This is a genomic window from Pseudomonas sp. BP6 (assembly GCF_017875935.1).
Classification (GTDB): Bacteria; Pseudomonadota; Gammaproteobacteria; order Pseudomonadales; family Pseudomonadaceae; genus Aquipseudomonas; species Aquipseudomonas putida_Y.
Genome location: NZ_JAGINI010000001.1, coordinates 5,509,083 through 5,622,784 on the forward strand (window position 1 = coordinate 5,509,083; position 113,702 = coordinate 5,622,784).

At 61.8% G+C, this 113,702-nt stretch carries 101 protein-coding genes, 1 other RNA gene and 2 pseudogenes (2 of these 104 cut by a window edge); 63 read left to right on the forward strand and 41 right to left on the reverse strand.

Annotated features, from left to right (window positions below; genetic code table 11):
* Positions 1–823, reverse strand: the 5' portion of a protein-coding gene (locus tag J3A98_RS25020) for a GlxA family transcriptional regulator (RefSeq protein ID WP_176682851.1). The gene continues 152 nt to the left of window position 1, outside the view; 823 of the gene's 975 nt are visible here — the first part of the coding sequence; it begins with the start codon at positions 821–823; its stop codon lies beyond the left edge, outside the window.
* Between the two features lie 180 nt (positions 824–1,003).
* On the opposite strand from J3A98_RS25020, the gene J3A98_RS25025 reads away from it, so the two are divergent.
* Positions 1,004–1,366, forward strand: coding sequence for an AraC family transcriptional regulator (locus tag J3A98_RS25025; protein WP_012054076.1), 363 nt, complete (start codon positions 1,004–1,006; stop codon positions 1,364–1,366).
* Between the two features lie 73 nt (positions 1,367–1,439).
* Entirely contained in the window at positions 1,440–2,066 is a 627-nt protein-coding gene (gene ycaC / locus J3A98_RS25030; protein WP_003253573.1) for an isochorismate family cysteine hydrolase YcaC, read from the forward strand.
* A 93-nt stretch (positions 2,067–2,159) separates the two neighbouring features.
* Here the strand turns inward: ycaC and J3A98_RS25035 are convergent, their stop codons facing one another.
* A complete protein-coding gene (locus tag J3A98_RS25035) occupies positions 2,160–7,208 on the reverse strand; it encodes an ATP-binding sensor histidine kinase (RefSeq protein WP_209969206.1) in 5,049 nt (1,682 codons plus the stop codon).
* A gap of 238 nt (positions 7,209–7,446) precedes the next feature.
* On the opposite strand from J3A98_RS25035, the gene J3A98_RS25040 reads away from it, so the two are divergent.
* Complete coding sequence (locus J3A98_RS25040; RefSeq protein ID WP_209969952.1) at positions 7,447–8,439, forward strand: response regulator; 993 nt, start codon at positions 7,447–7,449, stop codon at positions 8,437–8,439.
* Complete coding sequence (locus J3A98_RS25045; RefSeq protein ID WP_209969210.1) at positions 8,436–8,804, forward strand: response regulator; 369 nt, start codon at positions 8,436–8,438, stop codon at positions 8,802–8,804. The genes J3A98_RS25040 and J3A98_RS25045 overlap by 4 nt, the downstream gene beginning before the upstream one ends.
* 67 nt (positions 8,805–8,871) lie before the next feature.
* On the opposite strand, the pseudogene J3A98_RS25050 reads toward J3A98_RS25045, so the two are convergent.
* The 6 genes and pseudogenes from J3A98_RS25050 to J3A98_RS25075 form a co-directional block, all read right to left on the reverse strand.
* Positions 8,872–9,321 (reverse strand): annotated as a pseudogene (locus tag J3A98_RS25050) (ATP-binding protein); the annotation flags it as partial.
* A gap of 135 nt (positions 9,322–9,456) precedes the next feature.
* Entirely contained in the window at positions 9,457–9,906 is a 450-nt protein-coding gene (locus J3A98_RS25055; RefSeq protein ID WP_173881303.1) for a hypothetical protein, read from the reverse strand.
* A complete protein-coding gene (locus J3A98_RS25060; protein ID WP_173881302.1) occupies positions 9,893–11,317 on the reverse strand; it encodes a site-specific integrase in 1,425 nt (474 codons plus the stop codon). The genes J3A98_RS25055 and J3A98_RS25060 overlap by 14 nt, the downstream gene beginning before the upstream one ends.
* A gap of 611 nt (positions 11,318–11,928) precedes the next feature.
* Positions 11,929–13,629 (reverse strand): hypothetical protein, encoded by a 1,701-nt coding sequence (locus J3A98_RS25065; RefSeq protein ID WP_173881300.1) that lies wholly within the window; start codon positions 13,627–13,629, stop codon positions 11,929–11,931.
* Positions 13,614–14,582, reverse strand: coding sequence for a site-specific integrase (locus J3A98_RS25070; RefSeq protein WP_245354969.1), 969 nt, complete (start codon positions 14,580–14,582; stop codon positions 13,614–13,616). Before J3A98_RS25070 ends, J3A98_RS25065 begins: the two co-directional genes overlap by 16 nt.
* A gap of 244 nt (positions 14,583–14,826) precedes the next feature.
* Complete coding sequence (locus J3A98_RS25075) at positions 14,827–16,023, reverse strand: YifB family Mg chelatase-like AAA ATPase (RefSeq protein ID WP_281067766.1); 1,197 nt, start codon at positions 16,021–16,023, stop codon at positions 14,827–14,829.
* A 256-nt stretch (positions 16,024–16,279) separates the two neighbouring features.
* On the opposite strand from J3A98_RS25075, the gene J3A98_RS25080 reads away from it, so the two are divergent.
* Positions 16,280–18,355, forward strand: coding sequence for a DUF4034 domain-containing protein (locus tag J3A98_RS25080; protein WP_209969219.1), 2,076 nt, complete (start codon positions 16,280–16,282; stop codon positions 18,353–18,355).
* On the opposite strand, the gene J3A98_RS25085 is transcribed toward J3A98_RS25080, so the two are convergent.
* The gene (locus J3A98_RS25085; protein WP_020190994.1) at positions 18,309–18,662 is read right to left on the reverse strand and encodes a gamma-glutamylcyclotransferase family protein; all 354 of its coding nucleotides are present in this window, start codon (positions 18,660–18,662) and stop codon (positions 18,309–18,311) included. The two genes, J3A98_RS25080 and J3A98_RS25085, sit on opposite strands and share 47 nt — an antisense overlap.
* Complete coding sequence (locus tag J3A98_RS25090; protein ID WP_003253640.1) at positions 18,663–18,929, reverse strand: accessory factor UbiK family protein; 267 nt, start codon at positions 18,927–18,929, stop codon at positions 18,663–18,665.
* A gap of 536 nt (positions 18,930–19,465) precedes the next feature.
* Here J3A98_RS25090 and glnK point away from each other — a divergent pair.
* The 3 genes from glnK to sutA all read left to right on the forward strand — a co-directional run bounded on the left by glnK (position 19,466) and on the right by sutA (position 21,941).
* Positions 19,466–19,804: a P-II family nitrogen regulator gene (gene glnK / locus J3A98_RS25095; protein ID WP_002555808.1), complete on the forward strand. Its 339-nt coding sequence runs from the start codon at positions 19,466–19,468 to the stop codon at positions 19,802–19,804.
* Between the two features lie 46 nt (positions 19,805–19,850).
* Positions 19,851–21,182 carry an ammonium transporter gene (locus tag J3A98_RS25100; RefSeq protein ID WP_176682844.1) on the forward strand — a complete coding sequence of 444 codons (1,332 nt, stop codon included), beginning with the start codon at positions 19,851–19,853 and terminating at the stop codon, positions 21,180–21,182.
* Positions 21,183–21,611: 429 nt separating this feature from the next.
* Positions 21,612–21,941: a transcriptional regulator SutA gene (sutA, locus tag J3A98_RS25105; protein ID WP_021783509.1), complete on the forward strand. Its 330-nt coding sequence runs from the start codon at positions 21,612–21,614 to the stop codon at positions 21,939–21,941.
* Positions 21,942–22,121: 180 nt separating this feature from the next.
* Here sutA and J3A98_RS25110 read toward each other — a convergent pair whose 3' ends face one another.
* From J3A98_RS25110 to J3A98_RS25135, 6 genes are read right to left on the reverse strand one after another with little or no spacing between them, the layout of a single operon-like run.
* Positions 22,122–22,817, reverse strand: coding sequence for an HAD-IA family hydrolase (locus J3A98_RS25110; RefSeq protein WP_176682843.1), 696 nt, complete (start codon positions 22,815–22,817; stop codon positions 22,122–22,124).
* A complete protein-coding gene (gene xerC, locus J3A98_RS25115; protein WP_176682842.1) occupies positions 22,814–23,713 on the reverse strand; it encodes a tyrosine recombinase XerC in 900 nt (299 codons plus the stop codon). Before xerC ends, J3A98_RS25110 begins: the two co-directional genes overlap by 4 nt.
* The gene (locus J3A98_RS25120; protein ID WP_209969222.1) at positions 23,713–24,423 is read right to left on the reverse strand and encodes a DUF484 family protein; all 711 of its coding nucleotides are present in this window, start codon (positions 24,421–24,423) and stop codon (positions 23,713–23,715) included. The genes xerC and J3A98_RS25120 overlap by 1 nt, the downstream gene beginning before the upstream one ends.
* 13 nt (positions 24,424–24,436) lie before the next feature.
* Positions 24,437–25,267, reverse strand: a complete 831-nt coding sequence (dapF, locus tag J3A98_RS25125; protein WP_014592814.1) for a diaminopimelate epimerase — start codon at positions 25,265–25,267, stop codon at positions 24,437–24,439.
* A gap of 4 nt (positions 25,268–25,271) precedes the next feature.
* Positions 25,272–26,519, reverse strand: coding sequence for a diaminopimelate decarboxylase (gene lysA, locus J3A98_RS25130; protein WP_176682840.1), 1,248 nt, complete (start codon positions 26,517–26,519; stop codon positions 25,272–25,274).
* A 9-nt stretch (positions 26,520–26,528) separates the two neighbouring features.
* Entirely contained in the window at positions 26,529–26,741 is a 213-nt protein-coding gene (locus tag J3A98_RS25135; protein WP_176682839.1) for a lipoprotein, read from the reverse strand.
* A gap of 238 nt (positions 26,742–26,979) precedes the next feature.
* On the opposite strand from J3A98_RS25135, the gene cyaY reads away from it, so the two are divergent.
* The 3 genes from cyaY to rnk all read left to right on the forward strand — a co-directional run bounded on the left by cyaY (position 26,980) and on the right by rnk (position 28,095).
* Complete coding sequence (gene cyaY, locus J3A98_RS25140; protein WP_004575827.1) at positions 26,980–27,312, forward strand: iron donor protein CyaY; 333 nt, start codon at positions 26,980–26,982, stop codon at positions 27,310–27,312.
* A gap of 1 nt (position 27,313) precedes the next feature.
* The gene (locus J3A98_RS25145; protein WP_176682838.1) at positions 27,314–27,538 is read left to right on the forward strand and encodes a DUF1289 domain-containing protein; all 225 of its coding nucleotides are present in this window, start codon (positions 27,314–27,316) and stop codon (positions 27,536–27,538) included.
* Positions 27,539–27,684: 146 nt separating this feature from the next.
* Positions 27,685–28,095 (forward strand): nucleoside diphosphate kinase regulator, encoded by a 411-nt coding sequence (rnk, locus tag J3A98_RS25150; RefSeq protein ID WP_003253652.1) that lies wholly within the window; start codon positions 27,685–27,687, stop codon positions 28,093–28,095.
* A gap of 63 nt (positions 28,096–28,158) precedes the next feature.
* Here rnk and J3A98_RS25155 read toward each other — a convergent pair whose 3' ends face one another.
* Complete coding sequence (locus J3A98_RS25155) at positions 28,159–31,014, reverse strand: class I adenylate cyclase (protein WP_209969223.1); 2,856 nt, start codon at positions 31,012–31,014, stop codon at positions 28,159–28,161.
* A gap of 166 nt (positions 31,015–31,180) precedes the next feature.
* Here J3A98_RS25155 and J3A98_RS25160 point away from each other — a divergent pair, with 166 nt between their 5' ends.
* The gene (locus J3A98_RS25160) at positions 31,181–31,633 is read left to right on the forward strand and encodes a YaiI/YqxD family protein (RefSeq protein WP_003253654.1); all 453 of its coding nucleotides are present in this window, start codon (positions 31,181–31,183) and stop codon (positions 31,631–31,633) included.
* Positions 31,634–31,770: 137 nt separating this feature from the next.
* Here the strand turns inward: J3A98_RS25160 and elbB are convergent, their stop codons facing one another.
* Entirely contained in the window at positions 31,771–32,430 is a 660-nt protein-coding gene (gene elbB, locus J3A98_RS25165; RefSeq protein WP_017148021.1) for an isoprenoid biosynthesis glyoxalase ElbB, read from the reverse strand.
* Between the two features lie 112 nt (positions 32,431–32,542).
* Here elbB and J3A98_RS27050 point away from each other — a divergent pair.
* Positions 32,543–33,169: pseudogene (locus tag J3A98_RS27050) on the forward strand (sterol desaturase family protein); the annotation flags it as partial.
* Positions 33,170–33,670: 501 nt separating this feature from the next.
* Here the strand turns inward: J3A98_RS27050 and J3A98_RS25175 are convergent.
* Entirely contained in the window at positions 33,671–34,315 is a 645-nt protein-coding gene (locus J3A98_RS25175; protein ID WP_209969226.1) for a DedA family protein, read from the reverse strand.
* 211 nt (positions 34,316–34,526) lie between these two features.
* Here J3A98_RS25175 and ppk1 point away from each other — a divergent pair, with 211 nt between their 5' ends.
* Positions 34,527–36,776 (forward strand): polyphosphate kinase 1, encoded by a 2,250-nt coding sequence (gene ppk1, locus J3A98_RS25180; protein WP_209969229.1) that lies wholly within the window; start codon positions 34,527–34,529, stop codon positions 36,774–36,776.
* On the opposite strand, the gene ppx is transcribed toward ppk1, so the two are convergent.
* On the reverse strand, positions 36,763–38,265 hold the full coding sequence (gene ppx, locus J3A98_RS25185) for an exopolyphosphatase (protein ID WP_209969232.1): 1,503 nt from the start codon (positions 38,263–38,265) through the stop codon (positions 36,763–36,765). The genes ppk1 and ppx overlap by 14 nt on opposite strands.
* A gap of 253 nt (positions 38,266–38,518) precedes the next feature.
* Between ppx and trxA the strand changes: the two genes are divergently transcribed.
* The 5 genes from trxA to J3A98_RS25210 all read left to right on the forward strand — a co-directional run bounded on the left by trxA (position 38,519) and on the right by J3A98_RS25210 (position 43,870).
* Positions 38,519–38,848 (forward strand): thioredoxin TrxA, encoded by a 330-nt coding sequence (trxA, locus tag J3A98_RS25190; RefSeq protein WP_003253660.1) that lies wholly within the window; start codon positions 38,519–38,521, stop codon positions 38,846–38,848.
* Positions 38,849–39,075: 227 nt separating this feature from the next.
* On the forward strand, positions 39,076–40,335 hold the full coding sequence (gene rho / locus J3A98_RS25195) for a transcription termination factor Rho (protein ID WP_003253661.1): 1,260 nt from the start codon (positions 39,076–39,078) through the stop codon (positions 40,333–40,335).
* A gap of 203 nt (positions 40,336–40,538) precedes the next feature.
* Positions 40,539–42,005 (forward strand): 4-hydroxy-3-polyprenylbenzoate decarboxylase, encoded by a 1,467-nt coding sequence (ubiD, locus tag J3A98_RS25200; protein ID WP_020192776.1) that lies wholly within the window; start codon positions 40,539–40,541, stop codon positions 42,003–42,005.
* Positions 42,005–42,973 carry a CDP-6-deoxy-delta-3,4-glucoseen reductase gene (locus J3A98_RS25205; RefSeq protein ID WP_010955736.1) on the forward strand — a complete coding sequence of 323 codons (969 nt, stop codon included), beginning with the start codon at positions 42,005–42,007 and terminating at the stop codon, positions 42,971–42,973. The genes ubiD and J3A98_RS25205 overlap by 1 nt, the downstream gene beginning before the upstream one ends.
* A gap of 246 nt (positions 42,974–43,219) precedes the next feature.
* On the forward strand, positions 43,220–43,870 hold the full coding sequence (locus J3A98_RS25210) for a gamma-glutamylcyclotransferase (RefSeq protein ID WP_176682832.1): 651 nt from the start codon (positions 43,220–43,222) through the stop codon (positions 43,868–43,870).
* A gap of 141 nt (positions 43,871–44,011) precedes the next feature.
* Here J3A98_RS25210 and J3A98_RS25215 read toward each other — a convergent pair whose 3' ends face one another.
* On the reverse strand, positions 44,012–44,989 hold the full coding sequence (locus J3A98_RS25215) for an NADPH:quinone oxidoreductase family protein (RefSeq protein ID WP_209969235.1): 978 nt from the start codon (positions 44,987–44,989) through the stop codon (positions 44,012–44,014).
* Positions 44,990–45,146: 157 nt separating this feature from the next.
* On the opposite strand from J3A98_RS25215, the gene J3A98_RS25220 reads away from it, so the two are divergent.
* On the forward strand, positions 45,147–45,551 hold the full coding sequence (locus tag J3A98_RS25220) for a flagellar basal body-associated protein FliL (protein WP_003253671.1): 405 nt from the start codon (positions 45,147–45,149) through the stop codon (positions 45,549–45,551).
* A 163-nt stretch (positions 45,552–45,714) separates the two neighbouring features.
* Positions 45,715–46,149, forward strand: coding sequence for a type II toxin-antitoxin system PemK/MazF family toxin (locus J3A98_RS25225; RefSeq protein ID WP_060489058.1), 435 nt, complete (start codon positions 45,715–45,717; stop codon positions 46,147–46,149).
* A gap of 180 nt (positions 46,150–46,329) precedes the next feature.
* Here the strand turns inward: J3A98_RS25225 and J3A98_RS25230 are convergent, their stop codons facing one another.
* From J3A98_RS25230 to J3A98_RS25245, 4 genes are all read right to left on the reverse strand, one after another.
* On the reverse strand, positions 46,330–47,442 hold the full coding sequence (locus J3A98_RS25230) for an ABC transporter permease (RefSeq protein ID WP_101196396.1): 1,113 nt from the start codon (positions 47,440–47,442) through the stop codon (positions 46,330–46,332).
* Between the two features lies 1 nt (position 47,443).
* Positions 47,444–50,164 (reverse strand): ribosome-associated ATPase/putative transporter RbbA, encoded by a 2,721-nt coding sequence (rbbA, locus tag J3A98_RS25235; RefSeq protein ID WP_176682829.1) that lies wholly within the window; start codon positions 50,162–50,164, stop codon positions 47,444–47,446.
* Complete coding sequence (locus J3A98_RS25240) at positions 50,161–51,120, reverse strand: HlyD family efflux transporter periplasmic adaptor subunit (RefSeq protein WP_176682828.1); 960 nt, start codon at positions 51,118–51,120, stop codon at positions 50,161–50,163. The genes rbbA and J3A98_RS25240 overlap by 4 nt, the downstream gene beginning before the upstream one ends.
* Before the next feature lie 95 nt (positions 51,121–51,215).
* The gene (locus tag J3A98_RS25245; protein WP_176682827.1) at positions 51,216–51,665 is read right to left on the reverse strand and encodes an EVE domain-containing protein; all 450 of its coding nucleotides are present in this window, start codon (positions 51,663–51,665) and stop codon (positions 51,216–51,218) included.
* A 178-nt stretch (positions 51,666–51,843) separates the two neighbouring features.
* On the opposite strand from J3A98_RS25245, the gene J3A98_RS25250 reads away from it, so the two are divergent.
* Positions 51,844–51,996 (forward strand): hypothetical protein, encoded by a 153-nt coding sequence (locus J3A98_RS25250; RefSeq protein ID WP_176682826.1) that lies wholly within the window; start codon positions 51,844–51,846, stop codon positions 51,994–51,996.
* An 18-nt stretch (positions 51,997–52,014) separates the two neighbouring features.
* Here the strand turns inward: J3A98_RS25250 and J3A98_RS25255 are convergent, their stop codons facing one another.
* The 4 genes from J3A98_RS25255 to J3A98_RS25270 all read right to left on the reverse strand — a co-directional run bounded on the left by J3A98_RS25255 (position 52,015) and on the right by J3A98_RS25270 (position 53,443).
* A complete protein-coding gene (locus J3A98_RS25255) occupies positions 52,015–52,623 on the reverse strand; it encodes a 5-formyltetrahydrofolate cyclo-ligase (protein ID WP_209969238.1) in 609 nt (202 codons plus the stop codon).
* A 123-nt stretch (positions 52,624–52,746) separates the two neighbouring features.
* Positions 52,747–52,926, reverse strand: a non-coding RNA gene (ssrS, locus tag J3A98_RS25260) — 6S RNA.
* Between the two features lie 17 nt (positions 52,927–52,943).
* Positions 52,944–53,264, reverse strand: coding sequence for a cell division protein ZapA (locus J3A98_RS25265; protein WP_003253687.1), 321 nt, complete (start codon positions 53,262–53,264; stop codon positions 52,944–52,946).
* Positions 53,261–53,443 (reverse strand): TIGR02449 family protein, encoded by a 183-nt coding sequence (locus J3A98_RS25270; protein WP_029886233.1) that lies wholly within the window; start codon positions 53,441–53,443, stop codon positions 53,261–53,263. Before J3A98_RS25270 ends, J3A98_RS25265 begins: the two co-directional genes overlap by 4 nt.
* Positions 53,444–53,624: 181 nt before the next feature.
* On the opposite strand from J3A98_RS25270, the gene J3A98_RS25275 reads away from it, so the two are divergent.
* The 10 genes from J3A98_RS25275 to gcvP all read left to right on the forward strand — a co-directional run bounded on the left by J3A98_RS25275 (position 53,625) and on the right by gcvP (position 66,136).
* Positions 53,625–54,179 (forward strand): YecA family protein, encoded by a 555-nt coding sequence (locus J3A98_RS25275; protein ID WP_101196394.1) that lies wholly within the window; start codon positions 53,625–53,627, stop codon positions 54,177–54,179.
* Positions 54,180–54,200: 21 nt separating this feature from the next.
* The gene (gene pepP, locus J3A98_RS25280) at positions 54,201–55,535 is read left to right on the forward strand and encodes a Xaa-Pro aminopeptidase (protein ID WP_003253692.1); all 1,335 of its coding nucleotides are present in this window, start codon (positions 54,201–54,203) and stop codon (positions 55,533–55,535) included.
* Positions 55,532–56,731 (forward strand): 2-octaprenyl-6-methoxyphenyl hydroxylase, encoded by a 1,200-nt coding sequence (gene ubiH, locus J3A98_RS25285; protein ID WP_209969241.1) that lies wholly within the window; start codon positions 55,532–55,534, stop codon positions 56,729–56,731. Before pepP ends, ubiH begins: the two co-directional genes overlap by 4 nt.
* Complete coding sequence (locus J3A98_RS25290) at positions 56,728–57,210, forward strand: DUF4442 domain-containing protein (RefSeq protein ID WP_209969244.1); 483 nt, start codon at positions 56,728–56,730, stop codon at positions 57,208–57,210. Before ubiH ends, J3A98_RS25290 begins: the two co-directional genes overlap by 4 nt.
* A 9-nt stretch (positions 57,211–57,219) precedes the next feature.
* Complete coding sequence (locus J3A98_RS25295; protein ID WP_176683046.1) at positions 57,220–58,437, forward strand: 2-octaprenyl-3-methyl-6-methoxy-1,4-benzoquinol hydroxylase; 1,218 nt, start codon at positions 57,220–57,222, stop codon at positions 58,435–58,437.
* 168 nt (positions 58,438–58,605) lie between these two features.
* Positions 58,606–59,607, forward strand: coding sequence for an extracellular solute-binding protein (locus J3A98_RS25300; protein ID WP_012054051.1), 1,002 nt, complete (start codon positions 58,606–58,608; stop codon positions 59,605–59,607).
* Between the two features lie 152 nt (positions 59,608–59,759).
* Positions 59,760–61,382, forward strand: coding sequence for an iron ABC transporter permease (locus tag J3A98_RS25305; RefSeq protein ID WP_176682821.1), 1,623 nt, complete (start codon positions 59,760–59,762; stop codon positions 61,380–61,382).
* Between the two features lie 127 nt (positions 61,383–61,509).
* Positions 61,510–62,592, forward strand: coding sequence for a glycine cleavage system aminomethyltransferase GcvT (gene gcvT / locus J3A98_RS25310; protein WP_209969246.1), 1,083 nt, complete (start codon positions 61,510–61,512; stop codon positions 62,590–62,592).
* Between the two features lie 51 nt (positions 62,593–62,643).
* Positions 62,644–63,027 (forward strand): glycine cleavage system protein GcvH, encoded by a 384-nt coding sequence (gcvH, locus tag J3A98_RS25315; protein ID WP_176682820.1) that lies wholly within the window; start codon positions 62,644–62,646, stop codon positions 63,025–63,027.
* A 235-nt stretch (positions 63,028–63,262) separates the two neighbouring features.
* On the forward strand, positions 63,263–66,136 hold the full coding sequence (gene gcvP, locus J3A98_RS25320) for an aminomethyl-transferring glycine dehydrogenase (RefSeq protein WP_209969249.1): 2,874 nt from the start codon (positions 63,263–63,265) through the stop codon (positions 66,134–66,136).
* Between the two features lie 65 nt (positions 66,137–66,201).
* Here the strand turns inward: gcvP and J3A98_RS25325 are convergent, their stop codons facing one another.
* The 3 genes from J3A98_RS25325 to J3A98_RS25335 form a co-directional block, all read right to left on the reverse strand.
* Positions 66,202–66,516 carry a DUF2388 domain-containing protein gene (locus J3A98_RS25325; RefSeq protein WP_176682818.1) on the reverse strand — a complete coding sequence of 105 codons (315 nt, stop codon included), beginning with the start codon at positions 66,514–66,516 and terminating at the stop codon, positions 66,202–66,204.
* Between the two features lie 88 nt (positions 66,517–66,604).
* Entirely contained in the window at positions 66,605–68,278 is a 1,674-nt protein-coding gene (locus tag J3A98_RS25330) for a GspE/PulE family protein (RefSeq protein WP_209969253.1), read from the reverse strand.
* 186 nt (positions 68,279–68,464) lie between these two features.
* Entirely contained in the window at positions 68,465–68,770 is a 306-nt protein-coding gene (locus tag J3A98_RS25335; RefSeq protein WP_209969256.1) for a hypothetical protein, read from the reverse strand.
* Between the two features lie 126 nt (positions 68,771–68,896).
* On the opposite strand from J3A98_RS25335, the gene J3A98_RS25340 reads away from it, so the two are divergent.
* Positions 68,897–69,367, forward strand: coding sequence for an Lrp/AsnC family transcriptional regulator (locus J3A98_RS25340; RefSeq protein WP_003253717.1), 471 nt, complete (start codon positions 68,897–68,899; stop codon positions 69,365–69,367).
* Between the two features lie 132 nt (positions 69,368–69,499).
* Here the strand turns inward: J3A98_RS25340 and J3A98_RS25345 are convergent, their stop codons facing one another.
* The gene (locus J3A98_RS25345; RefSeq protein ID WP_209969259.1) at positions 69,500–70,867 is read right to left on the reverse strand and encodes a CYTH domain-containing protein; all 1,368 of its coding nucleotides are present in this window, start codon (positions 70,865–70,867) and stop codon (positions 69,500–69,502) included.
* A 227-nt stretch (positions 70,868–71,094) separates the two neighbouring features.
* Between J3A98_RS25345 and argE the strand changes: the two genes are divergently transcribed.
* Positions 71,095–72,237: an acetylornithine deacetylase gene (gene argE, locus J3A98_RS25350; RefSeq protein ID WP_021783547.1), complete on the forward strand. Its 1,143-nt coding sequence runs from the start codon at positions 71,095–71,097 to the stop codon at positions 72,235–72,237.
* Between the two features lie 124 nt (positions 72,238–72,361).
* Complete coding sequence (gene argA / locus J3A98_RS25355) at positions 72,362–73,660, forward strand: amino-acid N-acetyltransferase (protein WP_176682814.1); 1,299 nt, start codon at positions 72,362–72,364, stop codon at positions 73,658–73,660.
* Positions 73,661–73,813: 153 nt separating this feature from the next.
* Here the strand turns inward: argA and J3A98_RS25360 are convergent, their stop codons facing one another.
* Positions 73,814–75,190 (reverse strand): glutamine synthetase family protein, encoded by a 1,377-nt coding sequence (locus J3A98_RS25360; protein WP_021783548.1) that lies wholly within the window; start codon positions 75,188–75,190, stop codon positions 73,814–73,816.
* Positions 75,191–75,764: 574 nt separating this feature from the next.
* Here J3A98_RS25360 and J3A98_RS25365 point away from each other — a divergent pair.
* From J3A98_RS25365 to J3A98_RS25395, 7 genes are all read left to right on the forward strand, one after another.
* Positions 75,765–77,123, forward strand: a complete 1,359-nt coding sequence (locus J3A98_RS25365; protein WP_003253727.1) for a glutamine synthetase family protein — start codon at positions 75,765–75,767, stop codon at positions 77,121–77,123.
* A 48-nt stretch (positions 77,124–77,171) separates the two neighbouring features.
* Entirely contained in the window at positions 77,172–78,533 is a 1,362-nt protein-coding gene (locus J3A98_RS25370) for an aspartate aminotransferase family protein (RefSeq protein ID WP_209969262.1), read from the forward strand.
* Between the two features lie 168 nt (positions 78,534–78,701).
* A complete protein-coding gene (locus J3A98_RS25375; RefSeq protein WP_209969265.1) occupies positions 78,702–79,799 on the forward strand; it encodes a polyamine ABC transporter substrate-binding protein in 1,098 nt (365 codons plus the stop codon).
* A 156-nt stretch (positions 79,800–79,955) separates the two neighbouring features.
* Positions 79,956–81,050: a polyamine ABC transporter substrate-binding protein gene (locus J3A98_RS25380; protein WP_209969268.1), complete on the forward strand. Its 1,095-nt coding sequence runs from the start codon at positions 79,956–79,958 to the stop codon at positions 81,048–81,050.
* A 72-nt stretch (positions 81,051–81,122) separates the two neighbouring features.
* Entirely contained in the window at positions 81,123–82,265 is a 1,143-nt protein-coding gene (gene potA / locus J3A98_RS25385; protein WP_021783552.1) for a polyamine ABC transporter ATP-binding protein, read from the forward strand.
* Positions 82,262–83,182, forward strand: coding sequence for an ABC transporter permease subunit (locus tag J3A98_RS25390; protein ID WP_176682810.1), 921 nt, complete (start codon positions 82,262–82,264; stop codon positions 83,180–83,182). The genes potA and J3A98_RS25390 overlap by 4 nt, the downstream gene beginning before the upstream one ends.
* Positions 83,179–84,072, forward strand: a complete 894-nt coding sequence (locus J3A98_RS25395) for an ABC transporter permease subunit (protein WP_209969271.1) — start codon at positions 83,179–83,181, stop codon at positions 84,070–84,072. Before J3A98_RS25390 ends, J3A98_RS25395 begins: the two co-directional genes overlap by 4 nt.
* Before the next feature lie 149 nt (positions 84,073–84,221).
* Here J3A98_RS25395 and J3A98_RS25400 read toward each other — a convergent pair whose 3' ends face one another.
* On the reverse strand, positions 84,222–84,677 hold the full coding sequence (locus J3A98_RS25400) for a transposase (RefSeq protein ID WP_209969275.1): 456 nt from the start codon (positions 84,675–84,677) through the stop codon (positions 84,222–84,224).
* A 314-nt stretch (positions 84,678–84,991) separates the two neighbouring features.
* Here J3A98_RS25400 and J3A98_RS25405 point away from each other — a divergent pair, with 314 nt between their 5' ends.
* The 11 genes from J3A98_RS25405 (at position 84,992) to J3A98_RS25455 (ending at position 97,196) form a co-directional block, all read left to right on the forward strand.
* Entirely contained in the window at positions 84,992–86,080 is a 1,089-nt protein-coding gene (locus J3A98_RS25405) for an efflux RND transporter periplasmic adaptor subunit (RefSeq protein ID WP_209969279.1), read from the forward strand.
* Positions 86,077–87,144 (forward strand): efflux RND transporter periplasmic adaptor subunit, encoded by a 1,068-nt coding sequence (locus J3A98_RS25410; RefSeq protein WP_209969282.1) that lies wholly within the window; start codon positions 86,077–86,079, stop codon positions 87,142–87,144. The genes J3A98_RS25405 and J3A98_RS25410 overlap by 4 nt, the downstream gene beginning before the upstream one ends.
* Entirely contained in the window at positions 87,141–90,194 is a 3,054-nt protein-coding gene (locus J3A98_RS25415) for an efflux RND transporter permease subunit (protein WP_209969284.1), read from the forward strand. Before J3A98_RS25410 ends, J3A98_RS25415 begins: the two co-directional genes overlap by 4 nt.
* A 234-nt stretch (positions 90,195–90,428) precedes the next feature.
* Positions 90,429–90,611, forward strand: coding sequence for a sulfur starvation response protein OscA (gene oscA / locus J3A98_RS25420; RefSeq protein WP_021783559.1), 183 nt, complete (start codon positions 90,429–90,431; stop codon positions 90,609–90,611).
* Positions 90,612–90,661: 50 nt separating this feature from the next.
* Positions 90,662–91,669 (forward strand): sulfate ABC transporter substrate-binding protein, encoded by a 1,008-nt coding sequence (locus tag J3A98_RS25425; protein WP_101196385.1) that lies wholly within the window; start codon positions 90,662–90,664, stop codon positions 91,667–91,669.
* A gap of 185 nt (positions 91,670–91,854) precedes the next feature.
* The gene (gene cysT / locus J3A98_RS25430) at positions 91,855–92,673 is read left to right on the forward strand and encodes a sulfate ABC transporter permease subunit CysT (protein ID WP_010955699.1); all 819 of its coding nucleotides are present in this window, start codon (positions 91,855–91,857) and stop codon (positions 92,671–92,673) included.
* Between the two features lie 11 nt (positions 92,674–92,684).
* A complete protein-coding gene (gene cysW / locus J3A98_RS25435; protein ID WP_176682804.1) occupies positions 92,685–93,557 on the forward strand; it encodes a sulfate ABC transporter permease subunit CysW in 873 nt (290 codons plus the stop codon).
* Positions 93,558–93,560: 3 nt separating this feature from the next.
* On the forward strand, positions 93,561–94,550 hold the full coding sequence (locus J3A98_RS25440) for a sulfate ABC transporter ATP-binding protein (RefSeq protein WP_003248965.1): 990 nt from the start codon (positions 93,561–93,563) through the stop codon (positions 94,548–94,550).
* A gap of 209 nt (positions 94,551–94,759) precedes the next feature.
* The gene (locus J3A98_RS25445; protein ID WP_209969288.1) at positions 94,760–95,341 is read left to right on the forward strand and encodes an alpha/beta hydrolase; all 582 of its coding nucleotides are present in this window, start codon (positions 94,760–94,762) and stop codon (positions 95,339–95,341) included.
* A gap of 64 nt (positions 95,342–95,405) precedes the next feature.
* Positions 95,406–96,236 (forward strand): sigma 54-interacting transcriptional regulator, encoded by an 831-nt coding sequence (locus J3A98_RS25450; RefSeq protein WP_209969291.1) that lies wholly within the window; start codon positions 95,406–95,408, stop codon positions 96,234–96,236.
* Positions 96,237–96,410: 174 nt separating this feature from the next.
* Positions 96,411–97,196 carry a MetQ/NlpA family ABC transporter substrate-binding protein gene (locus J3A98_RS25455; protein ID WP_021783565.1) on the forward strand — a complete coding sequence of 262 codons (786 nt, stop codon included), beginning with the start codon at positions 96,411–96,413 and terminating at the stop codon, positions 97,194–97,196.
* A gap of 120 nt (positions 97,197–97,316) precedes the next feature.
* Here the strand turns inward: J3A98_RS25455 and J3A98_RS25460 are convergent, their stop codons facing one another.
* Complete coding sequence (locus J3A98_RS25460; RefSeq protein WP_209969294.1) at positions 97,317–99,680, reverse strand: penicillin acylase family protein; 2,364 nt, start codon at positions 99,678–99,680, stop codon at positions 97,317–97,319.
* Between the two features lie 86 nt (positions 99,681–99,766).
* On the opposite strand from J3A98_RS25460, the gene J3A98_RS25465 reads away from it, so the two are divergent.
* Positions 99,767–100,333: a sugar O-acetyltransferase gene (locus J3A98_RS25465; protein ID WP_209969296.1), complete on the forward strand. Its 567-nt coding sequence runs from the start codon at positions 99,767–99,769 to the stop codon at positions 100,331–100,333.
* On the opposite strand, the gene J3A98_RS25470 is transcribed toward J3A98_RS25465, so the two are convergent.
* Positions 100,312–100,881, reverse strand: coding sequence for a DUF6436 domain-containing protein (locus tag J3A98_RS25470; RefSeq protein ID WP_209969299.1), 570 nt, complete (start codon positions 100,879–100,881; stop codon positions 100,312–100,314). The two genes, J3A98_RS25465 and J3A98_RS25470, sit on opposite strands and share 22 nt — an antisense overlap.
* Before the next feature lie 280 nt (positions 100,882–101,161).
* Here J3A98_RS25470 and J3A98_RS25475 point away from each other — a divergent pair, with 280 nt between their 5' ends.
* Positions 101,162–102,088, forward strand: coding sequence for an alpha/beta hydrolase (locus tag J3A98_RS25475; RefSeq protein ID WP_176682798.1), 927 nt, complete (start codon positions 101,162–101,164; stop codon positions 102,086–102,088).
* On the opposite strand, the gene J3A98_RS25480 is transcribed toward J3A98_RS25475, so the two are convergent.
* Positions 102,089–102,841: a DUF2059 domain-containing protein gene (locus tag J3A98_RS25480; protein ID WP_209969302.1), complete on the reverse strand. Its 753-nt coding sequence runs from the start codon at positions 102,839–102,841 to the stop codon at positions 102,089–102,091.
* A gap of 113 nt (positions 102,842–102,954) precedes the next feature.
* Between J3A98_RS25480 and J3A98_RS25485 the strand changes: the two genes are divergently transcribed.
* Entirely contained in the window at positions 102,955–103,587 is a 633-nt protein-coding gene (locus J3A98_RS25485; RefSeq protein WP_176683045.1) for a 2OG-Fe(II) oxygenase, read from the forward strand.
* Entirely contained in the window at positions 103,574–104,077 is a 504-nt protein-coding gene (locus J3A98_RS25490; protein WP_209969306.1) for a DUF523 domain-containing protein, read from the forward strand. The genes J3A98_RS25485 and J3A98_RS25490 overlap by 14 nt, the downstream gene beginning before the upstream one ends.
* A 647-nt stretch (positions 104,078–104,724) precedes the next feature.
* Here the strand turns inward: J3A98_RS25490 and J3A98_RS25495 are convergent.
* A complete protein-coding gene (locus J3A98_RS25495; protein WP_176685699.1) occupies positions 104,725–105,213 on the reverse strand; it encodes a transporter substrate-binding domain-containing protein in 489 nt (162 codons plus the stop codon).
* Between the two features lie 223 nt (positions 105,214–105,436).
* Between J3A98_RS25495 and J3A98_RS25500 the strand changes: the two genes are divergently transcribed.
* Positions 105,437–105,913: a DUF4399 domain-containing protein gene (locus J3A98_RS25500; RefSeq protein WP_014592762.1), complete on the forward strand. Its 477-nt coding sequence runs from the start codon at positions 105,437–105,439 to the stop codon at positions 105,911–105,913.
* A gap of 46 nt (positions 105,914–105,959) precedes the next feature.
* On the opposite strand, the gene serA is transcribed toward J3A98_RS25500, so the two are convergent.
* On the reverse strand, positions 105,960–107,189 hold the full coding sequence (gene serA / locus J3A98_RS25505) for a phosphoglycerate dehydrogenase (protein ID WP_014592761.1): 1,230 nt from the start codon (positions 107,187–107,189) through the stop codon (positions 105,960–105,962).
* Between the two features lie 171 nt (positions 107,190–107,360).
* On the opposite strand from serA, the gene J3A98_RS25510 reads away from it, so the two are divergent.
* The 4 genes from J3A98_RS25510 (at position 107,361) to J3A98_RS25525 (ending at position 111,544) form a co-directional block, all read left to right on the forward strand.
* Positions 107,361–108,758, forward strand: coding sequence for an FAD-binding oxidoreductase (locus tag J3A98_RS25510; RefSeq protein WP_209969309.1), 1,398 nt, complete (start codon positions 107,361–107,363; stop codon positions 108,756–108,758).
* 25 nt (positions 108,759–108,783) lie between these two features.
* Positions 108,784–109,449: a fumarylacetoacetate hydrolase family protein gene (locus J3A98_RS25515; RefSeq protein WP_176685697.1), complete on the forward strand. Its 666-nt coding sequence runs from the start codon at positions 108,784–108,786 to the stop codon at positions 109,447–109,449.
* 181 nt (positions 109,450–109,630) lie between these two features.
* A complete protein-coding gene (locus tag J3A98_RS25520) occupies positions 109,631–110,551 on the forward strand; it encodes an SdiA-regulated domain-containing protein (protein WP_209969311.1) in 921 nt (306 codons plus the stop codon).
* A gap of 90 nt (positions 110,552–110,641) precedes the next feature.
* Positions 110,642–111,544, forward strand: a complete 903-nt coding sequence (locus J3A98_RS25525) for an SdiA-regulated domain-containing protein (RefSeq protein ID WP_209969314.1) — start codon at positions 110,642–110,644, stop codon at positions 111,542–111,544.
* Between the two features lie 103 nt (positions 111,545–111,647).
* On the opposite strand, the gene rpiA is transcribed toward J3A98_RS25525, so the two are convergent.
* Positions 111,648–112,322: a ribose-5-phosphate isomerase RpiA gene (rpiA, locus tag J3A98_RS25530; RefSeq protein WP_209969316.1), complete on the reverse strand. Its 675-nt coding sequence runs from the start codon at positions 112,320–112,322 to the stop codon at positions 111,648–111,650.
* A 133-nt stretch (positions 112,323–112,455) separates the two neighbouring features.
* On the opposite strand from rpiA, the gene ilvA reads away from it, so the two are divergent.
* Positions 112,456–113,702, forward strand: the 5' portion of a protein-coding gene (gene ilvA / locus J3A98_RS25535) for a threonine ammonia-lyase, biosynthetic (protein WP_003249006.1). Its footprint extends 268 nt past the window's final position; the window shows 1,247 of its 1,515 coding nt (coding positions 1–1,247); the start codon lies at positions 112,456–112,458; the stop codon falls past the right edge of the window.

The following is a 113,702-nucleotide window of genomic DNA, read 5'->3' on the forward strand; positions in this document are numbered from 1 at the left end:
TGTCGATGCGCGCATTCTGCAGGTACTGCAGCGGCGTCATTCCCACCTCGCGCAGAAACGTTCGGGCAAAGTTGCGCCCGCTCATGGCCACCAGTTCGGCCATTTTCTGCACGGTGAATGCCTGCTCGATGTGGTCGACTATATAGGCTTGCACCCGGGCAATCGGCGAGTCATCGCGTGGTACCGCAGCCAGCAATGGCCCGTAGGGTGTCTGCCCACCCTGACGGTGGCGGGCTACCAGCAGTACCTTGGCTACTTCCAGGGCCAGCGCCTTGCCATGGTCCTCGGCGACCACCGCCAGTGCCAGGTCGATCCCTGCAGTGATACCGCCCGAGGTGATCAGGCAGCGGTCCATCACGTAAATCTGCTCGGTCTCCACCTTGGCTTCGGGAAACGCCTGTGCCAGGCGCTCCACGTAGTTCCAGTGGGTGGTGCAGCGATAGCCATTCAGTAACCCGGCCCGCCCCAGCAGGAACACCCCGGTGCAGATGGCACCGAAGCGCTTTGCCTGGCGCACGGCCTTGGGTAGCCAGCGCTCGATCCCTGGCAATGCGACGGCATAAGCCCCTGGGCCGCCGGGCACCAGCAACAGGTCGACGGCTTCCGGCAAGTCTTCCAGGCGCCGGTCTGCCACTACCTTCAGGCCGCATGAGCCGCGTACCACCGCTTGTCCCTCGGCCAAGGTCAGCAGCCGATATTGCCGTTCTGCTGGCAAGAACCGGTTGGCGATGGCGAATGCATCCATGGGGCCGGTGACATCCAGCAGTAGCACATCGTTGAACAGCACCATGGCCACGGTGCGGTGTGCGGGTTTTTCCTGCATACCTCTTTCGCCTTGAATGCCGGCCGCGGGTAGCGGCCAGAAGCTGAATACGAAACGCATCTTAAGGTATCGGCAAAACGCTCAGGGCCAGCAGCGCACAATTAACAATAATTCAGGTTTGGCTCAGGACTTCGTCATGTGCCGGGGGCGAGACTTTCTGCATTGAACAGGAGAGTCGCCATGTACCCTGGGACGCCCGAAGCGCCGCTGCAAACCCCCGGCGCACTCACGCCCGCGCGGCTGCGCCGGGCCAAGGAGCTGATGTTGCACAGCCCGTTGTCGATCATTGAGATCGCCGCGGTATGCAACCTTACCCGCAGCCATTTTTCCCGCGCGTTCAAAGTCAACACTGGCCTTTCGCCGCAGGCCTGGCGCCTGCTGGCGCGCATGGAAAAGGCCAAGCGCTTGCTCGCCACCGAGGCGCCTATCACCCATGTGAGCCTGGAGTGCGGCTTTTGTGACCAGGCCCATTTCACCCGCGCGTTCAGCCGCCTGGTCGGCCAGCCACCCAAGGCCTGGCGGCAGGCGCAGGTACTTTCTTAAGCCGAAGCTATCCACCGGTATAACCCCCTGCGGACAGTGCCGGCCCGTTATCCCAACCCAAGGAGTCACCCCCATGAGCCAACCCGATTACAAGCGCCTGAACAAAGACGACGCCGTGGTGCTGCTGGTCGACCACCAGACTGGCCTGATCTCGCTGGTGCAGGATTTTTCGCCCAACGAATTCAAGAACAACGTGCTGGCCTTGGGCGACCTCGCCAAATTCTTTGGCCTGCCGACCATCCTCACCACCAGCTTCGAGCAAGGCCCGAATGGCCCGTTGGTGCCCGAGCTGAAAGAAATGTTTCCGGATGCGCCGTACATTGCCCGTCCGGGCCAGATCAACGCCTGGGACAACGAAGATTTCGTCAAGGCAATCAAGGCCACGGGCCGCAAGCAACTGATCATCGCTGGTGTGGTGACCGATGTGTGCGTGGCTTTCCCGACCCTGTCGGCGCTGGCGGAAGGCTTTGAAGTGTTCGTGGTGACCGATGCCTCGGGCACCTTCAACGAAACCGTGCAGCAAGCGGCTTGGGTGCGCATGACCCAGGCGGGTGCGCAGATGATGAACTGGTTCTCGGTGGCCTGCGAACTGCACCGCGACTGGCGCAACGACATCGAAGGGCTGGGCAACCTGCTGTCGCAGCGTATTCCCAACTACCGCAACCTGATGAACAGCTACGCGGCGCTCGCCTCGCGATGATGTAAACCTGTACCGGCCTCTTCGCGGGTAAACCCGCTCCTACAGCCGCGCCGACCGTAGGAGCGGGTTTACCCGCGAAGAGGCCGGCACAGGCTATGCGTAATTCAAAGGCAGACTGACACGAATCCGGCATCCACCCAACTGCGACACCAGCGCCTGCAGCTGTCCGCCGTGGGCCTGGGCGACCGAACTGCAGATCGCCAAGCCCATCCCCATGCCACCGGTCTTGGTGGTATGAAACGCATCGAATATACGTTCCCGCTCGTCCGCCACGATCCCCGGCCCGTTGTCGTCCACGCAGATTTCCACCCCATCCTCGACCACCGCCGATCCAATCTTCAGCACCCCGTCACTGCGATACCCCGCCAATGCTTCCAAGGCATTGGTAATCAGGTTGAACACCAGTTGCTGCAACTGCACCGGGTCGGCTGTCACGCATACCCCGGCTTGTAACCGCGTCTGCACATCCACCTTGCCCCTGGCGGCGTCGGCCGAGGTCAGGCGCACCACCTCGCGGATCAATTCGTCCAGCTTCACCGCCTTGAGTTGCATCGGTGACTGCTTGGCCAGGGACCGCAGCGCCCGCACGATGTTGCCGGCCCGTTCGCTGTCGTTGCGGATATCTTCCAGGCCGGCAATCGCTTCTTCCAGGTCGGGGTTGGCGCGCTTCAGCCAGCGCAGGCTGGCCGCGGCATTGGAAGCGATGCCCAGTAGCGGCTGGCTGATCTCGTGAGCGATGGACGCTGACAGCTCATTCATCGCCTGCAAGTGCGCACTGCGTGCCAGTTCCGCACGCGAGCGGCGCAACTCAGCCTCCATCTGTGCGCGGATCTGGTTTTCCTCGGCCAGACGCGTGTAGAACTTGGCCGTTTGTAGCGATACCGCCGCCTGCGAGGCGAGGATCTCCAGCATGGCCAGGCGCTGACTGCCGAACAGGTTCGGCACAAGGCGGCTTTCCAGGTACACCAGGCCGATCAGCACGCCCTGGATCACCAGCGGCAGGCACAACACCGAGCGGGCGTTGCGTGCCTGCAATTGTTGGCGGAAGGCCTCTGGGCACTCATCAAGGGCATCGTTGAGCACCAGCGGTTTGCGGGTGCGCATGGTGGCGTTGATGACTGACAGCGGCGCCTGGGTCATGAACTTCTGGCAGTTGTCCATGCTCACGTGCAACCCGGCATCGTCGATGTGGGCCAGGGCAGCCATCTGGAATTCGGCCCCGCTTACAATCAGCAACACGCCATGATCGGCACCGGAGTGCTGGGTCAGATGGCCCATCAGGGTTTCGATCAGGCCTTCGAGCAGTACTTCCTCGGACAGCGCCCGCGCAGCTTCGATACCGGCTTCGAGGTCCAGCCTGGCCTGGTGGGTGGCACGATAAGTTTCCTGAACCGGCTGGGTGCGCAGAAACGGATGCAACGTCTCTAGCTGGTGCACCTTGCCGGTCGCGCCCCAGATATGGAAGCAGTCGCGGGCGATACGCAGGTGCAGGTTGGCGCCGGAGATCAGGCCGTTGGGGATGCACACCTCGGCCAGCTGTTCATGGGCCAGTGCCTGCTCGTGGATGAAACCGGCAGCAGTGGCGGCGATCTGCGCCTGGTCGAAGCAGCGGATCGCGGCCAGGCCGTCGCCATCGAGCTTGGCGATCACGCCCTCGATCAGCAACTGCTTGCTGCGGAAGGTGGCCGGGTTGAAGCCGGCCCAGCGGCTGAAGCGCTCGCGCAGGGCCTGTAGCTCGCGCAGCTTGTCGGCAAGGCTGCCGTGGGCTTCGGGGCTGCCCAGGGCCAGGCCGCGGAACAGGTGATAGTCGGCCAGGTTGATGTGCGCCGGTGCCGCCCAGCTGTTGTCACCAGCCAATGCCAGGTCGCGCATGGCCTTCGGGATATTGCCCATGTAAAAGGCGCACATGGCGGCGAACAGGTGCTGGAAGAACCGCGTGGTGGCCGACCTCGAGGGTGCGGCCGGGGCTGGGCTGGGCAGGCCGCTCAGGTTGGCGACGAACGCTTGCTGGGCCTGCAGGATCAGCTCGATATCGCGGTAGCCGTGGTGACGCACAGTGGCCAGGCCTTGCGCCACTTCCTCGACCACGTCCGGCAGGTAGCGGCCCATGAACAGCGAGTCTGAAACCAGGTGGTTGCAGGCATAGCAGCTCATCGCCAGGTCACCGCTCAGGCGCGCCGAGTCGACCGCGTCCAGCGCGGTGCGTCGGGCGAATTCCATGGGTGAGGTCCAGGCGCTGACCTGGTCCAGAGCCAGCAGCGCACTGGTCAGATCAGCGTCGAAACCGTGCCGTTCGATCAGCTTGAGCGCGGCCAGGCAACAGGCATGGCCATCATGGTAAGCGCCAAAACGCTCGGCAATCATCACCCCGTACCAGGCCATGCCGTAGGTGCTGCCAGGCGCAACACCGTGCAGTAGCGACATCTCCATGAGCTTGGCCAGGTGCAGGAAGCAGATGTCGTCCTTCACGAAGAACGATGATGAAAGAGTGGCCAACAAGCTGATGGCAACCATCACCTCCTCCGAATCGGTGCGCGGCAGCGACTCCAGGCAATGCCGTCCTTTCTGTTCGACCAGCGCCTGGACATGGGCATGACTGGCCTCGACCTCTTGCCAGTCGATGCCCCGTACCGGGCTTATACCCAGCAAGTCCAGGCCGCTCAGGGCGCTGTCGATGGCTGCCTGATAGTCACCGCGCAAGGTATACAGCAATGCCTGCAGCCGGCACGCTCGTGCCTGGTCCAACACCGAGCGGGCACGCTGTCGGCATTCAGTGAGGCGTGCCTCGGCCGCGACCGTTCGTGACAGTTGCATGTCGCACTCCGTCGCCATGCAGGCGATGGCAAAGCCATGCGTGGCGCGGCTTTCCAGTGTGGCGCTGTGGTGCAACAACTGCTCGGCGGTGTGCAGGTAGCCTGCGGTCTGTTCGAAGGCGCCGGCGTCGCGTGCGCGTGATGCGGCATCTCGTAAAAGCTGCAGGAACGCTTCGCAATCATCCGCTGCAAACCCGCGGGGGGTGGCACGTTGCAGCTGGCTGGCGAGCTCGAACAGCCCCTCCTGCATGTGGTCTGGCCAAGCCTGGCGCATGGCCAGGGCGATGCGTGCATGCAGCGAGGCGCGCTCGTGTACGGGCGTGAGTGCATAAGCAGCCTCCATCACCCGGTCATGAGTGAAGCCCAAGCCGTTCTGGCCCGGTTGCAGGAAACCGGCGCCAATCAAGGCTTTCAACGGTTCGTCTGGCGGTTGGGCAAGCACTTGCCGAAGCAGGCGTTCATCGCAGTGGCTGCCCGCCGCGCTGACGACTCGCAAAAGCTCGCCTTGCGATGCCGCCAGGCGCCCCAGGCGGTGGACCATCAGGTCGGCGACATTGTCGGAATAGCAGTGCCGGGCCACGGCCTGCAGGCACCATGACCAGCGCATGGCCTGGGTGTCGAAGATGAACAGCTGGTCCTCGACCATGGCCCTGAGGATCTGGTTGATGAAAAACGGGTTGCCCGCCGTCTTGCCGTGCACCAGTTCGGCCAGCTGAAATGCGTCTTCGGGGGCAACATGGAAGCGCTCGCCAATCAGCTCGGCCACCGCCCCAACGGCCAGCGGCCGCAGGTTCAGCGTGGTGCAGCGCACCGCTGCGGGTATGGCCAGCTGTGCGCTGGTGGTGGGCGTATCGTTGCACCGGGTGAAAATCAGCAGCAGGTTGGCCGGTGCGTCAGCCAGCAGTTGGGCCAGCAGTTGCCGGGTGGCGTCGTCGGCCCATTGCAGGTCGTCGAAGAACAGCACCAGCGGTTGGCCCAGCCGGCTGAAAACCTGCAGGAACTCAATGATCGCGTGCAGTTCCTTGTGCAACGCAAGGCGCGTGGGCTTGGTGGGTAACTGTGGCAGGGGGCCGAGAATCAGTTGCAGGTCCGGGGCCAGCTTGCCGAGCAGACGGCCATGACCTTTGATGCGGCGCAGGATCTCGCGGCGCAGGGTGTCGAGGTCCTGACTGTTCTTGGCCAGCAACTGGGTAGTCAGAGCTCCGAGCACTTCGATCCAGGGCGTGTAGGGCACGGCTTGTGCCTGGCTGTTGCACTTGCCGACGGCCCAGTAACCTTCAGCGTTGGCCTTGAGCGCTGCTTCGACCAGGCTCGACTTGCCCATGCCAGTAGCGCCGTTGATGACCAGGGCTTGTGGTTTGCTGTCGCGATGCAAGGCCTTGAGCAGCAGGGTGATAGCCTTTTGCTCGGCGCCGCGGCCATACAGGCGTGCGTGGCCGGGTGCTACCGGGTCGGCGCAGCCTGGGGTGAAGGGTGCCATGGTTTTGTGGGCGACCCACTGCCGCTGGCAGTGAGCCAAATCCACTGCAAGGGCGCGCACGCTCTGGTAGCGGGCGTCCGGCTCTTTGGCCAAGGCCTTTGCCAGGATCAGGCTGAGGGGCGGCGGTACGCTGCTGCGCACTTCGCATGCCGGCCGCGGCTGCACGCCGGCATGCAGCTGTCGCCAGTGCTGGGTGTCGCGCCCGGCGAGCGGCAGCTCGCCTACCAATAGCTGGTAGAGGATCGCCCCCAGGGCATAGATGTCACTGCGTCGGTCGCAGCTGCTACCGTGCGGGCAAATCTGCTCCGGCGCCAGGTAGGCCCAGTTGCCGAGCGGGGATCCCTGTTCGCTGAACTGCTCTGCCGGGTCGGCGTGAAAGAAGCCCAGGCGCACCTGCTGATGGGCGTGCAGGCACACATGCTCCGGCTGCAGTGTACCGTGCAGCACATTGCGTTCATGCGCTTGCGCCAACGCAAGGGCGGCGTTAACCGCGATGTCGAGAAACGGCTCCAGCGGCGCAGGGCCTTCAGTGATCAGGTCGGCGACTGAGCGCCCGGCCGGGTACACCAGCAATGGGCCTTCGGCCGAGCGCACGAACGCCGAGGGGATCACCGCCCACTGCGGGTCCAGTTGCAGGCGGTAGTCACGTTCCAGGCGCTGACAGGCGGAAGGGGCCTCAAGCGGGGCGCGCACGGCGATCCAGGCCTGGAGTGTGGCCGGGTCACGCAGGCGGAAGTAGCTGAGCTCACCTTCCTTGCCCAGTGCGCTGATCTCGCATCGGTTCAGCCAGCCCTCGTCGATTGACTGGTCGTAATCGATGGGCCTGTGGGCAAGGCGTTCATCGAGCATAAAGCACCCCCGCTAGCGACATCCTGAGGCGCGAGTATACGCAGCGGGCCCAGCATGGATGCGGGTTACAGCCTGCTTGGCAGGAACGGGCACGCTGTTGTCCGTTATCGTCCCCTGAGGGCTGGCGGACTTTTGTATAGTCCTCAGGCCAACCTATCCCTCGGGATAATTGTCTGAATGCGTATGCTGGCTTAGGCTGCCCATGCAGCGAAAACGCCCGTGCCCGCGCGAGGAAGCCATGATCCGAATAGGCAATGCCCTGGTGTCGCTGGAGCGGCGCGAAGTCTTTGTCGACGGCAAGCCGATCCTGTTGGGTGGGCGTGCTTTCGAAGTACTGGCCACGCTGATCAGGGCCAAGGGCCGCGTGGTCGGCAAGGACGAGCTGTTCAGTCAGGTGTGGGCTGGCACGGTGGTCGAGGACAATAACTTGCAGGTCCAGGTGTCCTTGCTGCGCAAGGCCTTTGGCGACCGCGGCCTGATCCAGACCGTGCCGCGCCGGGGCTACCGTCTGGCCGCGCCGATCAGCCTCGAGGTGCCGGGTCAGGCACTGTGTGGGTCGTTGCTGCACACCATGGCCGAGACTGTCGAGCCGCCCGATGAGCGCGTGAATGTGCCGGTGCTGGTGGTGGATGACGACCCGTCGGTGCGCACCGCTTTGGGCCGGCTGTTGCGCTCGCAGGACATCCCGCATCACTTGTTTGCCAGTGCCGAGGCGCTGTTCGAGGCCCGCCTGGAAACCCCCTGTGCCTGCCTGCTGCTGGACATGCACTTGCCTGGCACAAGCGGCCTGGAGGTACAGGATGCGCTGTGCCGGCTGGCGCTGCCCTGGCCGATCGTGTTCATGACCGGCTTCGGCACCATCCCGATGACCGTTCAGGCCATGCGCGCCGGGGCGGTGGAGTTTCTGACCAAGCCATTCGATGAAGACCAGTTGCTGACCCTGTTGCAGACAGTGCGCGCCCGTGCCGTGGCCGAAGGCCGCAAGTGGCTCCATGCGCGGCAGGTCGAGGAAAAGTACCAGCGCCTGACTCAGCGTGAGCGCCAGGTCTTCTCGCTGGTGGTCGGCGGCTTGTCGCACAAGCAGATCGCCAGGCAGATCGGCACCAGCGAGGTGACGACCAAGGTGCACAAGAAGAACATCATGAACAAGATGCAGTCCCGCTCGCTGCTGGAGCTTGCGGCCATGCACAACCTTCTCGGCGCGCGGTCTGAGAGCCTGGGCAGCGCATGAGCAGAGTGGTGTGCATCGTCGACGACGATGCCTCGGTGCGAAAAAGCCTGGCCAACCTGCTGCGCTCGGCGGGGTTCGAGACCTTGTCGTTTTCCACCGCGGACGCGTTCCTGGCCTCGCCACTGGCGGGCGAGGCGGGCTGTGTGTTGCTTGACCTGAAGATGCCGGGGATGAGCGGGCTGGAGGTACAGCGTGAGCTGGCACAGCGGGGGTGGCGCTTGCCGGTGATCTGCATGTCGGCACATTGGGACGATGGCTCGGTACGGGCAGCGATGGGCCTTGGGGCACTGGCCTGCCTGGGCAAGCCGTTTTCTGAAGAGGTGCTGCTGAAGGTGGTTGAAGAGGCTTTGGCCGGCGGTCAGTGAGGTATGGCTGTGCCGGCCTCTTCGCGGGTGAACCCGCTCCTACGGGGGGCGTCACAACCCTGGCAATCTAACTGCTCCCCGGCCGGTACTGCAGGGCCTCGGCCAGGTGCGCCCGGCCTATCGTCTCGCATCCCTCCAGGTCCGCCAGTGTCCGCGCCACCTTCAACAACCGGTGCGCCGCCCGAAGCGATAAGGTCAGCCGCTCGCAGGCCCCTTCCAGCCAGACCTGATCCGCCGCTACCAACCCACAGTGATGCCTTAAACCTTCAAGGTCTAGAAATGCATTCGCACACCCTTGTCGCCTGTGCTGCAGCTCCCGCGCTTCAGCTACCCTGACGGCGACATCGGCACTGGTTTCACCACAAGGCTGGTTGTTCAACGTAGTGCTTTCGCGAGCCACGGTCAGGTGCAGGTCGATGCGGTCCAGCAGTGGCCCGGAAAGTTTGTTGCGATAGCGCGCGATCTGCTCGGTGCTGCAGCGGCAGCGGCCAGTGGGGTCGCCCAGGTAGCCGCACGGCTACAGATTACAAGCTTGGCGTGGACATTTGGCCAATTCCCCTCAATCCGGGGCTTGGCTACCATCCAGATCTGTCCATATGTAGATTCCTTCAACCGTGGACATTCGCAGCAAAAATGTCCACGGTAGAATTCCTCAGGATTTGTCCCGAGTAGAGAGCGCGATTACATTCGATGGCGGAGCTGCGGCACGTAGCCTACGATTTTCGAGTGTCAGTTCAAAAATCTTAGAGTCCGCTTCGACCAGTAGGGCCAACGCTGTATCGCGTTGTTCCTGGAGCGCTTTTATCTGATCCCTGAGTGACCTGTTCTTTTCTTTTTGCGCGCCAAGCATCTGATTTTTACTAGGTGCAGGTTCAGCCGCAGAGTGATCTATCCAAAGCTGAATTTCGGCAACTAAGGTTGGAAACCTCGCTTTTTTTAGCGCGGATGGGTCTAATCCGGCTTCTCTAGCAACATTATTTTGGGTAACCTTGCTTCCTTTGGGAAGTTTGATGGGATTATTGTTTTTTAGACGTTCAAAAGAATCGCGAAATGCTTTTTCCGCGCGTCCATAGGGCTTAGTGGCTAGGCTAGGTGATGGCATGCAATACATTATCCAAGGCTGTGATCTGATATTCTAGGGCGGTTCTGAGGGGGGAACCATCGGTTGAGGATCTTAATCTCTGCTCAGTCTCATTTTTTAATATGAGTAACTTCTTGACGCTGCTACGGTCGTACAATGCGTGTTCGCAAGCAGGACTGCCGTCGCCTCCTGCGCAGTGGACAATGCAGTCGATGCCGCCATATGAGCACGGGGCCGGGTTAGCACAGCCACCCAAAATTGTAGCCCTGTAGGGAAGATTTCCCTGCTTCGCTGCCCTCACCAATTCAGTATGATCTTTCACTGCGATTAAATTGAATAGTTGCTTTTTCCGCTTCTCGCCATGCGGACTAACAAAACGCTCCGATCGTAACGATGAGATTTCTCGTGCCGCATTAACATACATTTCACGAATGTACTCTGACCGAGCTTCTCCATTCAACTTAAATGATGCGCTGTAGTAACCGCTAGCATAGTATCTCGTCATTGTCCTAGATACATGTTTCAACTGATACTGAAGTGATGCGTCGGTAACTAATCCTGATGCCAGCATGTTTACTGCACCTGTTCGTCGAAGTTGGTGCCAAGCCAGGGGCCAGGGTTCGCCTATACGGAAGGTTTCGGGGTTTATATCAGGTGTAATTCTGCGGGCGACCTCAAAATCATCAGGTGTGATTTCCAATTCCTTTGGGTTGAAGAGCTTTTTCATCTTACCTACTGCGGTACTATAATTCTTTGGCGCAGGTCTGATCTTGGTTGGTTGTGATATGTTTCGAGATTGCTTTCTCCATGGCTCATAGGGCCTTAAAATAAGATATGGGTTGGTAACATCCTCCTCGGTTAGGCTTACATCAGGGTTAGCCTTCGCGGCAATTGTTTTAAGATGCGCCACTATTGTCATCGCTTCAACCGCAACTGCTACAGATGGCGAGGTGATCCAGCGGGCGTCATCGTCTTGTAGGGTCTTAGTAGTTTCGCCCTTTATAATATAGATTTTCTCATTCGTGCTAGGGTCGGTCTCGGACGAGAAGCAGTCCGTGCGGAGCGAATGGGTTTCATCTATTCGCATCATAGTAAAATTGACTATGTATGCTGTGCCGACCGTAGTTATAAATGCAAAATATTGTGAGAAAACGCCGATTCCCTGTTTATGGCCAATCCATTCGTCAAGAAGATCATAGATGCCAAATTTCTTGGCCACGTCTGTGAATATCATGTACTCTTGAGAGTTGGCAGGTGTATTAACCGGTCGGTACTTTCTGGTGAGGGGTGCATCTTTTTCTATAGGCGGGTTCTGACAAGCTTTAGCCAATGAACCCGAAGCGGCACTGTAGAGCTCCAAGCAGTAATTGTAACAAGCAGTGATCGCCTCTTTGTGTCGTAGAAATTCATCAAGAGCGAGACGTAGTCTCATTACCTGATATGTCCATATTCGAGGGGGTATGTAGCTTGTTTGTGTTTTCTTATGTTTGGTGAAGCACTCAGCAAGTCTTCGGATTTCATTCGCGCTTAGGATGTGAAATCCTAGTAGGTCTCTCTTTTCCCATAAGTCGTGCAGTATATTTATCACAGATCCCGCAGCGGAGGAGCTGATTATATTTGGCAGCTTCTCTAGCAAGATAGGGAATCGCGCAAGGTCCGATATCAGTATTTTATTCGAAGTGCAAAAGGTAAAAATAGAAACCATTTGCTCAAATCTAGTTATCAAAGTCCTGGACGACTGTATTGAGCCGCTTGTATATAACCAACTGGCTACGATTAATCTGAAGATGTTAGCGTTATCTTTGCTAATCGGTGCGGTATTTTTCCTATTCTTACCATCGCGAAAGTTTAATCTGCGAACCTGGCCGCGCCACGGCGTCAGATCCCATACACTGTCCCCGTATCTGGCCGTGACGACGCCATTGGCATCGATTACAATAGGAAAATCCTCTGTGGGAGGCCAGGTAGGTGGAAGGAAGTTTGCCGCTTGGGGGGAAGAATATGGCAGTTCAAGGCTGAGACCTTGCAGCATGTATTTAGGTGTCATGCTCTTTCCTCCAGCAGCTGAATTGTGACATTTAAACTAGGGTGGTAATTGGCTTCAGCAACTCTAGCCATTGCCTCAACCACCCAAGTTGATCTAGTTTTACTACTTGCCGCAATTGCATTCAGTTTTTCGGATATCCTCTTGATTGTTGCATGAGCGGGATGAGCAGGTGCCTTTTTTTCTGGAGAGATGTAGGTTTCTAGCTCCAGCATTTTACAATAGCGAAGAGTCGCCAGGGTCCACATGTAGTCTAGTGAATCTACATCCCTGTGAAAGAAGCAGAACAAGCAGCCACTAGCATTGATGCAGTCAGGTTTAGGCGCTTCTTTAGGTGTGTTCTCAATAGGCGACGGAGGGCCGCAGGTTATTGAGCAGGCGCCAGGGCCAGCAGGCGTTAATGATGGGTCAGATTCTTTAAGGAATCGTGTAATTTCCATCGTAGCAGTTTGATGGTGCGGTTTTTCATAGACCTGAAGCAGCGTTTCTTCAGTGTGTTGAGCCATTTCTGAAACGATCCCCGGCGTCAGCCGTTGTCTCAGAAGCCAGTTAACCTTCAGGTTTCTCAAAGCAGTTGGTTTGAATATTTTGTAGCCAAGCGGCGTTAGCCTGCTCTCTATGGCTTGGAATGTATGTCGCTTCAGTTTTGATGGAAGCTTGTGCGGGTGATAAAATGGAAAAAGACGCATCTCGTCTGGTCCGAAAATAGCGTCAAGCCACGCTAGGTATTTTTTGAAAATCGAAGCGTATTCTTTGAAAACTCTAAATTCAACTTCTCCGCCTCGCCTTCCTTTGTAGGCTCTGAATACATTAACTGCGTCATCATTAGACTGAAATCGGAACTGGCCTCGTGTATAGGCAATGGCTTGAGCGAGGTTCATGCTGGTTTGTGAAATGAAAATTAGTAGCTCAGCTTCTATTCTGAGATTTATTACGGCATATCTCGTTCGAAGAGAGTGTTCATCCTCCCATCGCTTTCGTGCGTCACTTATGTAAGCGGCTCGGGAAGGTCGCTTTAGAAGGGACTTAACGTCTTCGGGTTTCTTGAGGCGACACCACTCAACTAATGTATTTCCATCTCGAAGATTGATTAATATGGGCAGCTTTCCGTAAATGATTTCCAAAGGAAGTCCGTTCACGATGTCTAAAAGAGCGTGGCCATATTTGAATGCATCGGACAAATTGGTCTTATCTGATTTCTTTACGGGGTGTTTGGCTTTGGTTGTCGAGGTCAGTCGGGTGTTACGAATCAGGCCAAGCTCCAAATCAAGGACGCTAGAAATGAGGCGATCTACAGATGCGGCAACGCGCCAAGCATTGACCTGCTTGAATGATTTCTGGATGGTGATTCGATAAATTAGGTGCTCGACCCAGCCGTAGAATGCTCTTTCAACAGTTTCATGTGTGACGGACATGCACTGCTCGTCCGCCCAAATGTAGAACCTTCTCAGATGCTCTATACGAGCCACTACTGTAACTTCGCTTCTCCCGAGTTGAAGCTGATAAAGAATTGCCGCGTGCAGGTCGGAGAGAAGAGGTAGTCGGCTACTATCAATCGGACCAAGAAGGCTCTGGGCTAAACCAGATGCTGCAATATCAACTCTGAGCGCTGCAGCACCTGGATATGCAAACACTCGTAGGTCATGCGGGGTTTGATGTGTGCCATAGGAGATGCTTGGAAAATTTAAAGGGCGGTGCATGAGTACAGCTCGCAAGAGGCAAGTCCAAGAAAATCAGTTGAAAACTCATTTGCAGCTTTGGCCATGACATTTGTTTTTTCGATGAACTTTATATACTTCAAGGTCGTCGCCTCATCTTTATGCAGCAACGCAGTTTTAACTATTTCCACAGCCATTCCTGCGTTACCGTGACGCAACAAGGTTCTTGCCAGTTCTGTCGCATACGTACAGCGAGCCTGGTGAAATTTGAAACCTCTCAGGTACTCAAATCCTTCAGTGGCAGCTTTTTTTCTTAAGCGCCCGAGCTCAACAGTCATCGCTCGACTGTAGCTGTCATCATCGTTTCCAAAAGGTACGCCGAATTTTGTGAGAAAAATGTGGTTGTTATTGGCCATGGACGACAGTCTTTGTCGCATAAGTCTGCGGTGGCTATAGATATAGTCACGAAGTAATTCTAAGTCGTCGGCATGGATCCAGATGTCGCCTGTCACATCAAACTTAGTATGGACAGAGGGTCTTGCAGCGGAGCCAACACGAATAGTATAAAACCCTCTGAATCGGTGGTCTTCAATCGCGTTGTATATGGTCTCTATTTTCAAGTCCGCAATAGTTCCAAATCTCATTCCTGTGGCAAATCCGATCCTGAGCATAAGATAGAACTCTAAAGAGGCATTCTGCGATGCGTACTCTAGGATCTTTCCAACATGATCTCGCGGAACTGGCATCAACCCATCCTCTAAGGGGTCGCCAATTTTTTTACGATTTTGTATCGCCAAGTCGGTACTTGCTACACGCATAGTGCGCTCAAGTCCAAAATCCTCTACCAAACGAATCCCTATACTTTTCTCGTTCCACATAGGCCATTCTGGTGAAAGCAATCCTGCAGCGACTAACCAGCGATAGAATCGAATAACCGCGGACATTCTCTGCTTTGCTGTGGAGTTGGCGAGATTTCCGCTATCAATCTCCGCCATCAGGTGCCCTCTGAATCTGACTAGACATCGATCCGATTGTCTTGCAGGGAAGTGCCACCATGGTAATGCTTCAGCTTCTAGCCACTTTGCATAAGCGTGAAGGTGGGACATAACGGAAAGAACTGTTTTAAGCTTGCATCTCTTGTCGCAGGCCCGTTCGAACGCCCACAGATTGGCTTCCCTCCAAGGAGTGTTATCGCTCCACACTATCTGTGGTAGTTTTTTAAGAGTGCTCCTTTGGTCGTTAATTTCCCATCGCACCCCTTCGTCGTCGACGACAGCTAAGTGCCTCGGGGCGTTGATACGTTCGAGTGTCCCCAAGCGTGCTCCTCCTATACTGGTGTCCATGGGTCACGTCGTTGGGTGTGAACCTTCCTACGTGCATGTTAACTGTACAAGGGCAGGGGTTCATCGCCGCCACCAGCTGGAAGCGCGCGGGGAAACGCACTTTGTCGCGGGCACGGGCAATCACGATTTCACCTGACTCCAGTGGCTCGCGAAGCACTTCCAGTACGCGCCGCTCAAACTCCGGAAGTTCGTCGAGAAACAACACGCCGTGATGGGCGAGCGTGATTTCACCTGGTTGCGGTCGGCTACCGCCACCGACCAGCGCCGGGCCGGACGCAGAGTGATGGGGGTGGCGAAAGGGGCGCTGTGGCCAGCTATTCAGCGGCGCTTTCCCGCTGACTGACTGGATTGCCGCCACCTCCAGCGCTTCGTGCTCGTCCAGCGGTGGCAGCAGCCCGGGCAGGCGGCTGGCGAGCAAGGTCTTGCCGGTGCCGGGCGGCCCGGTGAACAGCAGGTTGTGCGCACCGGCCGCAGCCAGCAGCAAGGCACGCTTGGCTGCCAGTTGGCCCTGCACTTCGCTCAGGTCCGGGTAGGGGCGTTGCTGCAGGATCAGGCCGTTGGCAGCGTAGGGCGGCAGCGGCACCTGGCCGTTCAGGTGGGCGATCAACTCCAGCAGGTGGCCCACCGCATACACCACCAACCCGCCGGCCAGGCTGGCTTCCTCGGCATTTTCCCGTGGTACCACCAGCGCCCGGCCTGCTTCGCGTGCCGCCAGTGCCGCAGGTAGCACGCCCTGCACCGGGCGCAATTTCCCCGACAGCGCCAGTTCGCCCAGGCATTCCATATCGGCCAGGGTGGCAATCGGCACCTGGCCGTCGGCGGCGAGGATGCCCAGGGCGATGGCCAGGTCATATCGGCCGCCATCCTTGGGCAGGTCGGCGGGGGCGAGGTTCTGGGTAATGCGCCGCTGCGGGTACTTCAGCCCTGAGTTGACAATGGCGCTGCGCACCCGGTCCTTGCTTTCCTTGACCGTGGTTTCCGGCAGGCCGACCAAGGTGAGATGAGGCAGGCCGTTGGCCAGGTGGGTTTCGACGCTGACCGCCGGTGCCTGCACGCCAACCTGGGCGCGGCTGTGGACGAGGGCTAGGGACATGAACACTCCGTTGTTGCTGGAAAATGCCGCTTCCTGCGGCTGGGCAAAGCATAGCCAGTGCTGCCACGGCAGGCGCAACAAGTGTGCGTCGTGGTTTTTCAGGGCAGGGGTTTTCCCTGCGTTTTCATGGGCTTCGGCAAAAATGGATCCAATAGGCTTTGCGCAGTCGTCAGGTATGACTTAGTGTTGTTGGGCAACCGCAGTTGCCATGGGATGGCACTGCGTCTTCTTTCAAATGGACTTGAGGTATTGCTCCGTGCAAACGCTCACCTGCACGCACCAGGCAATTCGCGAACTGGTGCAGGCCAGTGCATTCGTTGAACTCAACCGCTTTTTCGACAGGCTCGAGGCTCAGTGGCGTCAGGCCCCGACCGGCGAGTTCCCGGCCTACCTGGCGGCCATTGAAGGGCACATGCTGCTCGACCAGGAAAACCAGAGTGACAGGGCCCTGAGCCAAGTGCTCAGAGCCTGGATTGACGCCTGCCCCAGGGCATATCACCCACAAGTGGTAATGGGTATGCACTGCTTCCACCGGGCCTGCCAGGTGCAGGTTGGTGGCCAACGCAACGCTGCACGCTTGCTGGCTGTCGCGCAAATTTGTGAATCCGCCAGCGCGCACCTGTTGCGTGCAATGGACCGCTCTGCTCACCCCGTGGCAGCGGCCATTGGCATGCTGCGCATCAGTGCGCAGTTCCATGAGCCTGGTTGGTTGCTGCAACTGTTTCAGGGGGAGCCCGCACGTTTCAGGCCCAGTGCCCATGCCGATGTAGAGGTGCAGGAAGCTGCAGCGCCGTTGCTGGTGAAGCATGGGTTGTTGCCCTTGGCCGAGCTTCCTCAGGCGCTGCCGCTCTGCCTGGGCAGGCGGGTCGAACATGAAAACGAAGACCCTCGCTATTTTTGGCTGCGCCATGCGCTGATCGCTCGCCCCGGTTGCTTCGAGGCGATCCAGGCCCTTGCTGTTTACCTGCTGCCCCGTTGGGGCGGCAGCCTTGATGCGTTCGAGCTGTTGGTCAATGGCCCGTTGTGCGTAGCCTGGGACGAGCGCTTGCGTAATGCGCTGCGCTGGATGGCCGTCGAAGGCCGCCTGATGCTGCCACAGGCTGACCCGTTGCAGGCCGTCGCCGACTGGCAGCAGGTGGTCGAAGACTGGTCAGAACGCCCGTTAAGGCCCAGAGAGCGTGCCGTTGTTCTGGCATGGCGGGGGACGCTGCGTAGCAGGGCATCGGGCGACCATGCTGGCGCGATGCGCGATTTTGCCGCGAGCTTGGCGTGCAATGCCGATCTCGGCACCATCCGCGCCATGGGCGTGCCTTTTCGCTGTTTGGCCGAGCTGATACTGCGCGATGGCATGGCAGATGAGAGGCAACTGTTACACGGCGCCATTGAGCGCCTGTGTGACGGCCGTTCACATGCTGCTGCCTGTGCATTGCGCGCGGCCGGGCACCGTTTCGGGCTGTGGGCGCTGCCACGCTCGGCCGAGCAGGCAAGGCTATGGTTGCAACGGGCGGTGAATCGCCAGTGCGCGGGCCAGGCACCGGGGTTCGAAGTGCTTGAAGTGGCACGGTTGCTGTGGGCAGCCAACCGGCATGAAGTGGCCTGTTACCTGTATGAACGCTGCGCCGAACTGAACCTGCCGGGTGCTGCCTTGGCCTTGTACGAGCTGCACCACGGCGGCCTGGCCAACACCCCGGCGCATTACCTGGATGACGAAGCAGCCGGGTATTGGCTGCAGCGTGCGGTGGAGGCGGGTAGCAGGCAGGCCAAGTACAATCTGGCCTGCCTGCGCATGGATGGCGATGAGGATTTGAACGAGCGCAGTGCCATGCTGGCGGTCAGGCGCCTGCTTGTCGACGCGTTGGGCAACGCGCAGATCAACGCGCGTGCGCGTTTGCATCTGGGAATTTTGTTACGCCGGTTTGGTGAGACGCAGGAGCGAACCGAGGCGGTTGCTTACCTGTTGAGCCTGGTCGAGCACCCGGACCCGCGGCTTGCCGGGCGTGCCTGCGCCGAACTGGGGCTGGCCTGGATGCAGGGGCGCGGCACCCGCAAGCAAAGCCGCTTTGCCGCCATCGAATGGGTCAAGCGAGCGGCCAGCTTGCAGCCACGGGATACGGCCATTGGTGATATCCAGGCCGAGATCCTCAATTCGCGCAATCGGGTGAAGACGCTGTTTACTCAGTGCGGGGCGGCGTTGTTCCGCGGCACACTGCATGCAAGTGAGCTACCACCGAAACAGGCCTTTACCCACACCGAGTCGTTGCGGGTTCAGCCTGCATCGGACCGTCTCAGGCACGTACATAAACCCAGGCTGTCAGGCCCGATGCAAGGGTGACGGCGACGCGCTTGTAGTCGGCAACTTCATAGCGGTCCGCTGCAGCCAGTTCGTCTTCGCTGATCTGGAAGACCATGCCGGCCACGCTGTCGTTCGCCTGGCTGCTGGGGGAAACGATGGGGTGATGGGACTTGCCGCTGGTCGCCAGTACGCCTGGGTCGGTGATCTCGACCCAATCCAGGCGGTAGCCCGGCATGCGGTCGGCCTGACCGTTCAGCTCACGGCCAAAGTTGGCCAGTTGCACGGCTTTATCCTGCAAGGTGCCGTAGGAAAACAACAGTACCGGGTATGCGCTGGAGGGCTGCATTCACTCATCCTGTGAGGTTGGGTTCAACCGGGCTTCCAGTTCGGCTACCTGTTTTTCCAAGGCCTCTAGGCGTGCGCGGGTACGCGCCAGTACGACCATCTGGCTGTCGAATTCGTCACGGCTGACCAGGTCCAGCTTGCTGAAGGCACCTTGCATCAACACTTTGAACTGGCTTTCCAGTTCCGCACGGGGCTGGGCGGCATCGCTGCTGAACAGGCGCGAGGCCTGGTCGCTCAGGGCATCGAGAAGGGCTTTGGGCGCGAGCATGGGGCTGTCCACTGAAACGGAGAAATGGCCGCCAGTGTAGCACGCACAAACCTGGCGCCTGAGTGCACACTGGCCTTCGTAGGAGCGGGTTTACCCGCGAAGAAGACACCGCGGTGGATGGCACGGGCTTCGCCCGTGTTCGCGGGCAAGCCCGCTCCCACAGGAATCGCGCCAACTTTTAGAAATTGAGCAAGACAGTTGCTCCCACAAAAGAATGATCTGCGGTTACTAATCCGTTGCACATTTTTCGCGCAACTTGCCCCGCTGCTGCGCACCGAAATTGTGCATGTTTCCCATGCTGGCGACTGGCCAATCCCGACCAAATCACATAACGCTCTGTTTTTCGGCGCTTTGTCGGAACTGGCAAGGTTTCTGCAATGACCTGTACGAGCCATGCACTGAAGCAGTTCCTTGTGACCAGGCAGTGCGCACGCGGAGCCGGGTGCCGACGACGCGTTACAAAGCCAACCGCTGCGCTTAGACTTGAGACGGGTTTGTTTTCCTGGGGCAAGTCCACCAAATCGGGAGAGAGTTTCATGAAGCTAGTCACAGCCATCATCAAGCCGTTCAAGCTGGACGACGTACGCGAGTCGCTGTCGGAAATCGGCGTGCAGGGCATCACCGTCACCGAAGTCAAAGGTTTCGGTCGGCAGAAGGGCCACACCGAGCTGTATCGCGGTGCTGAATATGTGGTTGATTTCCTGCCCAAGGTGAAGATCGATGTCGCCATCGATGACAAGGACCTTGATCGGGTAATCGAAGCCATCACCAAGGCAGCCAACACCGGCAAGATCGGTGACGGCAAGATTTTCGTGGTGAATCTGGAGCAGGCGATCCGCATCCGTACCGGCGAAACCGATACCGACGCGATCTAAGCAGCAACAAAGCCTCACCAAACCCAACGCCCCAGGAGAAAACAACATGACTCTGCGTAAGATCGCAGGGCTAGGAGCCCTATTGTCCCTCGTAATGCCCGGGCTTGCCCTGGCAGAGGAAGCTGCCCCAGCGCTGAACTCCGGCGACACCGCCTGGATGCTGACCGCAACGGCGCTGGTGCTGTTCATGACCATTCCGGGCCTGGCCCTGTTCTATGGCGGCATGGTGCGTTCCAAGAACGTGCTGTCGGTGATGATGCAGTGCTTTGCAATTACCGGCCTGATGAGCATTCTCTGGGTCGTCTACGGCTACAGCATGGCCTTCGATACCGCCGGTATGGAAAAGGGCGTGCTCAACTTCAACTCTTTCGTTGGCGGCTTCTCCAAGGCCTTCCTCAGCGGTGTCACGCCTGACAGCCTGACCTCGGCCACCGCGCTGTTCCCTGAAGCGGTGTTCATCACCTTCCAGATGACTTTCGCCATCATCACCCCGGCGCTGATCGTCGGCGCCTTTGCCGAACGCATGAAGTTCTCGGCGATGCTGGTATTCATGGGCATCTGGTTCACCCTGGTGTATGCGCCGATCGCACACATGGTGTGGAGCGGTGACGGTGCCCTGATGTGGGACTGGGGCGTACTGGACTTCGCTGGCGGCACCGTGGTGCACATCAACGCCGGTATCGCAGGCCTGGTCTGCTGCCTGGTACTGGGCAAGCGCAAAGGCTACCCGACCACCCCGATGGCCCCGCACAACCTCGGCTATACCCTGATGGGCGCGGCGATGCTGTGGATCGGCTGGTTCGGCTTCAACGCAGGCTCTGCTGCTGCTGCCAACGGCACTGCCGGGATGGCCATGCTGGTCACTCAGATCGCTACCGCCGCCGCCGCACTGGGCTGGATGTTCGCCGAGTGGATCGGTCACGGTAAGCCAAGTGCGCTGGGCATCGCCTCGGGCGTGGTGGCTGGCCTGGTCGCCATCACCCCGGCTGCGGGCACCGTCGGGCCGATTGGCGCGCTGATTATCGGCCTGGTTTCGGGTGTGGTCTGCTACTTCTGCGCCACCACGCTCAAGCGCAAACTCGGCTATGACGATTCGCTGGACGCGTTCGGCGTGCACGGTGTTGGCGGCATCATCGGAGCCATCCTCACGGGTGTGTTCGCGGCCCCGGCACTGGGCGGCTTCGGTACTGTCACCGACATCGGCATGCAAGTCTGGATCCAGGCCAAAGGTGTGATTTTCACCGTGGTCTACACCGCCATCGTCACCTACGTGATCCTCAAGGTGCTGGATGTGGTGATGGGCCTGCGGGTCAACGAAGAAGAAGAGTCGGTCGGCCTCGACCTGGCTCAGCACAACGAACGCGGCTACAACCTGTAACTGCGACGCGGTAAAAACTTGCCCGGCTTGCCGGGCATTTTTTTGCCAGTTTTTCAGCATTTCCCGCACGGCAAACGGTTTATTCGACACGTTCGTGACGTAGGTAAAAAACTTACAAGTCGCAGGGCGTTTATGGTGCTTTGCTTTTTCCACGGGCGCGCTAGAATGCGCGCCGAAGGGTGTTTGACGAGTAGTCCACACACTTCGCCAGCCTTTGCTAGGCTTGCCAATAGCGTGTGGCCAGCAGGGGCTAATGGATTTGTCAGGTCCTGCCAGGAGCAGGGCCTGCTGGGTACCGCCTCCCATCAGGAGTGCCGACCCAAGGGCAGTGGCCTAACCCACGGCCAGTTGAATTTTCACTGGTGGCTGCCGGTCTACGGCTGCACTGGTCTATAACCAACCTGCTTTTCGCAAGTCATGAGGTAGAACATGAGCGACGACGATCTGGAAAATGATGACCTCGAAGTAGGCGACGAAGACGAGGGTGATGAGGGCCTCGAGGCGGCGGCTGATGACGGCGTGGAAGACGCTGGCGATGATGACAGCAGCCCGGCACCCGTTGCCAAGGGCAAATCCAAGGCAGCAGTCTCGGTAGACGAGATGCCGAGCATGGAAGCCAAGCAGAAAGAGCGTGATGCACTGGCCAAGGCGATGGAAGAATTCCTTTCTCGCGGCGGCAAGGTGCAGGAAGTCGAGGCCAACGTGGTCGCCGACCCGCCCAAGAAGCCAGACAACAAGTACGGCAGCCGCCCTATCTGAGTGGCTGATCGCAAAAAAGCCCGCCGTCGCTGCGGGCTTTTTTATGCCTGTGGGTTTTGTGTTGCCTGTTCCGGCCTCTTCGCGGGCACGCCCGCTCCCACAGGTTCACCACAGGGTTCAGGACCTGCGCGGTCCCTGTGGGAGCGGGCGTGCCCGCGAATGGGCCGCAAAGCGGCCCCGTCAGCGCCAGCGCGCAAGCACGTCAGGTAGTTGCGACAGGCGCTGGATCTCGGCATCCGGCGCCTGTTCGCCAGCCCAGGTCTTGCCCTGCGGGTTGAACCACACCGCGCGCAAACCGGCGCGCTGGGCACCGGCAATGTCATCGCCAGGGTGATCGCCGATGTGCACCGCCGCACCCGCATCCACCTCGCCACGGCGTAGCGCTTCGAGGAACGGCGCCGGGTCTGGCTTGCCAATGCCCAGATCCTCGGCGCACAGGGCAAAGCGGAAATAATCGGCCAGCCCCAGCCGGCTGACGTCGGCATTGCCGTTGGTGACCACGCCCAGGATGTATTGATGGCGCAAGATCTCAAGCACCGGCTGCACCTCTGGGAAGATCTCCACCTGGTGGCGGGCATGCAGGAACACTTCGAAGCCCTCGTTGGCCAGCGCTTGCGCGTGCTGCTCGCTGTAGCCGACCTCTTCCAGGGCATGGAACAGCACGCGCCTGCGCAGGGCGCTGATGCGGTGCTTGAGGCCGGGCTCTGCTTGCACCAGGCGCTCGCGGATGGCGAACAGGTGCTCCACCGGTATGCTGCCGAGGGTTGGTGCGTTGGCCTCGAGCCAGTCGCGCAGCACGACTTCCGCGGTGGCAATCACCGGCGCGGTGTCCCACAGGGTGTCGTCGAGGTCGAAGGTGATCAGCTTGATGCTCATGAGTCTGTGCCTTTGCTGCGTTTGGCCCGAGGGTGGGCGCTGTCGTACACCGCGGCCAGGTGCTGGAAGTCCAGGTGGGTGTAGATTTGCGTCGTGCTGATGTCGGCATGGCCGAGCATCTCCTGCACCGCGCGCAGGTCCTGGGACGATTCCAGCACATGGCTGGCGAAAGAATGGCGAAGCATGTGCGGGTGAAGGTGTTGGCCCAGCTCACGCTCACCGGCGGCCTTTACCCGCAGCCGAACGGCCCGGGGGCTGATGCGATTGCCCTGGCGGGTAATGAACACTGCACGGTCGCGCGGGTTGCCGATGCCGCGCAAACGGTACCAGGCCTGCAACGCCTCGCGAGCCTTGCGACCCACCGGCAGCACGCGGGCCTTCCCACCCTTGCCCAGTACCTGCACCAGGCCGGCGGCGAGGTCGAGGTGATCAAGATCGAGGTTGGTCAGCTCGGACAGGCGCAGGCCCGAGGAATAGAACAGTTCGAGGATCGCCTGGTCACGCCGGGCGATGAAGTCGTCGTCCACGCCGCCATCGAGCAGCTGCAGTGCGCGGTCGGTATCCAGTACCTTGGGCAGCCGACGCTCGCCTTTGGGCGCGCTCAGGCCGGTGGCCGGGTCGTGCTGGCACAGGCCTTCGCGGTTGAGGTAGCGGTACAGGCCGCGCACTGCCGACAACAGGCGTGCCAGGCTGCGCGGGGACTGGCCATGGTGGTGCAAGCGAGCGACCAACTGGCGCAGTTGCTGAATTTGCAGCGCCTGCCAGTCGGCAATGCCGTGCTCTTCGCAGTAGGCGATGACTTTTTCCAGGTCGCGACGGTAGCCCAGCGAGGTGTGCTCCGACACTTGGCGCTCGTTGCGCAGGTGTGCGCAATAAGCCTCCAGCTGGCGTTTCATCAGCGTACCGAGCGCAGGGTCTGGGTAACGCGTGGCACAACGCGGCCGAGCACCTCGGCGATATAGCCGAGGAAAAGGGTGCCGACGCTGCTCTTGTAGTGTTGCGGGTCGCGGCTACCGATGGCCAGCACCCCGTGCAGCCCTTGGTACTCAAGAGCTGCCACGGCGCTGGAGCCCACTTCCTGGCGCTGTTCTTCACCGAACAGGAAAGCCAGCTCGTGCTCGCGCAGGTTGCCACTGACGGTCTTGCCACCGCCCAGCAGGGCACCGATGGCTTGCTGCGCCTCGGCATTGCTGACCCAGCGCCCGACCGGCGCGACGTTGTCGCCGAACAGGATCAGGCTGACGAAGGGCACCTGGAATTCCTGGCGCAGGCTGTCTTCGACCGCCATTACCACTTCTTCCAGGCTGCCGGCATCGAGCAGGTCAAGGATCAGCCGGCGGGTCTTGTCGAACAGCCGGTCGTTGTCGCGGGCCACGTCCATCAGTTGCGACAGGCGATGGCGCATTTCGATGTTGCGGTCACGCAGCAGCTTGAGCTGGCGTTCCACCAGCGACACGCTGTCACCTCGCTGGTGCGGGATGTGCTGTTCGATCAGCAGCTCGTCGTGCTCGGCGAAGAAGGTAGGGTGGGCGCGCAGGTAGGCGACCACCGCTTCGGCATCGAGCTCGGCGGACTGCTTGGGTACAACCTTGGGCTGATCGGTCATGGCGGTTACTCGTTTAGAGACGAACCTGTCCTTCGTAGACGCGTACGGCCGGGCCGGTCATCATCACGGGCTTGCCGGGGCCGGCCCATTCGATGTGCAGGCGGCCACCGGGCAGGTCGAGGGACACCGGGGAGTCCATCCAGCCCTGGCTGATCGCCGCCACGGCCGCGGCGCAGGCGCCGGTGCCGCAAGCCTGGGTTTCGCCGGCGCCGCGTTCCCACACGCGCAGGTTGGCGCGGTGGCGGTCGATGACTTGAATGAAGCCGGCATTCACCCGCTGTGGGAAGCGTGGGTGGTTTTCGATCTTCGGGCCCAGCTCGTGCACGGGGGCAGTATGCACGTCGTCGACACGCAGCACGGCGTGCGGGTTACCCATGGACACGGCGGCTATGGAATGCAGCTGGCCGTCGACCTCCAGTGGGTAGCTCAGCGCCTGCGCGTCAGCAACGAAGGGGATTTCGGCAGGGATGAAGCGGGGTGGGCCCATGTCGACACTCACCTGGCCGTCGTTCTGCACGTCCAGCACGATGATGCCGCTCTTGGTCTCCACGCGGATGCGCTTTTTCGCGGTCAGGCGCTTGTCCAGCACGAAGCGGGCAAAGCAGCGCGCACCGTTGCCGCATTGCTCGACCTCGGAGCCGTCGGCGTTGAAGATGCGGTAGCGGAAGTCCACTTCCGGGTTGTTCGGCGCCTCTACGATCAGCAACTGGTCGAAGCCGACACCGGTATGGCGGTCACCCCATTGCTTGGCGTGCTTGGGCTGGATGTGCGCGTGCTGGCTGACCAGGTCCAGGACCATGAAGTCGTTGCCCAGCCCATGCATCTTGGTAAAACGCAGCAGCATGGACTTACTCCGGCAGCAGGCTTTCGCCAGCATACAGTTCGGCGACGGTCTCGCGGCGGCGTACTTCGAACGCCTGGTCGCCGTCGACCAGGATTTCAGCGCAACGGCCGCGGGTGTTGTAGTTGGAACTCATGACAAAACCATAGGCGCCCGCGGACTCTACGGCCAGCAGATCACCTTCGGCCAGATTGAGGACGCGGTCCTTGCCGAGGAAGTCGCCGGTCTCGCAGATAGGGCCGACCAGGTCATAGGCACGGCCTTCGCCTGCACGTGGCTTGACCGCGCTGACACCCATCCAGGCCTGGTACAGGGCCGGGCGGATCAGGTCGTTCATCGCTGCATCGATGATGGCGAAGTCCTTGTGTTCGGTGTGCTTGAGGTATTCCACGCGGGTCAGCAGCACGCCTGCGTTGGCGACGATGTAGCGGCCTGGCTCGAACACCAGGGCCAGGTCGCGTTTGCCCACGCGCTCGCGGATGGCCTTGATGTAGTCGGCCACCCGTGGCGGCTGTTCGTCGCGGTAGCGCACGCCGACACCGCCACCCAGGTCCAGGTGGCGCAGGTGTATGCCGCACTCGGCCAGGCGGTCGACCAGCACCAGCAGGCGGTCGAGGGCGTCGAGGAATGGCTCGACGGTGGTCAGCTGCGAGCCGATGTGGCAGTCGACTCCGACCACTTCCAGGTTCGGTAGCTGTGCGGCGCGCACGTAGATGGCCTCGGCATCGGCGATGGCGATGCCGAACTTGTTTTCTTTAAGGCCAGTGGAGATGTACGGGTGAGTACCGGCATCGACATCCGGGTTGACCCGCAGCGAAACCGGGGCAACCTTGCCCATTTCGGCGGCTACCACTTGCAGGCGCTCCAGCTCGTCGGTGGATTCGACGTTGAAGCAGTGCACGCCAACTTCCAGGGCGCGGCGCATGTCTTCACGTGTTTTGCCGACGCCGGAGAACACCACGCGGTCGGCACGCCCGCCAGCGGCCAGCACACGCTCCAGTTCACCACCGGAAACAATGTCGAAGCCTGCGCCCAGGCGCGCCAGCACGTTCAGCACGCCAAGGTTGGAGTTGGCCTTGACCGCGAAGCACACCAGGTGCTCGGTGCCTTGCAGGGCATCTGCGTAGCTCCGGTACTGGGCCTCGATGTGGGCGCGCGAATACACGTAGGTTGGGGTGCCATAACGTTCAGCAATGGCCGACAGGGCCACGCCTTCCGCGAACAGTTCACCGTCGCGGTAGTTGAAAGCGTTCATCTGGTTTCCTTACTGCGCTGGCGATTGCTCGGGCTCGGATTGCAGCTCGGGCTGCTGTTCTTGTTCCGGGGCCGGCTCGGCTTTTGGCTGGTGCTGGTGCGACTTGTGCGCTTTGCCGTTATCGCCATCTTCAGGCAGATACAGCGGGCCTTTCTGGCCACAGGCCGAAACGAGGCAGGCAACAGCGACCAGCGCCGCGAAGGAGGAAATCAGGCGCTTCATGGGTGAAATCCTTAGAAAAATGCAGTATTGCGCCCGAGTATACCGAGCGACCGGCGGCTTGCCTATGCAAGGACCGGTCCGTCGGGCGGGCTATGCTTAGCCTCTGCGTAGCCCCTGTACAAGCCGGCTTGCCCGCGAAGAGGCCGGTGAAGGCAACGGCTAAACCTTTGCATTCGGCGGCAAGCGCCCGTATCTTGCCCGGCTTGCCTGTAACGCAGCCAATTTCGAGGTTCCTGCAATGAGTTTGAGTGAAGCGCGTTTCCATGACCTGGTCGACGCGACCCAACAGGCCCTGGAAGACCTGTTCGACGAGAGCGGCCTGGACTTGGACATGGAGAACTCCGCCGGTGTCCTGACCGTCAAGTTCGAGGGCGGCGCCCAGCTGATCTTCAGCCGTCAGGAGCCACTGCGCCAGCTGTGGCTTGCCGACCGCTCCGGTGGTTTCCACTTCGATTACGACGAAGACAGCGGCAAGTGGGTGTGCGAAAAGAGCGAAGAGTTGCTGGGTGAAATGCTCGAGCGTATCGTCTGGGAGCGGGCCGGCGAGAAGCTGGACTTCGACGAGATCTGACATGAGTAGCGCCCAGGTTCGGCCGCCCAAGCCGCTTTACAGCAACGTCAGCCCTGCAGTGCCGTCACCGTGCATCAGCGTATGCCGGCTGGACGAACAGCGGGTGTGTACCGGTTGCCATCGGCATGTCGAGCACATTCGCGAATGGCGCTCTGCCGATGACGAACGGCGCCGGCAGATCTGCCGCGAGGCCCAGGTCTTGCGTGAGCAGGCTAAGGCACACTGAGCGCAGGGGCTTGAGTATTTGCCCGGCTGTGGTAGTGTCGGGTTCTGCGTCGGTGACGCCAAAGCCTTCTCAAACCCCGCCCTTGGGCGGGGTTTTGCTTTATTTGCACGTTGAAAACTGCCTGTTCAAAGGAGTCTGACTGGATCATGAGCACCAAGCCTTCCCTCATCCTCACCCGATTGGACGTACAACGTCTGGAGCGTCTGATCGACAGCCTCGACGAGAGTACGCCGGGTGTGCTCGCCCTGCAGGACGAGCTGGACCGCGCCGAGCAGGTGGTCGGTCACGAGGAAGTGCCGGCGGGCGTGGTGACCATGAACTCGCGGGTGCACTGCCGTGAGGAAGCCAGCGGCAAGGACTACCACCTGACGCTGGTGTACCCCAAGGATGCCGGGCCGGAAGGCAAGGTTTCGATTCTGGCGCCGATTGGCTGCGCCTTGCTGGGGCTGTCGGTGGGCGAACAGATCGATTGGCCGGCCCCGGGGGGCAAGACCCTCAAGCTGAAGCTGCTGGAAGTGGAATACCAGCCGGAGGCGGCGGGCGATTACGACCTGTAAGGGCCAGTAGGCCGCTTCGCGGGCCATTTGCAGCACAAGGCTGTTCCATCTTGTGCTGCGAGTTCAGGCGCCTTCCGCCAAAACCTGCTCCAGCCCCTCATTCAAAGCCTGCTCCAGCACCCGCTTGTAGCTCAGGTATACCTGCGTTGCCCCCAGGCGGTCATCCAGCAGCTCGGACAAATCCAGGTCGGTGATATAGCACCGGTACTGCGCTGCACCACGGCGCTGACCGATGATCTGCCGGGCCGCCACCGCATACAGCTGCTCACCATGTTCCAGCTCGGAAAACTCCTGCTGGTCGCAGTACAGCGTCACATGCGCCACACCCGCTACACCGGCCTGGATAATCGCCTGTACCTCATAGTAAGGCTGGTCGCTGCCCTCGGCCGGGGCCAGGCGCGGCTCGATGCTGCGTGCCTTGCCTGGGCCGGTGGGCAACAGCTGCGCGAAGTGGATATCCAGCGAGGCCGGCCGCAGGCTATCGAGGGGCAGGCGTGCATCGCGGCGCATTACCACCGAGCGCAGAAAGCGCTGCAGTGGCAACAACAGATGCGCTTCGTCATGCAGCGGCAGGCGTTGTTGCCACAATGCGTTGTATTCATCCAGCACATACACGTCGGCCCAGCCGCCCTGCAGGCGGTAGAACACCTGAATGCAGGCTGGTCGGCCTTGCTCCAGCACCAGGCGCAGGTCGTGGTCCTGCAGCGCATTGGCATCCAGGTACAGCGGGCTGTAGGCGCTGCGCTCTTCGCCCAGGTAGGCCAGTAGCGCCTCATGCTCGGCCAGGGTCGTCAGGCTGACATGCTCGGGCAGCAGCTCCAGCACATGGGTGTGCTGGGCCACCTGCAACAGGTAGCGGTGGTGTAGCCCTTGATCCCGCAGCAGCTGCGCGGTGTCGAAAATTTCCTCTACGCGCTGGCCGATAGGCTGGGCACGGCTTTGGCAGAAGCAGCGTACTCGCACCCGTGGCCGGTGGCCGCGCTGCGCCGGGCTGTTGAGGAAGTCGCGCAGGCAGCGCACCAGCGCGTGTTCGCCGTCATAGCGCTGGACCAGCACCTCGTTCCAGCTGTTAACGGTGACCTGGTCCAGGGTCAGCACCAGGTTTTCGCGTACGCCAGCGTAGCTCAACGAATCAGTGCGCTCTGTGGTCATCAAAACGTTCAGGTCGCGGTGGTGGCGCAGCGGGTCGACGCCGACGTTGACCAGCAACAACACCTCATCGGCAACGCTGGGCTGCAACAGGCGCACTTCGCTGACGGTGGGCAAGGGCAGGGTGATACTTTGCCGCAGACAGCCCAGCAGGTTGAACAGCTCGAATTCCCCGAGGTCGCTGACCCCTGGATGCAGCGCCAGGCGGGTGCTGTTGTCGATGACCCCGTTGCGATGGGCCCAGGTCAGCAGTTCGAGTAGCTCACGGCAGCGCTTGATCGGGCTGAAGTGCTGCACCTCGTGGGTGTTCAGGTTGCCGCTGTACAGCTCCCAGTGGTAGCTGCCCGGCTCCTTGCGGTTGGGTGCCTGAACCAGCGTCAGGGTGCCTTCGGCGAGGTCAGGGGCGATGCCGGGGTTGATTACTTCGACTTTGCCGGCGCGGCGCTCGAAGGCTGCGTACAGGCGCCGGCCCAACACGTTGAGGTCGCGCTGGTCAGCGCGGCTGCTGGCGTTCTGGGTACGGGCGAACTGGCTGAGGAAGCGATAACTGAGGTTAAGCTCGGCCACCAGTTCGCGGCGCTCGACGGCAACCTGCTGCACTTTCCATTGGCTGCGGCTGTCCAGCAGGGCCAGCTGGCGCTGGTCCCAGCCCCACTCGTCGGCCAGGCGCTGCAGCAGCCGGCGTTGCCAGCCTTGGCTGCGGCCTTGGTCGCTGAGCTTCTTGTTCACCTTCAGGTACAGGCTGCGCCTTACCAGCTCCAGGCGCGCGGGTTCGCCGCGTTGCAGCAGGTAACGTTCGATGCGCCGGTAGACCATCACGTAGGGGTCCAGCTCGTCGAGGTCGAGCTGGTTGGCAAACACTGCCTGCTTGTAGTCCAGGCTCAGGCAGCGCACCGCAGGGTGTTCGCTGGCGTAGGCTTCGGTCAGCAGCAGTTTGAGCAGCGATTTGTAGGGCGAGTCGATGCCTTTGAACAATTGCCACAGGCCCGCGCCGACGAACTCACCGGGCGGAATGTGCGCCAGGTTGCCAAGGTCTAGGGCGTCCTGGCTGCGGATGAAGCGTTTGGACAGCAAGGTCTGGGTGTAGCTGTAGTAGTTGTGTTCCTCGTACACAGGTACCAGCCACCACAGCGGCGTGCGCCCGGCCAGCCACAGGGTGGTGCGGTAGAACTCATCCAGCAGCAGGTAGTGCTGGGTGGTGCCGCAGTCGTCGGAGCCGAGCTGGCCATCGCGCTGACCTTGGGCGAAGCCCTGTGTATCGATCAGGAAAAAGTGTGCTTCGGCTCCCAGGCTTGCCGCCCAGACCTCCAGCAGCTGGCACTTGCGGCGCAGCTCACCCAGCAGCTGTTCGGGCAAGCCGGGTGCATGGCACACCCACAGGTCCATATCGCTGTGCTCAGCCTGCGCCAGCGAGCCCAGGCTGCCCATCAGGAACAGGCCGTGGATTGGGCGTGGCGGGTTGCCATGCTGGGCCTTGTAGGTGAACGAGCGGGCCAGGCGTTGGGCATCTGCCACCAGCTCGGCGCTTGGCTCGTAAGCCGATACGCCCGCGGGTGTGCTGCCGGAGACGTAACCCGGCAATAACGGGTGGTTCACGTGAAACAGCAGCGGCAGCAACGACAGTACCTGTTGCTGGCGCGTTGACAGGCCCTCCTTTGCTCGCTGCAGTCGGCCCTGGTTGAGATGCAGGAAGCGCGCACGCAATGTCGCCAGGACCTTGCGGTCGATGCCTTCGTCCAGGTCAGGGCGGATTTCGTGAGGGTGGTTCATTGCGCGCTCGGGCAGGCCATTGAAGCTGTGGCGAGTTTAGCCTGAGTGGCGGGGTCGGATAAGCGGTAAATGAAATTTTGGCGCCATTTTTCCAGCGCTGGCCTGCTCCAGCTTTCGCTGCACTTCAGGCATGATGGGCGCATTGAGTTCATGTAGAGAGTGTCCAATGCGTGTATGGATCGATGCCGATGCCTGCCCCAAGGCGGCCAAGGATCTGATCGTCAAGTTCGCCCTCAAGCGCAAGTTCGAGGTGGTGATGGTGGCGGGGCAGGCTGTGGCCAAGCCGGCGTTCGCGATCGTGCGCCTGATCGTGGTGCCCAGCGGCATGGATGCGGCCGATGATTACATTGTGGAGCACGCCGTGCCTGGCGAGCTGGTGATCTGCAGTGACGTGCCGCTGGCTGACCGCCTGGTGAAAAAGGGTGTAGCCGCACTGGACCCGCGTGGGCGTGAGTTCGACGAGCGCAACATGGGCGACCGCCTGGCGGCGCGCAACCTGTTCACCGAGCTGCGTGAGCAGGGCCAGGTGGGGGGCGGACAGGCGGCTTATGGGGAGCGCGAGAAGCAGGCGTTTGCCAATGCATTGGACCGGATCATTGCCCGGCTCTCGAAAAGCTGAGCGCTGACATGGTTCCTGTAGGCGACAGCCCAGCGTAGCGCGGTGGATGGCACTGGCTCTGCCGGTGTTCGCGGGTAAACCCGCTCCTACAGGACCTGTGGGAGCGGGCATGCCCGCGAAGAAGCCAACGCAGTCGCTTACTCGTGCGTCAGCTCCAGCACTCGGTCCACCAGCTTGTAGATTCCGCCCGCCGCCTCGCTGATCGACTTGGCCTCCATGTACGCCGGGGTAGTCACGAGCTTGCGCTGGGTGTCTTCGACAATGTCGTGTACATCGCATTCTTCATGGGTGCCGCCCATCTTCTCGACAGCCGCCGCAGTGCCGGCATCGCTGCCGATGGTGCAGACCACGCCCGGCCCATAGATCTTCGCCGCCAGCGCCGGCGAGATGCAGATCAGGCCAACGGGTTTGCAGGCGTCGGCAAAGGCTTCGGCCAAGGCCAGCACGTCTGGGTTCACGCTGCAGTTGGCGCCTTCCACGGCAAAGTTGGACAGATTTTTTGCTGCCCCGAAACCGCCCGGTACGATCAGCGCATCGAAGTCTTCGGCCTTGGCCTCACGGATATCCTTGACCTCGCCGCGGGCGATGCGCGCCGACTCCACCAGCACATTGCGCGATTCGGGCATTTCTTCGCCAGTCAGATGGTTGATTACATGCATCTGTGCGATGTTCGGCGCGAAGCACTGCACCTGCGCACCGCGCTGGTCGAGGCGCAGCAGGGTGATCACGCTTTCGTGGATTTCGGCGCCGTCATACACGCCACAGCCGGAAAGAATCACCGCTACTTTTTTTGTCATGCTCATTACTCCAGTGTCGAGGCGCTAAATGTCCTCTAGTTTGGCAGATGTCGCCATAGGGATTCCTGCGGGTGCGGCCTAATCTTGGTGGATAACGTCTGAGGTCGCGCCCATGGACCTGATACTGCTGGCCGTGCCGTTCTTTTTTGTGCTGATAGCCGTCGAACTGGTCGCCGATCGTGTGCGTGGCCAGCGCAATTTCACCTTGGCCGATTCGATCAACAGCCTGAGTACCGGCGTACTGTCGACCAGTACCGGGCTGCTGACCAAAGGCGTAGGGCTGGTCACCTATGCCCTGGCCTTCGAGCACCTGGCGCTGCTGCGATTGCCGGCAGAGGCATGGTGGGTCTGGTTGCTGGCCTTTGTCCTGTACGACTTCTGTTACTACTGGCTGCACCGCCTGGGGCATGAGCGCAACGTGCTGTGGGCTGCGCACTCTGTGCATCACCAGAGCGAGGAGTACAACCTCACCACGGCGCTGCGCCAGACCAGTAGCGGGTTCATTTTCTCGTGGCTGTTCTACCTGCCGTTGGCGCTGCTGGGCGTGCCGCCACTGGTGTTCATCACCGTGGCCTCGCTCAACCTGCTGTATCAGTTTTGGGTGCATACCCGGCATATCCCCAAACTTGGCTGGCTTGAGTGGGTGTTGATCACGCCATCCAATCATCGCGTCCACCATGCGCAAAACCCTGCTTACTTGGATCGCAATTACGGCGGTGTGTTCATTTTCTGGGACCGTCTGTTCGGCACGTTCAAGGAGGAGGACACGGCTGAGCCGGTGGTGTTCGGGGTGACCACGCCGCTGGCCAGTTGGAACCCGCTATGGGCCAACCTGCAGTTCTATGCCCAGCTCTGGCATGACGCCCAGCGCACCACCAGCCTGTGGGACAAGCTGCGTATCTGGTTCATGCCTACCGGCTGGCGCCCGGCCGATGTGGCTGCACGTTACCCACAGGCCAAGCAGGACCTGGCGTTATTTCGCAAGTTCGAGATTGCCCTGGGGCGCGCGCAGCAAGCCTATGTGGCCGCGCAGTTCGTGGTCTACGTGGCCTTGGGCAGCTACTTGATGGACGTGGCCGAGCGCGTGCCGGTTGCCGCGCTGGTGCTCGGCTGGTCACTGATGGCGTTTGGCTTGTTCGTGCTGGGCGCGTTGCTGGAGAATCGGCCCTGGTCTGCACGCCTTGAGCTGGCGCGGCTGTTTCTGAATGCGCCGGCCTTGTACCTGGCCGGCGCCTTGGGCTTAGCGGTGGTCGTGCCGCTGGCCTGGTTTCTGCTCGTGGCCTACAGCCTGCTCAGCCTCTGGGGGCTGGGCCTGGCTCGCCGCCCTGCGCTCCGCGCGCAACGCGCGGAAGCGCCGGCGCAGCCACAGCAGACCGCCCAGCGCCACCAGGCCACCAAGCACCCATAGCTCGTAACGCTTGACGTTGCCCAGCAAGCCTTCGAGGATGGCGCCGAAGTGGTAGGCCGCGACGCCCAGGGCCACTGCCCAGATGCCCGCGCCAATCCCGTTCAGCAGCAGGTAGCGGCGTGGCGGGTAACCCGACAGGCCTATGGCCACCGGCATGACCGTGCGCAAACCATAGACAAAGCGGAAGCTCAGCACCCAGATATCAGGATGGCGGCGGATGTGGTTCAGCGCGCGGTCACCCATTGCCTGCCAGCGCGGCTTGCGCGCCAGGATCCTGCGCCCGTGGCGTCGGCCCATGAAGTACCACAACTGGTCGCCCGCGTAGCTGCCGAAGAAGGCCACCAGGCACACCAGATTGATATCCATGTAACCGCGGAACGCAAGGAAACCCGCAAGCACCAGAATGGTCTCGCCTTCAAAGAAGGTGCCTAGAAAAAGGGCGAAGTAGCCGAAATCCTGCAGGAATTGTTGAAGCATTTTCTGAGGTGCTGGCGAAATGAACGCGCAGCCTACCCCTTCGCGCGCGTTCGTGAAAGTGTCCAAATGTGTCTCGACGTGAACAATTCCAGCGCAGACAATGCCAGAGGCCTTGCCACGGCTTGCCCATGTGTGTCACACGGGCGTCATAATGGGCGCTTATCTTGCCGCTCAATAGATGATAGGGCGTTAACGTCCTCAGGAACGCCAGATGAATAATGAAGTGCTAAGCCCTGTCGCGATCAAGGATGCTCAGGAGCTCCCAGAAGAGATGGTGCAAACCCCGCCAGACCTGCCTCCGGCGGCCGAGCCTGAAGCGGAACAGGTGGCCGAGCCTGTGGCTCCGGTGCCTGCGCCGGCCCCGGCCCCGGCAATCGCCGTCCCTGGCCTGGACGACAGCAGCCTGTACATTCATCGCGAACTCTCGCAACTGCAGTTCAATATCCGGGTGCTGGAGCAGGCACTGGACGAGAGCTACCCGCTGCTGGAACGCCTCAAGTTCCTGTTGATCTTCTCCAGTAACCTCGACGAGTTCTTTGAGATTCGCGTCGCCGGCCTGAAGAAGCAGATCAACTTCGCCCGTGAACAGGCCGGAGCCGATGGCCTGCAGCCCCACCAGGCGCTGGCGCGCATCAGCGAACTGGTGCACATCGAGGTAGAGCGCCAGTACGCGATCCTCAACGACGTGCTGTTGCCTGAGCTGGAAAAGCACCAGATCCGCTTTATCCGCCGCCGTTACTGGACACCCAAGCTCAAGACCTGGGTACGCCGCTATTTCCGCGACGAAATTGCCCCGATCATTACCCCGATTGGCCTTGACCCGACTCACCCGTTCCCGCTGCTGGTGAACAAGAGCCTCAACTTCATAGTCGAGCTCGAGGGGGTGGATGCCTTCGGTCGCGACTCGGGTCTGGCGATCATTCCGGCGCCACGCCTGCTGCCGCGGGTTATTCGCGTGCCGGAAGAGGTGGGCGGCCCGGGCGCAAACTACGTGTTCCTGTCGTCGATGATCCACGCGCACGCCGACGACCTGTTCCAGGGCATGAAGGTGAAGGGCTGCTACCAGTTCCGTCTGACGCGTAACGCCGACCTGGCGCTGGACTCTGAAGAGGTCGACGACCTGGCTCGCGCGCTGCGCGGTGAGCTGTTCTCGCGCCGCTACGGTGACGCCGTGCGCCTGGAAGTGGCCGACACCTGCCCGAAACACCTGTCGGACTACCTGTTGAAGCAGTTCAGCCTGAGCGAAAGCGAGCTGTACCAGGTCAATGGCCCGGTCAACCTCACCCGCCTGTTCAGCATCACCGGCCTGGACAGCCATCCGGAGCTGCAATACACACCGTTCACCCCGGCGATCCCCAAGCTGCTGGCGAACGCCGATAACATATTCAGTGTGATCAGCAAGCAGGACATCCTGCTGATGCACCCGTTCGAGTCCTTTACGCCAGTGGTCGACCTGCTGCGCCAGGCCGCCAAGGACCCGCACGTGCTCGCCGTGCGCCAGACCCTGTACCGCTCGGGGGCTAACTCAGAAATCGTCGACGCCCTGGTGGACGCGGCGCGTAACGGCAAAGAGGTCACTGCGGTGATCGAGTTGCGTGCGCGCTTTGACGAAGAGTCCAACCTGCAGATGGCCAGCCGCCTGCAAGCGGCCGGTGCGGTAGTGATCTACGGCGTGGTCGGGTTCAAGACCCACGCCAAGATGATGCTGATTCTGCGCCGCGAGCAGGGTGAGATCGTGCGTTATGCGCACTTGGGTACCGGTAACTACCACGCCGGCAACGCCCGCCTGTACACCGACTACAGCCTGCTGACCTCTGACGATGCGCTCACCGAGGACGTCGGCAAGCTGTTCAGCCAGTTGATCGGCATGGGCAAGACCCTGCGCATGAAGAAGCTGCTGCATGCGCCGTTCACCCTGAAAAAGGGCATGCTCGACATGATCGCGCGGGAAACCCAGTTTGCCCTCGAAGGCAAGCCGGCGCACATCATCGCCAAGTTCAACTCGCTGACCGACGCCAAAGTCATCAAGGCGCTGTACAAGGCCAGCCAGTCGGGCGTGAAAATCGACTTGGTGGTGCGTGGCATGTGCTGCCTGCGCCCTGGCATTCCGGGGGTTTCGCACAACATCCAGGTGCGTTCGATCATTGGTCGCTTCCTCGAGCACACGCGGGTGTTCTACTTCCTCAATGGCGGCGAAGAGCAGATCTACCTGTCCAGCGCCGACTGGATGGAGCGCAACCTCGACAAGCGTGTCGAGACTTGCTTCCCGGTGGAAGGCAAGAAGTTGTTGCTGCGTGTGAAGAAGGAGCTGGAAGGCTACCTGACCGACAATACCCACGCCTGGACCTTGCAGCCAGACGGGCGCTACGTGCGCAGCACCCCGACCGGCAACCAGAACCCGCGCAGCGTTCAGGCGACCCTGCTGGAGCGCCTGAGCAACCCGGTCCTCAACGTACGCTGAGGACGAAACCGACCCGGGCCAGCCACTCCGCCTCGTTGGCGAAGTCGGCCTGGGTCAGCTGGTTCTGTTCCAGCCAACCCTCAGGGAAGGCGACATCCAGGCTGTTGTCCCCGCCGTGCAGTTCTACTTTTGGCATTTGCTGGGTGCCGCGGATGTGGTGGAACAGGATGGCAAAGCGCAGCAGCACGCACAGGCGCAGCAGCTTGACCCCTTCCTCACCCAGTTCGGCATAACGGTCCTTGGGGATGTTGCGGCGGTGCCCGCGCACCAGCAGGGCCATCATCTGCTGATCTTCCCGAGAAAAGCCCGACAGGTCCGAGTGCTCGATCAGATAAGCGCCGTGCTTGTGGTAGTGATAATGGGCAATGTCCAGCCCGATTTCGTGCACTTTCGCGGCCCAGCCCAGTAGATCGCGCCAGTTTCCTTCTTTCAGATTCCAAGCATCGGCCACCTGGTCGAATGCGTGCAACGCCTTGCGCTCAACGCGCGCAGCCTGGCCCTGGTCCACGTGATAGCGCTCCATCAGCGAGTTCAGGGTGCGTTCGCGCACGTCTTCGTGGTGGTGGCGGCCGAGCAGATCGAACAGCACGCCTTCGCGCAGGGCGCCGTCGCAGTGGTCCATGCGGTGCAGTTCAAGGGCATCGAAGATCGCTTCGAGAATCGCCAGGCCAGCCGGGAAGATGGTGCGGCGGTCTGGCTTGACGCCGTCGAAGTCGATCTTGTCGACCTCGCCCAGCTTGAACAGTTTGCGTTTGACCCAGGCCAGGCCTTCGGCGTTGACCTCGCCATTGCCCAGGCCGCCGGCCTTGATAGCGGCGCCGATGGCGCGAATGGTGCCGGATGAGCCGATGGCCTCATCCCAGGTCAGGCGGTGCAGGGCATTTTCGATGCTCATCAGTTCCAGGCGCGCGGCAGTGTAGGCCTGGGCATAGCGGGCCGGGGTGATCTTGCCGTCGCGGAAATAGCGCTGGGTAAAGCTTACGCAACCCATCTGCAGGCTTTCGCGCAGCAGCGGCTCGAAGCGCTGGCCAATGATGAATTCGGTACTGCCGCCGCCGATGTCGGCCACCAGGCGCTTGCCGGGGGTGTCGGCCAGGGTGTGTGACACGCCCAGGTAGATCAGGCGCGCCTCTTCACGGCCGGAGATGACCTCCACCGGGTGGCCGAGGATGGCTTCGGCGCGTTGGATGAATTCGTTACGGTTGCGCGCTTCGCGCAATGCATTGGTACCGACGATACGCACGGAGCCTGCCGGCATGCCGTTGATCAGCTGGGAAAAGCGCTTGAGGCAATCCAGGCCTCTTTCCATTGCCTCTTCACTGAGCATGCGCTCTTCGTTGATGCCGGCGGCCAGCTGAACCTTCTCGCCGAGCCGCTCAAGGATGCGGATTTCGGTATGGTGGGCCTTGGCCACGACCATGTGAAAACTGTTGGAGCCAAGGTCGATGGCGGCGATCAGGGACAGGTTCTTCGCGATGGTATGCGGCATGATCTGGTTGTTCTCGGTCGTTAACCTGGCAATCGTGCCACGATAGCAGGCTATCGCCAACGCGTGGCACTCCGCCGTTGTACTGGCCTTGATGCAAGGCAATGTGCCATTCGATTCTATGACGGCCATATGACAGTTTCGATTCGCGGCGTCTTGCGCAACTATAGTTACACTCAATCGTCCGTGGCTTCCTGTCCGGCGTGGGTGCGGCTATCATGGGCCACGTTTTTTGCTTACGACCCTGGAGATATCCATGAGCAGCGATCTGATCAAACATGTCACCGACGCCTCCTTCGAAGCCGATGTCCTGAAGGCCGAAGGCGCGGTACTGGTCGACTACTGGGCTGAATGGTGCGGTCCATGCAAGATGATCGCTCCGGTTCTGGACGACATCGCTTCCACCTACGAGGGCAAACTGACCGTCGCCAAGCTGAATATCGACGAGAACCAGGAAACCCCGGCCAAGCACGGTGTGCGTGGTATCCCGACGCTGATGCTGTTCAAGAACGGCAACGTCGAGGCCACCAAGGTTGGTGCACTGTCCAAATCGCAGTTGGCCGCATTCCTCGACGCCCACCTGTGATGTGAATAGGCCCCGCAAATGCGGGGCTTTTCTTTTTCAGAGCACTAGACGCAGAAAAAAGCAAGTGTTACATTCGGCCTCGCACTGCTTTTCCAGTGCCCTCTACATGCCGTCGCCGAAGCATCCCTAATTCGAATCAGTACGCGATCCTGTCGCCATCCAGCGGCGCGGCCTCATTAAGCCAGAAGCTTAATTCTCCCTTCTTACATGATTACGTCATTCCCCTTATGAACCTGACTGAACTCAAGCAAAAGCCGATTACCGATCTTTTGGAAATGGCCGAACAGATGGGCATCGAAAACATGGCCCGTTCGCGCAAACAGGACGTGATTTTCGCCCTGCTGAAGAAGCATGCGAAAAGCGGCGAAGAGATCTCGGGTGACGGCGTGCTGGAGATTCTCCAGGATGGTTTCGGTTTCCTGCGTTCGGCTGATGCGTCCTACCTGGCCGGCCCAGACGATATCTATGTCTCGCCCAGCCAGATCCGCCGTTTCAACCTGCGAACCGGCGACACCATCGTCGGCAAGATCCGCCCACCGAAGGAAGGGGAGCGTTACTTCGCCCTGCTGAAGGTCGATACCATCAACTTCGACCGCCCGGAAAACGCGAAGAACAAGATCCTGTTCGAAAACCTGACGCCGCTGTTCCCGAACAAGCGCCTGAAGATGGAAGCCGGTAACGGCTCCACCGAGGACTTGACCGGTCGCGTCATCGACCTGTGCGCCCCGATCGGCAAAGGCCAGCGCGGCCTGATCGTTGCCCCGCCGAAAGCCGGTAAGACGATCATGCTGCAGAACATTGCGGCCAACATCACCCGCAACAACCCCGAGTGCCACCTGATCGTCCTGCTGATCGACGAGCGCCCGGAAGAAGTGACCGAAATGCAGCGCACCGTGCGTGGCGAAGTGGTTGCCTCCACCTTCGACGAGCCGCCAACCCGCCACGTGCAGGTTGCCGAGATGGTGATCGAGAAGGCCAAGCGCCTGGTCGAGCACAAGAAGGATGTGGTTATCCTGCTGGACTCGATCACTCGACTGGCACGTGCCTACAACACCGTGATCCCGAGCTCCGGCAAGGTGCTGACCGGTGGTGTCGACGCCCACGCCCTCGAGAAGCCCAAGCGCTTCTTCGGTGCTGCGCGTAACATCGAGGAAGGCGGTTCGCTGACCATTATCGCCACTGCGCTGGTTGAAACCGGCTCGAAGATGGACGAAGTGATCTACGAAGAGTTCAAGGGCACCGGCAACATGGAGCTGCCGCTGGACCGCCGCATCGCCGAGAAGCGTGTGTTCCCGGCCATCAACATCAACCGCTCCGGCACCCGCCGCGAAGAGTTGCTGACCGCTGACGACGAACTGCAGCGTATGTGGATTCTGCGCAAGCTGCTGCACCCGATGGACGAAATCGCTGCCATCGAGTTCCTGGTCGACAAGCTCAAGCAGACCAAGACCAACGATGAGTTCTTCCTGTCGATGAAGCGCAAGTAAGCTTCCCGATCAGGCAGTAATTGGGGCCGCCTTGCGGCCCTTCGCGGGCACGCCCGCTCCCACAGGTTAAGTACAATCCTTGTGGGGGCGGGCGTGCCTGCGAAGGGGCGCAAGGTGGCCCCAGTGCATTTTTGCCCCCAAACAGGCCTCGAACGGCGCTACACTCTGCACCCCGACCGATACGGCCAACACGAGGCTCCTGCATGCAGTATCGCGACTTGCGCGACTTCATCCGTGGCCTGGAACAGCGCGGTGAGCTCAAGCGCATCCAGGTACCGATCTCCCCCGTCCTGGAAATGACCGAGGTCTGCGACCGCACCCTGCGCGCCAAGGGCCCGGCATTGCTGTTCGAAAAGCCCACCGGCTTCGACATCCCCGTGCTGGGCAACCTGTTTGGTACCCCGGAGCGGGTGGCCATGGGCATGGGCGCCGAGTCGGTCAGCGAACTGCGGGAAATCGGCAAGCTGCTGGCCTTCCTCAAGGAGCCCGAGCCGCCCAAGGGCCTGAAGGACGCCTGGTCGAAGCTGCCGATCTTCAAGAAGGTCGTGTCGATGGCGCCCAAAGTGGTCAAGGACGCGGTGTGTCAGGAAGTGGTGGTCGAGGGTGACGATGTCGACCTCGGCGCACTGCCGATTCAGCACTGCTGGCCTGGCGACGTGGCGCCGCTGATTACCTGGGGCCTCACCGTTACCCGTGGCCCGAACAAGGACCGCCAGAACCTGGGCATCTACCGCCAGCAGGTGATCGGCCGCAACAAGGTGATCATGCGCTGGCTCAGCCACCGTGGCGGCGCCCTCGACTACCGAGAGTGGTGCGAGAAGAACCCCGGCCAGCCGTTTCCGGTCGCCGTGGCGCTGGGCGCTGACCCGGCGACCATTCTCGGCGCCGTGACCCCGGTGCCGGACACTCTTTCCGAGTACGCCTTCGCCGGCCTGCTGCGAGGCAACCGCACCGAGCTGGTCAAGTGCCGTGGCAGCAACCTGCAGGTACCGGCAACCGCCGAGATCATCCTGGAGGGGGTAATCCACCCGGGCGAAATGGCCCCGGAAGGCCCATACGGCGATCACACGGGCTACTACAACGAAGTGGACAGCTTCCCGGTGTTCACCGTCGAGCGCATCACTCACCGGCAAAAACCGATCTACCACAGCACCTACACCGGTCGGCCGCCCGATGAGCCGGCCATTCTCGGCGTGGCGCTGAACGAAGTCTTCGTGCCGATCCTGCAGAAGCAGTTCCCGGAAATCACCGACTTCTACCTGCCGCCGGAAGGCTGCTCGTACCGCATGGCGGTGGTGACCATGAAGAAACAGTACCCAGGCCACGCCAAGCGCGTAATGCTGGGTGTGTGGTCGTTCCTGCGACAGTTCATGTACACCAAGTTCGTTATTGTCACCGATGACGATATCAACGCTCGTGACTGGAACGATGTGATCTGGGCCATTACCACGCGCATGGACCCCAAGCGTGATACGGTAATGATTGACAACACCCCGATCGACTACCTGGACTTTGCGTCACCGGTATCGGGGCTGGGTTCGAAGATGGGCCTGGACGCTACTCACAAGTGGCCGGGCGAGACTACACGCGAATGGGGCCGGGTCATCGTCAAGGATGAGGCCGTCACCCGCCGTATCGATGAGCTGTGGGATCAGTTGGGAATAGATTGATGCAGGTAACGTTGCAGCCGTCCGGGGCGGTGCTGGCGCTTGAACCCGGGGAAAGGATCCTGGATGGAGCACGGCGGCTGGGCTATGACTGCCCAAACAGCTGCCGCAATGGCAATTGCCATGTTTGCGCCGCATTGTTGGTTGAAGGCCGGGTTCGCCAGGATGGCGAAGTCCGCGACCATGGCGAGTTGTTCACCTGCATTGCCGAACCGCTGGAGGACTGCGTGTTGCTCTGGGACGGTGTGCTTGCCTTGGGCGAGCTGCCAGTGCGCAAGCTGGCGTGCAGCGTCAGTGAGTGCGTCGACGTCGGTGGCGACGTCTGGCGGGTGCGCCTGCGTGCGCCTGCCGGCAAGCCACTGCGCTACCACGCAGGGCAATACCTGATGATCGAACGTGAGGGCGGCAAGCAGGCGGCCTTCTCGCTGGCATCCGCGCCGCATGCCGGGCGTGAACTGGAATTGCACGTGCTGGCGCGTGAGCCTAGTGCGGTGCAACTGATCGACCAGCTCAGGCGAGATGGCCTGGCACGCATCGAAATGCCGTTTGGCGATACCCATCTGGCCGAACTGCCCGACGGGCCTCTGGTGCTGATTGCCGCCGGCACCGGCATGGGCCAGATGCACAGCCTGGTCGAGCACTGCCGGGCCCAGGGCTTCAAGCACCCGGTGCACCTGTACTGGGGTGTGCGCCGGCCTGAGGACTTCTACCAGATCGAGCACTGGGACGAATGGCAGCGCCTGCCCAACCTGTTCCTGCATCAAGTGGTCAGCGACCTGTGCGGTTGGGAAGGCCGTTGCGGCATGCTGCATGAAGCGGTCTGCGAAGACATTGCCGACCTCAATAGCGTGCATGTGTATGCCAGCGGCTCACCGAACATGATCTACGCCACACTCGACGCTTTGGTCGAAGCCGGTATGGATGCGCACCGCATGCGTGCCGATGTGTTCGCCTACGCGCCGCGCGGTTAATAACCGAAGTTTGAAAGTATGGGTATAAGGCGGTAATTATTACCGCCTTGGCCAATAACTTTCATCGTTGCTGAAACAGTACTTTCCAGTCGTCGGAGCCGTGCACGAAACGCGTGTTCAAGGGCTTGAGTATTCCTGCAATTCTGGCCTATGGTTACTGCAAGCGCCCTTGGTACAGCGGCCTGGCGGCGCAGCGTAATCGAATCTCGCTACCTCCGTAGTTCAAAGGAATAATGGCGGCAGCTTATGTCGGCTCTTGAACGTATGTCTTGGGAAGTTTCATACCCTCCAGCTCTCGATTTCGGTCAGCAACATACTCGCGAACAGTTGTTCAGCTCCATGAAGACAACCATGTCCAGGCATCAGGGTGGCCCGGTGTGGCTGTTTGCCTATGGCTCGTTGATCTGGCGTCCGGAGTGCAATTCGGTGGAGCGCCAGCGCGCGCGGGTACATGGTTATCACCGTGGCTTGTACCTGTGGTCGCATGAACATCGCGGCACCCCGGAAACCCCCGGCCTGGTGTTTGGCCTGGACCGCGGTGGTTCCTGCAGCGGTTTTGCCTACCGGCTGGATGAGCGCAATCTGGACGACTCACTGATGGCTCTGTGGCAACGCGAGATGCCGTATCCGGCCTACCGGCCGCACTGGCTCCACTGCCGCCTGGGCGATGGTAGCAAGGTGCAGGCCTTGGGCTTTGTGCTGGAGCGGCATTTGCCGTGCTATGCCGGCAACTTGCCGGATACCTTGCTCAGCCAGATCCTGGCCAGTGCCAAGGGGCGTTATGGCACCACGCGCGACTATGTCGAGCAGACCTTGAATGCACTGCGCAGTCACCAGATGCCCGATCGCAATCTGGAGGCGCGATTCAGGCGTTGCCATAATCTGCGCGAAGTGTGAACAACCTGTTCCGGCCTCTTCGCGGGTAAACCCTGCGCGGTCGCCTGTAGGAGCGGGTTTACCCGCGAAAGGGCCGGGCCTGCCGGCCAATTCCACCCGCCGTTCACCGTTGCCGTCACCACCGTATTCGCGGGTCCTGCCTTACCTGGCCACCACCACCAACTTACCCACAGCCTGCCGTTGCCCCAGTTTCTCAATCGCGGCCCCAGCCTCTGCCAGTGGATAAGTCTGCGACACCAGCGGCTTCAACTTGCCCTCGGCATGCCAGGCAAACAGCTGGCGGAAGTTGGCGGCATTGTCCTCCGGCTGGCGCTGGGCAAATGCCCCCCAGAACACGCCCAGTACCGCCGCGCCCTTGAGCAGCACCAGGTTGGCCGCCAGCTGTGGAATGCTGCCGCTGGCAAAACCCACCACCAGCAGCCTGCCATTCCAGGCCAACCCGCGCACCGCTTGTTCGAACAGCTCGCCTCCGACCGGGTCGTAGATCACGTCCACGCCCTGGCCGCCGGTCAGGCGTTTGATTTCTTCGCGCAGGTTGGCCTGGCTGTAATCGATCAGTTCATCCGCCCCGGCAGCCTTGGCCACGGCCAGTTTCTCGGCACTGCTGGCCGCCGCGATCACTCGCGCGCCCATGGCCTTGCCGATCTCCACCGCCGCCAGGCCGACCCCACCGGAAGCGCCCAGTACCAGCAGAGTCTCGCCTGCTTGCAACTGGCCACGCTGGCGAAGGGCGTGCATCGAGGTGCCGTAGGTCATGCCGAAGGCCGCAGCGGTGGTGAAGTCCATGCTCGCCGGGATCGGCAGAACGTTATAGAACGGCACCGCCACTTGCTCGGCGAACGCCCCCCAGCCGGTGAGCGCCATGACCCGGTCGCCTACCTGGAACGCGCCGGCCTTTTCACCGATGGCGGCCACCACGCCCGCTGCCTCGCCACCTGGAGAGAACGGCAGCGGTGGCTGGAACTGGTACTTACCTTCGATGATCAAGGTGTCGGGGAAGTTGACCCCGGCAGCCTGCACGTCCAGCAGGATCTCGTTTTTCTTCGGCAGTGGGCTGGCCACCTCTTCCAGCACCAGGTTGCGCGCTGGACCCAGGGTTTTGCACAACACAGCTTTCATCGGGGCTATTCCTTTGCGGGTAGTGGCCGATAAGTGTAGGAGGGCCGCTTGGCAGGTCAACGAGCATGGCCCGCCCTGATGGGCCGGCATAAGCCCGGGCTTGGGTTTGAGCGGTGTGCTGGGTAAGCTGGCGCCAATTGTATTGAGGAGCGAATTCGTGAAAGCGTGGATCTTGATGGTGCTGGCGCTGCTGCTGCCGGCTGCGGCCATGGCCGAAGAAGCCAAGGAAGGGGTGCCCAAGGTCGCCTACATCAGCCTGAGCCCGCCCTTTGTTGGCAACTATGCGCTCGACGGCAGCCCGCGGCTGCGCGTGTACAAGGCTGACGTGGCCCTGCGCGTGACGGGTGACGAAGCGGCCAAGACGGTGAAACACCACGAACCGCTGATCCGTAACCAGCTGGTGGCACTGTTCACCCAGCAGACGGTGGACAGCATGAGCAACGTCGAGGCCAAGGAGCATCTTCGCCAAGAGGCGCTGAAACAGGTGCAGCAGGTGCTGGAGGCGGAAGAGGGTAAGCCGATCGTTGAGGACCTGCTGTTCAACAACCTGATTGTGCAGTGACCTGAAACAGTGTGAGGTCCATCACTGGTAAGTCGGATTGAATTCAGGCTTACCCCGTGTGTAGGACCCTTCTGTCTTTCCTGTAAGCCCGCCAGTTTTCAGTTTTTGGGGCCATGGCCAAGCTAGATTGTGCCCTGTCTTCAGTTGCTCGAGAGTGTTGGCAATGGCTTTGAAGTACCAGCCGAAAGAGGCGACTGTACTGATGTGCGACTTTTCAGGCTTTCAAGTGCCTGAAATGATCAAGGTGCGTCCCGTGGTCGTTCTTCGCAAGCACAGTCAAAATCGCCAGTTAGTGACGATAGTCCCTTTGAGTACCACTGCACCGGATCACATGGCAGGGCATCACGTTGTGCTGCCGAGTTATCTGCCTGGTTCGGCCCTGACATGCTGGGCCAAGTGCGACATGATCTACACGGTGGCTACCTCCAGATTGGACAGATGTCGGGTCAAATCGCGGCAAGGAAGTGGTCGGGAATACATGACCTTTACAATGCGGCCAGAGCATTTCGCCGCCGTGAGGGCTGCAGTTGGCTTTACGCTGGGTTTCACACATCCAGCAACAGAGCGGTCTGTTGTCAATGTTACGCTCGATGCGTGATAATCAGCCTGTTCCCGCAAGGGGCTTGTAAGACTCTGAGGATCCTGGTTCAACCAGCAATTACAGAGCCGGGCAGGTATATGGCGATGACAAGTCGACCTGTCTGTGAGTAGGGCGCCGAAAGGCGCCCTTTGTCTTTGTGCCAGTTTTCCAACTTTCGGCGGACGCTCGCGCATGCCTTCAAGACGCCAGGGTACGGCGGAACCGCGCGAGGGCCACGCTGAAGAACACCAGGCCGATCAGCGTCAGCGCCAGGATATCCGGCCATACCACCGCCCACCCGGCATCCCGGAACAGGATTGCGGCACTCAGGCTGACAAAGTGCGTTGAGGGTGACCCCTGCATCACCCACTGCAGCCACTGCGGCATGCTGTCCAGTGGTGTGCTGCCGCCGGACAGCAAAAGCATCGGGATGATCACCGGGATCGCCAGCAGGCCGAACTGCGGCGTCGAGCGCGCCAGGGTGGCGAGGAAAATGCCCAGCGCAGTACTGGCGAACAGGTACAGCGCGGTCACAGCCAGGAACAGCCCCATCGAGCCAGAAAGCGGCACGCCCAGTGCACCTTTGACGACTACCACCAATGAAATCCAGGTGCAGATCACCACCACCAGCGCGTTGCTGCCGATTTTGGCCAGCATGATCTCCAGCGCGGTCAACGGCAGCACCAGCAGGTGGTCGAGGGTGCCGTGCTCACGCTCGCGCAGCAGCGCGGTGCCGGTGAGGATGATCGCCAGGATGGTGATGTTGTTGACGATCTGGATCACTGCCAGAAACCAGCCCCCCTCCAGGTTGGGGTTGAACAGCGCTTTGGGGTTGATCAGCACCGGGCTTTGCACGTTGCCACGCTGGCTGTAGTCGAGCAGCTCACGCTCGAAGATGCGGCCGATGTAGCCGGCGCCCATGAATGCCTGGCTCATGGCCGTGGCGTCGACGTTGATCTGCAGCTCCGGCGAGCGCCCGGCCAGCAGGTCGCTCTGGAAGTTCACCGGTACGTTGATGACGAAGGTGTACTGGCCGCTGTCCATGGCCTGGTCCAGGCGCTGCGGGGGCAGCGGCACGGCTGGCTGGAACTCGGGGGGTTGCAGGGCTTCGCTGAGCTTGCGCGAGAGCAGGCTATGGTCTTCATCCACCACCGCCACGCTGGCGTTGTGTACGCCGATCACCGAGCCGGCTGCCGGCATGTAGATCGCCACGCTGAAGGCATATAGCAGGAACAGCAGCAGTACGCTGTCATGGCGCAGGCTGGTCAGTTCTTTCAGGCCCAGGCGCAAGGTGTGGTTCAGGCGCGACATGTCAGGCCTCCTGCTTTTTCAGCATTGCCAGGCTCAGGCCGGTGAATGCGGCAAAGAAGCTCAGCAGGATCAGGCACTGCGGCCACAACTCGCGCAGGCCTAACGCCTTGGTGAAGGTGCCGACTGCGATGTCGAGGAAGTAGCCCGCCGGGAACAACTGGCCCATCACCGCTGCTGCGCCGTCCAGCGACGAGCGTGGCACGATCAGCCCGGAAAACTGGATGGTCGGCAGGCTGGTAATGATCATGGTGCCGAGAATGGCGGCGATCTGGGTGCGGGTGAATGCCGAAATCAGCAGGCCCAGGCTGGTGGTTGCCAGCAGGTAGGCCACGCCGCCACACGCCAGGGCCAGTACGCTGCCCTTGAGCGGTACGGCGAACAGCCAGCAGTTCATCGCGACGAGCAGCGCCAGGTTGACCAGGCTCACAGCCAGGTAGGGCATCTGCTTGCCAAGCAGAAATTCCAGGCGGGTGAGGGGTGTGGCGTAGAAGTTGGTGATGGAGCCGAGTTCCTTCTCGCGCACGATGCCCAGTGCAGTGAGCATGGCCGGTATGAAGGCCAGTATCAGTGCCATCACGCCCGGACCGATGGCGTTCACGCTGACCACATCCTGGTTGTAGCGGAAACGCGTTTCCAGGCGCACCGGGTCCTGGCGTGGCTGCGGTTGCGGGCTGGCCTGTGCCAGTTGCTCCAGGTTGGCCTGGTGCACGGCTTCCACGTAGTTGCGGCTGGTTTCTGCGCGGAACGGCATGCCACCGTCGAGCCAGGCAGCCACCACCGGCTGGCGCCCTGCGTACAGGTCGCGGCCAAAACCGGGCGGAATCTCCAGTGCCAGTTTGATTTCCGAGCGTTGCAGGCGCTGGTGCAGCTCGCTGCTATCGCGGATGGGTGCCTGTTCGGCGAAGTAGCGTGAACCACGGAAGGCTTCGAGGTAGGCGCGGCTTTGCGGGCTCTGGTCCTGATCGTGCACGGCGAAGGCGAGGTTTTCCACATCCAGTGAAATGCCGTAGCCGAAGATCACCATCATGAACATTGCACCCAGTAAGGCGAAGGCCAGGCGCACCTTGTCGCGCAGCAGCTCCTTGCCCTCACGGCCGGCCACTGCCAGCAGGCGGCGCAGGCTGAATCCCTGGCGTAGCGGCAGGGTGGGGGTGGACGCCTGTTCCAGCACGCTGCTGTCGGTGGCGGCTGGCGCCAGCTCCTGGGCCTGCTCCAGGCAGCGGACGAACGCGTCCTCCAGCGTGGCACCCTGGTACTGATGCTGCAGGGCATCGGGTGTGTCGCAGGCCAGCACTCGCCCGGCGTGCATCAGCGAAATACGATCGCAGCGCTGGGCTTCGTTCATGAAGTGGGTGGAGAGGAAAATGGTCACGCCTTGCTCGCGGGACAGTTCTACCAGCAGGCGCCAGAAGTCGTCGCGGGCGGCCGGGTCGACGCCGGAGGTCGGTTCGTCGAGGATCAACACTTCCGGGCGATGCAGAACCGCCACTGCCAGCGACAGACGCTGGCGCAAACCAAGGGGCAGGGCGCCAGACGGTTGGTCGGCGATAGTGGCGAGCTCGAAGCGCTCGATCAGCTCATCGATGCGCTGGGCGCTCTCGGCTTTGGGCAAGTCGAACAAGCGGGCATGCAGGGCCAGGTTCTGCCGGGTGCTGAGCTCGCCATACAGAGAGAAACTCTGCGACATGAAACCGACCCGCTTGCGTGTGGCCAGGTCGCTGGCGTCCACCGGGCGACCCAGCAGGCTGGCGCTGCCTTCGCTGGCCGGCATCAGGCCAGTGAGCACTTTCATGGTGGTGGTCTTGCCGCAACCGTTGGAACCCAGGAAGCCGAAGATCTCCCCACGGCCAATGGCGAAACTGACCTTGTTCACCGCTGTGAAGTCGCCAAAGCGCAGGGTCAGGTCGTGTGCCTCGATGGCGACCGGGCCGTCCGTGGCTTGGCGCGGCGGGATTGCCAGTGGTTGATGCTGCGTCTTGCCAGCGCCCTGGTAGTGGGTAAAGGCGTCATCCAGCTTTCCGCTGGGGGTTACCGCAGCCAGTTCGTGGCTAGGGCCGGCGGCCAGCAGCCGGCCGCCATCGAGCATCAGGCAATGCTCGAACTGTTCGGCTTCTTCCATGTAGGCGGTAGCCACCAGCAGGGTCAGTTGCGGGCGTTGTACGCGAACCTGCTCAACCAGCTCCCAGAAGCGCCGCCGCGACAGTGGGTCGACGCCGGTGGTCGGCTCGTCCAGGATAAGCAGGTCTGGCTCGTGGATCAGCGCGCAGCAAAGACCCAGCTTCTGCTTCATGCCACCCGACAGCTTGCCGGCCGGGCGCTGGGCAAAGCGCTGCAGGTCGGTGGCCTGCAACAGATTGGCCATGCGCTGCTCACACTCGCGGCGGCCCAGCCCGAACAGGGTGGCGAAAAAGCGGATGTTCTCGCTGATCGACAGTTCCGGGTACAGGTTGTTGCCCAGCCCCTGCGGCATGAACGCTACTTTGGGGTATAGCGCCGTGCGATGGCGGCGTTGGCGGATCGAGCCGCCCAGCACCTGCAGCTCCCCCTGTTGCAGGCGTTTTACGCCGGCGATCAGCCCCAACAGGGTTGATTTGCCTGCCCCGTCGGGGCCGATCAGCGCGCAGCGGGTGCCCACAGGCAGGCTGAAGCCTAGCGGGTGCAGGGCTACCAGGTCGCCGTAACGGTGGCTGATGCCTTCGGCCAGCAGTGCCGGGGCGTTCATTGCAAGTTGGCCGGCCAGTCCACTTCAGCCGTGCGGACATAGCCGGCGCCTGGCATGCCTGGTTTGGCTTGCGGCACGGCGCCCGGGTCGCTCAGGCGCAGTTTGACCCGGAACACCAGCTTTTGCCGTTCGTCGCGGGTTTCGACCTGTTTGGGGGTGAACTGGGCCTTGGCTGCGACAAAGGCCACCTTGGCCGGCAGCGCGCGCTCGGGCAGGGCGTCGAGCACGATGCGCGCCTGATCGCCTACGGTCAGCCGGCCGCTGGTGGACGCCGGCAGGTACAGGTTCATGTATTGGTCGCTGGGGTCGATCAGCATCAGGACGCGGCCGCCGGCACCCAGCACTTCACCGGGTTCGGCCAGGCGCAGCTGGATGATGCCGTTGATGGGCGCTCGCAGGCTGCTGTCGTCGATTTCGCTGGTGAGCTGTGCCACTTGAGCTTCGGCGGCGCCGATTGCAGCCTTGATCGCTGCCAGTTGGGCGCGGGCAGCGACCACTGCTGCGCTGGCTGTGTCAAAGCGCGCCTGCTGTTGGTCGAGCAACTGCTGGCTGGCGTACTTGCGCTGGAAAATTTCGCGCACGCGCTTGAGCTCCTGGCTGGCCAGCAGCAGTTCGCTCTGGCGCAGTTGCACGCTGGCCTGGGCGGCGGCGTAGTTTTCCCGGGCGCGCAGCACTTCGGCTTCGGCCTGGCTGCGCTGGGCTTCCATGGTGCGGGTGTCGATGCGTGCCAGTAGCTGGCCTTGGGTAACGTTATCGCCTTCATCGACCAGTACCTCGGCCAGGCGACCGGGGACCTTGCTGGCGATCTGCACTTCGGTGGCTTCAAGGCGGCCGTTGCCCATGCTCAGGCCTTCGGGCAACTGGTCGTGGAGCGACTTCCAGTACCCCAGCCCGCCGGCTGCAACGAGCAGTGCGATCAGTGCAGTGGCGAAGATTCTAGGGGCGTATCGGTTCATCGTTCTGCATCCTTGCGGTCATGCACGGTCCATCATGCCTTGCGGCCATGTGTGGCGTGTTGATATTGGTCAAGCCCTTGACCTTAGCTGCGCATTCAGCGCAACGCGACAATCACCGCCCACTGCTCGGGCGTTACCGGCATGACCGACAGGCGGCTGCCTTTTTGCACCAGCGGCAACTCGACCAGCCCGGCCTGCTGTTTCAGCCATCCCAGCTCCAGCACCCTTGGGAAGGTTTGTACGTGGGCCACATCCACTGCGCTCCACGGGTTCTTGTCGGTCGTGGCCTTGACATCGTGATAATGGCTTTCCGGGTCCAGCGCGGTAGGGTCCGGGTAGGCCGCGCGGGTGATTCTGGCAATGCCGGCGATGCCAGGTTGTGGGCAACTGGAGTGGTAGAAGAAAAATTCGTCACCCACGCTCATGGCCCGCAGAAAATTACGCGCCTGATAGTTACGCACGCCGTCCCAGCGCGCTTCACCCAAGCGTGCGAGGGCTTCTATGGAGAGCTCGTCGGGCTCGGATTTCATCAGCCAGTAAGCCATGAATGCTGCTCCTGAAAAGGTTTGAAATAACCTGTTGCACGAAACCGACAGTCGGTTGGCGTCAAGGTTTGCGTGCGGACGCATGTTGTCGGAAAATGCGCACCGTTTAAAGCGCGTGCACCGGCGGTACCCAGAATATCGCCGAGTACAGAACAGTTTGCCTGGGGGGCAATCTTCGATGAATCAACGTAAAAAGCCGGATCTACTGTGGATCCTGGTGTTCATTTTTGGCCTGGGTGTGGTCACTACCGGTTATGCGCAAGGGTTCTGGGAGCGCAAGCTGGACAGCGCCTATCAGATGCCGGTCGACGCCGGCCAGCCACAACGTTGATATCCCCGCTGGCGCCGCTCAACGTGGCGCCAGGTACCAGCCACGGTCAGAGACCGTGCCCTGCAGCGGTACGTCCCAACTGGCCTGCGCCAGCCGCTCGACCTTCTGGCATTCATGCGCCAGCCCCAGCAGCAACGGTTTTTTCCAGGTTTGCCGACGCGCCTGGTAGGCCAGGCTGCGATCATAGAAGCCACCGCCCATTCCCAAGCGGCCGCCCACTTCGTCAAAACCGACCAGCGGTAGCAGAATCAGATCCAGCGCCCAGATCGGCCGTTGGCGTTTGCGATCGATTATCGGCTCTGGAATACGGAAGCGGTTGGGCTTGAGCTTCTCCCCCTGTTCAAAACGCTGGAACACCATGCGCGTGCGCGGCCAGGCGTGCAGCACCGGCAGGTAGGTGCGCTTGCCTCGACGCTGGGCTTCGCGCAGCAGTAGACGAGGGTCGATTTCACCGTCGTTGGGCAGGTACAGGGCAATGTGGCGGGCGCGGCGGAACAAGGGGTGTTGCGCCAGCTGGCGGTACAGGCCGAGGGTGGCCTCGCGTTGCTGGGCAGGGGTAAGGGCGCGGCGGGCATTGCGAAGCAGGCGACGTAGCTGGGGGCGGGTGAGCGGCACGTTTTCGGTCATGGCACGTGGGATCCCAGATGTGCTGGCTTTGTCCGAACAGTGCCTGCGCGGTGAATCGTCGTACAAAGCTTGAATAAAGTCGGCCAAAACGAATTGCCCGCCGGGGGGGCGGGCAAGAAATTCAGGCTCCCCGATAAGACCGCTATCGGTGTAGCCCTTGAACCCGAAAGTTCAAGGTGGAGATTGCAGGGGGCGTTAAGGCTTTCCGTCGGGCGGACATGCACACCGGCCCCAGCGTGCAACCCCCGTGGTTGTGCGTATCGGCTCAGGGACATAACCGACTGGCGCATCCCCCAGGGAGTGGCGCCAGTATACCAATCTCAGCCGATTTTGGTATCCGTGTCGTCGGACAAAGCCTTATCTACCCGATCCAGCAGGTCGCGCACCTGTTCGCGGTTTGTGCCGCTGACCGGTGCATCGTTGCGATCTTCCTGGCGGTGCAGCATTTCGTGGGTAATGTTCAATGCTGCCATGACCGCGATGCGGTCGGCACCGATCACCTTGCCGCTGCTGCGGATCTCGCGCATCTTGCCGTCCAGGTAGCGCGCAGCGCTGACCAGGTTGTTGCGCTCTTCCGGCGGGCAGATGATCGAGTATTCCTTGTCGAGGATCTGCACGGTGACGCTATTGCTTGAACTCATGAGTCTTGCTCCAGAGCCTTGAGGCGTAAAATCATCGACTCGACTTTGCGCTTGGCGATCTCGTTCTTTTCGATGAGGTGGGCGCGCTCTTCGCGCCAGGACTTTTCCTGAGCTACTAGGAGTGCATTTTGCCGTTTTAGTTGCTCGACGCGTTCGATCAGCAACTCGAATCGGCTCATCAGTGCCTGCAGGTCGTTCTCTTGCGTGGGTTGCACTCGATTCGCTCCGTCGTTGAGTCACCTGGCGATGATGCCTCCCCCTGGGCGGCAACGGCCAGTGCAGATGGTCTTGGCGCGCCTGCCGGTGCTAGGATACAAGGTCTTCATTCTAGACATTGCGCCGTCTGGCGCCTAGCTGCCCATGCCCAATACTCAATCGCCCTACAACGCCTTCGCCATGCTGCTCTCGAGCAATGGTCATCCCGTCACCCCGGCCGAACTGCACGGCCTGCTGATTGGCCGCAGCTGCGCCGGCGCCGGCTTCGATGCCGATGCCTGGTTGGCCGATGCCGCCCAACTGCTGGAAACCGAGCCTGGTGACAGTGTCCGCAATGCCTTGGTCGGCTTGCAGGAAATGGTCAAGGGCGAGCTGACCAGCGACGACATGGCGATCGTCCTGCTGCTGCCTACCGATGATGCTGCACTGAGCGACCGCGCCACCGCGCTGGGCCAGTGGTGCCAAGGCTTCGTGACCGGTTTCGGCCTGAACGCTGGCGGTAAGGACTTGTCCGACGAGGCCAAGGAAGTGCTGCAGGACCTGGTGGCCATTTCGCAGGTCCAGGAAGCGCTCGAAGAATCCGAGGACGGCGAGAGCGACTACATGGAGGTCATGGAATACCTGCGCGTGGCGCCCCTGCTGCTGTTCTCCGAACTGGCCAAGCCGGCCGCACCCGCGCCCAAGCCGTCGCTGCACTGATCAACCAGGGGTAGTCTGCCCATGAGCCACATTCCCAAGGCCGAATATGCCCGTCGGCGCAAGGCGCTGATGGCGCAGATGGTCCCCAACAGCATCGCTATTCTGCCCGCCGCCGCGGTTGCCATCCGCAACCGCGACGTCGAACACGTGTACCGCCAGGACAGCGACTTCCAGTACCTCAGCGGCTTCCCGGAGCCCGAGGCGGTGATTGCTTTGATTCCAGGGCGCGAGCATGGCGAGTACGTGCTGTTCTGCCGTGAACGCAACCCTGAGCGCGAGCTGTGGGACGGCCTGCGGGCCGGCCAGGAAGGGGCGGTGCGTGATTTCGGCGCCGACGATGCCTTCCCCATCACGGATATCGACGAGATCCTGCCTGGCCTGATCGAAGGCCGCGAGCGGGTCTACAGCGCCATGGGCAGCAACCCGGAGTTCGATCGCCGGCTGATGGACTGGATCAACGTGATCCGCTCCAAGGCACGCCTGGGCGCCCAGCCACCGAACGAGTTCGTTGCGCTGGATCATCTGCTGCACGATATGCGCCTGTATAAATCGGCGGCGGAAGTGAAGGTGATGCGTGCTGCCGCAGACATTTCTGCGCGAGCTCACGTGCGAGCCATGCAGGCCTGCCGCGCCGGGCTGCACGAGTACAGCCTGGAAGCCGAGCTGGACTACGAATTCCGCAAGGGCGGGGCGAAGATGCCGGCCTACGGCTCGATCGTTGCGGCCGGGCGCAACGGCTGCATCCTGCACTACCAACAGAACGATGCGCCGCTCAAGGACGGCGACCTGGTGCTGATCGACGCCGGCTGCGAAATCGACTGCTATGCCAGCGACATCACCCGCACCTTCCCGGTCAGTGGGCGGTTTTCGCCCGAGCAGAAGGCCATCTACGAGCTGGTGCTCAAGGCGCAGGCGGCGGCGTTTGCCGAAATAGCCCCCGGCAAGCACTGGAACCACGCCCATGAGGCGACCGTGCGGGTCATCACTGCGGGCCTGGTGGAGCTGGGCTTGCTTGAAGGGGATGTGCAGGCGCTGATCGACAGCGAAGCGTATCGCGCCTTCTACATGCACCGCGCCGGGCATTGGCTGGGCATGGATGTGCACGACGTGGGCGAGTACAAGGTGGGCGGCGAGTGGCGGGTGCTGGAACCCGGCATGGCGCTGACCGTGGAGCCGGGTATCTACATTGGCGCCGACAATCAGGCCGTGGCCAAAAAGTGGCGCGGCATTGGGGTAAGGATCGAGGACGACGTGGTAGTGACCAGGCAAGGTTGTGAAATCCTGACTTCGGGTGTGCCGCGTACGGTCGCCGAGATCGAGGCGCTGATGCAGGCTGCCCGCAAGGCCGTGGCATGAGCCGGGTAAACCTGGCGATCATCGGCGGTGGCCTGGTTGGCGCAAGCCTGGCTTTGGCCCTGCAGGCCGGCGCCAAGGCGCGCGGCTGGAAGATCCTGCTGATCGAGCCGTTCGCCCCCGGCGACAACTACCAACCCAGCTACGATGCGCGCTCGTCGGCGTTGTCATTCGGCACCCAGCAGATTTATCAGCAACTGGGCCTGTGGCAGGCCATCGGCCGCCGCGCCGAGCCTATTCGCCAGATTCACGTGTCCGACCGTGGTCGCTTTGGCGCCACCCGCCTGGATGCCCTGGAAGAGGGCGTACCGGCGCTGGGTTACGTGGTGGAAAACGCCTGGCTCGGCCAGTGCCTGTGGCAAGGGCTGGACAGCGAGGTGGTGAGCTGGCGCTGCCCGGCGGAAGTGACCTCGATGCAGGCCATCGAACGCGGCTACCGGCTGGGGCTGAACGACGACACTCAGCTGGAATGTGACCTGGCGGTGCTGGCCGATGGTGGTCGCTCTGGCCTGCGCGAGCAGTTGGGAATCCATGTGCGGCACACGCCTTACCAGCAGAGCGCGTTGATCGCCAACATTACCCCGGGTGAGGCCCACGGCGGCCAGGCTTTCGAGCGCTTCACCGAGGAGGGCCCCATGGCCTTGCTGCCGTTGCCGGAAAACCGCTGCGCACTGGTGTGGACCCGCCAGGGCATGGATGCGCGGCGCCTGGCCGACATCGACGAGCGCAGTTTCCTGCGCGAACTGCAGGGTGTGTTCGGCTACCGCCTGGGCGCGCTGCGCCAGGTGGGTGTACGGCACCTCTACCCGCTGTCCTTGATCGAGGCCCAGGAGCAGGTGCGGCCGCACCTGGTGGTGCTGGGCAACGCAGCACACAGCCTGCACCCCATCGCGGGCCAGGGTTTCAATCTGTCGCTGCGTGACGTGCAGGCCCTGGCCGAAGCACTGCTGGCGGGTCCACAGCAGCCTGGCGACCTGACCACGTTGCAGGCCTATCACCAGCGCCAGCGCCTGGACCAGGCGATGACCATCGGCTTCTCCGACCAGGTCACCCGTCTGTTCGGCAGCAATCAGCCGTTGCTGACGGCCGGGCGCAACCTTGGCCTGCTCGGGCTCGACCTGCTGCCACCGGCAAAAAGCTGGTTCGCCCGCCAGGCCATGGGCCTGGGCACCCGCCCTGATCCGCGGGGCCAGGCATGAGCAACCCGCGTAAACTGGCGCGTCGGGCGCGCATGCTGCGCTGGCTGCTGAACCTTTACCCACCGTACCTGGGGGCCGGTATCCGTGTGCAGCACATCAGCCCGGACCTGCGTAGCGTCAAGGTGGCGATGAAGCTGACCCGCTGGAACCGCAATTACGTCGGTACCCAGTTCGGTGGCAGCCTGTATGCCATGGTCGACCCGTTCTACATGCTGCTGCTGATCGAGCAGTTGGGGCGTGACTACATCGTCTGGGACAAGGCCGCCAGCATCGATTTCATCTCGCCGGGCAAAGGCCCGGTGTATGCCGAACTCCACGTCGATGATGCGCTGCTGGACGAAATTCGCCAGCAGGCCGCCACCGGCAAGAAATGCCTGCCGCGTTTGCAGGTCGATATCCGCGATGGCGCCGGCGAGTTGGTGGCGCGGGTCGATAAAACCCTATACGTGCGGCTCAAGCCGCAAGCGAGGCAGGCGTAAGGCATGGAAATGCGCGCAGATCTGTTGATTGTCGGTGCCGGTATGGTCGGCAGCGCCCTGGCCTTGGCGTTGCGCCACAGTGGCCTGCAAATTTTGTTGCTCGATGGTGGCCCGCTGACGGTTGTACCCTTCGATGCCCAGGCCCCGTTCGAGCCGCGTGTCAGCGCGCTATCGGCGGCCAGCCAGCGCATCCTCGAGCGCCTTGGCGCCTGGGACGGCATTGCCCAGCGGCGCGCCACGCCGTACTCCGACATGCATGTGTGGGATGGCAGCGGCACCGGGCAGATTCACTTTTCGGCGGCCAGTGTGCATGCCCAGGTGCTCGGCCATATCGTCGAGAACCGGGTGGTGCAGGACGGCCTGCTGGAGCGCCTGCACGACAGCGACATCGGCCTGTTGGCCAATGCGCGGCTGGAGCAATTGCGTCGCTCCGGCGATGAGTGGCTGCTGACCCTGGCGGATGGCCGGCAACTGCGGGCACCGTTGGTGATCGCTGCCGACGGTGCCAATTCGGCGGTGCGGCGTCTGGCCGGCTGCGAAACCCGCGAGTGGGATTACCTGCACCATGCCATTGTCACCAGCGTGCGTTGCAGCGCCGGGCACCAGGCCACGGCCTGGCAGCGCTTCACTGACGAAGGTCCGCTGGCGTTCCTGCCGTTGACCCGCGATGGCCTGCAGGACTGGTGCTCGATCGTCTGGTCGACCACCCCGGAGCATGCCGAGCAGCTGATGGCGATGGATGAAGCGGCCTTCCTGCAGGCCCTGGAGCGGGCCTTCGAAGGGCGTCTGGGGGACGTGCTGCAGGCCGACCCACGGGTGTGCGTGCCGCTGCGCCAGCGTCACGCCAAGCGCTATGTGGATGAAGGCCTGGCCTTGATCGGTGATGCTGCACACACCATTCACCCGTTGGCCGGGCAGGGCGTGAACCTGGGCTTTCTCGATGCGGCGGTGCTGGCCGAGGTGTTGGTCAATGCCTGCGAGCGCGGCGAGAGGCTGGCCGATGTGAAGGTGCTGAGCCGTTACGAGCGGCGGCGCATGCCACACAACCTGGCGTTGATGGCGGCGATGGAGGGGTTCGAGAGGTTGTTCCAGGCCGATCCGCTGCCGTTGCGCTGGTTGCGCAACAGCGGGTTGAAGCTGGTGGAGCAGATGCCGGAGGCCAAGGCGCTGTTTGTGCGCCAGGCGTTGGGTTTGAGTGGTGACCTGCCGGATCTGGCCAAGGCTTGAGAGTGGCGGGGCCGCTTTGCGGCCCTTTCGCGACACCAGGCCGCTCCCACAGCGTGGCGCAATCACCGGTGGTAGTCCTTTGCAACATCCGGTAACGCCTAGGTAGGTGAGCCAGAAAATGGGATTCACTACCATTCGCACCTCTCATACGATCGAGGAGTGCTTAAAATGTTGCCACGCAAGCCCCTACTGGCCGCCTTGGCCCTGACCCTGTTCGGCGGCACTGCCCAGGCAGCGGACGAAGTGGTGGTGTACTCCTCGCGCATCGACGAGCTGATCAAGCCGGTGTTCGATGCCTATACCGCCAAGACCGGTGTCAAGATCAAGTTCATTACTGACAAGGAAGCCCCGCTGATGCAGCGCATCAAGGCCGAGGGCGACAACGGCGTGGCCGACCTGTTGCTGACCGTCGATGCAGGCAACCTGTGGCAGGCTGAGCAGATGGGCATCCTGCAGCCGATCGAGTCCGACGTCATCGACCAGAATATCCCGTCGCAGTACCGCGCCTCGTCGCACGACTGGACCGGCCTGAGCCTGCGCGCCCGCACCATCATCTACTCCACCGAGCGAGTCAAACCCGAAGAATTGAGCACCTACGAAGCCCTGGCTGACAAACAGTGGGAAGGCCGTCTGTGCCTGCGCACGGCCAAGAAGGTGTACAACCAGTCGCTGACCGCCACCTTGATCGAAACCCACGGTGAGGCCAAGACCGAGCAAATCGTCAAAGGTTGGGTCAACAACCTGTCCACCGATGTGTTCTCCGACGACAACGCGGTGATCCAGGCCATCGAGGCCGGGCAGTGTGATGTGGGCGTGGTCAACACCTACTACTACGGCCGTCTGCACAAGCAGAACCCGAACCTGCCGGTGAAGATCTTCTGGCCCAACCAGGGTGATCGTGGTGTGCATGTGAACCTCTCGGGCATCGGCCTGACCAAGCATGCGCCACACCCGGAAGCCGCGAAGAAACTGGTGGAATGGATGACCGGCGAAGAAGCGCAGAAGCTGTTCGCTGACATCAACCAGGAATTCCCGGCCAACCCGAAGGTGAAACCTTCGGAGGAAGTGGCGGCGTGGGGCAGCTTCAAGGCCGACAGCATTCCGGTGGAAATTGCCGGCAAGCGCCAGGCTGAAGCCATTCGCCTGATGGATCGGGCTGGCTACAACTAAGCGCCAGGCTTTATCCTCTTTGGGCCCGTTAGGGCCCTTTCGCGGGTAAACCCGCTCCTACAGGATCTGCACTGCCTTGCGCGGTCCCCGTAGGAGCGGGTTTACCCGCGAACGACCGCGCAGCGGTCGCCATCGCACTCGAGATTTCAGCCTTGCCCCACACCCCCCAACGCCGCTGGTACCTCCCGGTCTCCCTGATCGCCGCCTTGGTGCTGCTGCCCCTGAGCGTGCTGCTGCTGTCCTGGCAATCCATCGACCTGCAGATCTGGTCCCACCTGCTCGACACCCAGATGGGCCGCCTGCTCGGCAATACCCTGACTCTGGTGGTGGGTGTGGGTATTGGTGTCACCGTGCTGGGCGTCAGCCTGGCCTGGCTCACCAGCCTCTGCGACTTCCCCGGTCGACGCTGGCTGGACTGGGCGCTGATGTTACCGTTCGCCATCCCGGCCTACGTGCTTGCGTTCGTCTTCGTCGGCCTGCTGGACTTTGCCGGCCCGGTGCAAAGCGCCCTGCGCGAGGTGTTCGGGCCAATGCGCCTGCCTCGGGTGCGTTCCACCGGTGGGGTAATCACCGTCCTGGTGCTGGTCTTCTATCCCTATGTCTACTTGTTGGCGCGCACGGCTTTCCTGGCTCAGGGCAAGGGCCTGATGGAGGCGGCGCGGGTACTTGGGTTAACGCCCCTGCAGGCTTTCTGGCGGGTGGCCTTACCCATGGCACGGCCGGCGATCGGCGCCGGTATCGCCCTGGCGCTGATGGAAACCCTGGCCGACTTCGGTGCAGTGGCCGTATTCAACTTCGACACCTTCACCACGGCCATCTACAAGACCTGGTACGGCTTCTTCAGCTTGTCCAGTGCGGCCCAGTTGGCCAGCTTGCTGTTGCTGGCGGTGATGCTGGTGCTGTACGGCGAGCGCCGCGCCCGTGGTGCCAGCCGCAGCGGCAACGAACGACCACGCGTGCAGGCGCTTTATCAACTGCGTGGACTCAAGGCGCTGCTGGCCAGTGGCTGGTGCCTGCTGGTGTTCGCCTGCGCTTTCGTCATCCCGTTGCTGCAGTTGCTGGCGTGGTTCTGGCAGCGCGGCCGGCATGACCTGGATGAGCGTTATATCGGCCTGGTGCTGCACACCCTTTACCTGGGCAGCATGGCGGCGCTGGTCACGGTATGTGTGGCGCTGCTGCTGGCCTTTGCCCGGCGCCAGGCACCGACGGGCGGTATCCGCGCCGGGGTTGGTCTGGCCAATCTGGGGTATGCCCTGCCCGGTTCGGTGTTGGCGGTGTCGATCATGCTGGCCTTCAGTTACCTCGACAACCACCTGGTCATTCCGCTGTCCAGCTGGCTGGGCGGCGCCGGCAAGCCGCTGCTGCTAGGCAGCCTCTCGGCGTTGCTGTTGGCCTACCTGGTGCGCTTCATCGCGGTGGCCTACGGGCCGCTGGAGAGCAGCCTGGAACGCATCCGCCCCTCACTCCCCGAAGCCTCGCGCAGCCTGGGTGTCGGCGGCGCAAGATTGTTTTTCAAGGTATATCTGCCGCTGCTGGTACCCGGTGCCCTTAGTGCCGCGCTGCTGGTGTTCGTCGACGTGCTCAAGGAAATGCCCGCCACCTTGCTGATGCGGCCGTTCGGCTGGGACACCCTCGCTGTGCGGGTGTTCGAGATGACCAGCGAGGGCGAATGGGCGCGAGCCTCGCTGCCGGCACTGACCTTGGTAATGGTGGGGCTGCTGCCGGTCATCGGACTGATTCGCCGTTCGGCCCGCCGACCCGGTCACAGTCACTGAGGATGTCAGCTTGCGACCTTGCGGCTACAATGCGCGGCATTCGCGCGGCGGGTGTGAGTAACAAGAAAAGCTGACGACCCAACGTCATCGACCGCCGCCGCTTCGCCACGCCCGGAAGGAGAAACCCATGGGACAGCGCACGCTTTTGTATGACCTGCACCTGGCGCTAGGCGCCAAGACGGTCGATTTCGGTGGCTGGGACATGCCCCTGCACTATGGCTCGCAGGTCGAGGAGCACCATCAGGTGCGCAGCGATTGCGGCGTCTTCGATGTTTCTCATATGACGGTGATCGATGTCGACGGCACTGATGCCACTGTTTGGCTGCAGCGTCTGCTGGCCAACGACGTGGCCCGCCTCGACGACACCGGCAAGGCGCTGTATAGCCCGCTGCTGAACGAACAGGGCGGGGTGATCGATGATCTGATTGTCTACCGCACGGAAACCGGCTATCGCCTGGTCACCAATGCCGCCACCCGTGCCAAGGTGCTCGATTGGCTGCAATTGCAACGTGCCGGTTTTTCCGTGGGCTTCCAGGTCCGCCCTGATCTGGCCATCCTTGCCATCCAGGGGCCGCGTGCCCGCGAAAAGGTCGCGGCCCTGCTCAGCGCCGGGCGCGCAGCTCTCATCCGTGAACTGCGCCCGTTTGAAGGCGTTGCCGACGGCGACTGGTTTATTGCCCGCACCGGCTATACCGGTGAAGACGGCCTGGAGATCATCTTCCCGGGCGATCAGGCGGTGGCCTTCTTCAACGACCTGGTCGGCGCCGGTATCGCTCCAAGCGGCCTGGGCGCCCGCGATACCCTGCGCCTGGAAGCCGGCATGAACCTGTACGGCCAGGACATCGACGAAAACCACACCCCGCTCACCTCCAACCTGGGCTGGAGCATCGCCTGGGAACCGGCCGAGCGCGACTTCATCGGCCGTGCCGGCCTGCTTGCGGAAATCGAGCACGGCGTGCAGGAAAAACTGGTGGGTCTGGTGCTGGAAGAGCGCGGTGTACTGCGCGCCCATCAGGTCGTGCGTGTAGCCGGCATTGGCGAAGGGGAGATCACCAGTGGTAGTTTCTCGCCTACGCTGAGCAAGTCCATTGCGTTGGCGCGCGTGCCTATGGCTACCGGTGATCGGGCCGAGGTGGAAATTCGCGGCAAGTGGTACCCGGTGCGGGTGGTCAAACCGACCTTCGTGCGCCACGGCAAGATCCTGATCTGAACAATTTATAACCGGCGGGCGTACCGCTGAGCCAATCGAGGAATTCAAGACATGAGCAATATCCCCGCCGACCTGCGTTTTGCCGAAAGCCATGAGTGGGCTCGCCTGGAAGCCGACGGCAGTGTGACCGTGGGAATCAGCGATCACGCCCAGCAAGCCTTGGGTGATGTGGTGTTCGTCGAGCTGGCTGAAGTCGGCAAAGTGTTTGGCGCTGGCGACGCTGCGGGTGTGGTGGAGTCGGTCAAGGCCGCTTCGGATATCTACGCCCCTGTCGGTGGCGAAGTGATTGCGGTCAACGAAGAGCTGGCTGAGAGCCCGGAACTGCTCAACGAAGAGCCTTACGATTCGTGGATCTTCAAATTGAAGCCAAGCAACCCGGCCGAGCTGGACAAGTTGCTGGATGCTGCTGGCTACAAGGCCCTTATTGGCGAGTAAGACCGCGTCGCCTGCTTCGCGGCTAAAGCCTCCTACACGGGTACAGCACTGCATTCGAGGCGGCTAAAGCCTCCTACACGGGTACAGCACTGCATTCGAGGCGGGTGCAGCCCCTGTAGGAGCGGCTTTAGCCGCGAAGAGGCCGGGCCTGCAGACAAGTTTCCCCGCACAATCGGCAATCCCTTCCTAGACTTGTAAGTCTCCATGAGACCTGGTCTAGGAAGAGAGCGTCGTCATGTCCCAGTCGCCATCCCTGCATCAACTACAAGAGCTCAACCCATTTCTGCGCCGCCACCTGGGCCCCGATACCACAGAGCAGCAGGCCATGCTCAACGCACTGGGTATCGCCAGCCGCAACGAGCTGATCGAGCAGACCGTTCCGCCCGACATCCGCCTCAATCGCCCCCTCGACCTCCCAGCGGCACTGGACGAGCAAGCCGCCCTGGCCAAGCTCGCCGGTTACGCCGAACAGAATCAGGTCTGGACCAGCCTCATCGGTATGGGCTATCACGGCACCATCACCCCCACGGTCATCCTGCGCAACGTGCTGGAAAACCCCGGCTGGTACACCGCCTACACGCCATACCAACCCGAAATTGCCCAAGGCCGGCTGGAGGCGTTGCTGAACTTCCAGCAAATGGTCATCGACCTCACCGGCCTGGCCCTGGCCAATGCCTCGCTGCTCGATGAAGCCACCGCTGCCGCCGAAGCCATGGCCTTGGCCAAGAGGGTGGCGCGCAACAAGAGCAACGCCTTCTTCGCCGACGAGCACTGCCACCCGCAGACCCTTTCGGTACTCAAGACCCGCGCCGAGGGCTTCGGCTTCGAGTTGATCGTCGATTCTGTGGATAACCTTGCCAAACACTCCGTGTTCGGCGCTTTGCTGCAGTACCCCGACACCCACGGCGAAGTGCGCGACTTGCGCCCGTTGATCGACCAGGTGCACAGCCAGCAGGCCCTGGCCTGCGTAGCCGCTGACCTGCTAAGCCTGGTGGTGCTGGCGCCGCCCGGAGAGCTGGGCGCCGATGTGGTGCTGGGCTCGACCCAGCGCTTTGGTGTGCCGATGGGCTATGGCGGGCCTCACGCGGCCTATTTCGCCTGTCGCGACGACTACAAGCGGGCTATGCCGGGGCGCATCATCGGCGTATCGCGCGATGCCCGTGGCAACACCGCATTACGGATGGCCCTGCAGACCCGCGAGCAGCATATTCGCCGCGAAAAGGCCAATTCCAACATCTGCACGGCCCAGGTGCTGCTGGCCAACATTGCTGGCTTCTACGCGGTGTACCACGGCCCGGAAGGCCTGCAGCGCATCGCTCAGCGTGTGCACCGGCTGACCTTCATCCTGGCTGCCGGCCTCGAGGCCAAGGGCATCAAACGCCTCAATCAGCACTTCTTCGATACCCTTACCCTGGATGTTGGCGGTGCCCAGGCGGCCATCATTGAAAGCGCCGAGGCCGCGCACATCAATTTGCGCATTCTCGGTCGCGGGCACTTGGGGGTGAGCCTGGACGAAACCTGCAACGAGCAGACGGTGCTGCGCCTGCTCGACATCTTCCTGGGGGTGGATCACGGCCTGGAAATCACCGCCCTCGACCAGTTGGCCCTGCCTGAAGGCATCCCCGCCAGCCTGGTGCGACGCACGCCATTCCTCGCCCACCCCGTGTTCAACCTGCATCACAGCGAAACAGAGATGCTGCGCTACCTCAAGCAACTGGAGAACAAGGACCTGGCGCTTAACCAGTCGATGATCCCGTTGGGCTCGTGCACCATGAAACTCAACGCCACCAGTGAGATGATCCCCATCACCTGGCCCGGCTTTGCTCAACTGCATCCGTTCGCCCCGGCGGCCCAGGCAGCAGGCTACAAGGCGATGATCGACGAACTGGAAAGCTGGCTGTGCGCGATCACCGGCTTCGATGCGATCTGCATGCAGCCCAACTCCGGTGCTCAGGGTGAATACGCCGGCCTGATGGCCATCACGCGCTATCACCGCAGCCGCCATCAGCCGATGCGCACGTTGTGCCTGATCCCGTCGTCGGCCCACGGCACCAACCCGGCGTCGGCACAGATGGCTGGCATGGAAGTGGTGATTGTCGACTGCGACAACGATGGCAACGTCGACCTGGCAGACTTGAAAGCCAAGGCACACGCGGCCGGGGAGCGTCTGTCGTGCCTGATGATCACCTACCCCTCGACCCATGGTGTGTACGAAGAGGGGATACGCGAAATCTGCGCTGTGGTGCACCAGCACGGTGGCCAGGTGTACATGGACGGTGCCAACCTCAATGCCCAGGTGGGCCTGGCGCGCCCCGCAGACATTGGGGCCGATGTTTCACACATGAACCTGCACAAGACTTTCTGCATTCCCCACGGCGGGGGCGGCCCGGGTATGGGGCCGATCGGTATCCGCGCGCACCTCAAGCCGTTCGTCGCCAGCCACCCGGTGGTGCCGGTGCCTGGGTTGGACCCGAACAACAGCGCGGTCAGCGCCGCGCCCTGGGGCAGCGCAAGCATCTTGCCGATAAGCTGGATGTACATTGCCATGATGGGCCCGCAGCTGGCCGACGCCAGCGAGGTGGCTATCCTCTCGGCCAACTACCTGGCCAGCCGATTGGGCGCGGCGTTCCCGGTGCTCTACCGTGGGCGTAATCAGCGCGTGGCGCATGAATGCATCCTTGATCTGCGGCCGTTGAAGGCACTGACAGGCATCAGCGAAGAGGATGTGGCCAAGCGCCTGATGGACTACGGCTTCCATGCGCCGACCATGTCCTTCCCCGTGCCGGGTACGCTGATGGTGGAGCCGACCGAGAGTGAGTCGAAGGCCGAGCTGGACCGGTTCGTCGAGGCGATGCTGGCGATTCGGGCGGAAATTGAAGAAGTACAGCAGGGCAACTGGCCAGCGGAGAACAACCCGTTGAAGCATGCACCGCATACCTTGGCTGATGTGCTGGGGGGGTGGGACAGGCCGTATAGCCTGGAGCAGGCGGTGGCCCCCAGTGCTCACGTGCGTCAGCACAAATACTGGCCGGCGGTGAATCGGGTAGACAACGTGTATGGGGACAGGAACCTGTTCTGCGCGTGTGTGCCGGTGGAGGCTTATCGCTGAGGTTGGTGTTGGATGCTTCGCGGGTGCCTGTAGGAGCGGGTTTACCCGCGAAGCAAGCGACGCAGTTACTCGGCTACCGCATTCTTGGCCAGGATGGCATTGGCCAGTTCCATGTCGGAAGCCTGCATCCCTGGGTTCTCTGCCCGTGCCTCGCGCATGGCCGCTTCCAGGAATGGCCCGCGGATCGCGCCTTCGCTGGCGACGAAGCTGCTGGCGTCATCCTGCGCGGCCACCACCCGCTTGTGATCGCGCGAGGTCAGGTAGCTCGACGCCGTGGTAGCGCCGGAAGTCATCACGTTACGCCAGAAGGTATCGGCCATGGCCGAGCCAAGAGGCAGCGAAAGCAAGGTAGCCGCGGCAATGGCGGTTTTGAGACGCATGTTGAAACACCTCGAAGGGTGATGATTGAAGATGCGCGCTTGGATCTTTACGTGCAAGGCAAGTTCCTTGAATACAAAGGACTTTTCGTCAGTTGCAGACGCGCAGCACTTCCTCGGTACGGGTCTGCCCAGCGGCCACTTTGGCCTCGCCGCAACGGCGCAGGTCAATCAGGCCATCGGCCAGCGCCTGGCGCCGCAAACGGGTCAGGTCGGCATCAGGGCCGATCAATGCGCGCAAGGTGTCGCTGGGCTCGAGCAGTTCGAATAATCCCGTGCGCCCCTGAAAGCCGGTGCCGCGGCAGGCTCGGCAGGTGACTGATGAGCCTGCCTGGCAGTCGGTGCAGACGGTTCGCACCAGGCGCTGGGCCATCACCCCGATAAGCGTCGCCTTGATCAGGTAGTCGGCTACACCCAGCTCTTGCAAGCGGGTGATGGCTGCACAGGCGTCGTTGGTATGCAGGGTCGACAGCACCAGGTGCCCGGTCAGCGCTGCCTGCACCGCCACCAGGGCGGTTTCGCGGTCGCGAATTTCGCCGATCATGATGATGTCGGGGTCTTGGCGCAGCATGGCCCTGACCGCGTTGGCGAACCCCAGGTCCAGCGCTGGCTGCACCTGCAGCTGGTTGAAGGCTGGTTCCAGACGCTCGATCGGGTCTTCGATGGTGCACAGGTTGACCTGAGGTGTGGCCAGCAGTTTGAGGCTGGTGTACAGCGTGCTGGTCTTGCCAGAGCCGGTGGGGCCGGTGACCAGGATGATGCCTTGGCGCTGACGTAGCAGGCGCTGCCATTGGGCCAGTTGCTGGCCTTGCAGGCCAAGGCGTTCGAAGCCCTCTTGCAACTGGTGCGGGTCGAACAGGCGCAGCACCAGTTTCTCGCCAAACGGGGTGGGCAGGGTCGAAAGCCGCAGCTCCACTTCGCCACCGCCCGGTAGGCGGCTTTGTAGCCGGCCGTCCTGCGGCCGGCGCTTCTCTGCAACGTCCATGCGGCCCAGGTGTTTCAGGCGGCTGACGAGGGCCAGGGTGACCCCGGCGGGGAAGGCATAGACGGTGTGCAGCAGGCCATCGATGCGGTAGCGCAATTGACCCTGTTCGCGGCGCGGTTCCAGGTGAATATCGCTGGCGCGTTGCTCGATGGCGTACTGCAACAGCCAGTCGACGATATGAACGATGTGTGCGTCGTCTGCGCTGGCCTCGGCCTGGCGTTTGCCCAGCTCGAGCAATTGCTCAAGTTCCCCCAGGCTGGCCGACTGCTGGTATTGCGCGCCTTTTACCGACTGGGCCAGGCGGTGGAACGACTGCGCCGACTGACGGATCTGCTGCGGGCTGGCCAGTACGCGACGGATCTCCCGGCCGAGGCTGCGGGCCAGGTCGGCCTGCCAGTCATCCTGGAAAGGCTGGGCGCTGGCGACGGTGACGCTGGAGGCATCGGCGGCGACGATGAGGATGCCGTGGCGCTGGGCGAAGGCTGGGGAGATCAGGCCGGTGACCTGGGGCAGGTCGAGTTGCATGGGGTCGATGCGCAGGTAGGGTTGGCCGACCTTGTCGGCCAGCCACTGGCAAAGGTGCTCCAGGTCCAGGGGCTGGCCGGGGTGCTGGCGGCTTTCCAGGCTGCAGGCGGCGATGTGCTCCAGTGGGTGGCTAGCGGGGTGGGCAGCGGCGTGTTCGAGTACTTGCAGGGTATCGCTGACGTGCAGGTGCTGGTCAGCGAGCAGGGCCTGGAGCACGTGCTTGAGGTCGAGTGCAGGGTTGTCGGGGGTGTGCATGGTTGGCGTCCGTGCCTGATCGGGTAGTGCTGATCAAGGCTAGCCGGGCGGCGGGAGGCTATCGGAGGTGAAAGGTTTCGGAATTTTGCTGCGCCTGTATCGGACGCTTCGCGGGTGGACCCGTTCCTAAAGGGATCGCACGGGCCTTTAGTGCTATGGCGGTACAGGCCCGGCAGAGAGGGTGGTTCAGACCACTGCCAACGCCACTCGCTGCAAGTTGGTCAGGCTCACCTCACCCACACACACCAGGTTACGCAGCTTCTGTGCTATGACCTCGGCCCGGTGCCAGCTCAACCCGCCAATGCCGATTTCGATATCCAGCCAGTCATCCTGCTGCCTGACCTGCACGCTATGCGGGGTCAGGAACTGCAAGGCGAACAGGTTGAGCACCCGGCACAGGCTATCGGGCTCGGCCTCGGCCTGCAGGCGATAGTGCACGGTGCTGTGGGCGTTGGTGGCGGCCCAGGCGTCGGTACGGGGCTGTGCGTTCATGCTGGTCTCCGCAAATGAGGGAGAAATTCTTGCACGTTGCTGGCGGCATTTTTTCGCTATGATTGGGCTGTTTCACCTTAATGGTGAATTCAATTATTCAATAAAAGCTGTTTTGGAGAATGAATAATGCACAGCGAGCTGGACGCCTACGACCGTCGCATCCTCGAACTGCTGCAGGAGGACGCTTCGCTGTCCAGCGCACAGATCGCCGAGCGCGTCGGGCTGTCGCAATCGCCGTGCTGGCGGCGCATTCAGCGCTTGAAGGAAGAGGGGGTGATTCGTGGGCAGGTGACCTTGCTGGACCGCAAGAAGGTCGGCCTGAACACGCAGATTTTCGCCGAAGTGAAACTGAACGCCCATGGGCGCTCCAACTTCACCGAGTTCACCGAGGCGATCCGCGGGTTCCCAGAGGTGCTGGAGTGTTATGTGCTGATGGGGGCTGTGGACTTTCTGCTGCGTATCGTCACGTCGGACATCGAGGCCTACGAGCGGTTCTTCTTCGAAAAACTGTCGAACGTGCCGGGGATTCAGGAGGTGAACTCGATTGTGGCGCTTTCCGAGATCAAGTCCACCACCAGCCTGCCGCTATCGCGGTGAAGCCATTCGCGGGTAAACCCGCTCCTACACCGGTGTGGTCATTCGCGGGTAAACCCGTGCCTACACACGGCCTCACGCCTGGCGCGAACCCTTTGTAGGAGCGGGTTTACCCGCGAAGCAGGCGACGCGGTATCACGCCTTGAGCAGGTGCTTCCAGCCGCGGCTCTGGTCCACCGCCCGAGCCTGTTCGATACGCGCTTCCAGCACTTCATCGCTGATGGGCTGCTCGGCCAGTTCGTGCAGCTTTTTCAGGTCGCCGTACAGGCGGTCCATCTGCGGCGCTTCCAGCACCTGGCGGGCGTGGTGCAGCCAGGCCAGAAGCTGCTCGATACGTGGCAGCTGCTCGGCCAGGTCTTCCGGGCGCTGGGTGTACAGCGGCAGCTTCAACGCGCGGCCTTCCTCGCCCAGCAGGTGCCCCAGCCAGCTGGCCAGTTGTGCCTTGCCTTGGCGTTCGCCGCGGCCCTTGCGCTCTGCGGTCCAGGTGCGGGCCATCAGCCAGCGTGAGGTTTCCAGCGAGAACTGGCCCCAGCGTACGTCTTCCAGTTCTTCGGCAAACTGCTCAGGCGCGGCGCGACGGATGTCTTCGTCATCGTTGCCGGCCTGCACCAGCGGGCGCCAGTCTTCAAGCAAGGCATCAAGGCTGGCGCGCAGGTCGCGGGTGGTTGCGCGCGGTGCTGCCTGGCCCAGGCTGGCGGTGAGCGCGCGCAGCTCGCTCAGGCACTCGACCCAGTCCTGGAGCAGGCGCCAGTGGCCGTTGTGGCGGTACTGCTCGGCCAGGCGCTGGCTGCTGCCCAGCAGTTGCCAGGCGAGGGCGGCATAGGCGTCGTCCAGGGCCATTTCGGCTTCCAGCGCGGTGTGTGGCAGGGCCAGCTCGTAGCTGTCCGGTTCCAGCAGGCGGTAACCACGCTCGGCCTTGCTGATGTCGCACGGCATCAGTGGCAGGCTGGCGGCCAGTTCTGCGGCCAGTTCCAGCAGGGCTTGCGGCTCACCTTCGCGCAGTTCCAGCTCCAGCTCGCAGATCTCTTCCTTGCGCTTGCCGGCGATCACGAAGCCTTGGTCCAGCGCAGCCTCGATCACCACCTTGCTTTTGCCACGGCCCCAGGCGATTTCAGCGTATTCACGGCTGAAATCGGTGGTGAACAGCGGCTTGATGGTTTTCTTGTCCAGGTTGGCCAGTTGCTCGGGCCAGCAGGTGGCGTCCAGCTTCTTCAGGTCGAGCTTGACCTTGTCCAGGTTCCATTCGTACTCGTTGCGCTCGGACAGGCCGGCCACGCTCTGGCCGCGGCACTTGAGGGTTTGAATGACAGCGTCGCCATCGCGGCGCAGGCGCAGGGCGACACGGGCGGCGGACAGCTCACGCTCGGGGGTGTCGAAGTACTGGTTGAGCAGTTCACGGGTCTGCCAGCCGGACTTGTTGCGCTTTTTCAGCAGAGGGTGCTCGCGCAGGGCGGCAAGGGTCTCGCGGCTGGCGCGGAGCTTCAGTTCGGTTTCTTTGTGCATCACAGACTCGAAAGAGGGGGCGTGGTTGGCAAGGAGTTTACAGCAGTCGGCTGTCGACTGTTGGATCGTGGTGGCTTCTTCGCGGGCTTGCCCGCTCCCACAGGTAACGCGTAGCCCTTGAGGGCAGCGAAACCCTGTAGGAGGGCGAGCCCGCGAAGAAGCCCATGGGGTTGCCCTGCGAACGATAGGCATTGTTATGATGGGCAACGTTTCCGAGGAGTACGCGCATGCCGTTGCCGACGCTGAAAGACCAGTTTGCCGCCTTGATCGCCGCGCCTTCGGTCAGCTGTACCCAGCCTGCGCTGGACCAGTCCAACCGCCAGGTTATCGACCTGCTGGCCGGTTGGCTGGGCGACCTGGGTTTCAAGTGCGATATCCAGCAGGTCAGCCCCGGCAAATTCAACCTGCTGGCCAGCCGTGGCACCGGCCCGGGAGGGCTGGTGCTGGCCGGGCACAGCGATACCGTGCCCTATGACGAACAGTTGTGGGCCAGCGATCCGTTGAAGCTTACCGAGACAGATGGCCGCTGGGTCGGTCTGGGCAGTTGCGACATGAAGGGCTTCTTCGCCCTGGTCATCGAAGCGGTCATCCCGCTGCTGGAGCACGACTTCAAGGAGCCGCTGCTGATCCTTGCCACCTGCGACGAAGAAAGCTCCATGTCCGGCGCCCGTGCCCTGGCCGAGGCCGGCCAGCCACTGGGCCGTGCAGCGATCATCGGTGAGCCTACCGGGCTGCGGCCGATCCGCATGCACAAGGGCATCCTCATGGACCGCATCGACATCCTCGGTCGCAGCGGCCATTCGTCGGACCCAAGCCTGGGCCGCAGCGCCATGGAGGCCATGCATGCGGTCATGGGCGAGCTGATGGGCCTGCGCCAGCAGTGGCAACAAACCTATAGCAACCCCCAATTCACCGTGCCGACCCCTACCATGAACTTCGGTTGCATCCACGGCGGCGACAACCCCAACCGTATCTGCGGCCAGTGCGCCCTGGAGTTCGACCTGCGGCCGCTGCCGGGCATGGATGTGGAGCAACTGCGCGCGGCCATTCGCGAAAAATTGCTGCCGGTTGCAGAGCGCCATGAGGTGCGCATCGACTATGCGCCGCTGTTCCCGGAGGTGCCGCCGTTCGAGCAGGCTGCCGATGTTGAACTGGTTCAGGTCGCGGAGCGCCTGACCGGTCATCGCGCTGAAGCGGTGGCGTTCGGCACCGAAGCACCTTATCTTCAGCAACTGGGCTGCCAGACCATTGTGCTGGGCCCGGGCGACATTGCCTGCGCCCACCAGCCCGGCGAATACCTTGAAATGTCACGAATCGAGCCTACCGTGCGTCTATTGCGTGACCTGATCCGGCACTATTGCCTGCACTAAACGTCAATCGAACTGATTCGTTCCTGCCTAGAGGAGACCGCGCGTGACCGCAAGCCTGTTCCGACGATGATCCTGAACGCCCCCTGCATCGCCGTTCTCCGTCCACTTATCCACAGGCTCTGTCATGCCCGATTACGTCAACTGGCTGCGTCATGCATCCCCCTATATCAATGCCCATCGCGACTGCACCTTCGTGGTCATGCTCCCTGGCGATGGGGTGGAACACCCTAATTTCGGCAACATCGTCCACGACCTGGTGCTGCTGCACAGCCTCGGCGTGCGGCTGGTGCTGGTGCATGGTTCGCGCCCGCAGATCGAAAGCCGGCTGGCCGATCGCGGCCTGACCCCGCACTACCACCGGGGCATGCGTATTACTGATGCGGCTACCCTGGATTGCGTGATCGATGCCGTCGGCGCCCTGCGCCTGGCCATTGAAGCGCGGCTGTCGATGGACATCGCCGCTTCGCCCATGCAGGGCTCGCGCCTGCGCGTGGCGTCCGGCAACCTGGTCACCGCGCGGCCGATCGGTGTGCTCGAAGGCGTGGACTACCACCACACTGGCGAAGTGCGCCGGGTCGACCGCAAGGGCATCAGCCGCCTGCTCGACGAGCGCTCCATCGTGCTGTTGTCGCCCTTGGGCTACTCGCCTACCGGGGAAATTTTCAACCTGGCCTGTGAAGACGTGGCTACCCGCGCGGCCATCGAACTGGGCGCCGACAAATTACTGCTGTTCGGCGCCGAGCCGGGCCTGCTGGACGCCGACGGTAGACTGGTGCGCGAACTGCGCCCGCAGCAGGTTACCCCGCATCTGCAGCGTCTTGGCAGCGACTACCAGGGCGAACTGCTGGATGCTGCGGCCGAGGCCTGCAAAGGCGGTGTGGCGCGCAGCCATATCGTCAGCTATGCCGAGGACGGCGCGCTGCTCACCGAGCTGTTCACCCGTGGCGGTGGCGGTACGCTGGTGTCGCAGGAACAGTTCGAAGTGGTGCGCGAGGCGACTATCGAGGATGTGGGTGGCTTGCTGGAGTTGATCAGCCCGCTGGAAGAGCAGGGCATCCTGGTGCGCCGTTCGCGCGAAGTGCTGGAGCGAGAGATCGAGCAGTTCAGCGTGGTCGAGCGCGAGGGCATGATTATCGCCTGTGCGGCGCTGTACCCGATTGCCGATTCCGAGGCCGGGGAGCTGGCTTGCCTGGCGGTGAACCCGGAGTACCGCCATGGCGGGCGTGGGGACGAGCTGCTGGAACGGATCGAGAGCCGGGCACGGCAGATGGGCTTGAGTACTTTGTTCGTGCTGACTACGCGCACGGCGCACTGGTTCCGCGAGCGCGGCTTTGCACCGAGTGGCGTGGAGCGGCTGCCGGCGGCGCGGGCTTCGCTGTACAACTACCAGCGCAATTCGAAGATTTTCGAGAAGCCCCTGTAAGCCTGGGCCGCCCTCTTCGCGGGCTCGCCCGCTCCCACAGGGTAATTTCGAGGGCTGAATCCTATGGCTTACCTGTGGGAGCGGGCGTGCCCGCGAAGCAGGCGACACCGGTCTCAAACAAAAAACGCCGCCCTTGAGGGGCGGCGTTTTCGTTTACACGGTATGCAGGTACCAGTTGTACTCGAGGTCGGAGATCGAGTGCTCGAACTCTTCCAGCTCGCTTTCCTTGCACGCGACAAAGATGTCGATGTACTTCGGATCGATGTACTTGTTCAGGATCTCGCTGTCGTCCAGCTCGCGCAGGGCATCGCGCAGGTTGTTCGGCAGGCTCTGCTCCAGCTGCTCGTACGAGTTGCCTTCGATCGGCTCGCCCGGCTCGACCTTGTTGGTCAGGCCGTGGTGCACGCCCGCCAGCACCGCAGCCATCATCAGGTACGGGTTGGCGTCGGCACCGGCCACGCGGTGCTCGATGCGCACGGCGTCCGCGGAGCCCGTTGGCACGCGCAGCGCCACGGTGCGGTTGTCCAGGCCCCAGCTCGGCGCGTTCGGCACGTAGAACTGCGCGCCAAAGCGGCGGTACGAGTTGACGTTCGGGCAAAGGAATGCCATGGACGCGGGCAGGGTCTCGAGCACACCGCCGACAGCGTGACGTAGCGCGGCGTTCTGCTCGGGATCCTCGCTGGTGAAGATGTTGTTGCCATCTTTGTCCAGCACGGAAATGTGCACGTGCAGGCCGTTGCCTGCCTGGCCCGGGTAGGGCTTGGCCATGAAGGTGGTGTCCATTTCATGGTCGTAGGCGATGTTCTTGATCAACCGCTTGAGCAGTACCGCGTAGTCGCAGGCCTTGAGCGGGTCGGCCACGTGGTGCAGGTTGACTTCGAACTGCGCCGGAGCGCTTTCCTTGACGATGGCGTCGGCCGGGATGCCTTGTTCTTTCGCGCCTTCGAGGATGTCCTGCAGGCAGTCGGCATACTCGTCGAGGTCGTCGATCAGGTACACCTGGGTCGACTGTGGGCGCTTGCCCGAAATTGGCGAGCGGGGTGGCTGCGGGCGGCCGTTCACGTTCTCCTGGTCGATCAGGTAGAACTCCAGTTCGAATGCGGCGCAGATAGTCAGGCCCAGTTCGTCGAACTTGGTCACCACCTGACGCAGCACTTCGCGCGGGTCGGCGAAGAACGGCTCGCCTTCCAGCTCGTGCATGGTCATCAGCAACTGGGCGGTGGGGCGTTTTTGCCACGGCTCGTTACAGAGCGTATCGGGAATGGGATAGCAGATGCGGTCAGCATCGCCGATGTCCAGGCCCAGCCCGGTGCTTTCGACGGTGGAGCCGTTGATGTCCAGGGCGAAGAGGGAAGCAGGCAGGTTGATGCCTTTCTCGTAAACCTTGTGGAGGCTGGTGCGCTCAATGCGCTTGCCACGCACCACACCATTCATATCTGCAATCAGAAGGTCAACGTAGAGAACCTCAGGATGTTCCTTAAGGAACGCGTTCGCTTCGTTAAGCTGAACGGCACGCGGGGGTACCGACATGATGCAACACCTTTGTTGTTAAAAATATCAATCAAGGGGGGCTTGCAAGACCAGTCAATCGAAAAGAGATACTGATGTCAAGCCAACCCCATGATGCCCTGAAATGGCACATCTACGGCAGATTTGCTGCATATCGGGGCAAACCATTATCCGCTATTTCCTGCGTAAAGGGCTATCTCCGGTACGCCGTGTTTTATTTTTTACGGAGGTGTTGTGTAAAAAAATGAACAAGGCTAAGCTCGGTCTCAACCCAGAACACAATAATACGAGGGTCACATGGTCCGCTTGCCGCGACCTGAAAGCACTGCCTGTGCAGTGCCATCGGGTACTTCCGTCGTTTTTGCAGGCTTCGTCAATGGCGTGGTCGCCCTGGCCGCAATAATTGACGTTTCGCGTTCCCGGACCGGTCCTCGCAGCGGCTTGCCGCCCTTCGCTTCGTCTTCCTGCCTTTTGAACTCATTACGGACACAGCTGATTTCAGTGTATCCACTGTGGCTCTGCGCGTGGGTTTTTGCTTTAGCAATCTACTCCATCCAGAATCAAGTCGTGGACCACCTTACCTCCTGAGGTATTTATGAGTAACAACCTCGACCAGCTCACCGATTGGTTGAAAGAGCACAAGATCACCGAAGTCGAATGCATGATCAGCGACCTGACCGGCATCACGCGCGGCAAGATTTCGCCAACCAACAAATTCATCGCCGAGAAAGGCATGCGGCTGCCCGAGAGCGTACTGCTGCAGACCGTGACCGGTGACTACGTCGACGACGACATCTATTACGAACTGCTCGACCCGGCAGACATCGACATGATCTGCCGCCCTGACGAGAACGCCGTGTTCCTCGTGCCGTGGGCCATCGAGCCGACCGCGCAGGTCATTCACGACACCTACGACAAGAAGGGCAACCCGGTCGAACTGTCGCCGCGCAACGTGCTGAAAAAAGTGCTCAAGCTTTACGCCGACAAGGGCTGGCAGCCGATCGTCGCCCCCGAGATGGAGTTCTATCTGACCAAGCGCAGCGAGGACCCGGACTTTCCGCTGCAGCCCCCGGTTGGCCGTTCCGGTCGCCCGGAAACCGGCCGTCAGTCGTTCTCGATCGAAGCGGCCAACGAATTCGACCCGCTGTTCGAAGACGTCTACGACTGGTGCGAGCTGCAGCAACTGGACCTCGACACGCTGATCCACGAAGACGGCACGGCGCAGATGGAAATCAACTTCCGTCACGGCGACGCCCTGCACCTGGCCGACCAGATCCTGGTGTTCAAGCGCACCATGCGCGAGGCGGCGCTCAAGCACAACGTGGCCGCCACCTTCATGGCCAAACCGATGACCGGCGAGCCGGGCAGTGCCATGCACCTTCACCAGAGCGTGGTCGACGTGGCGACCGGCAAGAACATCTTCAGCAATGAAGACGGCAGCATGAGCGAGCTGTTCCTCAACCACATTGGCGGCCTGCAGAAGTTCATCCCCGAGGCGTTGCCGCTGTTCGCGCCCAACGTCAACTCGTTCCGCCGCTTCCTGCCCGACACCTCGGCGCCGGTGAACGTGGAGTGGGGCGAAGAAAACCGCACCGTCGGCCTGCGCGTACCGGATGCCGGCCCGCAAAGCCGGCGCGTCGAAAACCGCCTGCCGGGCGCCGACGCCAACCCTTACCTGGCCATCGCCGCCAGCCTGCTGTGTGGCTACATCGGCATGGTCGAAGGTATCGAGGCCAGCGCGCCAGTGCAGGGCCGTGGTTACGAACGCCGCAACCTGCGCCTGCCCCTGACCATCGAAGACGCCCTGGAACGCATGGAAAACAGCCGTGCGCTGGTGCAGTACCTCGGCAAGAAATTCATTACCGGATATGTCGCCACCAAGCGCGCCGAGCACGAAAACTTCAAGCGCGTCATCAGTTCCTGGGAGCGTGAGTTCCTGCTGTTCGCTGTCTGATCAACCCTGGTGCCGCAGGAGCGCGGCGGTCCAATAACGGAGAAGCACATGAGCGTCAACAACCCGCAAACCCGTGAATGGCAAACCCTGAGCGGGGAGCATCACCTCGCACCCTTCAGTGACTACAAGCAACTGAAGGAGAAGGGGCCGCGCATCATCACCAAGGCCCAGGGTGTGCATTTGTGGGATAGCGAGGGGCACAAGATCCTCGACGGCATGGCCGGTCTATGGTGCGTGGCGGTCGGCTACGGCCGTGAAGAGCTGGTGCAGGCGGCAGAAAAACAGATGCGCGAGCTGCCGTACTACAACCTGTTCTTCCAGACCGCTCACCCACCTGCGCTCGAGCTGGCCAAGGCGATCACCGATGTGGCGCCGAAAGGTATGACCCATGTGTTCTTCACCGGCTCCGGCTCCGAAGGCAACGACACAGTGCTGCGCATGGTGCGTCACTACTGGGCGCTGAAGGGCAAACCGCACAAGCAGACCATCATCGGTCGTATCAACGGTTACCACGGCTCCACCTTCGCCGGTGCTTGCCTGGGTGGCATGAGCGGCATGCACGAGCAGGGTGGCTTGCCGATCCCGGGCATCGTACACATCCCTCAGCCTTACTGGTTCGGCGAGGGCGGCGACATGACCCCTGACGAATTCGGTGTATGGGCCGCCGAGCAGTTGGAGAAGAAGATCCTCGAAGTCGGCGAAGACAACGTCGCTGCCTTCATCGCCGAGCCGATCCAGGGCGCAGGTGGCGTGATCATACCGCCGGAAACCTACTGGCCGAAGGTGAAGGAGATCCTCGCCAAGTACGACATCCTGTTCGTCGCCGACGAGGTGATCTGCGGCTTCGGCCGTACCGGCGAGTGGTTCGGTTCGGACTATTACGACCTCAAGCCCGACCTGATGACCATCGCGAAAGGCCTGACCTCTGGTTACATCCCCATGGGCGGTGTGATCGTGCGTGACACCGTGGCCAAGGTGATCAGCGAAGGCGGCGACTTCAACCACGGTTTCACCTACTCCGGCCACCCCGTGGCGGCCGCGGTGGGCCTGGAAAACCTGCGCATCCTGCGTGACGAGAAAATTGTCGAGAAGGCGCGCACAGATGCGGCACCGTATTTGCAAAAGCGTTTGCGCGAGCTGCAGGACCATCCTCTGGTGGGTGAAGTGCGCGGCCTGGGCATGCTGGGTGCGATCGAGCTGGTCAAGGACAAGGCCACCCGCAGCCGTTACGAGGGCAAAGGCGTGGGCATGATCTGTCGCACCTTCTGCTTCGAGAACGGCCTGATCATGCGTGCGGTGGGTGACACCATGATCATCGCGCCGCCGCTGGTAATCAGCCATGCGGAGATCGACGAACTGGTGGAAAAGGCACGCAAGTGCCTGGATCTTACCCTTGAGGCGATTCGATAAGCGTTTGCTAGGCTAGCGTTGTGACATTAAGCCGTTACATGGCCCTGCTTTCCTTGATACAGGGCCTTGTAACTTGCCAGACTAGCGGCTGTTTCAGTCGCCGCACGCTCTGCACCGTGGGTTCTGGCTGCTGGACAGTTGCTAAATAAAAATTCTGGAGCATTACGCATGAATAAAATGGGCAAAACGTTGCTGGCCGCCGCCCTGATGGGCGCCATGGCCTCCGCTGTTCAGGCTGAAGACAAAGTGTTGAACGTCTATAACTGGTCGGACTACATCGCTCCGGACACCATCGCCAAGTTCGAGAAACAGACGGGTATCAAGGTCAAGTACGACGTCTTCGACAGCAACGAAACCCTGGAAGCCAAGCTGCTGGCAGGCAAGTCGGGCTATGACATCGTCGTGCCGTCGAACAACTTCCTGGCCAAGCAGATCAAGGCGGGTGTGTACGAGGAACTGGACCGTTCGAAACTGCCGAACTGGAAAAACCTCGACCCCGACCTGCTCAAGGCCGTTGGCGATGCCAGCGACAAGGGCAACAAGCATGCCTTCCCTTATATGTGGGGCTCGATCGGCATCGGCTACAACCCGGAGAAGGTCAAGGCTGCGCTGGGCGTGGACAAGATCGACTCGTGGGACGTGGTGTTCAAGCCTGAGAACATCGCCAAGCTCAAGAGCTGCGGCGTGAGCTTCCTCGACGCCCCGACCGAAATGCTCCCGGCTGCGCTGCACTACCTCGGCAAGCCGACCGACAGCACCAAGAAAGAAGACCTGAAGGCCGCCGAAGACCTGTTCCTCAAGATCCGTCCTTCGATTACCTACTTCCACTCGTCCAAGTACATTGGCGACATGGCCAACGGCAACATCTGTGTAGCCGTCGGTTACTCGGGTGACCTGGAGCAGTCCAAGGCCCGTGCCCATGAAGCGGGCGACAAGGTCAAAGTGGACTACGTCATTCCGAAGGAAGGTGCCGGTACCTTCTACGACATGGTCGCCATCCCGAAAGATGCCGAGCATAAAGACGCTGCCTACCAGTTCATGAACTTCCTGATGCAGCCGGAAATCATGGCTGAAATCACCAACGCCGTGCGCTTCCCGAACGGTAACGCTGCTGCTACCCAGTTCGTGGACAAAGACATCACCAGCGACCCGAGCATCTACCCGCCTGCCGAAGTGAAGAAGCAGCTGTACGCGATCGCTGCGCCTGACGCTTCTGTGCAGCGAGTGATCACCCGCAGCTGGACGAAGATCAAGTCGGGCAAGTAAGCCTGATGCGACAGCTCTGGGCCGGGTTTCCCGGCCCAGAGCCATAGAAAGGTAAATGATGATTGCGGCATCGAAGCTGCGAAGTTAAGTTGCGCGCCGGTTTTGCGTGTGCGGCAGCATTGTCGCTACCCAGGCACTGATTGTGAGGACCCCCACTTGTCTATTTCTGTATTCCGCAAGGCCTTGATGGCCGGCGCGGGCCTGACGCTGGCATGCAGCGTCCAAGCGGCGCCGACGGTGCACTTCTATAACTGGTCCGACTACATCGGCCCGACCACACTCGCGGACTTCGAGAGCGCCACGGGCATCAAGCCTGTGCAAGACGTGTTCGACTCCAATGAAACCCTGGAAGGCAAGCTGCTGGCCGGTAACACCGGTTATGACGTGGTGGTGCCGTCCAACCATTTCCTCGGCAAGCAGATCAAGGCGGGCGCGTTCCAGAAGCTCGACAAGAACCTGCTGCCCAATTATTCCAACCTCGACCCGGCATTGATGAAGCGCCTGGAAAAGAACGACCCGGGTAACCAGTACGCGGTGCCTTATCTGTGGGGCACCAACGGCATCGGTTACAACGTCGACAAGGTCAAGGCTGCGCTGGGCGTGGATACCATCGACTCCTGGGCCGTGCTGTTCGAGCCCGAAAACATGAAGAAGCTCTCCAAGTGCGGTGTGGCCTTCCTCGACTCGGCGGACGAAATGCTGCCAGCGGTGCTCAACTACATGGGCCTCAATCCGAACAGCACCGACCCCAAGGATTACGCCAAGGCCGAGCAGAAGCTGCTGGCGGTGCGCCCGTACGTGACCTACTTCCACTCGTCCAAGTACATCACCGACCTGGCCAACGGCGACATCTGCGTCGCGGCAGGTTTCTCGGGCGATGTGTTCCAGGCCAAGGCCCGCGCTGAAGAAGCGAAGAAGGGCGTGAACCTGGCCTACGCCATTCCCAAGGAAGGCGGCAACCTCTGGTTCGACGTGCTGGCGATCCCCAAGGACGCCAAGAACGTCAAAGAGGCGCATGCCTTCATCAACTATTTGCTGAAACCTGAGGTTATCGCCCAGGTCAGTGATTACGTCGGTTACGCCAACCCGAACCCCAAGGCTGGCGACCTGATGGACCAGGCCGTGAGGACTGACGCTGCGGTTTACCCACCGCAGGAAGTGCTGAACAAGATGTTCGTGAACTCAGAGTTGCCACCCAAGGTGCAACGGCTGATGACCCGTAGCTGGACCAAGGTCAAGTCGGGCAAGTAAAAAATCCAGACCCGCGGCGGCCTCTGCAGGTCTGGCCGCGCGGGCACAAAAATCTTGTTGGGAGTTTCACTCATGGCAGTTGCCTCCGGTGCCTATAAAAAAGCCCTCGAGGGTGACCAGCAACCCAAGCAGGTGCTGGTCAAGATCGACCGGGTCACGAAAAAGTTCGACGAAACGGTAGCCGTGGACGATGTGTCCCTGGAAATTCGCAAGGGTGAGATCTTCGCCTTGCTGGGTGGCTCCGGTTCCGGCAAGTCTACCTTGCTGCGCATGCTGGCCGGCTTCGAGCGCCCTAGCGAAGGTCGGATCTTCCTCGATGGCGTCGACATCACCGACATGCCGCCCTACGAGCGGCCGATCAACATGATGTTCCAGTCCTACGCACTGTTCCCGCACATGACCGTGGCACAGAACATCGCCTTCGGCCTGCAGCAGGACAAGCTGCCCAAGGCCGAGATCGATGCGCGCGTGGCCGAGATGCTCAAGCTGGTGCACATGACCCAGTACGCCAAGCGCAAGCCGCACCAGTTGTCGGGCGGCCAGCGTCAGCGTGTGGCGTTGGCCCGCTCGCTGGCCAAGCGCCCCAAGCTGTTGCTGCTCGACGAGCCAATGGGGGCACTGGACAAGAAACTGCGTTCGCAGATGCAGCTGGAGCTGGTCGAGATCATCGAGCGCGTGGGTGTGACCTGCGTGATGGTGACCCACGACCAGGAAGAGGCCATGACCATGGCCCAGCGCATCGCCATCATGCACCTGGGCTGGATCGCCCAGATCGGCTCGCCAGTGGACATCTACGAGACACCTACCAGCCGCCTGGTGTGCGAGTTCATCGGTAACGTCAACCTGTTCGAAGGTGACGTGGTCGATGACGCCGAAGGCTACGCGATCATTGCCAGCCCGGAGCTGGAGCGCAAGATCTACGTGGGCCACGGCATCACCACTTCGGTTGAAGACAAGCACATCACCTACGCCCTGCGCCCGGAGAAACTGCTGGTAACCACCAAGCAGCCCGAGTTCGAGCACAACTGGTCGCGCGGCAAGGTGCACGATATCGCCTACCTGGGTGGCCACTCTGTGTTCTATGTGGAACTGCCGAGCGGCAAGGTCGTCCAGTCGTTCGTCGCCAACGCCGAGCGCCAGGGTGCCCGTCCTACCTGGGGCGATGAAGTGTACGTATGGTGGGAAGACGATAGCGGCGTGGTACTGCGGTCATGAAACTGCGCAAGCTCAAGCGAGCCTTCCAGCGTCTGGTCCCGGAGGGGCGGCATCTGGTGATCGGCGTGCCGTTCATCTGGCTGTTCCTGTTCTTCATGCTGCCGTTCTTCATCGTCCTGAAGATCAGTTTTGCCGAAGCTGATGTGGCAATTCCGCCGTATACCGAGATCTACACCTACGTCGAAGACAAGGTCCAACTGGTCCTCAACCTGGCCAACTACGGGCTGTTGACCGAGGATGATCTGTACCTTGCGGCCTACCTGGGTTCGTTGAAGATGGCCTTCTTCAGCACCCTGCTGTGCCTGCTGATCGGCTTCCCGATGGCCTACTCCATTGCCAATGCCAAGAAGGAGACCCAGACGGTCCTGCTGTTGCTGATCATGATGCCCACCTGGACCGCGATCCTGATCCGCGTCTATGCCTGGATGGGTATCCTCAGCAACAACGGCCTGCTCAACGGTTTCCTGCTGTGGACCGGGTTGATCGACCAGCCGTTGCAGATCCTCAACACCAACCTGGCGGTATACATCGGCGTGGTCTATTCGTACCTGCCGTTCATGATCCTGCCGTTGTTCGCCAACCTGGTGAAGCATGACCCGAGCCTGCTCGAAGCTGCATCCGACCTGGGTTCGAGCACCTTCAACAGCTTCTGGAAGATCACGGTACCGCTGTCGAAAAACGGCATCATCGCCGGCTGCATGCTGGTGTTCATTCCGGTGGTGGGCGAGTTCGTGATCCCGGAACTGCTGGGCGGTCCGGAAACCCTGATGATCGGTAAAGTGCTGTGGCAGGAGTTCTTCAACAACCGTGACTGGCCGGTGGCATCTGCCCTGGCGGTGGTAATGCTGGCGATCCTGATCGTGCCGATCCTGCTGTTCAACCGTAGCCAGGCCAAAGAGATGGAGGGCCGCGCATGAAACGCTTCAGTTTCTCCAAGCTGATGCTGGTGCTCGGCTTGCTGTTCATCTACCTGCCGATGCTGATCCTGGTGATCTACTCGTTCAACGCCTCCAAGCTGGTGACGGTGTGGGGGGGCTGGTCGATCAAGTGGTACGTCGGCCTGCTCGACAACACCCAGCTGATGGGTTCGGTGATGCGCTCGCTGGAAATCGCCTGCTATACGGCGGTGGCAGCGGTGGCGCTGGGTACCCTGGCAGCCTTCGTGCTGACCCGTGTCACCCGCTTCAAGGGCCGCACGCTGTTCGGTGGCCTGGTCACTGCGCCGCTGGTAATGCCCGAAGTGATCACCGGTCTGTCGCTGTTGCTGCTGTTCGTGGCCATGGCGCAGTCGATCGGCTGGCCCCAGGAGCGTGGTGTCGTCACCATCTGGATTGCCCACACCACGTTCTGTGCGGCCTATGTGGCGGTGGTGGTGTCGGCTCGCCTGCGTGAACTGGACCTGTCGATCGAAGAAGCGGCGATGGACCTGGGTGCCAAGCCGTGGAAGGTGTTCTTCCTGATCACCATCCCGATGATCGCGCCGTCGCTGGCGGCGGGCGGCATGATGTCGTTCGCCCTGTCGCTGGACGATCTGGTACTGGCCAGCTTCGTGTCCGGTCCGGGTTCTACCACCTTGCCAATGGAAGTGTTCTCGGCGGTGCGCCTGGGTGTGAAACCGGAGATCAACGCCGTGGCCAGCCTGATTTTGCTGTCGGTATCGCTGGTGACCTTCTTCGTCTGGTACTTCAGCCGCCAGGCCGAAGAGCGTCGTCGCAAGGCGATTCAGCAGGCGATCGAAGAGGGGGCTGCGGCCAACGCTTCTCAGCCGCAGGTCAAGCGCCCGGCGCAGGTGGCTGCGTCGGCCTGACCCGGCCCTTTCGCGGGCACGCCCGCTCCCACAGGGACCTCACAGCCTTCAGGGTTGTGCTGACCCCTGTGGGGTAGGGGTATCAGAGTTTTCAAGGTTGTGGTGAGCCCTGTGGGAGCGGGCATGCCCGCGAAGGCTCCAGCACTGATTCAAAGCCATACCGCATCCCAATGTGGATAGTCCCTGATACTTCTGACCAATCCAGCTCTCAAGGGATTGGCAACAATGTACCGGGCGACATGAACCACACGCTCTTCCCGCCGCAGCGCATGGTCCTGGTAGCCCGGTTGCCATATCGGCTTGTGCCCGACACCGGCCTTGCGCAAGGCAATCGCTGTGCGTGATTTGAACTTGCGCATCAGCGTTCCTAATGTCACTTCTTTCAGCTCAATCAGCCAATGAAGATGGTCCGGCATCACTACCCAGGCCAACGATTGGCAATCCTGAATGTCATTGGAGACCCGAAGGTGTTTGACCACTAGACGGGCGTGGTGGAAGTTCTTGAACAGTGGTTTGCGTTGATGCGTGATGGTGGTCAGCATGTAGAGCCTGCCAGGCTCGGAGAAGCGCCCACGGCGCAGTCGGTGGGATTCGGCTAACGGCATATTGATCTTCCTTGAAGTTGAACCTCCCTGTGAAAGGTAGCGGTTGGAGCGGGGGTGGCAGATGACTGATGGTTTCTGGATATGGCAGACACTGATACATGGCTGTGGGGCCTCTTCGCGGGCACGCCCGCTCCCACAGATACCGCGCAAGTCTCAAATAGAGCGCTCTCTCTGTGGGAGCGGGCGAGCCCGCGAAGAGGCCCCCACAGCCACCAGAAATGCCAGCATGGCCACCGCCAGTGATGTTTATCGAACCCTGAACTACGCTCACAGTCGCATCCCACAAATCATTTGTGCGCAAGCAAGGAGCCAGCATGGCGTTGATGCCTCCGCTGTCGGTCGTCTGTCTGGGGTTGTTGTACATGCTCACCGGCTGTAGCAAGGAAGAGGTCCCCGAGACACTGCCTCGGGTGGGTGTGCAGCAGGTACAACCCACCGATTTCGCTGCCAGGGTCACCCTGACCGGCGACGTACAGGCGCGGGTGCAGACCGATTTGTCATTCCGCGTCGGCGGCAAGATCATTTCGCGTAGCGTCGACGTGGGCGATCACGTGAAGGCCAACCAGGTGCTGGCCCGGCTCGACCCGAAAGACCTGCAGAACAATGTCGACTCGGCCAAGGCCGAAGTGTTCGCCGCGCAGGCGCGGGTCACCCAGACCAGCGCAGCCTTCGTGCGCCAGCAAAAACTGCTGCCCAAGGGCTACACCAGCCAGAGCGAATACGATGCTGCCGAGGCCGCGCTGCGCAGCAACCAGAGCGCGCTCAAGGCCGCCCAGGCGCAACTGGCCAATGCCAACGAGCAACTCAGCTACACCGCACTGGTCTCCGAGGCTGCCGGGGTAATCACCGAGCGCCAGGCCGAGGTTGGCCAGGTGGTGCAGGCGACCATGCCGATCTTCAGCCTGGCCGTCGATGGCGACCGCGATGCGGTGTTCAACGTTTATGAATCCTTGTTGGTGGCACCGCCCAGCGATGCCGGGGTAGTCGTGAGCCTGCTGGACGATCCCAAGGTCCAGGCCCGTGGCTTCGTGCGAGAAATCACCCCCACCGTGTCCGCGCAAAGCGGCACCGTGCAGGTCAAGGTGGGGCTCAAGGACGTGCCGCCCGGGATGCAGTTGGGGGCACCGGTTACTGCCACCACCAATGCCCAGGGCCGGCCCAGCGTCGAGCTGCCTTGGTCGGCGCTGACCAAGGCCCTGCATGAGCCTGCCGTGTGGGTGGTGGGCGAGGGCGACAAGGTGGAATTGCGCAAAGTCGAGATCCGCCGTTACCTCACCGGCAAGATCGTGATCGCCAGCGGCCTGAAAGGCGGTGAGACCGTGGTGGTCAACGGTGGCCAGTTGCTGCACCCCGGCATGCAGGTGCAGAAAGTCGACGCCAAGGCCCCAGGGGGTGAGCTATGAAGCGTCTGCTGCTGATGCTGTCGGCCGGTGTGCTGCTGGTTGGTTGCAGTAGCGAAGAAGAGGCACCAGAGGCGATCCGGCCAGTGCTGTCGGTCAAGGTGGAACCTCAGGTGCAGTCGCAGCTGGGGCGCTTCGCCGGCAGTATCCAGGCGCGCTTCGAAAGCACTTTGGGCTTCCGGGTTTCCGGGCGTATTGCCCGGCGCTGGCTGGACGTCGGGGCCCAGGTGAAACCGGGCGACACCTTGGCCACCCTGGACCCGACCGACCAGCAAAACCAGCTGCGCGCTGCCGAAGGCGATCTGGCCAAGGTGCAGGCACAGTGGATCAACGCCCAGGCCGATGCCCGTCGCCAGCAGCAGTTGTATGACCGTGGGGTTGGCGCCCAGGCACAGCTGGATATCGCCCAGACCAACCTGAAAACCACCAGCGCAGCGTTGGAGCAGGCGCGCTCCGCTGTCAGCCAGGCCCGTGACCAGCTCGACTACAGCACCCTGCGTTCCGACCACGCTGCCGTGATTACCGCGTGGCAGGCCGAAGCCGGGCAAACTGTAACCGCTGGTCAAGCCGTGGTGACCCTGGCCCGGCCGGACGTGAAGGAAGCAGTCATCGACCTGCCGATCGATCTGGCCGAGCAGTTGAGCAAAGACCTGACCTTCACTGTTGCCTCGCAACTGGACCCGACCATCAACACCACAGCGAGCCTGCGCGAACTGGAGCCCCAGGCTGATGCCACCACCCGTACCCGCCGTGCTCGCCTGACCCTGACCAGCACACCGGCGGCCTTCCACCTCGGCACCTCCATCAGTGTGACCCTTAGCTCGGAAGTGTCCCCACGCAGCGAACTGCCCTTGAGTGCCTTGCTTGAGCGTGACGGCAAGACCCAGGTGTGGGTGATCGATACGCAGCACAAGACCGTGGCCACCCGTGACGTGGCGCTGATCGACCGCACCGCTGACAGCATCGTACTGAGCTCCGGCGTGCAGCCCGGTGAACGCGTGGTCACCGCCGGCGTCAACAGCCTCAAGCCTGGCCAGAAGGTCACCTTCGACGAGGATGCGCAATGAAAGGAAGCTTCAACCTGTCCGACTGGGCACTCAAGCATCAATCGTTCGTCTGGTACCTGATGTTCGTTAGCCTGTTGATGGGGATTTTTTCCTACTTCAACCTGGGCCGCGAGGAAGACCCGTCGTTCACCATCAAGACCATGGTCATCCAGACCCGCTGGCCCGGTGCGACCCAGGACGAAACCCTGTACCAGGTTACCGACCGCATCGAGAAGAAGCTCGAAGAACTCGACTCGCTCGACTACACCAAAAGCTACACCCGCCCCGGCGAGTCCACGGTCTACGTGTACCTTCGCGATACCACCAAGGCCAAGGACATTCCGGATATCTGGTACCAGGTGCGCAAGAAGATCCAGGATATTCGTGGCGAATTTCCCGCCGGTATTCAGGGGCCGGGCTTCAACGACGAATTCGGTGATGTATTCGGCTCGATCTATGCCTTTACCGCTGACGGCCTGACCCTGCGCCAACTGCGGGACTACGTGGAACAGGCACGGGCCGAGGTCCGCGATGTACCCAACATCGGCAAGATCGAGCTGGTCGGCACTCAGGACGAAGTGCTGTACCTGAATTTCTCCACCCGCAAGCTGGCAGCCCTGGGCATTGATCAGCGCCAGGTGATGCAGGCACTTCAAGCGCAGAATGCGGTGACGCCGGCCGGCATGATCGAGGCCGGCCCGGAGCGCATCTCGGTGCGTACGTCCGGGCAGTTTGCCTCGGAAAAAGACCTGCAAACCGTCAATTTGAGGATCAACGACCGCTTCTTCCGCCTGGCCGATATCGCCGACATCGAGCGCGGCTACGTCGACCCGCCTTCGCCAATGTTCCGTTACAACGGCCAGACAGCCATTGGCCTCGCCATCGGCATGAAGGCCGGCGGTAACATCCAAGTGTTCGGTGCGGCGTTGAAAAAGCGCATGGACCAGGTGGTCCAGGACCTGCCGGTGGGTGTCGGTGTACACACCGTTTCTGACCAGGCCGTGGTGGTCAAGCAGGCGGTCGGCGGTTTCACCAGCGCGTTGTTCGAGGCGGTGGTGATCGTGCTGGCCGTGAGTTTTGTCAGTCTTGGCGTGCGCGCCGGGCTGGTGGTGGCCTGCTCGATCCCGCTGGTGCTGGCCATGGTGTTCGTGTTCATGGAGTACAGCGGCATCACCATGCAGCGGATTTCGCTGGGCGCGCTGATCATTGCGCTTGGCCTGCTGGTGGACGATGCGATGATTACCGTGGAGGTAATGGTCACGCGGCTGGAGATGGGCGAAAGCAAGGAGCAGGCGGCGACGTTCGCCTACACCTCCACAGCCTTCCCCATGCTTACCGGCACCTTGGTGACCGTGGCCGGGTTCGTGCCTATCGGCCTCAACGCCAGCTCTGCGGGTGAATACACGTTCACCCTGTTCGCGGTGATCGCCGTGGCCCTGATCGTGTCGTGGGTGGTGGCGGTTTTCTTCGCGCCGGTGCTTGGGGTGCATATTCTCAAAAGCGACAAGCTCAAGGCCCACGAGGCTGAGCCTGGCCGGGTCGGGCGGGCATTTGAAGGCGGGTTGCTGTGGTGCATGCGCAACCGCTGGTTGACCATCATCGGCACTGTGGTGCTGTTCGCCCTGTCGATCTTCTGCATGCGTTTTGTGCAGAACCAGTTTTTCCCGTCCTCGGACCGCCCGGAAATTCTCGTCGACCTCAACCTGCCGCAGAACGCTTCGATCGAGGAGACGCGCAAGGTGGTCGACCGCTTCGAGGCGCGGATCAAGGACGACCCGGACCTGGTGCACTGGAGTACCTACATTGGCCAAGGCGCGATCCGCTTCTACCTGCCCCTCGATCAGCAGTTGCAGAACCCGTACTACGCGCAGCTGGTGATTGTCAGCAAGGGCTTCGAAGAGCGTCAGGCCTTGATGGACCGCCTGCAGAAGATCCTGCATGAAGAATTCGTCGGTGTCGGCACCAACGTGCAATCGCTGGAGATGGGCCCGCCAGTGGGCCGGCCGATCCAGTACCGGGTCAGCGGTGCCGACATCGACCAAGTACGCAAACACGCCATTGAGCTGGCCACCTTGCTCGACCAGAACGAGCACATCGGCGAGATGATCTACGACTGGAACGAGCCGGGTAAGGTGCTGCGCGTGGAAATTGCACAGGACAAGGCACGCCAGCTGGGCCTGTCGTCCGAAGATGTTGCCAATGTGATGAACAGCATCGTCAGTGGCGTGCAGATCACCCAGGTCAACGACAACATCTACCTGGTCGATGTGGTCGCCCGCGCCGAAGACAGCGAGCGTGGCTCGCCTGATACTCTGCAGAACCTGCAAATTCTTACCCCTAACGGCACCTCGATCCCACTGCTGTCGTTCGCCACCGTGCGCTACGAGCTGGAGCAGCCACTGGTATGGCGACGCGACCGCAAGCCAACCATCACCATCAAGGCCTCGGTCAACGGCGACATCCAGCCCACCGACCTGGTGGCCCAGTTGAAGCCGAAAATTGACGAGTTCGCCAGCAAGCTGCCGGTCGGTTACGAAGTGGCCACGGGTGGTACGGTTGAAGAAAGCAGCAAGGCCCAGGGGCCGATCGCCAAGGTCATCCCACTGATGCTGTTCCTGATGGCGACCTTCCTGATGATCCAGTTGCACAGCGTGCAGAAGCTGTTCCTGGTGGTCAGCGTGGCGCCGCTGGGCCTGATTGGTGTAGTGCTGGCGTTGGTGCCCACGGGGACGCCGATGGGCTTCGTGGCGATCCTCGGCATCCTTGCGCTGGCGGGCATCATCATTCGTAACTCGGTGATTCTGGTGACCCAGATAGACGAGTTCGAAGCCCACGGCCTGTCGCCGTGGAATGCGGTGGTGGAGGCCACCAACCACCGGCGCCGGCCGATCCTGCTGACGGCGGCGGCGGCGAGCCTGGGCATGATCCCGATTGCCCGCGAGGTTTTCTGGGGCCCCATGGCCTACGCCATGATTGGCGGGATCATCGTGGCGACCTTGCTGACGCTGCTGTTCCTGCCGGCGCTGTACGTGGCCTGGTACAAGATTCGCGAGCCGCAGAAACACTCCTGAAGGCCCATATGGCCCCTTGTAGGAGCGGGTTTACCCGCGAATGCGATGGTGCATCGACTACCGCATTCGCGGGTAAACCCGCTCCTACAAGGGGATGTGTGCTTTAAAAAGGTTATATAAAAATTCTTAAACAGTATTTTTAAGAATAACTGCGCCTCACTACTATTGCCCTCAAGCCAGGCGCAACCCCCCTTCAAACCTCTGCCCGGCGCCCTCACTCCAAGGAGAACGAGCATGAGTGCATCTCTGCGCAGCATCGACGGCCAGGACGAAGCCACCCTCTTGCGTGAAATTCAGAGCGCCTTGCGCGACCTGCGTTTCGGTGCGGTGGAGATCACCGTGCACAACGCTCAGGTTGTGCAGATCGAGCGCAAGGAGAAGTTCCGCCTGCAACAGCCCGGCAACAAGCCCGGCTGATCTGCGGTGCAACATCCAAAACTGGAAAAATGCCAATCGGGAGCTTCACCATGTCCATCCGCCGTTATGCGCTCGCCGCCCTGGCCAGCGCTGTTTTTGCCGGTTCCGCCATCGCCAAGGACTACGAACTGCTCAACGTGTCCTACGACCCGACCCGTGAGCTTTACCAGCAGTACAACGCCGAGTTCATCAAACACTGGCAACAGGCCCACCCGGGTGACAAGGTGAAAATCCAGCAATCCCATGGGGGGTCGGGCAAGCAGGCCCGTGCGGTGATCGACGGCCTGCGCGCCGACGTGGTGACCCTGGCCCTGGCCGGTGACATCGACGAAGTGGCCAAGCTTGGCAAGACCTTGCCCGAGAACTGGCAGACCCGCCTGCCTGACGCCAGCACCCCGTACACCTCGACCATCGTGTTCCTGGTGCGCAAGGGCAACCCGAAAGGCATCAAGGACTGGGGCGACCTGATCAAGAAGGACGTCTCGGTCATCACCCCGAACCCGAAAACCTCTGGCGGTGCGCGCTGGAACTTCCTCGCGGCGTGGGCCTACGGCCTGAAGGCCGGCGGTAGCGAAGAGAAGGCCAAGGCCTATGTGCAGGAGTTGTTCAAGCATGTACCGGTGCTGGATACCGGCGCCCGTGGTTCGACCATCACCTTCGTCAACAATGGCCAGGGCGACGTGTTGCTGGCCTGGGAAAACGAGGCCTTCCTGGCCCTGAAGGAAGACGGTGGTGCCGACAAGTTCGACATTGTCGTGCCGTCGCTGTCGATCCTGGCCGAGCCGCCAGTGGCCGTGGTCGACAAGAACGCCGAGCGCAAGGGCAATACCGAGATTGCCACCGAATACCTCAAGCACCTGTACAGCCCGGCCGGGCAGAAAATTGCCGCCGAGAACTTCTACCGCCCGCGTGACGAGAAAGTCGCTGCGGAGTTCGGCAAGCAGTTCCCGAAACTGGACCTGGTGACCATCGACAAGGACTTTGGTGGGTGGAAGGCTGCACAACCGAAATTCTTCAATGATGGCGGTGTGTTCGACCAGATCTATCAGGCACAGTAAGGGCCAAAGGAAAGCGGAGCCGCGTTGCGGCCCATTCGTGGCACAAGGTCGCCTCCACAAGGAACCATGATCCCCTGTGGGAGCGGCCTTGTGTCGCGAATGGGCTGCCAAGCAGCCCCAGCATTCAAAAGCTTGCACCGGCCCGGGATTGTTTCCGGGCTGAGTGCGTTCAACCAGGGATATTTATGTCGCGTCGTATCTCCCCCGTCATACCCGGCTTCGGGCTGACGCTGGGCTACACCTTGGTGTACCTCAGCCTGATCGTGCTGATACCGCTGGCGGCCATGTTCATTCATGCCTCGCAGCTGACCTTCGAGCAGTTCTGGAACATCATCAGTGCGCCGCGGGTGATCGCCGCGCTCAAGCTGAGTTTCGGCACCGCCCTGTTCGCCGCCATCATCAACGGTGTGATCGGTACCCTGCTGGCCTGGGTGCTGGTGCGCTACACCTTCCCCGGACGCAAGATCATCGATGCCATGATCGACCTGCCGTTCGCCTTGCCCACCGCGGTTGCCGGTATCGCCCTGACGGCCCTGTACGCGCCGCAGGGCTGGGTCGGCCAGTTCGCCACCGACCTGGGCTTCAAGATCGCCTACACCCCGCTGGGCATCACCCTGGCACTGACCTTCGTGACCTTGCCGTTCGTGGTGCGCACGGTGCAGCCGGTACTGGCTGACATCCCGCGTGAAGTGGAAGAGGCTGCAGCCTGCCTGGGGGCCAAACCACTGCAGGTGTTCCGCCACATCCTGGCACCGGCCCTGCTGCCGGCATGGCTCACCGGCTTCGCCCTGGCCTTCGCCCGTGGCGTAGGCGAGTACGGTTCGGTGATCTTCATTGCCGGCAACATGCCGATGAAGACCGAGATCCTGCCGCTGCTGATCATGGTCAAGCTCGACCAGTACGACTACACCGGCGCGACCGCCATCGGCGTGCTGATGCTGGTGGTTTCCTTCATCCTGCTGCTGCTGATCAACCTGCTGCAGCGCCGCATCGAAACCCCTTGAAGGAGGCCGGCATGTCCAGTTCATCCCTGAGTGCAAGTGCCGCAGCCAACGCCGCCCGCCGTGGCAGTGCCACGGCGCGGCGTATCCTGATCGGCCTTGGCTGGCTGGTCTTCACCCTGTTCCTGCTGCTGCCGCTGGTGATCGTGGTATCCCAGGCGCTGAAGAACGGTTTTGGCACCTTCTTCGAGGCGATTTTCGAACCCGATGCGTTGTCGGCGCTGAAGCTAACCCTGCTCGCCGTGGTTATCTCGGTGCCGCTCAACCTGGTATTTGGCGTGAGCGCCGCCTGGTGCGTGAGCAAGTACACCTTCCGTGGCAAGAGCATCCTGGTCACCCTGATCGACCTGCCGTTCTCGGTCTCGCCCGTGATCGCCGGCTTGGTCTACGTGCTGATGTTCGGCGCACAAGGCCTGTTCGGGCCGTGGCTGCAGGACCACGATATCCAGATCGTGTTCGCCCTGCCGGGCATTGTCCTGGCGACCATTTTCGTTACCGTACCATTCGTGGCCCGTGAGCTGATCCCGCTGATGCAGGAGCAGGGCACGCAAGAGGAGGAGGCTGCACGGCTGCTCGGTGCCAACGGCTGGCAGATGTTCTGGCACGTCACCCTGCCGAACATCAAATGGGGCCTGATTTATGGCGTGGTGCTGTGTACCGCGAGGGCCATGGGCGAATTCGGCGCGGTGTCGGTGGTGTCGGGCCATATCCGTGGCGTGACCAACACCTTGCCGCTGCATGTGGAGATCCTCTACAACGAGTACAACCACGTCGCGGCCTTCAGCGTGGCCAGCCTGTTGCTGATCCTGGCGCTCTTCATCCTGCTGCTCAAGCAGTGGAGCGAGAACCGTATTAACCGCCTGCGCCACAGCGCCGCGGAGGAATGATTCATGTCGATCGAAGTTCGTAACGTCAGCAAGCGCTTCAACAGTTTCCAGGCCCTGAACGCTATCAACCTGGACATCAACAGCGGCGAGCTGGTGGCTTTGCTCGGCCCGTCCGGCTGCGGCAAGACCACCCTGCTGCGCATCATTGCCGGCCTGGAAACCCCGGACCAAGGCAACATCGTGTTCCATGGCGAGGACGTTTCCGGCCATGACGTGCGTGACCGTAACGTCGGGTTCGTGTTCCAGCACTACGCGCTGTTCCGCCACATGAGCGTGTTCGACAACGTCGCCTTCGGCCTGCGCATGAAGCCCAAGGGCGAGCGCCCGAGTGAGAGCAAGATTGCCGAGAAGGTGCATGAGTTGCTGAATATGGTGCAACTGGACTGGTTGTCCGACCGCTATCCCGAGCAGCTTTCCGGTGGACAGCGTCAGCGTATCGCCCTGGCCCGCGCCCTGGCGGTGGAGCCGAAGGTACTGCTGCTGGACGAGCCATTCGGTGCGCTGGATGCCAAGGTGCGCAAGGAGTTGCGTCGCTGGCTGGCGCGGCTGCACGAGGATATCAACCTGACGTCGGTGTTCGTTACCCACGACCAGGAAGAAGCCATGGAAGTAGCCGACCGCATCGTGGTGATGAACAAGGGCGTGATCGAGCAGATCGGCTCGCCAGGTGAGGTATACGATCAGCCGGCCAATGATTTCGTCTACCACTTCCTCGGTGACTCCAACCGCCTGGCCTTGAGCGAAGGGCATCACGTGCTGTTTCGCCCGCACGAGGTGTCGCTGTCGCGGCACGAGACCGAAGGACACCATGCGGCCGAGGTGCGCGACATTCGGCCGTTGGGCGCAACCACGCGGGTGACCTTGAAGGTGGAAGGGCAGAGCGAGCTGATCGAGGCCGAGGTGGTGAAAGACCATGACAGCCTGACCGGGTTGGCGCGGGGGGAAACGTTATTCTTCCGGCCGAAGGTGTGGCAGAAGGTGGCGGATATCTGAGTCGCACAAGGATAAGAGAACCCGGGCATGGTCCCGGGTTTTTTTACCTGAAAGGTGGATGGGGCGGTTATGCAGGCCTTTACGCGAGAGCGACTGCAGTGTGTTGTTTATTCTATTAAGGAATTATCAAATATTTTCTTATTCCTTTACGTATATGTCGCCTTCCCTATACTTGTCTCCAAGCACGCAAACTTACTGGAGGCGTCCCCATGCGCAATGACTCGATTCGCTACCTGATTGTGCCGGGCTGGCAAGGGTCGCCAGACAACCATTGGCAGAGTCACTGGCAACGCACCCTGCCCAACAGTGCACGGGTCGAACAGGAAGACTGGCTTACCCCGCAGCGGCAGGACTGGGTGCACGCGCTGGAGCAGGCGATTGCCGCCGAGCGCTCGCCGGTGATCTTGATTGCCCACAGCCTCGGTTGCATCACTGTCGCCCATTGGGCTGCGCAGGCAAGCCCGGCCTTGCTACGGCAGGTGCGTGGTGCACTGCTGGTGGCGCCGGCAGATGTCGAACGGCCCACCTGCGCGCCAGTGCTGCGCAACTTTGCGCCGATCCCTACCGAGGTGCTGCCGTTTCCCAACCAGGTCGTCAGCTCGGACAACGACCCGGCCGTGAGCGTGCCGAGGGCGCTGTACCTGGCCCAGGCATGGGGCGCCGAAGCAGGGTTGCTGAGCAATGCCGGGCACATCAACGTCAAGTCCGGTCATGAGCGCTGGGAACAAGGCTTCGCCTACCTGTATCGCTTGCAGAGCCGGATCGAGCAGCGCGCACTGCTCCGCGCCTGATCGCCCTCACTGTTCACCCTTTGCCTGACGCCTGGCCATTACGGGCCTGGGGCGGGAGTTCGTCATGACGTTTCAAAACCCGTTCGGCCAGCCGCTGCTGACCTTCCCCGAGCTGGACAAGAGCCCGCTGAGCATTCGTGCCAAGGCGCTGGTGTTCATCGACCCGCGCTCGCAGCGGCTGCGCGAGGACCTTGAGCGCCTGGCGCCACAACCTTTGCCGGTGCTGATCCGTGGCGAGACCGGTACCGGCAAGGAGCTGCTGGCCCGGCAGATCCACCGTGCCAGCGACCGGGGTGGGTTGTTCGTGTCGGTCAACTGCGCGGCCATCAGCCCCACCTACGCCGATGCCGAGCTATTTGGCTATAGCGCCGGTAGCCATGGCGGTACGGCCAGCAGCCGCGCCGGCTGGTTCGGTTCGGCCAGCGGCGGCACCTTGTACCTGGACGAGATTGCCGACTTGCCGCTGGCCATCCAGGGCAAGCTGCTGGCGGCTCTGGAAAACCGCGAGGTCACTCGGGTGGGTGCGCAGCAGCCACAGCCGGTGGATGTGCGCCTGGTCGCCGCCACCAGCATCGACCTGGCGCGTGTGGTACGTGCAGGGCGCTTCAACGAGCGCCTGTACCAGTATCTGCGCGAGGGCGCGCTGGAGCTGCCGCCGCTGCGCGAGCGACCGGGCGATATCCTGCCGCTGGCCGAGTACTTCGTGGGCATCTACAGCGTGCGCCTGCAGCGGCCTGTGCCCTTGGTGAGCGAGGCGGCGCAGCAGGTGCTGGAGGCACATTTCTGGCCCGGTAATACCCGCGAGCTGGAGAACGTCATCCACTTTGCCTTGCTGGTCAATGACGGCGAAGAGATCCTGCCAGAGGATCTCGACCTGCCCGACCCCGCGCGTTAGGCATCGCTCATGGGGAGAGCGGCTGATGCCATTATGTTTTTGGAATAAGCAGCTAAGTAAAAGATATTGTTGCGGAATAAAAAATTTGGGTATCGTCCGCCTCAAGCCCACTGGTGACCGGTTGGGCACCCGACTCGCCATCGTCGATGGCCCAGATTCAGAACAAGGACCACCATGAAGAAGACCCTGCTGACCACTGCCCTGGCTGCTGCCCTGTCGTTCTCCGGCCTGGCCGCTGCTGCCGAGAAACTGGTGGTTGCCGCTACCCCGGTACCGCACGCCGAAATTCTCGAACTGATCAAGCCGACCCTGGCAAAAGAAGGCGTGGACCTTCAGATCAAGGTCTTCACCGATTACGTACAGCCGAACGTGCAGGTTGACCAGAAGCGTCTGGATGCCAACTACTTCCAGACCCTGCCGTACCTGCAGAACTTCAACGAAGGCAAGGGCACCCACCTGGAAACCGTGGTGGGTGTACACGTAGAGCCCTTCGGTGGTTACTCGAAGAAGGTCAAGGCCCTGAGCGAGCTGAAAGAAGGCGCAACCGTTGCCATCCCTAACGAAGGCAGCAACAGCGGCCGCGCCCTGCTGCTGCTGCAGAAGGCCGGCCTGATTACCCTGAAAGACCCGAAGAATGCCCTGGCCACCCCCAAGGACATCGCCGAGAACCCGAAGAAGCTGAAGTTCCGCGAGCTTGAGTCGGCCATGCTGCCCCGTGTGCTGGACCAGGTCGACCTGGACATGATCAACACCAACTATGCCCTCGAAGCTGGACTGAACCCGGCTAAAGATGCGCTGGTGATCGAAGGTTCCGATTCGCCCTACGTGAACTTCCTGGTGGCCCGCCCGGACAACAAGGACAGCGAGGCCATCCAGAAACTGGCCAAGGCCCTGACCAGCCCGGAAGTCAAGGCATTCATTGCCAAGAAGTACCAAGGTGCCGTACTGCCGGCGTTCTGATTTCGCTAGCAACGCCCGGTATGTGCCAACGCCGACACCTTTGTGTCGGCGTTTTTTTTCAGCCCTGCCCGCACAGCACCCTAGAGCCCTTTTGCTGCGAACCGGCTGCAAAGCAGCCCCTTACCTCGGGGGTACCAGCCGTAAGGTACTCTGCGCCGGAATCACCCCCATCTGCGCCCGCTGATACTGCCCCTGCACATACCCCTCAGCCTGGTCCGCGTAATGCCGGTCGAACGGCACGCCACTCTGCCCGACCGGGTTGATGGTCAGGGCCTGCCCGGCATCGGCGAAGTCGATCAGCCGCCGCGTCGACGGCCCATAGGTCACCGGCCATGGCGCAGAGCTGATCTTCGCCGAGAGGTTGTTCGGCACCTCATGGGTACCGGGTGCGGCGAATGGCCCAACGTTGAACAGCAGGTTCAGCGGCTTTTTCACCCCAAGCGGATGGTTGTGGGTCAGGGTATGGGCCTTGCCCCATTGCCAGCTGGCCGGATCGCTGCCCAAGGTGTCACGCAGATGCTTCAAGCTTTTCTGCCAGGCCGTGCGCACGACGGCGGTACGGTCGGTATGCTGGCTGCCACCACGGGTGTTCCACCAGGGTGAATCGGCTTGCGCTGCCAGGCGTGGCAAGGCGGCGTCGATCACGCGGGTGCTGATCAGCACCGGGAACCAGGTATCGCCCAGCTCGTCATGCAGGGCCGCGAATGCCAGTTCATAGAGGAACTGGTTGAACAGTGTGGCGCTGGTCGAGTCGAGCGGGTAGTCGCCAGCCCAAGCCGCCAGTTGCTCGACCAGCTCTTTCTCTTCGTCACCTTCGGCCACTGCACGCAGGGTTGCCAGGAGCGGGGCAAGGGTGCGCGGGCCATAGTCACTGGCGGTGTCCAGCTGCAGTGCCTGGCTGTTTTGGGTGTCCCATTTCACCTCTGGGTTGGCCAGGTGACGATCAAGCTGGCGGCCACGGTTGGGCAGGTTGTAGTAACCCGGTATCGGCACCGCCGCCGGTGGCTGGTAGTTGGCCGAAACGATATAGCCGCGCGTGGGGTTTTCCTGCTGCGGGTTGACGCTGAAGGGGTAGAAACCGAGCTTGTCGGCCTGCGCATTGGCGCCGTCGAGGATGAACGCCGGGTCGACGCCGTCGGGGCGGATTGGCAGCTTTGCCGCTGCCCACCAACCGATATCGCCACGGGCATTGGCCCAGACAAAGTTGAGCCCGGGCGCGTGAACCTTGGCGGCGGCCTCGCGCATCTTGCCCAGGGTGTCGGCGCGGTTGAGCTGGTAGAAGCCGTCGAGGATCGGGTTTTCAGTTTCCAGGAATGCCCACCACATGGCGATTGGCGTGGTGCCGGAGGTACTGCCCAGCACGTTGTTGACGATCGGGCCGTGGGGCGAGCGGCGCAAGCTGATGGTGACCGGCTGCTCGCCTTTGACAGCAATCTTCTGTTCGGTCATTTCCAGTGTGCGCCACTGGCCATCGACCATCACCTGATCGGCGTTGGCGGGGTTGGTCTTTTCGGCGACCAGGTCAACGTCATCGTTCTGGAACATGGTCAGGCTCCAGCCAAAGTCACGGTTGTGGCCGAGCAGGGCGAACGGGTTGAGTGCCTGGAAATAGCCGTAGAGGTTGAAGCCGGGCGCTGACAGCTCGGCTTCATACCACACCGCAGGTACGGCGAAGCTGATGTGCGGGTCGCCAGCCAGCAACGGCTTGCCACTGCGGGTGCGGCTACCCGCCACCGCCCAGGCGTTGCTGCCTTCGAACTGCGGGATACCGGCGTCGCTCAGCGCCTCATGGCTTAAGCGCGCAAGTGCTTCCAGGCTTTGCCAGTCGGCGGCGGCCAGTGGCGTGCCCAGCGCGCCCTCGGGTTGCCAGCCAAGGTCGAATATTTTCAGGTAGTCAGGCCCAAGCTGGTCGCGGATGTAGGTCAGAGCAGGCTCGGTGCGGAACGCGGCGGCAAAACTGTAGGCCAGGTAGCCGGCGATGCTCAGCGTGTCCTCGGCGGTGAACGGGCGCGGGGGGATGCCGAGCAGGTCGAATTCCGTGGGTTTGGGGTGGCTGGCCTGCCAACTGTTGACCCCATCGAGGTAGGCTTGCAGGGCCTGCCATGCCGGCGCCTGCGGATCCTGCCGCTTGGCCATCAGCGCGGCCTGCTCGCGTATGCGCAGGCTGCGGAACAGGGTATCGGTGGGCAGTAGCTTGTCGCCGAGCACCTCAGCCAGTTCACCACGGGCCAGGCGGCGCAGGATCTCCATCTGGAACAACCGGTCCTGGGCATGCACGTAGCCCAGTGCGCGGTAAAGGTCCGGCTCGCTCTGCGCCTGCAGGTGTGGCACGCCGCGGGCGTCGTAGCGCACGCTGACCGGGGCTTGCAGACCGGCAACGGCGACCTCGCCCTCGCGCTGCGGCAGCTTGCCCTGCACGTACCAGTAACCGGCGCCAGCGGCCACGGTGACTACCACCGCCAGCAGGGTCAGGCTGCGCTTCATTCAGACTCCTTGTGCATTCAAACGGAAAATGTGGTCCGATCATCGGCGGATTCGCGAACAGAGCATAGCCCCAGGAAGGAGTTTCCATGTCCCTCAGCGAAAAACACAAAATGCTCACCGGCCAGCTCTACCACGCTGGCTGCCCTGAACTGCAGGCTGAGCAGATCGCCAACAAGCACTGGATGCTCCGCTACAACAACAGTGTCGAACTGCTCAACGACGCACGCCACGGGCTGCTTGTGGAGCACTTTGGCCAGGTTGGCGAAGGCGCGGTGATTCGCCCACCGTTCTATTGCGACTACGGCTACAACATCAGCGTTGGCCGTAATACCTTCATGAACTTCAACTGCGTGATCCTTGACGTCGTGCCGGTGCGCATTGGCGACGACTGCCAGATTGGCCCCAACGTGCAGATCTACACCGCCGACCATCCGCTCGATCCTGAAGTGCGGCGCAGCGGGCTGGAGAGCGGGCGGCCGGTGACCATCGGCGACAACGTGTGGATTGGCGGTGCGGCAATCATCCTGCCGGGGGTGAGCATCGGTGATAACGCCATCGTCGGCGCCGGCAGTGTGGTGACCCGGGATGTGCCCGCGGGCGCGACGGTGGTGGGCAACCCGGCGCGGGTCTGTCAGCCCGACCAAGGGCAGTAGCAGCCTACCGCCAGGGTATTGGAGGCGCTGACCTGGCGGCCGTCGAGCAAAGCCTTGAGGATTGGCTCGATGAAGCTGTTGCTGGCGTTGCACACGGCGCCTTCGCTGTACGGGCCAAAGTAAGCCAGGCGGCCTTGCCGGTCCCAGATGGCCACGGCCGGGGAGGCAGGTAGGTGCTCGCTGCCGGGCAGGTGGGTGATGGGTTGCAAGCTACCGATATTGGCCGGTAGCTGGCCGTGGCTGCCAGGCTTTTGCAGCACATGGAAGGTAACGTCGTGGCCTGCGAACTGGCTGACAAGGTCGCCCAGGTGCTGTTGGTTGCCGACGTTGCATGGGCAGGCCGGGTCCCAGAAATGCACCACGCGGATCGGGCCCGCACCGGCCAGCTCGGCAGGTAGCTGTAACTGGCTGCCGTCGAACAGCGTGGCCTGGTTGTCGAACGGGCGCAGGTAGCGAGCCTGAAAGGCGCTGTAGGCCTGCCAGAGGATTACGGCGCCGACCAACAAGGCGATGACCGTGCACAGCGGTTTGATGATTCGGCTATTCATGAAGAGTCGGTGGCCCTTGTGGGAGCAGCTGTCTTGCTCAATTTCTAAAAACTGGCGCGATCCCTGTGGGAGCGGCCTTGCGTCGCGAAAGGGCCGCGCAGCGGCCCCAGGATCTCGGCATCATGCATAGATCGCTGGGGCCGCTTTGCGGCCCTTTCGCGACACAAGGCCGCTCCCACAATTAGTTCGATGCTGGTTGTTCGAGGTGAGCAAGCTTGCCATGGCGCCGGCCAGAGCTGAAGATTCCAGTTCAATACTTGCATCAATGTGGATGTACCCGATGCCCCCTGCCTTTCACCCCGACCGCCTGCGCACCAGCCTGGCGCCGTTCACCACTCGCCAGCCACTGTCGGCACAAGCGCAGGACTACCAGCGCTTCTATGGCCTGAACCTGCCGGCACACAGCTGGCTAGGCAGCTTCCAGGCGGCGGGGTTCGACCTGGTCGGGCAGGCCTGGCTACCCGAGCAGCCAAGCGCGACGCTGTTCCTGCTGCACGGCTATTACGACCACATGGGGCTGTACCAGCATGTGATTGCGTGGGCACTCAAGCAAGGTTTTGCGGTGATCAGTTGCGACCTGCCCGGCCACGGCCTGTCCAGCGGCGAGCGGGCCAGCATCACTGACTTCGCGGTGTACCAGCAGGTGCTGGAGGCCTTGTTCGAACAGGTGCACACGCTGCAACTGCCGCACCCGTGGCACCTTTGTGGGCAGAGCACGGGGGGGGCGATTGCCGTGGACCATCTGCTGCACCATGGCGCACGCAGCCCCATCGATGGCCAGGTCATCCTGCTGGCCCCGCTTGTGCGGCCATGTTCCTGGCGCTGGTCGAAGTTCAGTTATTGCGTGCTGCGCCACTTCGTCAATGGCATCGAACGGCGCTTCAGTGAGAACACCAACGACCCGGCCTTCCTGCCGTTCCTGGAGGCCGACCCGCTGCAACCGCGTCGCCTGCCAACGGCCTGGGTGGGCGCACTGATCGCCTGGGTCAAACGCATCGAGGCCGCGCCGCGCAGTGCGCGGCGGCCATTGATCGTGCAGGGGGAGGCGGATGGTACGGTGGACTGGCCCTACAACCTTGAAGTGCTCAAGGCCAAGTTTGCCGAGCCGCAGATCCTGATGCTGCCCGAGGCCCGTCACCACCTGGCCAACGAATTGCCGGGCATCCGCCAGCGCTACTTCGACTTCATCGACCAGCGTCTGGGCTGATCACTTCAGGTCGTCGGCGCTCTGGCCAACCGCCAGGCCGGCGCGCACAGCGGCCAGGGCCGCCTGGTAGTAAGCCTTGCCCTCGGGCGACTCGGCAAAGGTGGCGAACGCTTCCAGTTCGGCATCGGACAGGTCGCGGTAGACGTACAGCAGGGTGTTGTTCAGGTCTTCGCCAATCTGCCCCATCAGTCGCTGGCGCTGGCCATCCAGCAGGCTTTGGGCCTGGCCGCCGCCGAACAGGCCGGGGATCATCGAGCTGAGGCTGTCGGCGGCTACACCGGCGATGGCAAGGCTGACTTCGGCGCCGGCCTCTCGTGCAGGCAGGGCTTGGGCCAGATGGCCGATGACCAGCAGACGATCGTCGCTGGCCTGGATCTTGGGCAGGCCTTTGGCGTTCTTCGCCAGTTCGTCCTTGCGGGTGGCCCTGAGCTCGGCCGCCACCACTTTGCGCCCCAGCGGTGACTGGAAGAAGGCCAGGGCCGGTGCCGGGTTGGCCAGGGTGGCGCGCAGCTTGGTCTGGGCGCGACGGTCCATCGCCTGGGCCTGGAAGCGCTGGTTGCTGTTGTTGACCAGCGCCTGGTAAACGGCGGGTGGCAAACTGTTGCGGTAGCGCTCCTGGGCGGCGGTCAGGGCATCGTTGAAGTGGGCGCGCTGGTCGGGCCAGCCGGCAGCCTTGTACAGTTGATCCAGGTTGTCTGCCCAGACAGGCAAGGTGCAGATCATCAGCAGAATCAGGGAAAACAGACGGCGCATTCAGGACTCCTGTCGGCAGGGGCCTATTGTCCTTGGCCCGGCGCCGGTTTGTCGAGATATCCGCGTGTTTCTCGGCCAAGTGGCGCTGTGCGGCGACAGGGCGAATGGATATGATGCGCGCCATGCACATCTTCCCTGAATACCCGATGCTTGCGGCCGTCGTCGACGATCTGGCCACCCATGGCTGGTCCCAGCAGGCGCAATTTCTGCCTGCCGACCTGGTGCGCGCACTGGCAGCCGAGTGCCGGCGCCGTGATGCCGAAGGCGAACTCAACCCCGCAGGGGTTGGGCGGGGTGCTACCCAGGAGGTGCGCGAAGCCATTCGCGGTGACCAGATCCAGTGGATCGACCCGGGGCAGGCCGAGGCCTGCGACCAGTACCTGGCGGCTATGGATCAGTTGCGCCTGGCGATCAACCAAGGCCTGTTTCTGGGCCTGGAAGACTTCGAATGCCACTTTGCCCTGTACCCACCGGGGGCGTTCTATCGCCGGCACCTGGACCGCTTCCGCGACGATGACCGGCGTATGGTCTCGGCGGTGCTTTACCTCAATGAAGGCTGGCAACCGCATGACGGTGGCCAGTTGCGCATGTTTCTGGCCAACGGTGTCGAGCACGATGTCGAGCCAGTGGCCGCTTGCCTGGTGGTTTTCCTGTCGGGCGAAGTGCCTCACGAAGTATTGCCGGCCGGGCGCGAGCGGCTGTCGTTGACCGGCTGGTTCAGGAGGCGTGGCAATGACCTTTTCTGATATGCCCAAGGTGTTGGTGAGCGCCTGCCTGTTGGGGCAGCCAGTACGCTATGACGGCCGTGCCAGCGGCCATCCCGATTTGTTGCAGCAGTGGCAGGCTGAAGGGCGCGTCGTGCCGTTGTGCCCGGAGGTGGCCGGCGGCTTGCCGACACCGCGGCCGCCAGCGGAGATACCCGGAGGGCAGGGCCGCGCTGTGCTCGATGGTGACACGCAGGTGCTGACGGTAACGGGTGAAGATGTCAGTGCCGAGTTTCTGGCCGGTGCGCAGTTGGCGCTGGAACTGGTGCGCCGGCATGGCATCCGCGTAGCGGTGCTGAAGTCTGGTAGCCCTTCGTGTGGCAACCGGTTGACCTATGATGGCACCTTCAGTGGTGTGAAAGTGGCGGGGGAAGGGGTAACCACCGCGTTGCTGCGGCGGGCGGGGGTGCAGGTGTTCAGCGAGCTGGAGCTCGACCAGGCGCAGCGGGCTTTGGCTGATATATCTGTTTGAACCTGTGCCGGCCCTTTCGCGGGTAAACCCGCTCCTACACAGATCGGTGGTGGACACACATCGGTGGTTGGACACAGCCCGTCGTGTAGGAGCGGGTTCACCCGCGAAGAGGCCGGCCCTGGTGGCCAATTTCCACCCGCTGTCCACCGTTGCCGCCGCTACCGTATTCGCGGGTAAACCCGCTCCTACACAGATTGGTGGTGGACATACATCGGTGGTTGGACACAGCCCGTCGTGTAGGAGCGGGTTCACCCGCGAAGAGGCCGGCCCTGCTGGCCAATTTCCACCCGCTGTCCACCGTTGCCGCCGCCACCGCATTCGCGGGTAAACCCGCTCCTACACAGATTGGTGGTGGACATACATCGGTGGTTGGACACAGCCCGTCGTGTAGGAGCGGGTTCACCCGCGAAGAGGCCGGCCCTGCTGGCCAATTTCCACCCGCTGTCCACCGTTGCCGCCGCCACCGCATTCGCGGGTAAACCCGCTCCTACACAGATTGGTGGTGGACATACATCGGTGGTTGGACACAGCCCGTCGTGTAGGAGCGGGTTCACCCGCGAAGAGGCCGGCCCTGGTGGCCAATCTCCACCCGCCGTTCACCGTTGACGCCGCTACCGTATTAGCGGCTACAGGTTGCAAATAAGACCTTACTGCCCGCCTGCAGTCTCCTGCACACCCTTGAACCACTTCTGCTCAAGCTCGCCAGTCCGGCCACTGTCCTTCAAGCGCTGCAACGCATTGTTTACGGCGCTTTCAAAAGCCGGGTTGTCCTTCTGGAACGGGATCACCAGCTTCTTCTCGCCAATCGGCCGGCTCACATCGAGCGGGCCGTCGCCTGTGAGCGAATCACTCGACGGGGTGAGTGCGATGTCGTACTTGCCACTCTCGACACCCGCCAGCACTTCGGTCGCCGGGGCTTCGACGAACTCGGCGCGCAGGTCCAGTTCCTTGGCCAGGGCCTGGCCAAATTCGATGTCAAAACCTGTCAGATGGTCGTCTTGTTTGAAAGCGTAGGGCGAGTTGTCGGCTTGTATGGCAATGCGCAGTTCGCCCCGGTCGGCGATTTCGTCGATCAGCTCCGCCTGAGCCAATGGACTGATCAGTACTGCCAGCAGTACACCTATGGTCGAACGCATGTATGCCCCTTTTCTTTTTGCAGATTGAAAACGATCGCCACGGCTTTCTTCCTCGCCGTGATCGAGCGCAGCCTATGACCTTCAAGCCTCGGCATTGTTTAACCCTGATTGAAATATTTCTGTCAGGCAATGTGAACACCTTGGCGGTTATTTCAACTAAGGTGAACTACCGCCGCTTTTGGATGACAGGCAGCGGTCAATAAGTGAATCACAGGAGAAGTGAATGAACAGCCTATTTTCGCGTGCTGCCGTTGCCGGTCTGCTGATGGGAGCGTCGGTGTTCGCCAGTGCCGCAGACGCCCTGAAGAGCCAGGAGCCGCCCAAGGAGGCGAAGGTCTTCATCGTTTCCCCCGCCGATGGTGCCACGGTCGACAAGACCTTCACCGTCAAGTTCGGCATCGAGGGTATGGGCCTCAAGCCTGCGGGCGATCAAACACCGCACACCGGGCACCACCATCTACTGGTGGATGTCGACAAGGAGCCCGTGGCTGACATGCCGCTGCCGACCAGCCTGATGCCAGAGGCCGGCGTCGCACTGCCGGCAGGGCCGCAAGTGCTGCACTTCGGCAAGGCACAGACCGAAACCAGCATTACCCTGACCCCGGGCAAGCACACCCTGCAACTGATTCTGGGTGACCAGTATCACGTGCCGTTCAAGCCTAGCGTCGAGTCGAAGAAAATCACGGTTGAAGTGAAATAAAAAAGGGAGGCCTTCATGGCCTCCCTTTTTCATGCTGCACCCAGACTTAGAACAGGACGCGGGAGCGGATGGTGCCCTTGACCTGTTGCAGTTTCTCTTGCGCGAGGTCCGAGTACTCGGCGTCAACGTCGATCACCACGTAACCGACTTTCTCGTTGGTCTGCAGGAACTGACCGGAGATGTTGATACCGTTCTCGGCGAAGACCTTGTTGATCTCGCTGAGCACGCCCGGGATGTTTTCGTGAATGTGCAGCAGGCGATGTTTGCCTGGGTGCGCTGGCAAGGCCACTTCCGGGAAGTTGACCGAGGACACCGAAGTACCGTTGTCGCTGTACTTGACCAGTTTCTCGGCCACTTCCAGACCGATGTTGGCCTGGGCTTCGGCGGTGGAGCCACCAATGTGCGGCGTCAGGATCACGTTGTCGAGGCCGCGCAGCGGGCTCTCGAACTCTTCGTCGTTGGAGCGTGGCTCGACCGGGAACACGTCGATGGCAGCGCCGATCAGGTGCTTGTCCTTGATGGCAGCGGCCAGGTGGTCCAGTTCGACCACGGTGCCACGGGCGGCGTTGATCAGGATCGCGCCCTTCTTCATCGAGCGGATTTCCTTCTCGCCGATCATCCACTGGGTGGATGGCAGCTCAGGCACGTGCAGCGAGACGATGTCAGCCAGGCCCAGCAGCTCGTTCAGGCTGGTGACCTGCACGGCGTTGCCCAGTGGCAGCTTGGTCAGCGGGTCGAAGAAGTACACCTGCATGCCCATGTTCTCAGCCAGTACCGAAAGCTGGGTACCAATCGAGCCGTAGCCGACGATGCCCAGTTTCTTGCCGCGGATTTCGAACGAGTTGGCAGCACTTTTGATCCAGCCGCCACGGTGGCAGGAGGCGTTCTTCTCAGGGATGCCGCGCAGCAGCAGGATGGCTTCGGCCAGTACCAGTTCGGCGACCGAGCGGGTGTTGGAGTATGGCGCGTTGAACACGGCGATACCGCGCTCGCGGGCAGCTTCCAGGTCAACCTGGTTGGTACCGATGCAGAAGCAGCCAACAGCGACCAGTTTCTTGGCGCAGTCGAAGATCTCTTCGGTGAGCTGGGTGCGCGAACGGATGCCGATGAAGTGGGCATCGGCGATCTTTTCCTTCAGCTCGGCTTCCGGCAACGAACCAGTGAGGTATTCGATGTTGGTGTAGCCGGCGGCCTTGAGGGTATCGACCGCGTTCTGGTGCACACCTTCAAGAAGAAGGAACCGGATCTTGCTCTTGTCGAGAGAAGTCTTGCTCATCTGCGTAAACCTGTATCCCGGAGATAAAATGGCGAGGGGTGATGCCAGGCGCGAGGGCAGCCTTAGCATGAACAGCGGGAGGGCTATGCTAGCATACGCGACACAATCTGAGCTTATCCCGACAGTTGAAGAGTGCTCAGGGTGACCATGAATAAGTCGAGAGTTCCAGCGATGACCCGCCCCGCTGTTATTGAAGAACTGATGACCCTTGTCGACCCGGGCAAGGTCCTGACTGACCCGGTTTCCCTCGAAGCGTATGGCAAGGACTGGACCAAGCATTACCCGCCAGCGCCCAGCGCTATCGTCTTTCCCAAAACGGTAGAACAGGTGCAAGCCATTGTGCACTGGGCCAATGCGCACCAGGTGGCGCTGGTGCCCTCTGGCGGGCGTACCGGGCTTTCTGCTGGTGCGGTGGCGGCCAATGGCGAGGTTGTGGTTGCCTTCGACTACATGAACCAGATCCTTGGCTTCAATGCTTTCGACCGTACTGTGGTTTGCCAGCCAGGGGTCATCACCCGCCAGTTGCAAACCTTTGCCGAAGAGCAAGGCCTGTATTACCCGGTGGACTTCGCTTCCAGCGGCTCCAGCCAGATTGGCGGGAATATTGGCACCAATGCCGGCGGAATCAAGGTGATCCGCTACGGCATGACCCGCAACTGGGTGGCCGGGCTGAAAGTGGTCACCGGCAAGGGCGAGTTGCTGGAACTGAACAAGGACCTGATCAAGAACGCCACCGGCTACGACCTGCGCCAACTGTTCATCGGTGCCGAGGGTACGCTGGGCTTCGTGGTCGAGGCCACCATGCGCCTGGACCGCGCACCGCGCAACCTCACCGCCATGGTGTTGGGCACACCGGACTTCGACTCGATCATGCCGGTGCTGCACGCTTTCCAGGGCAAGCTGGACCTGACCGCTTTCGAGTTCTTCTCCGACAAGGGGCTGGCCAAGATCCTCGCCCGCGGCGATGTACCTGCGCCGTTCGCGACTGATTGCCCGTTCTATGCATTGCTGGAGTTCGAGGCCAGCACTGAAGACGTTGCCAACGAAGCATTGGCTACCTTCGAGCACTGCGTCGCGCAGGGTTGGGTGCTGGATGGGGTAATGAGCCAGAGCGAGACCCAGCTGAAAAACCTGTGGAAGCTGCGCGAGTACCTGTCGGAAACCATCTCGCACTGGACACCGTACAAGAACGACATTTCCGTCACTGTCTCGAAAGTGCCTGCGTTCCTGCGCGATATCGACGTCATCGTCTCTGAACATTATCCGGACTATGAAGTGGTGTGGTACGGCCATATTGGTGACGGCAACCTGCACCTGAACATCCTCAAGCCTGAGCATATGAGCAAGGATGACTTCTTCGCTTCGTGTGCCAAGGTCAACAAGTGGGTGTTCGAGATTGTCGAGCGTTACAACGGGTCGATTTCTGCCGAGCATGGTGTAGGCATGACAAAGCGTGACTACCTGAGCTACAGCCGTTCCCCTGAAGAAATCGCCTGCATGAAAGCAATAAAGGCCGTGTTCGACCCTAACGGCATCATGAATCCGGGTAAGATCTTTGCACATGAATAAAAAGCAGTATCCAGAGGAGTCGGCCATGAGTTACCAGCACCAGTACGTAGACGGCACGCGCATTCACTTCCCCCTGGGCAAGGTGGTGTGCATCGGCCGTAACTATGCCGAGCACGCCAAGGAACTGGACAACCCGATCCCCACCGAGCCGCTGCTGTTCATCAAGCCGGGCAGCTGCGTGGTGCCGGCCGAAGGTGGCTTCAAGATCCCGGCCGAGCGTGGGTCGGTGCACTATGAAGTTGAAATTGCCGTACTGCTGGGCAAACCGCTGTCGACCCATCCGAGCGAGGAAGAGGTGCTGGACGCCATTTCCGGTTACGCGCCGGCGCTGGACCTGACCCTGCGCGACGTGCAGGCCAAGCTGAAGGAAAAGGGCCTGCCCTGGGAGCTGGCCAAGTGCTTTGACGGCGCTTGCGTGCTGCCACCGTTCGTCTCGGCTGCCAGCTTCGAGGATGTGACAGACATCCCGGTGCGCCTGACCGTGAATGGCGAAGTGCGCCAGGAGGGTAACAGCGCGCTGATGCTGAACCCGATCGTGCCGATGATTCAGTACATGGCAGCGCATTTCTCGTTGCAGGCGGGGGATGTGATCCTCACTGGTACACCGGCGGGCGTTGGGCCGTTCAATGTCGGTGACGAGCTGGTGCTGGAGCTGCCGGGTGTGAGCCGCTTCGAAAGCCGGGTGCTTTAACTCGAAACCGCGTCGCCTTCTTCGCGGGTAAACCCGCTCCTACAGGGATTGCACAGGCCTTGAATACTGTGCAGAACCTTGGGCGCGGGTTTACCGGCGAAGAGGCCGGCCCTGTTTACCGATTTTTCACACCCAATCCGGATAATGCGCGCACCTACGCCCATTTCCCCAGGATCACCGCATGCCATCCTCCTCCAGCGCCCCGGCAACTCCCAAGCGTCGCTTCTACCTGCGCTGGCCCTTCGGCATGGCCGTGGCGGCGGTGATCGGCTATGGCGTGGCCGTGGCCATGCACTGGGATGACCGCGGTGCACTGTGGGTAAAAGAAGGCTTCGAAAGCACCGCCGAGCGTAGCGAAAGCGTGTGGTTGCCGGATTACCAGGTGGACATCGACGCCAAACCGCTGCCGGGCATGGATGATGATGAAGCCTCGGATGTGGCCTTCAACCCGCAAACGCGCACCCTGTTCGCGGTCATGGGCAAGAACCCGATCCTGGTCGAGCTGAGCCTGGAGGGCGATGTGCTGCGCAAGATCCCGCTCAACGGCTGGAACAACCCCGAAGGCGTCGCGGTGCTGGAAGACGGCAACCTGGCCATCACTGACGAGCGCCTGCACGATCTGACCGTGGTCAAGGTGGACGCGCAGACCACGGCACTGAATCACGACGACTTCCAGAGCCACGACCTGGGCCCGTCGGTCAAAAGCAACAAGGGCTTCGAGGCCATCGCCTGGGACCCGCTGCGCAAGCGCCTGATCATTGGCGAGGAGCGCCCGCCCAAGCTGTACACCTGGAGTACCGATGGCCGCAGCCCGCTCCAGGGTGACAAACAGCCGTTGCCGAGCGATGAACTCGACTTGCGCAACCTGTCTGCCCTGGGGGTCGACCCGCGTACTGGGCACTTGCTGGTGCTCTCGGCCGATTCCAACATGCTGCTGGAGCTGGACGAGCAGGGCCAGCAAGTCAGCTTCATGACACTGCTGGGCGGCTTCAACGGGCTTGAAGACACCATTCCGCGGGCTGAGGGGGTGGCCATGGACGACAAGGGCAACTTGTACATGGTCAGCGAGCCGGCGCTTTTCTATCGGTTCAAGAAGAACTGACAACATCATCAGATTTGCCTGACGCTTGCATTAAGCTTTGCTTCAGCCATTCATGATTAGATTCGCCATCCTTGTGTCGAGTCTGTCCCTATGCGTCGTTTTGTTCGTCTGCTCCTTGTTCTGGCTGCCGTTGGTCTGCTCCTGCTTGGCTGGGCTGGGCAGGAGTTTCGCCTGTTCGAGCGTGGCTGGTTCAATCTGAAGACCTGGTGGCAGCCTGTGGAGCGCAGCATTGGCCTGGACCGCTACCGGGTGGTGCTGGAGGCGCAACCGATCGAAGGGCTGGATGATGACATTTCGGCGCTGACCTACGACCCCGACCGCAAAACCCTCTTCACGGTCACCAATGCACGTTCGGAGCTGATCGAGCTGTCGCTGGACGGCCGTATCCTGCGACGTGTGCCGCTGACTGGCTTTGGCGACCCGGAGGCTGTGGAGTACGTTGGGCCAAACAGCTATGTGATTACCGACGAGCGTCAGCAGCGGCTGATTCGCGTACGACTGGAAGACGACACGATGTTTCTCGATGCCGGTGATGCCGAACAGCTGACGTTGGGCATTGGCCTCAATGGCAACAAGGGCTTCGAGGGCCTGGCCTACGATTCAGCGGGCAAGCGCCTGTTCGTGGCAAAGGAGCGGGACCCGATGCTGATCTATGAGGTGCATGGCTTCCCACATGACAATCCGGAAAAGCCCTACGCCGTGCATGTGGTGCAGGACCGCAAGCGCGATTCACGGTTGTTTGTGCGGGATTTGTCGAGCTTGCAGTTCGATGAACGCAGCGGGCATCTGCTGGCGCTGTCGGACGAGTCGCGGCTGGTGCTGGAGCTGGATGTCGAGGGTAGGCCGCTGAGTACCTTGTCTTTGCGCAAGGGCTTCCAGGGGTTGCAGGCGACGGTGCCGCAGGCGGAGGGCATTGCGATGGATGAAGCGGGGACCATTTACCTGGTCAGTGAGCCGAACCTGTTCTATGTGTTCAAGCAGCCGGCTGACTGATTGCCTGTCAGGGCCTATTCGCGGGTAAACCCGCTCCTACAGGGATCGCCTCGGTTCCAGGCTTGTGGGGTACCTGTAGGAGCGGCTTTACCCGCGAAGAGTTTTACTCGGCCTTGAGGCTCTTAACGCCCTCAACAGTGCCCAATAACAGCAGATCCGCCGGCCGCGCCGCGAACAGACCGTTGGTCACCACGCCGACGATGGCGTTGATCTGCGCTTCCAGCTCCACCGGGTTGGTGATCTGCAGGTTGTACACATCCAGGATCACGTTGCCGTTGTCGGTGACCACGCCTTCACGGTACACCGGGTCGCCACCCAGCTTCACCAGCTGACGCGCCACGTGGCTGCGGGCCATGGGGATCACTTCGACCGGCAGCGGGAAGGCCCCCAGTACCGGCACCAGCTTGCTGCCGTCGGCGATGCAGATGAAGGTCTTGGCCACGGCCGCGACGATCTTTTCGCGGGTCAGGGCTGCGCCGCCGCCCTTGATCAGGTGCAGGTGTGCATCGCTCTCGTCGGCGCCGTCCACGTAGAACTCAAGCTCGCTGACGCTGTTCAGTTCGTAGACCGGGATGCCATGGCCCTTCAGGCGCTGGGCAGTGGCTTCGGAGCTGGCGACTGCGCCGTCGAAAGCGGTCTTGTGCTGAGCCAGGGCATCGATGAAGAAGTTGGCGGTCGAACCGGTACCGACGCCTACGACGCTCTTTTCATCCAGCTTGGGCAGAATGAAGTCGACAGCGGCCTGGGCGACGGCCTGTTTGAGTTGGTCCTGGGTCATGCGGGCTCCGGAAGGGGCAGGGCGGTTTCAAAGTCACCTAGTATAACGGCTCGCACGGCTTTGCTGTGGTCGCCCGACGTAGCGCTGGGGTAGACTCCCAGCCCTCGTCCCGCGGCCCAGTGATGCTTTCCCGATGCTCGAACAGTACGTCAAGAAGATCCTCACCTCGCGCGTCTATGACGTTGCCGTCGAAACCCCGTTGCAGAGCGCCGGGCAGCTGAGCAAGCGCCTGGGCAACCAGATTCTGCTCAAGCGCGAAGACCTGCAACCGGTGTTCTCGTTCAAGATCCGCGGCGCCTATAACAAACTGGCCCAGCTGAGCCCGGAAGAACTGGCCCGTGGCGTGGTCACCGCCTCGGCCGGCAACCATGCCCAAGGCCTGGCCCTGGCCGCGCGCGAAATGGGCATCAAGGCCACCATCGTGATGCCCAAGACTACTCCGGAGATCAAGGTCGAAGGCGTGCGCTCGCGCGGTGGCAAGGTGGTGCTGCATGGCGATTCGTTCCCTGAAGCGCTGGCCTACTCGCTGAAACTGGTCGATGAAAAGGGCTTCGTCTACGTTCACCCTTACGACGATCCGCACACCATCGCCGGGCAGGGCACCGTCGCCATGGAAATCCTGCGCCAACACCCTGGCCAGCTGGATGCGATCTTCGTGCCGGTGGGCGGTGGCGGCCTGATCGCTGGCATTGCTGCCTACGTGAAGTACCTGCGTCCGGAAATCAAGGTAATCGGTGTCGAGCCGGACGATTCCAACTGCCTGCAGGCGGCCATGGCTGCCGGTGAGCGCGTGGTGCTGCCGCAGGTCGGGCTGTTCGCCGATGGCGTGGCGGTGGCGCAGATTGGCCAGCACACGTTCGATATCTGCCGCCACCATGTGGACGAAGTCGTCACTGTCAGTACCGATGAAATCTGTGCAGCAATCAAGGATATTTACGACGATACCCGCTCGATCACCGAGCCTGCTGGCGCGCTAGGTGTGGCGGGCATCAAGAAGTACGTCGAGCTATACGGCGTCAGCGGCCAGACCTTGGTGGCCATCGACTCCGGTGCCAACGTCAATTTCGATCGCCTGCGCCATGTGGCCGAGCGTGCCGAGTTGGGCGAGAAGCGCGAGGCGATCATCGCCGTGACCATCCCTGAGCGCCCGGGTAGCTTCAAGGCCTTCTGCGAGGCTATCGGCAAGCGTCAGATCACCGAGTTCAACTACCGCAAGCACACCTCTGACGAAGCGCATATCTTCGTTGGGGTGCAGACCCACCCGGAAAACGACCCGCGCGCTGCGCTGGTGCAGCAACTGACCGAGCAGGGCTTCCCGGTTACCGATCTGACCGACAACGAACTGGCCAAGCTGCATATTCGTCATATGGTCGGCGGCCA

Coding starts and splice junctions, on each gene's coding strand:
- J3A98_RS25465 (WP_209969296.1), top strand. CDS start 99,767: ATGTCCCTCAGCGAAAAACACAAAATGCTCACCGGCCAGCTCTACCAC.
- J3A98_RS25360 (WP_021783548.1), bottom strand. CDS start 75,190: ATGTCGGTACCCCCGCGTGCCGTTCAGCTTAACGAAGCGAACGCGTTC.
- J3A98_RS25265 (WP_003253687.1), bottom strand. CDS start 53,264: ATGAGTTCAAGCAATAGCGTCACCGTGCAGATCCTCGACAAGGAATAC.
- J3A98_RS25090 (WP_003253640.1), bottom strand. CDS start 18,929: ATGCTCGCGCCCAAAGCCCTTCTCGATGCCCTGAGCGACCAGGCCTCG.
- xerC (WP_176682842.1), bottom strand. CDS start 23,713: ATGAAACGCCAGCTGGAGGCTTATTGCGCACACCTGCGCAACGAGCGC.
- J3A98_RS25110 (WP_176682843.1), bottom strand. CDS start 22,817: ATGAGCATCAAGCTGATCACCTTCGACCTCGACGACACCCTGTGGGAC.
- J3A98_RS25390 (WP_176682810.1), top strand. CDS start 82,262: ATGAAACTGCGCAAGCTCAAGCGAGCCTTCCAGCGTCTGGTCCCGGAG.
- J3A98_RS25055 (WP_173881303.1), bottom strand. CDS start 9,906: ATGCCATCACCTAGCCTAGCCACTAAGCCCTATGGACGCGCGGAAAAA.
- J3A98_RS25345 (WP_209969259.1), bottom strand. CDS start 70,867: ATGCACAAAGAAACCGAACTGAAGCTCCGCGCCAGCCGCGAGACCCTT.
- J3A98_RS25255 (WP_209969238.1), bottom strand. CDS start 52,623: ATGACCGAAAACGTGCCGCTCACCCGCCCCCAGCTACGTCGCCTGCTT.
- J3A98_RS25085 (WP_020190994.1), bottom strand. CDS start 18,662: ATGCAGCCCTCCAGCGCATACCCGGTACTGTTGTTTTCCTACGGCACC.
- J3A98_RS25425 (WP_101196385.1), top strand. CDS start 90,662: ATGTCCATCCGCCGTTATGCGCTCGCCGCCCTGGCCAGCGCTGTTTTT.
- J3A98_RS25440 (WP_003248965.1), top strand. CDS start 93,561: ATGTCGATCGAAGTTCGTAACGTCAGCAAGCGCTTCAACAGTTTCCAG.
- J3A98_RS25290 (WP_209969244.1), top strand. CDS start 56,728: ATGAGCAACCCGCGTAAACTGGCGCGTCGGGCGCGCATGCTGCGCTGG.
- J3A98_RS25070 (WP_245354969.1), bottom strand. CDS start 14,582: ATGGCGGAGATTGATAGCGGAAATCTCGCCAACTCCACAGCAAAGCAG.
- J3A98_RS25135 (WP_176682839.1), bottom strand. CDS start 26,741: ATGAAGCGCCTGATTTCCTCCTTCGCGGCGCTGGTCGCTGTTGCCTGC.
- gcvP (WP_209969249.1), top strand. CDS start 63,263: ATGTCCCAGTCGCCATCCCTGCATCAACTACAAGAGCTCAACCCATTT.
- J3A98_RS25325 (WP_176682818.1), bottom strand. CDS start 66,516: ATGCGTCTCAAAACCGCCATTGCCGCGGCTACCTTGCTTTCGCTGCCT.
- J3A98_RS25445 (WP_209969288.1), top strand. CDS start 94,760: ATGCGCAATGACTCGATTCGCTACCTGATTGTGCCGGGCTGGCAAGGG.
- J3A98_RS25340 (WP_003253717.1), top strand. CDS start 68,897: ATGCACAGCGAGCTGGACGCCTACGACCGTCGCATCCTCGAACTGCTG.
- J3A98_RS25240 (WP_176682828.1), bottom strand. CDS start 51,120: ATGAACCGATACGCCCCTAGAATCTTCGCCACTGCACTGATCGCACTG.
- J3A98_RS25100 (WP_176682844.1), top strand. CDS start 19,851: ATGACTCTGCGTAAGATCGCAGGGCTAGGAGCCCTATTGTCCCTCGTA.
- J3A98_RS25210 (WP_176682832.1), top strand. CDS start 43,220: ATGTCGGCTCTTGAACGTATGTCTTGGGAAGTTTCATACCCTCCAGCT.
- ubiD (WP_020192776.1), top strand. CDS start 40,539: ATGCAGTATCGCGACTTGCGCGACTTCATCCGTGGCCTGGAACAGCGC.
- J3A98_RS25450 (WP_209969291.1), top strand. CDS start 95,406: ATGACGTTTCAAAACCCGTTCGGCCAGCCGCTGCTGACCTTCCCCGAG.
- J3A98_RS25145 (WP_176682838.1), top strand. CDS start 27,314: ATGAGTAGCGCCCAGGTTCGGCCGCCCAAGCCGCTTTACAGCAACGTC.
- J3A98_RS25075 (WP_281067766.1), bottom strand. CDS start 16,023: ATGTCCCTAGCCCTCGTCCACAGCCGCGCCCAGGTTGGCGTGCAGGCA.
- J3A98_RS25300 (WP_012054051.1), top strand. CDS start 58,606: ATGTTGCCACGCAAGCCCCTACTGGCCGCCTTGGCCCTGACCCTGTTC.
- J3A98_RS25040 (WP_209969952.1), top strand. CDS start 7,447: ATGATCCGAATAGGCAATGCCCTGGTGTCGCTGGAGCGGCGCGAAGTC.
- argE (WP_021783547.1), top strand. CDS start 71,095: ATGCCGTTGCCGACGCTGAAAGACCAGTTTGCCGCCTTGATCGCCGCG.
- serA (WP_014592761.1), bottom strand. CDS start 107,189: ATGAGCAAGACTTCTCTCGACAAGAGCAAGATCCGGTTCCTTCTTCTT.
- rpiA (WP_209969316.1), bottom strand. CDS start 112,322: ATGACCCAGGACCAACTCAAACAGGCCGTCGCCCAGGCCGCTGTCGAC.
- J3A98_RS25370 (WP_209969262.1), top strand. CDS start 77,172: ATGAGCGTCAACAACCCGCAAACCCGTGAATGGCAAACCCTGAGCGGG.
- oscA (WP_021783559.1), top strand. CDS start 90,429: ATGAGTGCATCTCTGCGCAGCATCGACGGCCAGGACGAAGCCACCCTC.
- elbB (WP_017148021.1), bottom strand. CDS start 32,430: ATGACAAAAAAAGTAGCGGTGATTCTTTCCGGCTGTGGCGTGTATGAC.
- J3A98_RS25415 (WP_209969284.1), top strand. CDS start 87,141: ATGAAAGGAAGCTTCAACCTGTCCGACTGGGCACTCAAGCATCAATCG.
- J3A98_RS25065 (WP_173881300.1), bottom strand. CDS start 13,629: ATGCACCGCCCTTTAAATTTTCCAAGCATCTCCTATGGCACACATCAA.
- J3A98_RS25335 (WP_209969256.1), bottom strand. CDS start 68,770: ATGAACGCACAGCCCCGTACCGACGCCTGGGCCGCCACCAACGCCCAC.
- J3A98_RS25500 (WP_014592762.1), top strand. CDS start 105,437: ATGAACAGCCTATTTTCGCGTGCTGCCGTTGCCGGTCTGCTGATGGGA.
- gcvT (WP_209969246.1), top strand. CDS start 61,510: ATGGGACAGCGCACGCTTTTGTATGACCTGCACCTGGCGCTAGGCGCC.
- J3A98_RS25205 (WP_010955736.1), top strand. CDS start 42,005: ATGCAGGTAACGTTGCAGCCGTCCGGGGCGGTGCTGGCGCTTGAACCC.
- pepP (WP_003253692.1), top strand. CDS start 54,201: ATGAGCCACATTCCCAAGGCCGAATATGCCCGTCGGCGCAAGGCGCTG.
- J3A98_RS25470 (WP_209969299.1), bottom strand. CDS start 100,881: ATGAATAGCCGAATCATCAAACCGCTGTGCACGGTCATCGCCTTGTTG.
- ycaC (WP_003253573.1), top strand. CDS start 1,440: ATGAGCCAACCCGATTACAAGCGCCTGAACAAAGACGACGCCGTGGTG.
- ubiH (WP_209969241.1), top strand. CDS start 55,532: ATGAGCCGGGTAAACCTGGCGATCATCGGCGGTGGCCTGGTTGGCGCA.
- J3A98_RS25455 (WP_021783565.1), top strand. CDS start 96,411: ATGAAGAAGACCCTGCTGACCACTGCCCTGGCTGCTGCCCTGTCGTTC.
- J3A98_RS25175 (WP_209969226.1), bottom strand. CDS start 34,315: ATGCTTCAACAATTCCTGCAGGATTTCGGCTACTTCGCCCTTTTTCTA.
- lysA (WP_176682840.1), bottom strand. CDS start 26,519: ATGAACGCTTTCAACTACCGCGACGGTGAACTGTTCGCGGAAGGCGTG.
- J3A98_RS25330 (WP_209969253.1), bottom strand. CDS start 68,278: ATGCACACCCCCGACAACCCTGCACTCGACCTCAAGCACGTGCTCCAG.
- J3A98_RS25515 (WP_176685697.1), top strand. CDS start 108,784: ATGAGTTACCAGCACCAGTACGTAGACGGCACGCGCATTCACTTCCCC.
- J3A98_RS25485 (WP_176683045.1), top strand. CDS start 102,955: ATGCGCGCCATGCACATCTTCCCTGAATACCCGATGCTTGCGGCCGTC.
- J3A98_RS25035 (WP_209969206.1), bottom strand. CDS start 7,208: ATGCTCGATGAACGCCTTGCCCACAGGCCCATCGATTACGACCAGTCA.
- J3A98_RS25525 (WP_209969314.1), top strand. CDS start 110,642: ATGCGTCGTTTTGTTCGTCTGCTCCTTGTTCTGGCTGCCGTTGGTCTG.
- J3A98_RS25405 (WP_209969279.1), top strand. CDS start 84,992: ATGGCGTTGATGCCTCCGCTGTCGGTCGTCTGTCTGGGGTTGTTGTAC.
- J3A98_RS25120 (WP_209969222.1), bottom strand. CDS start 24,423: ATGACCGATCAGCCCAAGGTTGTACCCAAGCAGTCCGCCGAGCTCGAT.
- J3A98_RS25160 (WP_003253654.1), top strand. CDS start 31,181: ATGCGTGTATGGATCGATGCCGATGCCTGCCCCAAGGCGGCCAAGGAT.
- J3A98_RS25375 (WP_209969265.1), top strand. CDS start 78,702: ATGAATAAAATGGGCAAAACGTTGCTGGCCGCCGCCCTGATGGGCGCC.
- J3A98_RS25395 (WP_209969271.1), top strand. CDS start 83,179: ATGAAACGCTTCAGTTTCTCCAAGCTGATGCTGGTGCTCGGCTTGCTG.
- J3A98_RS25460 (WP_209969294.1), bottom strand. CDS start 99,680: ATGAAGCGCAGCCTGACCCTGCTGGCGGTGGTAGTCACCGTGGCCGCT.
- sutA (WP_021783509.1), top strand. CDS start 21,612: ATGAGCGACGACGATCTGGAAAATGATGACCTCGAAGTAGGCGACGAA.
- J3A98_RS25495 (WP_176685699.1), bottom strand. CDS start 105,213: ATGCGTTCGACCATAGGTGTACTGCTGGCAGTACTGATCAGTCCATTG.
- J3A98_RS25475 (WP_176682798.1), top strand. CDS start 101,162: ATGCCCCCTGCCTTTCACCCCGACCGCCTGCGCACCAGCCTGGCGCCG.
- J3A98_RS25045 (WP_209969210.1), top strand. CDS start 8,436: ATGAGCAGAGTGGTGTGCATCGTCGACGACGATGCCTCGGTGCGAAAA.
- rnk (WP_003253652.1), top strand. CDS start 27,685: ATGAGCACCAAGCCTTCCCTCATCCTCACCCGATTGGACGTACAACGT.
- J3A98_RS25155 (WP_209969223.1), bottom strand. CDS start 31,014: ATGAACCACCCTCACGAAATCCGCCCTGACCTGGACGAAGGCATCGAC.
- J3A98_RS25225 (WP_060489058.1), top strand. CDS start 45,715: ATGGCTTTGAAGTACCAGCCGAAAGAGGCGACTGTACTGATGTGCGAC.
- J3A98_RS25245 (WP_176682827.1), bottom strand. CDS start 51,665: ATGGCTTACTGGCTGATGAAATCCGAGCCCGACGAGCTCTCCATAGAA.
- cysW (WP_176682804.1), top strand. CDS start 92,685: ATGTCCAGTTCATCCCTGAGTGCAAGTGCCGCAGCCAACGCCGCCCGC.
- trxA (WP_003253660.1), top strand. CDS start 38,519: ATGAGCAGCGATCTGATCAAACATGTCACCGACGCCTCCTTCGAAGCC.
- dapF (WP_014592814.1), bottom strand. CDS start 25,267: ATGCTGCTGCGTTTTACCAAGATGCATGGGCTGGGCAACGACTTCATG.
- J3A98_RS25215 (WP_209969235.1), bottom strand. CDS start 44,989: ATGAAAGCTGTGTTGTGCAAAACCCTGGGTCCAGCGCGCAACCTGGTG.
- gcvH (WP_176682820.1), top strand. CDS start 62,644: ATGAGCAATATCCCCGCCGACCTGCGTTTTGCCGAAAGCCATGAGTGG.
- J3A98_RS25270 (WP_029886233.1), bottom strand. CDS start 53,443: ATGAGCCGATTCGAGTTGCTGATCGAACGCGTCGAGCAACTAAAACGG.
- J3A98_RS25275 (WP_101196394.1), top strand. CDS start 53,625: ATGCCCAATACTCAATCGCCCTACAACGCCTTCGCCATGCTGCTCTCG.
- J3A98_RS25365 (WP_003253727.1), top strand. CDS start 75,765: ATGAGTAACAACCTCGACCAGCTCACCGATTGGTTGAAAGAGCACAAG.
- rho (WP_003253661.1), top strand. CDS start 39,076: ATGAACCTGACTGAACTCAAGCAAAAGCCGATTACCGATCTTTTGGAA.
- ppx (WP_209969232.1), bottom strand. CDS start 38,265: ATGCCGCATACCATCGCGAAGAACCTGTCCCTGATCGCCGCCATCGAC.
- J3A98_RS25250 (WP_176682826.1), top strand. CDS start 51,844: ATGAATCAACGTAAAAAGCCGGATCTACTGTGGATCCTGGTGTTCATT.
- J3A98_RS25230 (WP_101196396.1), bottom strand. CDS start 47,442: ATGTCGCGCCTGAACCACACCTTGCGCCTGGGCCTGAAAGAACTGACC.
- J3A98_RS25295 (WP_176683046.1), top strand. CDS start 57,220: ATGCGCGCAGATCTGTTGATTGTCGGTGCCGGTATGGTCGGCAGCGCC.
- cysT (WP_010955699.1), top strand. CDS start 91,855: ATGTCGCGTCGTATCTCCCCCGTCATACCCGGCTTCGGGCTGACGCTG.
- J3A98_RS25025 (WP_012054076.1), top strand. CDS start 1,004: ATGTACCCTGGGACGCCCGAAGCGCCGCTGCAAACCCCCGGCGCACTC.
- argA (WP_176682814.1), top strand. CDS start 72,362: ATGCCCGATTACGTCAACTGGCTGCGTCATGCATCCCCCTATATCAAT.
- J3A98_RS25060 (WP_173881302.1), bottom strand. CDS start 11,317: ATGAGACTACGTCTCGCTCTTGATGAATTTCTACGACACAAAGAGGCG.
- glnK (WP_002555808.1), top strand. CDS start 19,466: ATGAAGCTAGTCACAGCCATCATCAAGCCGTTCAAGCTGGACGACGTA.
- J3A98_RS25510 (WP_209969309.1), top strand. CDS start 107,361: ATGACCCGCCCCGCTGTTATTGAAGAACTGATGACCCTTGTCGACCCG.
- J3A98_RS25480 (WP_209969302.1), bottom strand. CDS start 102,841: ATGCGCCGTCTGTTTTCCCTGATTCTGCTGATGATCTGCACCTTGCCT.
- ppk1 (WP_209969229.1), top strand. CDS start 34,527: ATGAATAATGAAGTGCTAAGCCCTGTCGCGATCAAGGATGCTCAGGAG.
- J3A98_RS25520 (WP_209969311.1), top strand. CDS start 109,631: ATGCCATCCTCCTCCAGCGCCCCGGCAACTCCCAAGCGTCGCTTCTAC.
- J3A98_RS25490 (WP_209969306.1), top strand. CDS start 103,574: ATGACCTTTTCTGATATGCCCAAGGTGTTGGTGAGCGCCTGCCTGTTG.
- J3A98_RS25410 (WP_209969282.1), top strand. CDS start 86,077: ATGAAGCGTCTGCTGCTGATGCTGTCGGCCGGTGTGCTGCTGGTTGGT.
- rbbA (WP_176682829.1), bottom strand. CDS start 50,164: ATGAACGCCCCGGCACTGCTGGCCGAAGGCATCAGCCACCGTTACGGC.
- cyaY (WP_004575827.1), top strand. CDS start 26,980: ATGAGTTTGAGTGAAGCGCGTTTCCATGACCTGGTCGACGCGACCCAA.
- potA (WP_021783552.1), top strand. CDS start 81,123: ATGGCAGTTGCCTCCGGTGCCTATAAAAAAGCCCTCGAGGGTGACCAG.
- J3A98_RS25400 (WP_209969275.1), bottom strand. CDS start 84,677: ATGCCGTTAGCCGAATCCCACCGACTGCGCCGTGGGCGCTTCTCCGAG.